The sequence below is a fragment of the Pseudoalteromonas sp. AS84 genome (assembly GCF_038900255.1).
Taxonomy (GTDB): Bacteria; Pseudomonadota; Gammaproteobacteria; order Enterobacterales; family Alteromonadaceae; genus Pseudoalteromonas.
In genome coordinates, this window is record NZ_JBBMQY010000014.1 from 1 (window position 1) to 113,984 (window position 113,984).

General features: G+C 39.6%; 104 protein-coding genes. 56 read left to right on the top strand and 48 right to left on the bottom strand.

Annotation, left to right across the window (positions count from 1 at the left end; genetic code table 11):
* Positions 1-391: 391 nt before the first annotated feature.
* The 4 genes from WNY79_RS14025 (at position 392) to WNY79_RS14040 (ending at position 3,122) form a co-directional block, all read left to right on the top strand.
* Positions 392-853, top strand: a complete 462-nt coding sequence (locus tag WNY79_RS14025; protein WP_342876150.1) for a transposase — start codon at positions 392-394, stop codon at positions 851-853.
* Positions 854-1,053: 200 nt separating this feature from the next.
* The gene (locus WNY79_RS14030) at positions 1,054-1,797 is read left to right on the top strand and encodes a ferredoxin--NADP reductase (protein WP_342876151.1); all 744 of its coding nucleotides are present in this window, start codon (positions 1,054-1,056) and stop codon (positions 1,795-1,797) included.
* Between the two features lie 251 nt (positions 1,798-2,048).
* Positions 2,049-2,792 carry a nuclear transport factor 2 family protein gene (locus WNY79_RS14035; protein ID WP_197185286.1) on the top strand — a complete coding sequence of 248 codons (744 nt, stop codon included), beginning with the start codon at positions 2,049-2,051 and terminating at the stop codon, positions 2,790-2,792.
* 9 nt (positions 2,793-2,801) lie between these two features.
* Entirely contained in the window at positions 2,802-3,122 is a 321-nt protein-coding gene (locus tag WNY79_RS14040) for a hypothetical protein (protein WP_076924937.1), read from the top strand.
* Positions 3,123-3,546: 424 nt separating this feature from the next.
* Here WNY79_RS14040 and hemH read toward each other — a convergent pair whose 3' ends face one another.
* A complete protein-coding gene (gene hemH / locus WNY79_RS14045) occupies positions 3,547-4,566 on the bottom strand; it encodes a ferrochelatase (protein ID WP_076924936.1) in 1,020 nt (339 codons plus the stop codon).
* Positions 4,567-4,640: 74 nt separating this feature from the next.
* Positions 4,641-5,969 (bottom strand): HD domain-containing phosphohydrolase, encoded by a 1,329-nt coding sequence (locus WNY79_RS14050; protein WP_197185284.1) that lies wholly within the window; start codon positions 5,967-5,969, stop codon positions 4,641-4,643.
* Positions 5,970-6,168: 199 nt separating this feature from the next.
* On the opposite strand from WNY79_RS14050, the gene WNY79_RS14055 reads away from it, so the two are divergent.
* The 3 genes from WNY79_RS14055 to WNY79_RS14065 all read left to right on the top strand — a co-directional run bounded on the left by WNY79_RS14055 (position 6,169) and on the right by WNY79_RS14065 (position 10,327).
* The gene (locus WNY79_RS14055) at positions 6,169-7,122 is read left to right on the top strand and encodes a HAMP domain-containing sensor histidine kinase (RefSeq protein WP_024599415.1); all 954 of its coding nucleotides are present in this window, start codon (positions 6,169-6,171) and stop codon (positions 7,120-7,122) included.
* A 253-nt stretch (positions 7,123-7,375) separates the two neighbouring features.
* Positions 7,376-9,916: a TonB-dependent receptor gene (locus tag WNY79_RS14060; RefSeq protein ID WP_342876152.1), complete on the top strand. Its 2,541-nt coding sequence runs from the start codon at positions 7,376-7,378 to the stop codon at positions 9,914-9,916.
* Positions 9,917-10,126: 210 nt separating this feature from the next.
* Positions 10,127-10,327 carry a ribosome alternative rescue factor ArfA gene (locus WNY79_RS14065; RefSeq protein WP_024591136.1) on the top strand — a complete coding sequence of 67 codons (201 nt, stop codon included), beginning with the start codon at positions 10,127-10,129 and terminating at the stop codon, positions 10,325-10,327.
* 228 nt (positions 10,328-10,555) lie between these two features.
* On the opposite strand, the gene WNY79_RS14070 is transcribed toward WNY79_RS14065, so the two are convergent.
* Positions 10,556-11,536, bottom strand: a complete 981-nt coding sequence (locus WNY79_RS14070; RefSeq protein WP_342876153.1) for a helix-turn-helix domain-containing protein — start codon at positions 11,534-11,536, stop codon at positions 10,556-10,558.
* A 219-nt stretch (positions 11,537-11,755) separates the two neighbouring features.
* Between WNY79_RS14070 and WNY79_RS14075 the strand changes: the two genes are divergently transcribed.
* From WNY79_RS14075 to eat, 3 genes are read left to right on the top strand one after another with little or no spacing between them, the layout of a single operon-like run.
* On the top strand, positions 11,756-13,162 hold the full coding sequence (locus WNY79_RS14075) for an ethanolamine ammonia-lyase subunit EutB (protein WP_342876154.1): 1,407 nt from the start codon (positions 11,756-11,758) through the stop codon (positions 13,160-13,162).
* Entirely contained in the window at positions 13,159-14,046 is an 888-nt protein-coding gene (gene eutC, locus WNY79_RS14080) for an ethanolamine ammonia-lyase subunit EutC (protein WP_170071552.1), read from the top strand. The genes WNY79_RS14075 and eutC overlap by 4 nt, the downstream gene beginning before the upstream one ends.
* A 59-nt stretch (positions 14,047-14,105) precedes the next feature.
* Complete coding sequence (gene eat, locus WNY79_RS14085) at positions 14,106-15,509, top strand: ethanolamine permease (RefSeq protein WP_170071551.1); 1,404 nt, start codon at positions 14,106-14,108, stop codon at positions 15,507-15,509.
* 129 nt (positions 15,510-15,638) lie between these two features.
* Here the strand turns inward: eat and arfB are convergent, their stop codons facing one another.
* On the bottom strand, positions 15,639-16,052 hold the full coding sequence (gene arfB, locus WNY79_RS14090) for an alternative ribosome rescue aminoacyl-tRNA hydrolase ArfB (protein WP_024599421.1): 414 nt from the start codon (positions 16,050-16,052) through the stop codon (positions 15,639-15,641).
* Positions 16,053-16,245: 193 nt separating this feature from the next.
* On the opposite strand from arfB, the gene WNY79_RS14095 reads away from it, so the two are divergent.
* Complete coding sequence (locus tag WNY79_RS14095; protein WP_024599422.1) at positions 16,246-16,818, top strand: hypothetical protein; 573 nt, start codon at positions 16,246-16,248, stop codon at positions 16,816-16,818.
* A gap of 277 nt (positions 16,819-17,095) precedes the next feature.
* Here WNY79_RS14095 and katG read toward each other — a convergent pair whose 3' ends face one another.
* Entirely contained in the window at positions 17,096-19,276 is a 2,181-nt protein-coding gene (gene katG / locus WNY79_RS14100) for a catalase/peroxidase HPI (protein ID WP_342876155.1), read from the bottom strand.
* A gap of 903 nt (positions 19,277-20,179) precedes the next feature.
* On the opposite strand from katG, the gene WNY79_RS14105 reads away from it, so the two are divergent.
* Positions 20,180-21,070, top strand: coding sequence for a tetratricopeptide repeat protein (locus WNY79_RS14105; protein ID WP_076924928.1), 891 nt, complete (start codon positions 20,180-20,182; stop codon positions 21,068-21,070).
* Positions 21,071-21,707: 637 nt separating this feature from the next.
* On the opposite strand, the gene deoD is transcribed toward WNY79_RS14105, so the two are convergent.
* Both deoD and WNY79_RS14115 read right to left on the bottom strand, forming a co-directional pair.
* The gene (gene deoD / locus WNY79_RS14110) at positions 21,708-22,409 is read right to left on the bottom strand and encodes a purine-nucleoside phosphorylase (RefSeq protein WP_024599424.1); all 702 of its coding nucleotides are present in this window, start codon (positions 22,407-22,409) and stop codon (positions 21,708-21,710) included.
* A complete protein-coding gene (locus WNY79_RS14115; RefSeq protein WP_342876156.1) occupies positions 22,409-23,641 on the bottom strand; it encodes a phosphopentomutase in 1,233 nt (410 codons plus the stop codon). The genes deoD and WNY79_RS14115 overlap by 1 nt, the downstream gene beginning before the upstream one ends.
* A gap of 192 nt (positions 23,642-23,833) precedes the next feature.
* Between WNY79_RS14115 and udk the strand changes: the two genes are divergently transcribed.
* The 3 genes from udk to WNY79_RS14130 all read left to right on the top strand — a co-directional run bounded on the left by udk (position 23,834) and on the right by WNY79_RS14130 (position 26,727).
* A complete protein-coding gene (gene udk, locus WNY79_RS14120) occupies positions 23,834-24,466 on the top strand; it encodes a uridine kinase (RefSeq protein WP_007583533.1) in 633 nt (210 codons plus the stop codon).
* A gap of 17 nt (positions 24,467-24,483) precedes the next feature.
* Positions 24,484-25,710 carry a NupC/NupG family nucleoside CNT transporter gene (locus WNY79_RS14125; RefSeq protein WP_024599426.1) on the top strand — a complete coding sequence of 409 codons (1,227 nt, stop codon included), beginning with the start codon at positions 24,484-24,486 and terminating at the stop codon, positions 25,708-25,710.
* A gap of 306 nt (positions 25,711-26,016) precedes the next feature.
* Positions 26,017-26,727, top strand: a complete 711-nt coding sequence (locus WNY79_RS14130; RefSeq protein WP_024599427.1) for a transporter substrate-binding domain-containing protein — start codon at positions 26,017-26,019, stop codon at positions 26,725-26,727.
* 978 nt (positions 26,728-27,705) lie between these two features.
* Here WNY79_RS14130 and WNY79_RS14135 read toward each other — a convergent pair.
* From WNY79_RS14135 to WNY79_RS14185, 11 genes are all read right to left on the bottom strand, one after another.
* On the bottom strand, positions 27,706-27,915 hold the full coding sequence (locus tag WNY79_RS14135) for a cold-shock protein (protein WP_002959120.1): 210 nt from the start codon (positions 27,913-27,915) through the stop codon (positions 27,706-27,708).
* A gap of 234 nt (positions 27,916-28,149) precedes the next feature.
* A complete protein-coding gene (locus WNY79_RS14140; RefSeq protein WP_342876157.1) occupies positions 28,150-28,866 on the bottom strand; it encodes a hypothetical protein in 717 nt (238 codons plus the stop codon).
* On the bottom strand, positions 28,863-29,603 hold the full coding sequence (locus WNY79_RS14145) for an iron transporter (RefSeq protein WP_138490155.1): 741 nt from the start codon (positions 29,601-29,603) through the stop codon (positions 28,863-28,865). The genes WNY79_RS14140 and WNY79_RS14145 overlap by 4 nt, the downstream gene beginning before the upstream one ends.
* Positions 29,590-29,943, bottom strand: a complete 354-nt coding sequence (locus WNY79_RS14150) for a cupredoxin domain-containing protein (RefSeq protein ID WP_138490154.1) — start codon at positions 29,941-29,943, stop codon at positions 29,590-29,592. The genes WNY79_RS14145 and WNY79_RS14150 overlap by 14 nt, the downstream gene beginning before the upstream one ends.
* Positions 29,936-31,249: an ATP-binding protein gene (locus WNY79_RS14155; RefSeq protein WP_342876158.1), complete on the bottom strand. Its 1,314-nt coding sequence runs from the start codon at positions 31,247-31,249 to the stop codon at positions 29,936-29,938. The genes WNY79_RS14150 and WNY79_RS14155 overlap by 8 nt, the downstream gene beginning before the upstream one ends.
* A gap of 26 nt (positions 31,250-31,275) precedes the next feature.
* Positions 31,276-31,935 carry a response regulator transcription factor gene (locus tag WNY79_RS14160; protein WP_342876159.1) on the bottom strand — a complete coding sequence of 220 codons (660 nt, stop codon included), beginning with the start codon at positions 31,933-31,935 and terminating at the stop codon, positions 31,276-31,278.
* A gap of 7 nt (positions 31,936-31,942) precedes the next feature.
* On the bottom strand, positions 31,943-32,590 hold the full coding sequence (locus tag WNY79_RS14165; RefSeq protein WP_342876160.1) for a hypothetical protein: 648 nt from the start codon (positions 32,588-32,590) through the stop codon (positions 31,943-31,945).
* A 21-nt stretch (positions 32,591-32,611) separates the two neighbouring features.
* On the bottom strand, positions 32,612-33,382 hold the full coding sequence (locus WNY79_RS14170) for an SDR family oxidoreductase (RefSeq protein ID WP_342876161.1): 771 nt from the start codon (positions 33,380-33,382) through the stop codon (positions 32,612-32,614).
* Positions 33,379-34,068, bottom strand: coding sequence for an iron-containing redox enzyme family protein (locus WNY79_RS14175; RefSeq protein WP_342876162.1), 690 nt, complete (start codon positions 34,066-34,068; stop codon positions 33,379-33,381). Before WNY79_RS14175 ends, WNY79_RS14170 begins: the two co-directional genes overlap by 4 nt.
* Positions 34,061-35,530: an AMP-binding protein gene (locus WNY79_RS14180; protein ID WP_342876163.1), complete on the bottom strand. Its 1,470-nt coding sequence runs from the start codon at positions 35,528-35,530 to the stop codon at positions 34,061-34,063. Before WNY79_RS14180 ends, WNY79_RS14175 begins: the two co-directional genes overlap by 8 nt.
* On the bottom strand, positions 35,527-36,180 hold the full coding sequence (locus WNY79_RS14185) for a thermostable hemolysin (RefSeq protein ID WP_024599437.1): 654 nt from the start codon (positions 36,178-36,180) through the stop codon (positions 35,527-35,529). The genes WNY79_RS14180 and WNY79_RS14185 overlap by 4 nt, the downstream gene beginning before the upstream one ends.
* A 265-nt stretch (positions 36,181-36,445) precedes the next feature.
* On the opposite strand from WNY79_RS14185, the gene WNY79_RS14190 reads away from it, so the two are divergent.
* From WNY79_RS14190 to WNY79_RS14210, 5 genes are all read left to right on the top strand, one after another.
* Positions 36,446-37,069 carry a fused MFS/spermidine synthase gene (locus WNY79_RS14190; protein ID WP_039488814.1) on the top strand — a complete coding sequence of 208 codons (624 nt, stop codon included), beginning with the start codon at positions 36,446-36,448 and terminating at the stop codon, positions 37,067-37,069.
* Positions 37,062-37,946 (top strand): fused MFS/spermidine synthase, encoded by an 885-nt coding sequence (locus tag WNY79_RS14195; protein WP_342876164.1) that lies wholly within the window; start codon positions 37,062-37,064, stop codon positions 37,944-37,946. Before WNY79_RS14190 ends, WNY79_RS14195 begins: the two co-directional genes overlap by 8 nt.
* 133 nt (positions 37,947-38,079) lie before the next feature.
* Entirely contained in the window at positions 38,080-38,547 is a 468-nt protein-coding gene (locus tag WNY79_RS14200) for a MarR family transcriptional regulator (protein ID WP_007583567.1), read from the top strand.
* A gap of 8 nt (positions 38,548-38,555) precedes the next feature.
* Positions 38,556-39,620 (top strand): HlyD family secretion protein, encoded by a 1,065-nt coding sequence (locus tag WNY79_RS14205; RefSeq protein ID WP_342876165.1) that lies wholly within the window; start codon positions 38,556-38,558, stop codon positions 39,618-39,620.
* Positions 39,621-39,630: 10 nt separating this feature from the next.
* Positions 39,631-40,680 carry a DUF2955 domain-containing protein gene (locus tag WNY79_RS14210; protein WP_342876166.1) on the top strand — a complete coding sequence of 350 codons (1,050 nt, stop codon included), beginning with the start codon at positions 39,631-39,633 and terminating at the stop codon, positions 40,678-40,680.
* Positions 40,681-40,817: 137 nt separating this feature from the next.
* On the opposite strand, the gene WNY79_RS14215 is transcribed toward WNY79_RS14210, so the two are convergent.
* Positions 40,818-41,975 (bottom strand): benzoate/H(+) symporter BenE family transporter, encoded by a 1,158-nt coding sequence (locus WNY79_RS14215; RefSeq protein WP_342876167.1) that lies wholly within the window; start codon positions 41,973-41,975, stop codon positions 40,818-40,820.
* A 379-nt stretch (positions 41,976-42,354) separates the two neighbouring features.
* On the opposite strand from WNY79_RS14215, the gene WNY79_RS14220 reads away from it, so the two are divergent.
* Both WNY79_RS14220 and WNY79_RS14225 read left to right on the top strand, forming a co-directional pair.
* Complete coding sequence (locus WNY79_RS14220) at positions 42,355-43,059, top strand: hypothetical protein (protein WP_342876168.1); 705 nt, start codon at positions 42,355-42,357, stop codon at positions 43,057-43,059.
* Between the two features lie 118 nt (positions 43,060-43,177).
* Positions 43,178-43,921: a zinc-dependent metalloprotease family protein gene (locus tag WNY79_RS14225; RefSeq protein ID WP_007583576.1), complete on the top strand. Its 744-nt coding sequence runs from the start codon at positions 43,178-43,180 to the stop codon at positions 43,919-43,921.
* 92 nt (positions 43,922-44,013) lie between these two features.
* On the opposite strand, the gene WNY79_RS14230 is transcribed toward WNY79_RS14225, so the two are convergent.
* Positions 44,014-45,234, bottom strand: a complete 1,221-nt coding sequence (locus tag WNY79_RS14230; protein WP_342876169.1) for an ectonucleotide pyrophosphatase/phosphodiesterase — start codon at positions 45,232-45,234, stop codon at positions 44,014-44,016.
* Between the two features lie 162 nt (positions 45,235-45,396).
* On the opposite strand from WNY79_RS14230, the gene dgt reads away from it, so the two are divergent.
* A complete protein-coding gene (gene dgt, locus WNY79_RS14235) occupies positions 45,397-46,863 on the top strand; it encodes a dGTPase (RefSeq protein WP_342876170.1) in 1,467 nt (488 codons plus the stop codon).
* Positions 46,864-46,946: 83 nt separating this feature from the next.
* Positions 46,947-48,629 carry a cell surface protein gene (locus WNY79_RS14240; protein WP_342876171.1) on the top strand — a complete coding sequence of 561 codons (1,683 nt, stop codon included), beginning with the start codon at positions 46,947-46,949 and terminating at the stop codon, positions 48,627-48,629.
* A gap of 317 nt (positions 48,630-48,946) precedes the next feature.
* Here the strand turns inward: WNY79_RS14240 and WNY79_RS14245 are convergent, their stop codons facing one another.
* The 3 genes from WNY79_RS14245 to WNY79_RS14255 all read right to left on the bottom strand — a co-directional run bounded on the left by WNY79_RS14245 (position 48,947) and on the right by WNY79_RS14255 (position 51,004).
* Positions 48,947-49,825, bottom strand: coding sequence for a bile acid:sodium symporter family protein (locus WNY79_RS14245; protein WP_076924909.1), 879 nt, complete (start codon positions 49,823-49,825; stop codon positions 48,947-48,949).
* A gap of 90 nt (positions 49,826-49,915) precedes the next feature.
* A complete protein-coding gene (locus WNY79_RS14250) occupies positions 49,916-50,497 on the bottom strand; it encodes a uracil-DNA glycosylase family protein (RefSeq protein ID WP_342876172.1) in 582 nt (193 codons plus the stop codon).
* A 150-nt stretch (positions 50,498-50,647) separates the two neighbouring features.
* On the bottom strand, positions 50,648-51,004 hold the full coding sequence (locus tag WNY79_RS14255) for a VOC family protein (RefSeq protein ID WP_024599448.1): 357 nt from the start codon (positions 51,002-51,004) through the stop codon (positions 50,648-50,650).
* A gap of 224 nt (positions 51,005-51,228) precedes the next feature.
* On the opposite strand from WNY79_RS14255, the gene WNY79_RS14260 reads away from it, so the two are divergent.
* From WNY79_RS14260 to WNY79_RS14270, 3 genes are read left to right on the top strand one after another with little or no spacing between them, the layout of a single operon-like run.
* Positions 51,229-51,570: a hypothetical protein gene (locus tag WNY79_RS14260; RefSeq protein WP_342876173.1), complete on the top strand. Its 342-nt coding sequence runs from the start codon at positions 51,229-51,231 to the stop codon at positions 51,568-51,570.
* Positions 51,567-53,168, top strand: coding sequence for a PepSY-associated TM helix domain-containing protein (locus tag WNY79_RS14265; protein ID WP_342876174.1), 1,602 nt, complete (start codon positions 51,567-51,569; stop codon positions 53,166-53,168). The genes WNY79_RS14260 and WNY79_RS14265 overlap by 4 nt, the downstream gene beginning before the upstream one ends.
* The gene (locus tag WNY79_RS14270; protein WP_342876175.1) at positions 53,165-53,500 is read left to right on the top strand and encodes a DUF3325 domain-containing protein; all 336 of its coding nucleotides are present in this window, start codon (positions 53,165-53,167) and stop codon (positions 53,498-53,500) included. The genes WNY79_RS14265 and WNY79_RS14270 overlap by 4 nt, the downstream gene beginning before the upstream one ends.
* 488 nt (positions 53,501-53,988) lie before the next feature.
* On the opposite strand, the gene WNY79_RS14275 is transcribed toward WNY79_RS14270, so the two are convergent.
* Positions 53,989-54,519 (bottom strand): lipocalin family protein, encoded by a 531-nt coding sequence (locus WNY79_RS14275; protein WP_024605217.1) that lies wholly within the window; start codon positions 54,517-54,519, stop codon positions 53,989-53,991.
* Positions 54,520-54,616: 97 nt separating this feature from the next.
* Here WNY79_RS14275 and WNY79_RS14280 point away from each other — a divergent pair, with 97 nt between their 5' ends.
* From WNY79_RS14280 to WNY79_RS14290, 3 genes are read left to right on the top strand one after another with little or no spacing between them, the layout of a single operon-like run.
* Positions 54,617-55,072, top strand: a complete 456-nt coding sequence (locus WNY79_RS14280) for a YaiI/YqxD family protein (RefSeq protein WP_007376692.1) — start codon at positions 54,617-54,619, stop codon at positions 55,070-55,072.
* A gap of 1 nt (position 55,073) precedes the next feature.
* Positions 55,074-55,637 (top strand): hypothetical protein, encoded by a 564-nt coding sequence (locus WNY79_RS14285; protein WP_342876176.1) that lies wholly within the window; start codon positions 55,074-55,076, stop codon positions 55,635-55,637.
* 19 nt (positions 55,638-55,656) lie between these two features.
* Complete coding sequence (locus WNY79_RS14290) at positions 55,657-56,049, top strand: ACT domain-containing protein (protein ID WP_002959178.1); 393 nt, start codon at positions 55,657-55,659, stop codon at positions 56,047-56,049.
* Between the two features lie 204 nt (positions 56,050-56,253).
* Here the strand turns inward: WNY79_RS14290 and WNY79_RS14295 are convergent, their stop codons facing one another.
* The 4 genes from WNY79_RS14295 to WNY79_RS14310 form a co-directional block, all read right to left on the bottom strand.
* Positions 56,254-56,910: a class I SAM-dependent methyltransferase gene (locus tag WNY79_RS14295; protein ID WP_076924901.1), complete on the bottom strand. Its 657-nt coding sequence runs from the start codon at positions 56,908-56,910 to the stop codon at positions 56,254-56,256.
* Positions 56,911-56,938: 28 nt separating this feature from the next.
* Positions 56,939-60,589, bottom strand: coding sequence for an AAA family ATPase (locus tag WNY79_RS14300; RefSeq protein ID WP_342876177.1), 3,651 nt, complete (start codon positions 60,587-60,589; stop codon positions 56,939-56,941).
* Complete coding sequence (locus WNY79_RS14305) at positions 60,586-61,833, bottom strand: exonuclease SbcCD subunit D C-terminal domain-containing protein (protein WP_342876178.1); 1,248 nt, start codon at positions 61,831-61,833, stop codon at positions 60,586-60,588. The genes WNY79_RS14300 and WNY79_RS14305 overlap by 4 nt, the downstream gene beginning before the upstream one ends.
* A gap of 78 nt (positions 61,834-61,911) precedes the next feature.
* The gene (locus WNY79_RS14310) at positions 61,912-62,148 is read right to left on the bottom strand and encodes a hypothetical protein (RefSeq protein ID WP_024600378.1); all 237 of its coding nucleotides are present in this window, start codon (positions 62,146-62,148) and stop codon (positions 61,912-61,914) included.
* A gap of 578 nt (positions 62,149-62,726) precedes the next feature.
* Here WNY79_RS14310 and WNY79_RS14315 point away from each other — a divergent pair.
* The 4 genes from WNY79_RS14315 to WNY79_RS14330 all read left to right on the top strand — a co-directional run bounded on the left by WNY79_RS14315 (position 62,727) and on the right by WNY79_RS14330 (position 67,463).
* Positions 62,727-65,174 carry a M1 family metallopeptidase gene (locus WNY79_RS14315; RefSeq protein WP_342876179.1) on the top strand — a complete coding sequence of 816 codons (2,448 nt, stop codon included), beginning with the start codon at positions 62,727-62,729 and terminating at the stop codon, positions 65,172-65,174.
* On the top strand, positions 65,174-65,668 hold the full coding sequence (locus tag WNY79_RS14320; protein ID WP_076924897.1) for a DUF6702 family protein: 495 nt from the start codon (positions 65,174-65,176) through the stop codon (positions 65,666-65,668). The genes WNY79_RS14315 and WNY79_RS14320 overlap by 1 nt, the downstream gene beginning before the upstream one ends.
* Positions 65,669-65,986: 318 nt before the next feature.
* Positions 65,987-66,604 carry an HAD family hydrolase gene (locus WNY79_RS14325; protein WP_024600376.1) on the top strand — a complete coding sequence of 206 codons (618 nt, stop codon included), beginning with the start codon at positions 65,987-65,989 and terminating at the stop codon, positions 66,602-66,604.
* A gap of 133 nt (positions 66,605-66,737) precedes the next feature.
* Positions 66,738-67,463: a YebC/PmpR family DNA-binding transcriptional regulator gene (locus WNY79_RS14330; protein ID WP_010552883.1), complete on the top strand. Its 726-nt coding sequence runs from the start codon at positions 66,738-66,740 to the stop codon at positions 67,461-67,463.
* A 208-nt stretch (positions 67,464-67,671) separates the two neighbouring features.
* Here WNY79_RS14330 and WNY79_RS14335 read toward each other — a convergent pair whose 3' ends face one another.
* A complete protein-coding gene (locus tag WNY79_RS14335; RefSeq protein ID WP_342876180.1) occupies positions 67,672-69,861 on the bottom strand; it encodes a malate synthase G in 2,190 nt (729 codons plus the stop codon).
* A 241-nt stretch (positions 69,862-70,102) separates the two neighbouring features.
* Between WNY79_RS14335 and WNY79_RS14340 the strand changes: the two genes are divergently transcribed.
* A complete protein-coding gene (locus WNY79_RS14340; protein WP_197185248.1) occupies positions 70,103-71,704 on the top strand; it encodes an isocitrate lyase in 1,602 nt (533 codons plus the stop codon).
* A gap of 550 nt (positions 71,705-72,254) precedes the next feature.
* Here WNY79_RS14340 and WNY79_RS14345 read toward each other — a convergent pair.
* The 3 genes from WNY79_RS14345 to WNY79_RS14355 all read right to left on the bottom strand — a co-directional run bounded on the left by WNY79_RS14345 (position 72,255) and on the right by WNY79_RS14355 (position 76,973).
* The gene (locus WNY79_RS14345; RefSeq protein WP_342876181.1) at positions 72,255-74,273 is read right to left on the bottom strand and encodes a S9 family peptidase; all 2,019 of its coding nucleotides are present in this window, start codon (positions 74,271-74,273) and stop codon (positions 72,255-72,257) included.
* A 152-nt stretch (positions 74,274-74,425) separates the two neighbouring features.
* Positions 74,426-75,160 carry a 5-oxoprolinase subunit PxpA gene (locus WNY79_RS14350; RefSeq protein ID WP_342876182.1) on the bottom strand — a complete coding sequence of 245 codons (735 nt, stop codon included), beginning with the start codon at positions 75,158-75,160 and terminating at the stop codon, positions 74,426-74,428.
* Between the two features lies 1 nt (position 75,161).
* Positions 75,162-76,973: a glycoside hydrolase family 3 N-terminal domain-containing protein gene (locus WNY79_RS14355; protein WP_342876183.1), complete on the bottom strand. Its 1,812-nt coding sequence runs from the start codon at positions 76,971-76,973 to the stop codon at positions 75,162-75,164.
* A gap of 312 nt (positions 76,974-77,285) precedes the next feature.
* On the opposite strand from WNY79_RS14355, the gene WNY79_RS14360 reads away from it, so the two are divergent.
* On the top strand, positions 77,286-78,809 hold the full coding sequence (locus WNY79_RS14360) for a sensor domain-containing diguanylate cyclase (protein WP_342876184.1): 1,524 nt from the start codon (positions 77,286-77,288) through the stop codon (positions 78,807-78,809).
* A gap of 41 nt (positions 78,810-78,850) precedes the next feature.
* Here the strand turns inward: WNY79_RS14360 and WNY79_RS14365 are convergent, their stop codons facing one another.
* Positions 78,851-79,726, bottom strand: a complete 876-nt coding sequence (locus tag WNY79_RS14365; RefSeq protein WP_342876185.1) for a LysR family transcriptional regulator — start codon at positions 79,724-79,726, stop codon at positions 78,851-78,853.
* A gap of 107 nt (positions 79,727-79,833) precedes the next feature.
* Between WNY79_RS14365 and WNY79_RS14370 the strand changes: the two genes are divergently transcribed.
* Positions 79,834-80,514 carry a hypothetical protein gene (locus WNY79_RS14370; RefSeq protein WP_342876186.1) on the top strand — a complete coding sequence of 227 codons (681 nt, stop codon included), beginning with the start codon at positions 79,834-79,836 and terminating at the stop codon, positions 80,512-80,514.
* 179 nt (positions 80,515-80,693) lie between these two features.
* On the opposite strand, the gene WNY79_RS14375 is transcribed toward WNY79_RS14370, so the two are convergent.
* On the bottom strand, positions 80,694-82,775 hold the full coding sequence (locus WNY79_RS14375; RefSeq protein ID WP_342876187.1) for a TonB-dependent hemoglobin/transferrin/lactoferrin family receptor: 2,082 nt from the start codon (positions 82,773-82,775) through the stop codon (positions 80,694-80,696).
* Positions 82,776-82,915: 140 nt separating this feature from the next.
* On the opposite strand from WNY79_RS14375, the gene WNY79_RS14380 reads away from it, so the two are divergent.
* From WNY79_RS14380 to WNY79_RS14395, 4 genes are read left to right on the top strand one after another with little or no spacing between them, the layout of a single operon-like run.
* Entirely contained in the window at positions 82,916-83,725 is an 810-nt protein-coding gene (locus tag WNY79_RS14380) for an ABC transporter substrate-binding protein (protein WP_076924887.1), read from the top strand.
* Positions 83,722-84,774 (top strand): iron ABC transporter permease, encoded by a 1,053-nt coding sequence (locus tag WNY79_RS14385; RefSeq protein ID WP_342876188.1) that lies wholly within the window; start codon positions 83,722-83,724, stop codon positions 84,772-84,774. Before WNY79_RS14380 ends, WNY79_RS14385 begins: the two co-directional genes overlap by 4 nt.
* Positions 84,771-85,559 carry a heme ABC transporter ATP-binding protein gene (locus WNY79_RS14390; RefSeq protein ID WP_342876189.1) on the top strand — a complete coding sequence of 263 codons (789 nt, stop codon included), beginning with the start codon at positions 84,771-84,773 and terminating at the stop codon, positions 85,557-85,559. The genes WNY79_RS14385 and WNY79_RS14390 overlap by 4 nt, the downstream gene beginning before the upstream one ends.
* Positions 85,556-86,275: a DUF2470 domain-containing protein gene (locus WNY79_RS14395; RefSeq protein WP_342876190.1), complete on the top strand. Its 720-nt coding sequence runs from the start codon at positions 85,556-85,558 to the stop codon at positions 86,273-86,275. Before WNY79_RS14390 ends, WNY79_RS14395 begins: the two co-directional genes overlap by 4 nt.
* A gap of 66 nt (positions 86,276-86,341) precedes the next feature.
* On the opposite strand, the gene WNY79_RS14400 is transcribed toward WNY79_RS14395, so the two are convergent.
* On the bottom strand, positions 86,342-87,274 hold the full coding sequence (locus WNY79_RS14400; RefSeq protein ID WP_342876191.1) for a ChaN family lipoprotein: 933 nt from the start codon (positions 87,272-87,274) through the stop codon (positions 86,342-86,344).
* A 281-nt stretch (positions 87,275-87,555) separates the two neighbouring features.
* Here WNY79_RS14400 and WNY79_RS14405 point away from each other — a divergent pair, with 281 nt between their 5' ends.
* Entirely contained in the window at positions 87,556-88,356 is an 801-nt protein-coding gene (locus tag WNY79_RS14405; protein WP_342876192.1) for a nucleotide-binding protein, read from the top strand.
* 56 nt (positions 88,357-88,412) lie between these two features.
* On the top strand, positions 88,413-88,793 hold the full coding sequence (locus tag WNY79_RS14410; protein WP_182752528.1) for a hypothetical protein: 381 nt from the start codon (positions 88,413-88,415) through the stop codon (positions 88,791-88,793).
* A gap of 753 nt (positions 88,794-89,546) precedes the next feature.
* Here WNY79_RS14410 and WNY79_RS14415 read toward each other — a convergent pair.
* Positions 89,547-90,392, bottom strand: a complete 846-nt coding sequence (locus tag WNY79_RS14415; RefSeq protein ID WP_342876193.1) for a transposase — start codon at positions 90,390-90,392, stop codon at positions 89,547-89,549.
* Between the two features lie 466 nt (positions 90,393-90,858).
* Between WNY79_RS14415 and WNY79_RS14420 the strand changes: the two genes are divergently transcribed.
* The 5 genes from WNY79_RS14420 to WNY79_RS14440 all read left to right on the top strand — a co-directional run bounded on the left by WNY79_RS14420 (position 90,859) and on the right by WNY79_RS14440 (position 95,637).
* Complete coding sequence (locus WNY79_RS14420; RefSeq protein ID WP_342876194.1) at positions 90,859-91,380, top strand: DUF2796 domain-containing protein; 522 nt, start codon at positions 90,859-90,861, stop codon at positions 91,378-91,380.
* Between the two features lie 61 nt (positions 91,381-91,441).
* Entirely contained in the window at positions 91,442-92,776 is a 1,335-nt protein-coding gene (locus tag WNY79_RS14425) for a dihydroorotase (RefSeq protein WP_342876195.1), read from the top strand.
* A 17-nt stretch (positions 92,777-92,793) separates the two neighbouring features.
* Complete coding sequence (gene folE2 / locus WNY79_RS14430) at positions 92,794-93,705, top strand: GTP cyclohydrolase FolE2 (protein WP_342876196.1); 912 nt, start codon at positions 92,794-92,796, stop codon at positions 93,703-93,705.
* A gap of 111 nt (positions 93,706-93,816) precedes the next feature.
* Positions 93,817-95,445, top strand: a complete 1,629-nt coding sequence (locus WNY79_RS14435; protein WP_342876197.1) for an HAD family acid phosphatase — start codon at positions 93,817-93,819, stop codon at positions 95,443-95,445.
* A 24-nt stretch (positions 95,446-95,469) separates the two neighbouring features.
* Positions 95,470-95,637, top strand: a complete 168-nt coding sequence (locus WNY79_RS14440; protein WP_342876198.1) for an SEC-C metal-binding domain-containing protein — start codon at positions 95,470-95,472, stop codon at positions 95,635-95,637.
* Between the two features lie 81 nt (positions 95,638-95,718).
* On the opposite strand, the gene WNY79_RS14445 is transcribed toward WNY79_RS14440, so the two are convergent.
* Positions 95,719-96,156, bottom strand: a complete 438-nt coding sequence (locus WNY79_RS14445) for a hypothetical protein (RefSeq protein WP_024600360.1) — start codon at positions 96,154-96,156, stop codon at positions 95,719-95,721.
* Position 96,157: 1 nt separating this feature from the next.
* The gene (locus WNY79_RS14450) at positions 96,158-96,736 is read right to left on the bottom strand and encodes a DUF3299 domain-containing protein (protein ID WP_024600359.1); all 579 of its coding nucleotides are present in this window, start codon (positions 96,734-96,736) and stop codon (positions 96,158-96,160) included.
* Positions 96,737-96,861: 125 nt separating this feature from the next.
* On the opposite strand from WNY79_RS14450, the gene WNY79_RS14455 reads away from it, so the two are divergent.
* Positions 96,862-97,527 carry an ATP-binding cassette domain-containing protein gene (locus WNY79_RS14455; protein ID WP_342876207.1) on the top strand — a complete coding sequence of 222 codons (666 nt, stop codon included), beginning with the start codon at positions 96,862-96,864 and terminating at the stop codon, positions 97,525-97,527.
* A complete protein-coding gene (locus tag WNY79_RS14460) occupies positions 97,521-98,759 on the top strand; it encodes an ABC transporter permease (RefSeq protein ID WP_342876199.1) in 1,239 nt (412 codons plus the stop codon). Before WNY79_RS14455 ends, WNY79_RS14460 begins: the two co-directional genes overlap by 7 nt.
* A gap of 96 nt (positions 98,760-98,855) precedes the next feature.
* Here the strand turns inward: WNY79_RS14460 and WNY79_RS14465 are convergent, their stop codons facing one another.
* Positions 98,856-99,356 carry a lactoylglutathione lyase family protein gene (locus WNY79_RS14465; protein WP_002959229.1) on the bottom strand — a complete coding sequence of 167 codons (501 nt, stop codon included), beginning with the start codon at positions 99,354-99,356 and terminating at the stop codon, positions 98,856-98,858.
* Positions 99,357-99,470: 114 nt separating this feature from the next.
* On the opposite strand from WNY79_RS14465, the gene WNY79_RS14470 reads away from it, so the two are divergent.
* Positions 99,471-100,346: a LysR family transcriptional regulator gene (locus tag WNY79_RS14470; RefSeq protein WP_342876200.1), complete on the top strand. Its 876-nt coding sequence runs from the start codon at positions 99,471-99,473 to the stop codon at positions 100,344-100,346.
* A gap of 60 nt (positions 100,347-100,406) precedes the next feature.
* Here WNY79_RS14470 and WNY79_RS14475 read toward each other — a convergent pair whose 3' ends face one another.
* A complete protein-coding gene (locus WNY79_RS14475; protein WP_342876201.1) occupies positions 100,407-101,084 on the bottom strand; it encodes a haloacid dehalogenase type II in 678 nt (225 codons plus the stop codon).
* 27 nt (positions 101,085-101,111) lie between these two features.
* On the bottom strand, positions 101,112-101,423 hold the full coding sequence (locus WNY79_RS14480; RefSeq protein WP_342876202.1) for an EthD family reductase: 312 nt from the start codon (positions 101,421-101,423) through the stop codon (positions 101,112-101,114).
* Between the two features lie 222 nt (positions 101,424-101,645).
* Between WNY79_RS14480 and WNY79_RS14485 the strand changes: the two genes are divergently transcribed.
* Positions 101,646-102,182 carry a redoxin domain-containing protein gene (locus WNY79_RS14485; protein WP_024600352.1) on the top strand — a complete coding sequence of 179 codons (537 nt, stop codon included), beginning with the start codon at positions 101,646-101,648 and terminating at the stop codon, positions 102,180-102,182.
* A gap of 178 nt (positions 102,183-102,360) precedes the next feature.
* On the opposite strand, the gene WNY79_RS14490 is transcribed toward WNY79_RS14485, so the two are convergent.
* On the bottom strand, positions 102,361-103,152 hold the full coding sequence (locus WNY79_RS14490) for a class III extradiol ring-cleavage dioxygenase (RefSeq protein ID WP_342876203.1): 792 nt from the start codon (positions 103,150-103,152) through the stop codon (positions 102,361-102,363).
* Between the two features lie 104 nt (positions 103,153-103,256).
* Here WNY79_RS14490 and WNY79_RS14495 point away from each other — a divergent pair, with 104 nt between their 5' ends.
* Complete coding sequence (locus WNY79_RS14495; RefSeq protein WP_342876204.1) at positions 103,257-104,162, top strand: LysR family transcriptional regulator; 906 nt, start codon at positions 103,257-103,259, stop codon at positions 104,160-104,162.
* 1 nt (position 104,163) lies between these two features.
* Positions 104,164-105,111, top strand: coding sequence for a LysR family transcriptional regulator (locus WNY79_RS14500; protein ID WP_024600349.1), 948 nt, complete (start codon positions 104,164-104,166; stop codon positions 105,109-105,111).
* Positions 105,112-105,178: 67 nt separating this feature from the next.
* Here WNY79_RS14500 and WNY79_RS14505 read toward each other — a convergent pair whose 3' ends face one another.
* Both WNY79_RS14505 and WNY79_RS14510 read right to left on the bottom strand, forming a co-directional pair.
* Positions 105,179-106,186: a zinc-binding alcohol dehydrogenase family protein gene (locus WNY79_RS14505; protein ID WP_342876205.1), complete on the bottom strand. Its 1,008-nt coding sequence runs from the start codon at positions 106,184-106,186 to the stop codon at positions 105,179-105,181.
* Positions 106,187-106,307: 121 nt separating this feature from the next.
* Positions 106,308-107,183 carry a LysR family transcriptional regulator gene (locus WNY79_RS14510; protein ID WP_294120869.1) on the bottom strand — a complete coding sequence of 292 codons (876 nt, stop codon included), beginning with the start codon at positions 107,181-107,183 and terminating at the stop codon, positions 106,308-106,310.
* A gap of 89 nt (positions 107,184-107,272) precedes the next feature.
* On the opposite strand from WNY79_RS14510, the gene WNY79_RS14515 reads away from it, so the two are divergent.
* Positions 107,273-107,701 carry a PACE efflux transporter gene (locus WNY79_RS14515; protein ID WP_024600346.1) on the top strand — a complete coding sequence of 143 codons (429 nt, stop codon included), beginning with the start codon at positions 107,273-107,275 and terminating at the stop codon, positions 107,699-107,701.
* 773 nt (positions 107,702-108,474) lie between these two features.
* Here the strand turns inward: WNY79_RS14515 and WNY79_RS14520 are convergent.
* Together WNY79_RS14520 and WNY79_RS14525 are read right to left on the bottom strand one after the other, a co-directional pair.
* Entirely contained in the window at positions 108,475-109,641 is a 1,167-nt protein-coding gene (locus WNY79_RS14520) for an aldo/keto reductase (protein WP_024600345.1), read from the bottom strand.
* Positions 109,642-109,991: 350 nt separating this feature from the next.
* The gene (locus tag WNY79_RS14525; RefSeq protein ID WP_342876206.1) at positions 109,992-111,230 is read right to left on the bottom strand and encodes an NADH:flavin oxidoreductase/NADH oxidase family protein; all 1,239 of its coding nucleotides are present in this window, start codon (positions 111,228-111,230) and stop codon (positions 109,992-109,994) included.
* A 100-nt stretch (positions 111,231-111,330) separates the two neighbouring features.
* Here WNY79_RS14525 and WNY79_RS14530 point away from each other — a divergent pair, with 100 nt between their 5' ends.
* On the top strand, positions 111,331-111,738 hold the full coding sequence (locus WNY79_RS14530) for a MerR family transcriptional regulator (RefSeq protein ID WP_024600343.1): 408 nt from the start codon (positions 111,331-111,333) through the stop codon (positions 111,736-111,738).
* Between the two features lie 39 nt (positions 111,739-111,777).
* On the opposite strand, the gene WNY79_RS14535 is transcribed toward WNY79_RS14530, so the two are convergent.
* Complete coding sequence (locus WNY79_RS14535; RefSeq protein WP_024600342.1) at positions 111,778-111,969, bottom strand: DUF3185 family protein; 192 nt, start codon at positions 111,967-111,969, stop codon at positions 111,778-111,780.
* 61 nt (positions 111,970-112,030) lie between these two features.
* On the bottom strand, positions 112,031-113,497 hold the full coding sequence (gene rmuC / locus WNY79_RS14540) for a DNA recombination protein RmuC (RefSeq protein WP_024600341.1): 1,467 nt from the start codon (positions 113,495-113,497) through the stop codon (positions 112,031-112,033).
* Positions 113,498-113,984: the final 487 nt, after the last annotated feature.

Consider the following 113,984-nt stretch of genomic DNA (forward strand, 5'->3'; position numbering starts at 1 on the left):
AAGCTACGCTTCTCGCGTGAGCAAGCTCTACGCCTACCACAAAACTTGACACTGTGGTTTGATTTAACTTGTAGACGCGCAGCTTGCTGGCGTTTAAAAGCAACGCTTTTACAATAGGTGATTGAGCAATTAGAAGCTACGCTTCTCGCGTGAGCAAGCTCTACGCCTACCACAAAACTTGACACTGTGGTTTGATTTAACTTGTAGACGTGCAGCTTGCTGGCGTTTAAAAGCAACGCTTTTACTATAGGTGGTTGAGTAATTAGAAGCTGCGCTTCTCGCGTGAGCAAGCTCTACGCCTACCCCGCCAAACTTAACGCCGTGGTTTTATTTAACTTGTCGTATAACACATTTTATCTATATTTATAAAAACCAATAAATTAAAATCTTTATGTATTCCTCTAAAAAGCTATTAACAGGACGTCACTCCTCAAAAAATAAATTTTACTCTGTGACAATATGTACAAAACAAAGAACTCCGTTATTTAAGAGCTTTGAAAATGCATGTATTGCCACAAGAGGTTTGGTTTATATGCAAAATAAGGTGAATACAATCTGCTATACCCTAATGCCAGATCATCTCCATTGGTTGTTTCAATTGAAAGATTTACCTCTTACTGACGTTGTAAGGCAATATAAAAGTATTACTACGCTGAACATTAATAAGTTTAACTGTTCTAATGGTCAAATTTGGCAGCAAAACTATTTTGAGCACCAGCTTAAAGCAGAGGATGATTTAATTAACCAAGCACGTTATATAATCGCTAACCCTTTACGCGCTGGGCTTGTGAATAAAGCTGAGGAATATCCATTTTGGGATTGTGTGTATCTTTGTGATCATGAGTCTAAGTAATGAGAAGCTTCACTTCTGACGTGAGCAAGCTCGACGTATACAGCATCGCAGAGCTAATTATTCACATTATTTTATTAGTAAATACTGCATACATCACTGCTTTAAATCTAGTCATATTCTCCTGTAAGTCTTTGTCACTTAATGCTAATGTTTATGGAGTGAGTTATTTAAAACTTTAATGGCTAAACCAAGAGGTAACTATGTCTAATTGGGTTGAAGCAACAGTAAAAAGCGTAACATGGTGGAGCGAAACGCTCTTTAGCTTAACCGTTAATGCTAATGTAGAACCGTTTAAAGCAGGGCAATTTACAAAGCTTTCTATAATGGATGGCGACAAACGCATTACTCGGGCTTACTCATATGTGAATGCCCCTGAAAACCCCGACCTCGAGTTTTACCTTATTAACGTTATTGATGGTTTATTATCGCCGTATTTAGCTAAATTACAGCCAGGCGAAACCGTACTTATAGAGCAACGCGCAACTGGCTTTTTTACCCTTGATGAAATACCACAAAGCGATCAGCTTTGGATGTTAGGTACTGGGACTGCCATAGGGCCTTTTTTATCAATATTACAACAGCCCGATGTGTGGAAAAAATATAAAAGCATAAACTTAGTACATGGCGTACGTTTTAATAACGATTTGAGCCATCAGGCACTTATTAACGAACTATTACGAGTGTACCCAGCACAACTTAACTATATTCCTGTTGTAAGTAGGGAAGAGCCATTACAAGGCTTAAGTGGGCGAATTACTAGCGCTATTGAGAGCAACCGCTTGTTTGAACATGTAAAATTAAACCCAGAGCCTAGTAACGCGCAATTTATGATTTGCGGAAACCCACAAATGGTAAAAGACACAACCGCGCTACTTATCGATAAAAACTTTACGCGTAACCGCCGCAAAGCACCCGGTAACATTACAGTAGAGCAGTACTGGTAAGCTACAGTGGTGGTATTAACTACCCGATAACGTTAAAATTTGCTATGTTGCACCCTTATACCAATTTCATCAAAAATATGATCATTCTATCGCATTAAATAACTCACTAACTGCGTTAAAAATTATTCATATAGAACAACTATATGTCATAATTTTCGCCTTGTTATAGTGCTATTTTCTTAACGCTATAATAGGTTACTTATTTAATGCAATTGGTATTACACGTATTTAGTGTTCATTTTAGGAAAGTTATGAAACCGTTATCTATTATTTTTGCCTCGTTAATTACTACCGTTGCGCTTATTACTTACGCCGCAGAACAAAGCGAGCCTGAGCAAAAAGAGCAGCAAGTTGAAGCTCAAGCAAACGTTGAAAAACCGAAAGTTGAAGATGAGCAATCAACAACTCAGGCTAAAGCTGACGACAAAGTAAATACGCTTGAATACAAAGCACCTGAGCTTAAAAAGCCAACAATTGATGCGACTAAACCAGACGATTCAAAAGTATTGGGTAACGAGCAGATTAAACCCACTGAAAAGCCTAAAAATAAAATAGAAAAAGCAGTGGCAGTAGCCGAAGCTGAAAAAGCAGTTACGCAAGCAAAAGAAGCGCTAACAGTTAAGCAGCAAACTAAAGCTAAGCAATCGCGCGAATCACTTGCGGTAGTAGAGCAGTTAGTTAAAGCCTATAACGCACGCAACATTGAAGAATTTCTTCGTGTATATGCCGAAGATGTTGAGTTTTATATTTTCCCTAATGAGCTATTATTTAAAGGTAAAGAAAAACTAATAGAACGTTATGGGCTAATGTTTAAAAAGTTAAAGTGTATTCACTCATCACCCATTAAGCGCATAGTGCACGGTGATATAGTGATTGATCACGAACTGTCAGAAACCTGTTCAACTGACGAAAACGTGATTGATAAACGCTCAGAACTTATTTCGAGCTACCAAATTAAAGATGGGAAAATAGTACGCGTACTGTTTTTTAGATAAAGGCTATTAATGCAAATAAATGACGACAAAAAAATCCGCTTAATGTATCGCATTGAGCCCGGTTGCCTCGGCCCTAAGGGGGCTGAGCATGTTGAAGATTTTTGTCGTTTTGCAAATAAGCATATTAAGTCACCATTTTATGGCCAATTTGTATTTTTACCTCGTTACGATAAAACCATAGACGAGAGACAATATAGCGTTAACAGCCGTAATTTATCACTTGCTCAGGCTCGGGCTTATTTAAAACACTTTGATATTAATATTGAAGAATTTGAAGAACAGCTCGACGAGCTTCTCACCAAAGCGATTGATTTATATTTTAAACGATAGCATTGAATTACTGTTGCTTAGGTATTGCCTCCCCTCAAAAGTACACTTTAATTATTATTAAAAGTATAAGTAATTTCTTTCACAAAGATAAGGTAATCAGTAATAACTGAGAAAAACCAGATCGGCCAATATGTATCACTTACTCTAAAAGCGCAGCGCCTCTTAACCTCTTTGTGGATAATTAGCCCTTTAAAAGCTTTTATTTGCACAATGAGAAGTAAAAGAGGAGTAAATGAGAAAAGCCGAAAACAAAAAACAGTATTTTTATGTTTTATCACTACTCTAAAAGCGCAGCGCCTCTTAACCTCTTTGTGAATTAATTAACTAAATATTTTAAAAGCCTTAAAAACAAAAAAACAAAAAAACGGTGTTAATTTTAACACCGCTTAATGCGAAATATATATTTAGCTTTAGTAAATTTGGGTTACAACATAGGTTTTATAACATCAAACACAGCTTCTATATGGTCGTCTCTGTCGTTTAGTGCTGCTATGTAACGGTATTTTTCGCCGCCTGCGTTTTCGAATATTTCACGGTTTTCGCCTTCCAGCTCTTCAAGTGTTTCTAGGCAGTCGGCGCTAAAAGCAGGACTGATAATAGCTACATCGGTAATACCTTCATCAGGTAAGGCTGCAAGAGTTGCGTCGGTGTAGGGCTTTAACCACTCGGCTTTACCAAATCGACTTTGAAAAGTACTAATTACTTTGTCTTTATCAAGGCCTAGTTTTTCTACAACTAAGCGTGTGGTTTGTAAACATAAGCAGTGGTACGGGTCGCCTCGCTCTAAAAACAATTTAGGCATACCGTGATACGAAAAAACAATTTTTTGTGGCATACCATTCGCTTCTAAATCCTCACTAATACTATTAGCAAGGGATTCAATGTAACGGGTATTTTTGTGATAGCCATTAACAAAATGCAGCTCTGGCACCCAGCGCCATTTACGCAGTACGCTCGATACGGCATCAAAGGTTGAGCCTGTAGTTGGGCTAGAATATTGCGGATACATTGGCAGTATAATAATACGCGTTAAGCCTTTATCTCGTAGCTCTTCAAGGCCTGCCTCTATTGAAGGATTGCCATAACGCATAGCCATTACCACTTCAGTATTTGTATACCCTTGCTCTTTTAATAAGGCATTTAGCTTTACGCTTTGTTGGCGAGTGATGTGAGTAAGCGGTGAACCATTTTCGGTCCATATACTTTCGTATAATTTAGCCGAACGCTTAGGGCGCACACGCAAAATAATGCCATGTAATATTATCATCCATACTAGGCGTGGTATTTCTACAATGCGTGGATCTGATAAAAACTCACGTAAATATGTACGAAGCGCAGCCGCTGTTGGTGCATCGGGGCTACCTAAGTTAGTAAGCAGTATTCCCGTTTTTTGGTTAAAACGCCCATCATGGGGATTGTCAGTAACCGCAGAAAATCGCGACACAGAGAGCTCCTTCAAGCAAATTCAATTATGTATTTTATGCACATTGTAACGAAAAAAACTGCCGTTTAGATCAATCATTTAGCAGTTTTAACCATTATTCTAAACGGGGTTGGCTTTTTAGATTCTAACTGTTGGAGTTTTTCTATCGATTTGCGGCTAAATACGTGGCCTTTTGGCAGCAACATTATACCTGCATGGCTGTGCAGAGCATGGCCGAGTGTCATTTGATCTTTTAGTTCATGGGCATTACAAATTAGCACTGATCCTGCTGAACTTTTTTGTTCGTGTAGTTTTGCATGGCTTGCTTCAAGCGCACGTACAATTTTGGGGTGATAAAACGAACCACTGTAAAGCTTTACACCTTCAAGTGCGTCATCGTGACGCTGCTTTTCATCGCTTGCATTGCTCTGCTCAAATGCATCCCAGTAATCGCGCGCTAACCCCAATACCATAGCTCCTATTGGTATGTCGTTTCCGGCAAGACCTTTGGGCATTCCATTACCGTTAAAACGTTCAAACTGATAATAAATAGCATCTGATAAATCGTGTAAATGTATTGCTGGCATTAGCATTAATTGTGCAGTACTTGGGTGAGTATAAAAGGTCTTACGTTGTTGCTCATTTAACCTGTTTAGCGGTTTTTTATAAAGCTCAGGGTCCATAGCAAGCAAACCTATTTGCGCTAGATAGCCAGCCATTGGGGCAAGATCAATGCTTTTTTGCGACAGGTTTAAATAAAGCGCTATTTGTGTGCAGGTATTTGCAATGTTTTGTGCTTTGTTGCCGTCTAGATAGGGGTTTGCGTTAATAAAATTATATAGTAACTCTACAGTTGATTTGTGCTCTTGTTTTTCACGCTCGTTGGCGTCTTCAAGCTTTTTTAAAACTTGTTTTATTTGTAAAGTACGTTTATCTACTCGCTGCTCTAACGTGTTGTTTAGCTCTAGCAGCTCTAGGTTTTGCGCCTTAACTTGTGCTTCTAACTTTTGGTTTTGTTTTTTTAGCGCAAATTTTTCAAGGCTATCTTTAATGCTTCGAAGTAATAAGTCGTTTTGCCAAGGCTTTTGAATATAGCCATTTATTTGACCTTGGTTAACAGCCGCTAGAGTTGTTTGTATATCGGCGTAACCGGTTAACAAAATACGTTGGGTGTCGGGTGCCAGCGCGCGCGCTTTTTCTAAAAACTCGGCACCGTTCATTACTGGCATACGCATGTCGCTAATAATTAAACCAAACTCATGATTTTTAAAAAGTGTTAATGCGTTTTGCGGGTTATCGCAAACAATAACCGACAGGCCATTTACTTCAAGTAAACGGGTTAATGTGCGTAGTACTATTTCATCATCATCAATGCAAAGTACATCAACCTGATTCATCGGTGTGTTTGGTGTTGCTTGAGTCATTGCGCCGCCTTTAAATTACTTCTGGCTAAATAATAGCTTAAAAAAATATTCTATGGTGAGTTTGTCCTGCCTTTATTTATAGCTGAATCTAAGTAATGTAGTTATTACCCATAAGTAGATAGTTGCTAACACTAAAGTTGCAAATTTGCGTGTAACCAACTAAACATTAAGTATAAAGTTATCTATATGGATGAAAGGAATGAATGGATCAGATGGTAATTTTGAACGTGCTTTTTTAAACGAACAAAAGCTGCGCTTGGCCGCAGAACAATTACTTAAAGATAAAAGCACCGTTTTAGTTGCCATAAATAATGAATTACAAAAAAAAGTAGCCGATTTAGAACATCAACAAATGCTGTTTGTGCAAACCGAAAAAATGGCGACCTTAGGAACGCTTTGTGCAGGCGTAGCGCACGAAATAAATACCCCGCTTGCCTATGCAATGAGTAATATAGAAAGCTTACAAAACTCTACCCCTTTGCTCATCACGCTGCTAAAACTTAACGAGCAATACTTAAATAACGAAATTAAAGAGAGCCGTTTTAAACACGAAATCGACATACTCAATTTACAGTATCCGTATGCGTGGCTTTATAACAATTTACAGGGACAAGTTAACGACAGCGTTGAAGGACTCAAACGAATAAAACAAATTGTGCATGACTTATTAAACTTTGCTCACCCCACCTCTTCGCAAGATAAACAACTCACCGATATAACGACTGGCGCTAATAACGCTTTAAGATTATTGAGTAACAAACTTAAGTTATGCGAAATAAAAACACGCTTTGAACCACTACCACTTATTTGGTGCAATTTATCATCTATTAATCAGATTTTTGTAAATTTATTAATGAACGCTTGGCAAGCATGCGAGCTTGATTTAGAAAAAGGCTGCATTATTGAGGTGAGTATTTTTGAACAAGGCACAAATATATGTATTGAGGTAAAAGATAATGGCTGTGGAATGAGTGAAGACACAATAGCACATATGTTTGACCCTTTTTACACGACAAAAGAAGTTGGAAAAGGTACCGGCATGGGTATGACACTTGTATACGCTATGGTGAACGATCATGGTGGAAAAATAGAAGTTAACAGCACATTAGGGACAGGTACGACCATCCGCTGCCTATTACCTCTAAAAGTATAAACAAACGAGTAAAACCATATTATAAATAAAAAGTTAACCAGCTAGCTTTTGAAGTTTAATGCTCTTTTAGCGTGTATTTTAATCTATTTGATGTGGTTTTTTCTCATCTTGAAATTTATTTGCATACTTAGACCAAAAATTTAGTTTTTTTCATTTCTTTTTGTTTGCATATGTTGCTAGGATGTTTGCAACAGGTTGTGAGTATCATAACCACACACATATTATAAGAACACAAAAAAACAGGGTCGTCACTATGCCAACATACCGTTTAAACACACTTGCTGTAGCCGTTGCTTTCGCGTTTAGCGCACCAAGCATTGTTAACGCAGAAGAAGCACCCGTGCAAGCTGCTAAAAACATTGAGCAAATTTCTGTATTAGGATCGCGTGTATCTAACCGTACCTCTACTGAGTCTTCTTCTCCTATTGATTTAATTGACGCTGATGATTTAACTAAAGGTGGTTTTACCGAATTAGGCCAAAGCCTGCAAGCTACAGCGCCTTCATTTAACTTTTCGCGTACACAAGTATCTGACGGTTCTGACTTATTTAGACCCGCAACACTTCGCGGCTTACAGCCAGATCAAACCCTTGTATTAGTAAATGGTAAACGTCGTCATAACCAATCAATTTTTGGCCTTAACGGTACAGTAGGCGCAGGCGCTGCGGGTACCGATATGAATGCTATTCCACTAACCGCACTTAAAGGCGTTGAAGTATTACGCGATGGCGCAGCGGCTCAGTATGGCTCTGACGCTATTGCAGGCGTAATTAACTTATCACTTAATAACTCAACAGGTATTACTACTGGCTTTGTGCAATATGGTAGCACTAGCGAAGGTGACGGCGATACAATTTCAGCAGGTTTAAATCGTGGTTTTGATATAGGCAGCGAAGGCGGCTTTATTAATTTATCACTTGAATACCGAGATGCTGATGGCACTAACCGCGCAGAGCGAGATACGGGTGGTTCGCTTGATGTTGAGCCTGGCACGCTAAGTGAAGATGTACGCTGGAGCCAAGGTAATTCAGAAAGTGAGTTTACGTCATTATTTTATAATATGGCCTTACCAATGGGCGACGGCGAGCTTTACTCGTTTGGTGGCTACTCAGAGCGTACGGCCCTAGGTAATGGTTTTTACCGTAACTTTAACGAAGCCTCTAAAAACGTAACACAAGTATACAGCGATGGTTTTTTACCGCGCATATATAACGAAGCACAAGATATTTCTGTAGCGGTTGGTTTTAAAGGCGATATTAACCCAGATTGGAATTACGATGTATCGGCTGTTTATGGCGAAAACCAATACGATTTTACATCACGTAATACAATTAACGCTTCTTACGCGGCTGAGTATTTATTTAATAACCCTAGTGCAAGTGATGCCGACATTGCTGCAAACTCAGGCCCTAGTGGCGGTTACTCAGGTGGTTTTAGGTTTGATCAAACAACCGTTAACCTTGATGTAAACGGTATTGTAGATATTGGCCGCAGTGAGCCTTTATATGTAACTGTGGGCGCCGAGTACCGTAAAGAAAACTACGAAATAGTTGCAGGCGATGAAGCATCATACGCGTGTGGGTTAGCAAATACAGATACCTCTTACCCATCAGTAAACGACCCGGATCAATTTGCTGAGTGTGGTTTTCAGGCTTATAACGGCCTGCGCCCAGAGGCAACTAACGACAGCGATCGTAACAGCTACGCAGTTTATGTAGATGTAGAAACTATGATCACAGACGCATGGAACGTAAGTGGTGCGCTACGTTATGAAGATTTCTCAGATGCTGGCGACGATTTAATTGGTAAATTAGCAACACGCTATGAATTTTCAGATGACTTTGCAGTACGTGGTGCGGTATCTACTGGTTTTAGAGCGCCATCGCTTCAACAAAGTGGTTATACAGCCTTTACAACTAACTTAGGCTCAGACGGTACATTAACGCAGTCGTTTACGGCAAACACAGGTACAGCTTTTCCAAGTGCGTTAGGTGTAGATAGCCTAGAGCTTGAAACATCAACAAACTACAGTGCTGGCTTTGTTTACGATGTAACAAGCGAGCTTTCGTTAACGGTTGATTTTTACCGCGTAGAAATTGAAGACCGTATTACACTTGGCAGCTTACTTAGCACTGACGATGTATCGTTTAGCAGTGAAGCAGTTGCAGCGCTACAAGCAACGGGTGCAGTACAAGCTAACTACTTTTCAAACTCGGTTGATTCTACTACGCAGGGCGTTGATATTATTGCATCGTACCGTACAGACGTTGAAGGCGGTAATTTTGGTGTAACCTTTGCGGGTAACCTAAACGATACTAAAATTGACGGCGTAAATGCAGAAGACGGTATTCCTGAAGCAGTTGCATTTGACGACCTACAACGTAGCTTTTTTACAGACGGACAACCAAGTGAGCGTGCAACGCTTACCTTTGATTACGAGCGCGATGCATACACATCAACTATTCGCTTTAACTACTTTGGCGAAACAGACGTAAAATACTTTGGTAACGACCATATTTCATTACCAGGTGAGCTTTCGCCTACCGGTTCGTTTAAACCAACAAGTACGGTTGAATCTGCTGTGTTAGTTGATTTAAATGTTAGTTACCAAATTAACGACATGTTTGCGCTTTCGGTGGGTGCCGATAACGTGTTTGACGAAACGCCAGACGAGCTAGGTGACGACGAAGTACTTAACTTTATCACCAATGGTGCATTTAAATACCCTGTACGCGCATTGCCATACGGCTTTGACGGCAGAACGTACTATGCAAAAGTAAGCTTTAGCTTTTAATTTTTAATTTTTAAAGCAAATTAAACCACATTAAGCGCGGTTATTAACTGCGCTTTTTTTATGCGTTTTTATTATTAAAATACGATCAAAAGAATGTTAAAGATACTTGCGCGGTTGAAAATTAAGCCTACAATCGCCATCTATTAAATAGGCTAATATAAAAGCCTCTTTATAATTTTTTTAAATAATCAATTAGTTGATAGGAAATATATGACTAAAAAATCTAAAGCAAAAACCGCAAGCAACAGCGCGGTAGACACAGGACGAGGCGTTATAAACCACAATGCACTAGCAGCGTTGGTAACCTCTAAATTATTTAAACCACAAGTGGTTAAAGCTAAAAAAGGCAAAGGTTCGTTTAAACGCAGCAACAAACATTCAGGACAAGAGTCCTATTTAATCGCGGCTTAAATAGCACCGATCAAATAGGGCTTTTGAATATAGTAAGCGAGGTTTTATACCTCGCTTTTACTTTTAAAGCATTAAAGCATTAAAGCATTAAAGCATTAAAGCCACGTTACATGAGCGCGAAATAAATTAGCACCTACGGGCTTGGTGTTTGCACGATTGTAGGTGAGGTTTTATACCTCGTTTTAAAACATTAAAGCTACGTTACATGAGGGCGATGTAAAATCGCACTTACAAGTTTGTAGAGCACGGTGGTTCAAACTGCTGTGCTGAATTTTTAACTGTTTGTGATGGGTTTTCACCAAAAAGTTGCGTGTAATCTTTAGCAAATTGTCCCGCGTGCCAAAATCCCCAATTGGCTGCTATTACTGAAATTGGTTTATCTTGGTTTAATTTTTTCAGTTCCCGCCTTACATTATTTAAACGTGTTAAACGTAAAAACCGCAAAGGGTTAATTCCTAAAATACTCTCAAAGCTATATTGAAGTGTGCGCCTACTTACAAAGGCAAGCTCGCACAGCTCGGTTATGGTTGTTATTTTTTGTGGATTTGTGGTCACATACTCTTTTACTTTATCTACCACGGCTTTTCGACGTGTATAACTTGGCGCAATATTTTGCTGTGGATTATCCGCTTGTAATAAGTGTAGTGCCAACATGTTTAGCATATCTTGTTGTGATTCGGTTTTAAGTCCAAAGCCCTTGCCTACAACCATACTATTAATTATTTGCCTTGCCGTTTGCAATGTTGAGTTGCTCACCGATAAGCGAGCTGATTGCGCAGATGACAGGTTTTTCAATGTTACACCTTGTAGCTGCGCCATATATTCAATTGAGTTCCAATCGATTACCAAACCATAAATATTAAATTGCTCAGGGGTTATCAGTTCAAAGTCATTATCACTTGTACGGCACATAAATTGATTACTTGCCACATTTAGGCCATTAATTCTACTTTGCTGCGACTGATAAGGGATGCCAAGCCAAACAGAATTGGGGGCTATGTTACATTGCTGACGAAGCGCTCGCTCGGTGTATTCTTTAAACACGTGAATATTGGCGTAATCCGTTTCTTCAATAAAACCATAAAAGCTGCCGTCGCTCATTTGATCGTATTTTTGCTGCCATTGAGTAAGGCTATGCGCTTGCTCGTCTATGTCATGTGTCTGCACCTTGCTCTTAAGTGGTGCGCCGTACCTATTTTGCTGCGCCATATAGGGGATGCTCTTTTTCGTTACACTTTTATTATGCTTAAGTTAACACCGCTTTGCGTATGCAACCAATTGAATTGGATTAATAAATAATCTTTTGCCAAAATTCGATAGTTACTTGGTACAAAATAAGCTGTCTTGTAACTATTCAAAATTGATTTATAGCTAAAATATAGCAAAACCTATACCAAGGTTTGTCATGTTAGTTATGTGGAGTAAATCATGGGGCAAGCGTACAGTTACACTTCAGGTACACATACTTATAAATTCAATAACTTAGCCCAGTTAATGGCTAAAGCAACGCCGCAGCGTTCGGGTGATCGCTTAGCGGGTGTAATTGCACAGTCGGCGCAAGAGCGCGCTGTAGCACAAATGGCATTGGCCGATGTACCTCTTAAAACATTTTTAAATGAGGTACTTATTCCCTATGAAGATGACGAAATTACACGTTTAATTATTGACGAGCATGATGCGAATGCTTTTATGGCTATTGCACATTTAACCGTAGGTGACTTTCGTAATTGGCTTTTAAGCGACTTTGCAACACCCGCTGTGCTTGCAAGTATAAGGCAGGGTATTACACCCGAAATGGCTGCAGCTGTTAGCAAAATAATGCGCAATCAAGATCTCATATTAATTGCTAAAAAGTGCCATGTTACGAGTGCTTTTAGAAATACCATTGGCCTTCCTGGGCATTTATCTACACGTTTACAACCAAACCACCCTACTGATGATATTAACGGTATTGCTGCATGCATGCTCGATGGTCTGCTATACGGTAATGGCGATGCAGTAATAGGTATCAACCCTGCAACCGATAATGTTGCTCAAGCCATTAAATTAATGACGCTAATGGATGATGTTATTCAAAAATATGAAATACCAACCCAAAGCTGTGTACTCACCCATGTTACTAACACGATTGAATGCATAGAAGCAGGTGCACCGGTTGATTTAGTGTTTCAGTCGATTGGCGGCACAGAGGCTACTAATTCAAGTTTTGGCTTTAATTTAAATACCTTAGCCGAAGCGCAAGATGCGGCCTTGAGTTTAAAGCGCGGTACTGTTGGCAATAACGTGATGTATTTTGAAACCGGGCAAGGCAGTTCGCTTTCAGCAAATGCGCATCATGGGCTTGATCAGCAAACGTGTGAAGCTCGCGCTTATGCCGTTGCTCGTAAGTTTAACCCGTTACTGGTAAATACCGTGGTGGGGTTTATTGGCCCTGAATATTTGTTTGATGGTAAGGAAATTACTCGAGCAGGACTTGAGGATCATTTTTGCGCTAAGTTACTAGGTATACCGATGGGATGCGACGTGTGTTACACCAATCATGCAGAGGCCGATCAAAACGATATGGATAACTTGCTAACGCTATTAGGCGTTGCAGGTTGCTCGTTTGTAATGGGAATACCTGGCTCTGACGACATTATGCTTAATTACCAAACTACGTCGTTTCATGATGCATTATATGTTCGTCGTGTTCTTGGCTCTAGACCCGCCCCTGAGTTTGAGGCATGGCTGAGCAAAATGAAAATTATGCAAAGCACTTCCGATATTACACTTTCAGATACTTTGCCTCCCGCTTTTGCCAAACCTCTGGGTGCAATTACTGGAGGTGGCTCATGAAATCAAGTTCAAAACAGAGCACTCCTTTAGATAACTCAGTAAACGAGCATAAAAATAACGGTAATGTAGTGCACAACCCTTGGAGTGATTTACGCCGCTTTACCGATGCGCGTATTGGTCTTGGCCGCGCCGGTATAAGTTTGCCAACCTCAGAAATGCTGGCTTTTCAGCTATCTCATGCACAAGCGCGCGATGCGGTGAGCTTTCCGCTAGATATTAACGAAATGACTGAGCAACTGGGTAGTATTAGTGCTCTAAAAGAGGTTGCTCCTCCCCTGCATTTACACAGCCAAGCTACTGACAGGGTTACTTACCTTCAGCGACCCGATTTAGGCCGCAAGCTTAATGACAATGGTAGGCAAATACTTCTCAGCTATATGAATAAACAAAAACACACTACGCAGGCTAAATACGATTTAGCGATTGTCGTGGTTGATGGACTCTCGTCGTTGGCGGTACAAAAAAATGCATACCCATTTATAACAGAGCTATTAACGCACCTCACAACAGACAAGCAATTTAAAATTGCTCCCATTACTTTGGTTGAGCAAGGGCGAGTAGCGATTGGCGACGATATAGGTGAGCTGCTAAATGCGCAGGTGGTTATGGTGTTAATAGGAGAGCGCCCAGGACTTAGTTCGCCAGATAGCCTTGGCTTGTATTTAACGTGGGAGCCCAAAACAGGACTTAACGATGCATGTCGTAATTGCATATCGAATATTCGCCCTGCAGGCCTGCCTTATGCTGAAGCGGCTAGGCGTGCACTGTACTTATTACGTGAAGCTAAAAAACTAAAACTAACTGGGGTTAATTTAAAAGACCGCACACAAGACGATGTCATTGAGCATCAGGTTCCAACCACTAACTTTTTAATTGCTGAGTAATTTTAATTAAAAACACGTGAAATAAAACAATAAAAACTAAACATCAACGGAGAAGGGTTATGTCTACTAATAATACAGAGTACCTTGCTAAAAGACAGTTAAAACGGGGTACTGCGGGATGGTTATTACTCGCAGGTTTGGGGGTGTCGTATGTAATATCGGGTGACTTTGCAGGCTGGAACTTTGGTATTGCCGAAGCCGGTTGGGGTGGCTTTGCCATTGCAGCAGTATTAATGGCAGTTATGTATTTAGCGCTGGTATTGTCGCTTGCTGAAATGTCAGCTGCAATACCTGCTGCAGGCGGTGGTTATAGTTTTGCGCGTCAAGCTATCGGGCCCGCGGGAGGCTATTTAACCGGACTTGCCGTATTAATTGAATATGCCTTAGCGCCCGCTGCTATTGTTATTTTTATAGGATCTGCAGTTGAAGCCCTTACCGGATTTAATGGCCCATGGGTATATGCATTATTTTACTTACTATTTGTGGGCATTCATTTAGCAGGCGTGGGAGAAGCACTTAAAGTAATGATGGTAATAAGTGGTTTAGCGGTATTAGCTATTATTGCGACCGCATTTGTATTAATCACAAATTTTGATGCATCACGCTTATTTGACGTCCCCGTAACCGATGCAGTGGGAGCCAGTGAGTTTTTACCTTTAGGTTGGTACGGAGTTTGGGCTGCATTACCGTTTGCCATGTGGTTGTTTTTAGCGGTTGAAGGTGTACCGCTTGCTGCAGAAGAAGCAAAAGATCCCGCTAAAGATGTGCCTAAAGGCATAATTGGTGCAATGATCTTTTTGTTATTTACTGCATTTTTAGTGGTAGTTTTAGTACCAGGTGCTGGCGGTGCGGCTGCAATGGGCGCAAGTGCAGTGCCTTTGGTTGATGCATTAAACGCATCGGGTAGTGAGGGCTTAGCAACCGTTGTAAATATATTAGGGCTTGCGGGGTTAGTCGCTTCATTCTTTTCTATAATTTATGGTTATAGTCGCTTAGTGTTTGCTTTATCTAGAGCTGGTTATTTACCGCGTTCGTTGTCTATTACTACTAATCGCAAAGTGCCAGCACGTGCGTTAATTGTACCGGCAGTATTTGGTTTTTTAGTATCACTCAGTGGCGAGGGTGACTTAATACTCGCAATGGCTGTAGTGGGAGCAACGGTATCGTATGCATTAATGGCGCTGAGTCATATTTTGCTACGCGTTAAACAACCTGATTTACCTCGCCCGTACAAAACTCCTGGTGGTGTAGTTACTTCAAGTATTGCTTTAGTGCTTTCGCTTATAGCATTAACGGGTGTGTATGCATTTGACCCTCGTGCATTTTTATACACTATGGTGCTGTTTATTGTGGGTGCAGCTTATTACTTTGGCTATAGTTCAAAACACTTAGTTGCTAAAAGCGCGGACGAAGAATTTGCAATGCTGGCGGATGCAGAATCTGATTTAGAAATGGCTAAGTAGACATTAATAGCTATTAAATATAAGTGAGGAGACCCCTCACTTATATTTTTATGCACGCTGTAGGATGTAAAAATAGCGCCTACATTTAGACATCAAGTCCCCTCTCTATTGTATTTATACCGTTTAAAACTAAAACTTAATGTTGCCGCGTAGCGCTTTGTTTTGCCCATGTTTAGTTTTTTTATCCATACGTTTGCGCTGTGAATTACGGCTAGGCTTGGTGGCACGACGCGCCTTATTGACAACGGTAGCACTGAGTATTAAATCTTTTAAACGTTTAAGGGCATCTTCTCGGTTTAGCTCTTGTGTACGGTGGCTTTGCGCTTTAATTATTAAAACGCCCTCTTTGGTGATTCTTGAATCATTTAAGGCAAGCAAGCGTTCTTTGTAGAAGTCAGGTAATTTAGAGCGGTTAATATCAAAGCGTAAATGAATTGCACTTGCCACTTTGTTAACATTTTGACCACCGGCACCTTGCGAACGAATAGCCGTGAGCTCTAGTTCCCATTCATCGATAGTGACAGTATTTGAAATTGTTAACATTGTGTTCAGCTCTATTTGTCAAAAATGCATTATATCATTTGTAACTATATTTGTGCTGAATCAGCTTAAGTTATAGGACTTTAAAGTATTTATACTACTTTATAGCCTAAATCCCCCTAATACTTTAGTTTTGTATTGGCAAGCGCTTACATTTAGTTTTAAATAGCGTTAATTAAACAACAGGAAATGCCCAATGAAAAAAATACTTTTATCACTTAGCTTATTAGCAATGAGTTTTTCAAGCCTTGCAGAAGACATTAGCGAAGGCCAATTACAAAGCTACATGAAAGCATTACCTGCTGTAACTAGCTGGGCAAGCAGCCAAGAGTCGTTAAAAGACTTAGATTTAGCAAGTATGTTAGGTGGTTCTGCAGAGCAAAGCGTTGGCGAACAAAGCTCTTTAGCTAATAGCGCACTAAGCATGATTAAAGAACAAGACCTGTACAAAAGCTTCGCGGGTGTTACAAACCGTTATGGTTTTACGCCAGAGCAGCTAGTAACGGTAGGTTCTGAAGTATCAATGGCTTATATCGAAAATCTTAAATCGGGCCTTTCTGCTGATAACCAAGAAACGGCAACTAAAGTAATGGGCGGCCTGCAAAGCCTTAAAAGTGCTAAAGATAGTGGCGCTAGCTCGTTAATGGGTTCGTTTGGTAAATCTTCAAGCGCAGCTGCGGAGTCTACGGATTCTTTAGTAAGCGAAAGCAACCTTGAACTTGTGAGCGAATATATGCCACAACTACAAAAGCTTTTTGCACTTCTATAAGTTTTATTGTTTTATACAAAAAGGTGGCTTTTGCCGCCTTTTTTAATGCCTAACTTTTATATGACTTAGATAGATTACGATATTTTGTGAGCAATACTGAGTGGTGCTGTGTGCAAAATTTAATGCAAAAATAGCTTTCTATCACCGCTTATTTAATCTGGGATATGGGTCGTAAGTTGTCAATTTTTATAAAAAGGCAGCTTTGTTTAACGGTATGGCAAATATTAAAAAACGGGGGAGTAAGTTATTACTCCCCCGTTTTTATTTAGCGTACAGATTATTTAAGATCGAACCTGTCTGCGTTCATTACTTTTACCCATGCATTTACAAAGTCATGTACAAAACGCTCTTTGTTATCGTCTTGTGCATAAAACTCAGCAAGTGCGCGCAATATAGAGTTTGATCCAAATACTAAATCAACGCGTGTTGCCGTCCATTTAGTCGTACCACTTTTACGGTCAACTATATTGTATAAGCCTTTTTGAACCGGCTCCCAACGATTTGACATATCAGTTAAGTTTACAAAGAAGTCGTTGGTTAATGAACCTACGCTATTTGTAAATACGCCATGTTCGCTGCCAGCATAGTTAGTACCTAGTACTCGCATACCACCAATAAGTACCGACATTTCTGGTGCACTTAATCCCATTAACTGGCTACGTTCTAGTAATAACTCTTCAGCTGATACTGTGTAATCTTTTTTCAACCAATTTCTAAAACCATCATGGATTGGTTCTAATACATCAAACGATTCTGCATCAGTCATTTCGTCTGTTGCATCTCCTCGACCTGATGCAAACGGCACGTTTACATCAACACCCGCTTGTTTTGCAGCTTGTTCTACGGCTGCTGTACCACCTAAAACAATTAAGTCGGCGATGCTAACTGGTTTATTCAAGCCTGCCTGCACTTTTTCAAGCGCACTAAGTACTGATACTAAACGTTCTGGCTCATTACCTTGCCAATCTTTTTGCGGTGCCAAACGAATGCGTGCACCATTTGCGCCGCCACGTTTATCAGAACCACGATAAGTACGTGCGCTATCCCAAGCTGTATTTATTAAATCAGCGGCACTAACACCACAATTTAATAATGTCGTTTTTAAATTGCTAATTTCGTCGTCTGTTAATGTGTAATCAACGGCTGGAATTGGATCTTGCCAAATTAAGTCTTCACTTGGTACGTCGGCGCCTAAGTAACATGATTTAGGGCCTAAGTCGCGGTGAGTTAGTTTAAACCATGCTCGCGCAAACACATCTGAAAAGTATTCAAAGTCGTTATTAAAACGTTCAATGATTTTGCGATATTCAGGGTCCACTTTCATGGCCATATCAGCATCAGTCATCATTGGCTTTAAGCGAATTGATGGATCTTCTACATCAACAGGTTTGTCTTCTTCTTTAATATTAATAGGCTCCCACTGATGAGCGCCTGCTGGGCTTTTAGTCAGTTCCCATTCGTAGTTTAGAAGTAAGTAACAGTAACCGTTATCCCATGTGGTTGGGTGTGTAGTCCACGCACCTTCAAGGCCTGAAGTAACAGTATCGCGGCCAATTCCGCGTGTTGTTGTATTATTCCAGCCAAGGCCTTGCTCGTGTATGTCTGCAGCTTCTGGTTCTGGGCCTAAGTTTTCAGCTTTACCGTTACCATGTGTTTTACCTACAGTATGGCCGCCCACAGTTAATGCAGCGGTCTCTTCGTCATCCATTGCCATGCGGGCAAAGGTTTCGCGAACTTGAGCCGCTGTTTTAAGCGGATCGGGTATACCGTTAACACCTTCTGGGTTTACATAAATTAAGCCCATTTGTACTGCTGCTAATGGGTTTTCCATCGTGTCTGGTTTATCTACACTTTCGTAACGGCCGTCACTTGGCGCTAACCATTCTTTTTCAGCTCCCCAGTAAACGTCTTTTTCAGGGTGCCAAATATCTTCTCGGCCGCCTGCAAAACCAAAGGTTTTTAAACCCATTGATTCGTATGCCATGTTGCCCGCTAAAATAATTAAGTCGGCCCATGAAAGCTTGTTACCGTATTTTTTCTTTATTGGCCACAGTAAACGGCGCGCTTTGTCGAGGTTACCGTTATCTGGCCATGAGTTAAGTGGTGCAAAACGTTGATTACCTGTGCCACCGCCCCCTCTACCATCGGCTAAACGGTAAGAACCCGCTGAATGCCATGCTAGACGAATCATTAAACCGCCGTAATGTCCCCAATCGGCTGGCCACCAATCTTGGCTATCGGTCATTAAGCTTTTTACATCTGTTTTTAGCGCGTCAAGATCGATTGATTTAAATGCTTCAGCATAATTAAAGTCGCTATTGTATGGGTTTGATTTGGTGTCGTGCTGATGAAGAATGTCTAAGTTTAGGGCATTTGGCCACCAATCAGTATTGGGATTAGACGTTTTAGTATTACTGCCGTGCATGACCGGACATTGGCCTGCTTTAGGGTTGCTCATTCTGGAATCCTTATAATGGAAAAGTAAAATACTTAATCAATCAGTATTGTTGCTTATGTATTTATAACTTTTTAAAAAGTAACGGTTATTTTTATTTAATCGGCTTACTTATTATTTAGTGTGCCTACCTAAACACTTACGTATCCTTAATATAGGCGCATAAATTATGCTACGCCAGCCTCAACATACTATTTAAAACGATTGCTCCAATTTATATTTTTGATTGGTCTTTTGCTAATGATGTATTTAACAATAGCTTTGTAATTACGTTTTAAATAATAGTAAAAATAAATCTGATGACGCTCGTGTAAAGTATTGCAGGGTAAAATACAAAATTAGTAAACTAACCTTAATCTTTTTACTAGACCTGTGATCGAATTGAAAAATTTCGGCGTAATGGTATATGAAGGGTTTGAAAGTGGCTTTGATTTATTTAAAGCCCACATTGGAATACCCCCCTTCACCATGAAATTGTAGTTATATAGTTATAATTATAAAGGTGCATTACTTAAGCCCAATGCACCTTTACTTTATAAACCGAATACTTAAAGTATTCTTATATTTTTAACTAATTGAATTGAATTAAGTATTTGTTCAGAAAGATTCAGTTAGTATGAAGTTGTTCTCCTGTGAATCCCTACGACATATTGTTGTTTTAAGCAGTTTTTGCCAGCTCATATTGAGCTGGCTTTTTTTTGCCTATTTTTCCTAAAACCACTTAAGTATTAGCAAAATGCTGTCGTATCGCTCTATTTTGCTATACTCAACAAGTTAAAAATTTTGCGCAATTATTGATCCTATCTAAATTGAATAAGTTTTAATCCTGAAAAGTCAACGCGCCCTAGTGCCATTAAGCCCTGCATGTTAAAGTTATTACAGTAATTAATTTAATTAGGCGTACCAATGCGTTATTACCTATCTGTACTTTTTGTTTGTTTAACTTTGTTTTCGGGCATAGTGAATTCTGCTGAAAAACAACCTGCCTCACCTACAGCACAACAAGAGCAACAAGCCCTTCAACAACTTAAAGAGCCTATGTATAAACCGCTAATGGAGCGCTACATACTCGACGAGCTAAAAGCGGTTAGGCAAGATCAACAAAAACTCCGTGAAGATGTAACTAAACAGGTAACCCATGCTCAGCTTGATACTGCTGACCGCGCATTAACGTACACTACCGATACTATTAATAATGTATTTTTTATAATCACCGCTACGGCTTCTATTTTGGTTTTAGTGGGCTGGAACTCACTACGCGATGTTAAAAACAAAGTAGAAGACATTGTAAATACACGTGTGAGTGTAATTACAGACGAGTATGAAGACCGATTAAAAATTCTTGAAGAAAAACTACGTGTACGATCTGAGGAAATACTCAGTAACCAAGAGCGCATATCGGTGACTAACGAAGTTCATTCGCTGTGGATGCGCGCCAACCTAGAAAGTGATTTTGCTAATAAGATTGAAATTTTTGACGAAATACTTAATCGCAAACCAGAAGATGTTGAAGCCATTGCTTATAAAGCCGATGCATTACTAGAAATTAATGAAACAGCACAAGCCATTGAGCTGTGTAATCAAGCTATTGATATAGACAGTGATTACGGTTATGCCTATTGGCAACGCGCATGTGCTTATGCACTAACACATAAGCATGCTGATGCCTTAGCCGACATTAAAATGGCACTTGAATACTCTCCAAACTTACGTAATGAGCTATTACATGAGAGCGCATTTGCAAGCCTACATGACAACGACAGCTTTAATACGATAGTAGCGGGTGAGATTGTTTAAGCACTCAGTATTTGGCCTGTATGATTAGGCGTAACACCATAAAAAAGGGCTTTGGCCTTTTTTTTGTTTTTAAAGGTTAAGTTTGTTGTGTAATTAAGTAATTAGAAGCTTCGCTTCTCGCGCGAGCAAGCTCTGCGCCTACGTGGAAAACTTAACACTGTAGTTAGAATTTACTTGTAGACGCGCTGCTTGCAGGCGTTTAAAAACATAGTTTTTAGGATGGGTGATTAAGCAATTAGAAGCTTCGCTTCTCGCGCGAGCAAGCTCTGCGCCTATCTGCCAAGTTTGACACTGTGGTTAGAATTCACTTGTAGACGCGCTACTTGCAGGCGTTTAAAAACGTAGTTTTTAGAATGGGTGATTAAGTAATTAGAAACTGCGCTTCTCGCGCGAGCAAGCTCTGCGCCTACCTGCAAAATTTGACACTATGGTTAAAATTCACTTGTAGACGCGCTGCTTGCAGGCGTTTAAAAACATAGTTTTTAGGATGGCTGGATTAAGTAATTAGAGGCTGCTGCTCATTTTCTTCAGGCATAAAAAAAGCCGCATAAATGCGGCTTTGGAGGTTTAGTCTCACTTCACTTTGGGCGTGTCTCCAAAACTTAGTGAATACGTTACCAAGGAACTGTTTTATTGATTAGATAGACTCTAATGCAATTTTAACCATTTCATTAAACGTACTTTGACGCTCATCAGCAGGTGTTGCTTCGCCAGTGATTACGTGGTCACTTACTGTAAATAATGCCATTGCGTTTGCGCCGTATTCAGCTGCAACGCCATATAAACCGGCTGTTTCCATATCTACTGCTAGCATGCCTAACTTGTCTAAGTCTTTATAGAACGAGTCATCTGCTTGATAGAATGTGTCGGTTGTGAATACGTTACCTACTTTTGCTTTAATGCCTAGCTCTTTAGCAGCGTTTACGCCGTTTAAAAGTAGGTCAAAGTTAGCAATAGCAGCAAAATCGTAGCCACGTACGCGTGCACGGTTTACGTTTGAATCTGTGCTTGCACCTTGTGCAAAAATTACGTCACGAATTTTGATATCTGTGCCAATACCGCCACACGTACCAATACGTATAATATTTTTAACGCCAAAGCTTACAATTAGCTCACGTGCATAAATAGACATTGATGGAATGCCCATGCCTGAACCCATGATACTTACTGGCTTACCTTTGTAAGTACCAGTGAAACCGTACATGTTACGAACGCCTGTAACTTGCACTGCATCATCTAAAAAGTTTTCAGCAATATATTGCGCACGTAGCGGATCGCCTGGCATTAATACTGTTTCGGCGAAATCACCAACGTTTGCACTGATATGCGGAGTACTCATTAATTGTTTTCCTTTTTATTTGGCGTTTTTAGCTCATTTAAAAAGCTGTCGCCGTAATCAAGCGCAGATAAGCTAAACCACTGTGCCAGTGTTTGGCCTATATCTGCAAAGCTGTTGCGTTCACCTAATGGTGTGTTACTCATACCTGGCTGGTATGCAATAACAGGTACGTATTCACGAGTGTGCTCAGAACCTGGAAAGGTTGGGTCACAGCCATGATCTGCAGTGATCATTAATACGTCATCTGCTTTTAACTGATTTAGTATAGTTGGTAAATAGTCATCAAATTCTTTTAATGCTTTTGCGTATCCTACTGGATTACGGCGATGACCAAATTTTTCATCAAAATCAACTAGGTTAGTAAAGATTAAGCTACGATCTGACGCGCTTTCCATTACTTCGCTGGTTTTTTCTAGCAAGTTCATAAGCCCAGGTGCTTTGTGCTTTTGGGTTATGCCCTGATGCGCGTAAATATCTGAAATTTTACCAATACTAATTACTTCGCCGCCGTCTTTTGCTAGTACATCTAGCAATGTTGGTGCTGGCGGAAGTACTGAATAGTCACGACGATTACCCGTTCGGGCAAAGTCTTGGCTATTTGAACCCAAAAATGGCCGCGCAATCACTCGTCCTATATTCATTTCATCAAGTAGCGCCCGTGCGATTTCGCAAACTTGATAAAGCTTCTCTAGGCCGAATGACTCTTCATGCGCGGCTATTTGAAACACGCTATCAGCTGAGGTGTAACAGATTGGTTTACCTGTTTTTACGTGCTCTTCACCTAGCTGTTCTAAAATGGTAGTTCCTGATGCATGGCAATTGCCTAAAATGCCAGGAATACCTGTACGAGCTATAAACTCGTCTATAAATTCTTGTGGGAAACTTGGCTGTGTTTTTGGGAAATATCCCCAATCAAATAACACTGGTACGCCTGCCATTTCCCAATGACCAGATGGCGTGTCTTTTCCGCTAGAGATTTCTTTAGCGTAACCCCATGCACCTTCTGGTGCTTGGCGGTTTGAAATTAAACACGGTTCGCCACCGGCAGCTTCACATGCGTCTACTAACCCTAATTTAGATAAATTAGGAAGCGACAGTGCACTGCCTGTTTCGTCGTAATATGCTTTTAGTAAGTGAGCGAATGTATTAGCCCCAAGATCGCCGAATTTATCTGCATCTGGTGCTGCACCGATTCCTAGGCTATCTGCCATTAAAATAATTGCTCTTGCCATTTTGACCTCACTTTGATTCTAGGTGGTTACTTTATCCGCTGATCGAATTTTCCGTACAGGACAAAAGTCCTGTTTCATAAAACCTAAACATTATAAATTTGCACTCTTGAGCGAAGCAAAAGAGATTAATCGTGTCTTTTTTGCTATTGTGATCTACCAACAATATATCTTTCTGTGTGGATGAGAACTTTAGTGACACGAACTACTATTATAGCTATTGCAGGCGCGTCTGCGTCGGGCAAATCTCTTTTTAGCCAAACTATATACAATGAATTGGTTAATGAGCTTGAACCAGGCGCTATCGCCATTATTGAAGAAGATGCTTATTACAAGGATCAGTCGCATTTGCCTATGGCTCATCGTACGCAAACAAATTACGACCATCCAGATGCATTTGAACATGCATTGATGCTTGAGCATTTAACACAACTTCGTTGTGGTAACTCAGTAGAAGTACCAACGTATGATTATGCACAGCATACGCGTAGCGCAACCACACGCCGAGTGCCTGCTGCTAAAATACTGATTGTTGAAGGTATTTTACTATTGAGTGACAAAGCGCTTAATAAAGAATTTGATATTAAGGTGTTTATAGATACACCTTTAGATATTTGTTTAATGCGTCGTATGCAACGTGATATGGAGCAACGAGGCAGAACATTACAATCTGTTGTTGAGCAGTATCAAGCAACTGTTAGACCGATGTTTTATCAATTTATTGAGCCTTCGAAGCATAACGCTGATTTAGTTGTGACTCGAGGCGGCATGAACCGCGTTGCGATTGATATAATAAAAAGTAAAATTAAATATTTACTACAAGAATAACAACGGGAAACATTTGTATGACAACATTTATGAGCTTAGTGGGCATGTGTGTGCTACTAAGCATTGCCTTTGCTGCGTCAACTAATCGCAAGGCAATTAATTTAAGAACCGTTGGTATAGCGTTTGCAATGCAAGTTGTTATTGGCGGTTTTGTTCTGTTTTTCGAAGCAGGAAAAAATGTGTTAACGAGTATGTCATCAGCCGTTTCGTCGGTTATTGGTTATGCTAATGATGGTATTGGGTTTTTATTTGGTCCACTTGCCTCACAAGACACATTAGGTTTTATTTTTGCAATTCAAGTTTTGCCCGTTATCGTGTTTTTCTCAGCACTTGTTGCTGTGTTATATCACCTTGGCATTATGGATTGGATAATTAGGATTTTAGGCGGCGGTTTACAAAAATTATTGAAAACCTCTCGCACAGAATCGCTTTCAGCAACGGCAAATATTTTTGTAGGCCAAACTGAAGCTCCGTTAATAGTTAAGCCATTTATAGCAACAATGACCAAGTCGGAATTGTTTGCAGTGATGGTAGGTGGTTTAGCCACTGTAGCAGGCTCTGTAATGGCCGGTTACGTAATTATTGGCGTAGATCTTAAGTATCTTATTGCGGCGAGCTTTATGGCTGCACCAGGTGGGTTTTTAATGGCCAAGATGATTGTGCCAGAAACTGAAACTCCTAAAGATAACTTAGCTGATTTAGACTTAGATGACGAAGATAAGCCTGTAAATGTGATTGATGCAGCAGCATCAGGTGCAGCAAACGGTATGCATTTAGCACTTAATGTAGGTGCAATGTTACTTGCTTTTGTAGCGCTAATTGCACTATTAAACGGTTTATTAGGCGGTATTGGCGGGTGGTTTGATTACCCGACATTAACGCTTCAAGAAATATTAGGTTATGTATTTGCTCCAGTCGCATGGTTACTAGGTGTGCCATGGGATGAAGCGATTATAGCCGGCAGCTTTATTGGTCAAAAGATAGTAGTAAACGAGTTTGTTGCTTACTTAGACTTTATAAATTATCGCGATACGTTAAGTGCGCACACACAAGCAATTGTTACTTTTGCTTTATGTGGCTTTGCTAACTTATCATCGATAGCCATTTTACTAGGTGGGTTAGGCGGTATGGCGCCTAGCAGGCGGAAGGATATCGCACGCTTAGGGCTCAGAGCAGTGTTAGCAGGATCTATGGCTAACCTTATGAGCGCAGCAATTGCTGGGTTTTTCCTCTCGCTAGCTTAGAAACTTATTGAGATGAACACCGGTGTTGCAAAACAAGAGGATAGCGCTTTAAGGGGTTAAAGCTCTATCTGACTTGAACGATACTTCACCAAGGGCCGCAAGGCCCTTTTATCGTTTTAGAGCATAGTTTTTTAGCTTCAATTACTTCAGACCTCAAGCCGTTTACCTATCTAGCCTCCTTTATAGTTGTACATAACTCAAATAAACCAATATCTTAGTAACAAGTTCACATAAATAATTTTTGTATTTTTCATATTTTCAGCCACACTTATATTACTTAAGCTAACCGAATGACGATTCGCTATTGTGAAATATATTCTTTATTCCCTTCTTTTTACTTGTTCCGTGTATATTCAAGCAAAGGAAACTCTGCTTGTTGTAACTGAGTTAGCGCCACCAAACCAAGTATTAATTAATGGCGAAGTTGCAGGTGAAGGTACTCAATTTATTAGGGATATATTTGCTGAGGCAGATCTCACACCTAACATTCAAATGTATCCTTGGGCACGTGCTTATAAAATTGCAGATGAGTTAAAAAATACCTTTATATACAGCCTTGCACGCACTGTAGAGCGAGAAAATAAATTTTATTGGATTGGACCAGTTGGACGATTTGAGCTGGGCTTTATCGGCCTATCAGAGCGAAATGATCTTATTATTAATAATACTGAACAAGCAAAAGTGTATAAAATTGCAATGCAACGCAATGACTTTTCAACACAAACCCTTACGAAACTTGGATTTGAAGCTGTTTTAACCTCTGACATTCAAAAATCATACTCTTTACTATTAGCTAAAAAAGTAGATTTAATTGTAGACGATCCATTATATATGCAGCAGATGAGCGACTATCTAAAGCTCAAACCAGCACACTTAAGGTTTATTTATAAAATAGATGAGCTAACAATTGATGCTTATTTAGCTGCGAATAAAAAAACAGATATGCGTTTAGTTGAAGCACTACAAGCTGCATTTTTAAAAGTAAAAAAAGATAAAGGGCTACCTTACGAAAGGTAAATTAATAATAGTGGGGTATTTATAAGCAGCAAAGTCACCTTTCGTTTTTAACTTTTTATACTCATTGTTAAATCGCTTTATAATAGGTTTAGGTACCGATTATTAAATGCTATGTAATTACCAGCAAACTCAGGATGGAGTGATTTTTGCACTTCACTACGTCAGTTGCTTTATATCCAAAGAGCTCTAGCTATACTTTATTGTAACTTTTGAACCTGAAATTAGATCTATCTTTCTTTTTGAAAAAAAATCCATAAATTGTTTTTTGTCTCCATAAATCGGTAAGTTTTCACCCGTTTTAAAGTCAATTTTATTTACTAATAACTCATATGTATCACCTCTTACAATTTTAAAAAAAACTGCTTTGCATATTTTGGATTATTTATACTAATACCAATAAATAGAGGTTCACGTTCGGTATTTTTAGCAATTGAAACAATGCCTAAATGAGGGGCTTTTTGAACTAATACCAATCTGCTTATGTATGAGGTCTATTTAACGTTAAGGAAATTACGCTAGAACTAGGCAAAAATTTTTGTATCTAGTTGTTCTAAATAAAAAATTTTTAACGACGTTATAGTGCAATTTAATTCGTTAAATTGATCAAAGATTTATGCAGGTTGGTATAAATTATAAGCACGCCTCCAAAGAAGCAATTCAATCTCGTAGGTTATATCAATAGCTGTACAAATATCTTTTACAATAGCGAGAGTAATACCAACAAGCTGATCTTTGTCGTTTTAAAATTATAAGGGAGAAATGTTCAGTATAAATTACAAGCTTAAACTCACTTGCATTAGCGCAATGGCTTAGAAGAATGACTTAGAAGAATAGAAAACAAATATTAGGTGGGGCTTAATAATAGCAATATCATTTAGCTAATTTACATTGATAATGGGCGTTGTTTGGTTTGAGTCAAATTTCAGACACAAAAAAAGCGCCTTAAGCGCTTTTTTTCATTTTACTTAAAAAGTAAAATTATACAGCTGTGATGTTATCAGCTTGTGGACCTTTTTGACCTTGTGAAAGAGTAAACTCTACACGTTGGCCTTCAGCTAAAGTTTTGAAACCTTCGCTTTTGATTGCTGAGAAATGTGCGAAAACGTCTGGGCCATTTTCTTGCTCGATGAAACCAAAACCTTTAGACTCGTTAAACCACTTAACTGTACCTGATACGATGTTAGACATTGTAATATCCTGAAATAAAAATAAAAATATGCTCATAAGAGCGGGTGTAGCAAAAAATGAGATGGTACTTTAAAAACTTCAGGACGGAACTACAAGTATTACTTATATCGAAATGGAGATTTATAGCTTACATGCTTTCTTTCTAGCTGCGGCCCACTATATAGAGTTTAAATAATATGTCAAGTACCTATCTATAATCAGAATGATAACAACCAAAACAGCTTTTATTTATTATTAAAATTCAAATTCTAATGCGAGCCTAAAACTATGGTTTTTTTCTGATTGGCTTATCTCAGTGATGAAACCTGCTTCCCACTTTAATTGCTTTTGCCCATCAAAGCGCTGTAAACCTATAAAACCAGGCCCTATACCAACAAAGTCTTCACCTACGTAAACCTCTATAGAAGGCTGAAAAGCAGAACGATAGCGATAGCGATATTGTGCTCTAAACTCGCTTTCCCATTCATTTTTAATGTCTTGCCCCCACTCATAAACCAAAAAAGCGTTTAGTGTAAGGCTCGTTTTTCCAAATTCTTTTTCGATCACAAAACCCGAAGTTGCTTCATACACATCTTCATTATGTTTTTTTTCAAGCTCAAATAATGCCCCCCAATCAGCCCATAATTTACCTTGCTCAATTAATTGCCAGCGTAGTTCAAGCTCATAAGCTTCTATACCAAAGTCGCCGTTATCGTCTCGCTCACCAACTAAATAGCCTTCCAGTGCCATTGTATCGTTAATAGCACCGCCACCACCCAAACGCTGCGCTAGTATGTTGCCACTATCTGTTTGGTGCGACACTAACCGCCATTCAAACTCTCGCTCAAAAGGTAAAACATAGGGGTGATATACCTTATCAACAACAATTCCATCGGCCTTTGCTTGGATTGAGAATACCAACAAACAAAAAACGGTAAAGCTAAGCGCTAAATATAGGTTGAGTGCTTTCATACACGTTCCTTAGAAATTGAAGCCGAAATAACATAACAAAGTGATAAAAATATCACGCTACTTGTACTATATATAAGTACACTCATTAAATCAGGAGTGGCCTCGTAACCAACAAGAGCACGCAGTACGCGCCCGAGCTCAGAGTTTTCGCTTAATACATCGCGTAAATCCCACACGGTTGCGGTGTTGGTAATTAAGTCTATTTGGCTTGCCAAATCCAGTGCAACTAATAACTTAGCCGCGCTGTTAAAAGCAAGCAAAGTAAAAAGCGGATACATACCAAAGCGGTGCTTAATTGCATTCATTAAAAAGTACAGCAATACACTAAAACTTAAACAAATTCCAACACCTAATAAAGTGCCAATAAATAAGCTTTGCCCTGCATCATTACTTTGCCAAAAGCTGGTGAGGTAAATAATATAGTGGCTTAAATACAATGTTATTGTGCTTATAACAGCAATATAAAAAGCCGCTGATTTTTGCTTTATTGCAAATACTAATACGGCTATAAATATAGTAATACATAGCCCTATTTGTGAGTACTCTAGCCCTTGGTGTTCAAACCACTGGCTCACCCATGATGCACTTTGCATGTACATAAACGACATGAGCGCGCCAATTAGTAAAGCAGATCCTATTTTTAAAGCGCTTTGTTTTTTAACCACTTGTAGTAGCACTAATAAAATAGCCACAGGTAGCAATTGATTAAGACTCATGACTAAACTAGTTATTAGCATGCTGCGCCTCCTCATCACCAACTATTACAACGCCCCTTGCTGTATTGGGCGAAAACTCACCAAAAAATTCGTAATACCCTTTACTAAGCGGCCCTATATAAATAATGCTTTTACGGTTTGGGTAGAGTACTTTTTCTCTGTTTAGATCAAAGCTATCAAACTCTTCAGGTGTGCTATCTTGGTTTTCTATCAATAGTTTTACTTTTTTATTCGCGGGAATGGTAATTTGCGAGGGATAAAACAAATGATCTTTTAAAATAATAAGATACTCTTTACTCGCCGCGTTAAACGACAAAAATAACAAACAACAAAGGCACCGATTAAATAAACGTTTAGTCACTTTTTACTCCCGTAAAAGTAACCTTAACGGTTAGCCCACCTAAATAACTATTCGCTAAATGAATACTTGCCCCATAAATAGCAATTATGTGTTGAACAATCGCCATACCTAAACCGGCACCTTGCTCGCCTGATGGATGCTGATCGCCACCTACGCGATAAAAACGATTGAATATTCGCTCTTTTTGCTCTTCAGTCATACCCGCACCAGAATCATCAATTTGCCAACTAAAGCCGTCATTACTTGATACTAATTTAATTATAATTTGACCATTATTGGGTGTGTATTTTATGGCATTGCTAAGTAAATTAGCGATGAGTGTGGTTAATGTAAACTCATCACCATTAATTACAAAATCGTCACCTTCAAGACTAATAGTTTGGTTTTTTTCATCTATTTTGTCGTATTGCTCCGATACGACTTGCTGAGTAATCGCTAGCAATGACTGTTCACTAAACTGCTTTTGCCATTGCTCAGGCTGAGTGCGCCCTAAAATTAGCATTTGCTCAACAATATTACTTAAGCGATTAATGCCCTGCGACATAGCTTGTAATTCTTGATGGTCTTGCAGATTACTTTGTTTATTAGCCAAATTATGTACATTAATTTTTAAACTACTAAGCGGGGTACGTAATTCGTGAGCTGCATCTGAGGCAAAAAAACGCTCTCGTAAGTAAGCGGTTTCTACTCGTTTAAATAAATCGTTTAAACGATTAATAACAGGTTTAATTTCTTCATCGGTTACCTGCCAGTTAATTGGCGTAAAGTCGTTTGCTTGGCGAGTAGCCAGCTGCTTAGATAATCGAGTAAGAGGGGCTAATGCGTATTTAACGAAAAAACTTATAAAAATAGCAAGCAGAGGGACAGCCCATAGCATAGGTAACATTGCAGATAAAATAACGGCTTCAGCTAATTCAAACCGCTTTGCCATAGGCTCAGCAACGATGACTTTACGGGTATTTTTTCTCATCACAAACACTCGCATACGCTGCCCTGCTACATTGGCAGTTTGAAAGCCCTCGCTAAAACTAATTTGGTTATTCTTTAAACTCGATGAGCCACTAAGTAAACTATTATTTTGCCAAATTTGATACAACAACTGAGCACTATTATTGCTTACCTGTACTGCATTTGTGCTTAGTGCTAATGGTTGCTCAATTAAAACGCCAGCCACTATTTTAAGTTCATTATCAAGCAAGTTTTCGCCGTGGAGCATGCTTTTTTGATAGCCTTTTACTAATGCTAAAAAACAAGTAAGCACCATCATTGAAAGTAAAATTAAGGTCAGACGTTTACGAATAGACATTTTCAACCTCGAAAGATAAACACACCCTAACGCTTACCAACCACGTAGCCAATGCCACGTAAGGTTTTAATAAAATCGCTAGGGAACTTTTTACGAAGATGATGAATATGCACCTCTATGGCATTAGAGCCGACTTCTTCACCCCATTGGTAAAGTTTGTTTTCTAGTTGTTGTTTTGATTGCACCCTTCCCTGATTTTCCATCAGCGCTTTTAAAAGCATGTATTCTTTTCGTGGTAGTGTAAGTGATTGCCCACTTAGTGCAACTGTATGAGCAGAGGTATCCATTACTACATCACCACAGCGCAATAAGCTTGATTGTGTTTGGTTAATGCGCCGGCTTGCTACACGTAATCGAGCAAATAACTCAGCAGGATCAAACGGCTTTGCAAGGTAATCGTCTGCTCCCATATCTAGCCCTTGGACTTTGTCATCAATACTGCCGCGAGCAGTTAAAATAACCACCGGAATAACTTTTTTTTGTGCTTTAATATGCTTTAAAACTTGCGAGCCGTCGCCATCAGGTAATCCTAAATCGAGAATAACAAGCTCAATCTCACCACTAGAAAGGCACCCTAAGGCGTGCTTAACTGTGCCACTATGCTCTACGCTGTAGCCCTCTTGACGCAAAGAGCGAATAAGCCCTTGCGCCACTAAATGATCGTCCTCAACGAGTAATAAATGCATTATGTGTTTATCTTTTTAGTTTTTTATCTACTTTTGCCAATAGCTGACTTATTGCTTGTTGGCGATACTCATCTGCTTTTGCACGAGTATCACGAATGCCCGCTGCTTGTGCTACAAGTAGTCGTGCTTTAGCTTGTTTATAATCGCCTTCGTCATACAAATATTCACCGTATAAGTAATTAGTATCAATGCCTTCGAGATTAAAAGCGAGGGCTTGTTTAAATAATTTTTCAGCTTTGTCGTCATCACCAAAACCAATTGGCCAACCAGGTACTTTGCTATAAAGCGTTGCAAGACTTGCGTAAGCTGAGCCATTTAATGCTGTACCATCAATTGAGAGTGCATTTTCAAGTGACGCTTTAGCTTCTTTTGCTAAACCAAGTGCGCCCAAGCCACCTTTTGCGCCTGCAAAGCTGGCTAACACAATGCCATTCCAAATGTGTGTTTGTGCCGAACCTGGATAGTTTTTAACAAATAACGCGCTTTGCTCACTTAGTTGCGTAAACGCATCTATTTGCGCATCGTCTTCAAGTTCATAGTTAGCAGTTGCCCACTTTTGTTGAATAGAGGTTAAGTCTTGTGTTTCATCTGCGTGTACTGCGGTTGTAAATACAGTTGTTAGTATTAGAGATAATGCTAGGGTAAATTTATACATAATCTTGTCCTCGTGTGTTTGTTAACTTAAAAAGCGTTTAATTTTAGGAAGTTGTTTTGCAATAGCGTTATCTACAACGCTTGGGAATGCGCCATTAATACGTGCAAATAATTTCTCAGGAAAACCAATAAAACGCCTTGTTTGATTCGAATTTATAAGTGCTAATAACTCTTGAGCAACTAATTCTGGCGAGTCCATTTTATTACCGAGTTCTTTATTCATTGCCCGCGCTTTACTGCTATTAATAGATGTATCTGTCGCTCTTGGTGCTAAATAGGTCACTTTAACGCCTGAGCCGTTAAGCTCACGCGAGAGCGCTTCTGTAAAGCCACGTAAACCAAATTTACTGGCGCAATAAAGCGTTTGAAACGGGTAGCCAATACTGCCAAACGATGATCCCACGTTAACAATAGTGCCTTTCGTATACGCTAATTGCCCTAAAAATAGCTGGCATAATTTAATAGGCACCGACAAATTAGTAGTAAGCATATTATCTATTTGCTCATTACTTGTGTGCTCAAGGCTTTGCATTGTATTTATACCGGCATTGTTAATAAGTAACCTAACGCCACCGAGTTGCTTGGCTTTTATTGCTAAGTTAATGCGTGTTGTATCGTCGGTTAAGTCGCCTGTAAATATTTCACTGTCTGGGCATTCACGGCTCAGTTTTTCAAGGTCTTGCGTATTACGTCCTACAAGCAGTAACTTCCACCCTTTTGCATATAGGGCTTTAGCAATCGCTTGCCCTATTCCGCCGGTTGCGCCAGTTAGCACACATAAAGCGCTACTCATGCCAATTTGCCTTGTGCGCTTGCTTTAAAAAACGGTTCGTCATCGAGCCCACGAAATATATCGCCGTATAAACGATAAAAGCACTTTGCACCATGGAGTATGGCTTGTTGATCCGCCTCATTTGTTATTTGATTCATTAGGTTTTCAAAAAACTTTACATGCTCTATATCAAGTGCGCCATGAGAGGTTAAATAACTAAATGCTTTTTTAGGTAAGCCCACAGCACTTGCAATATTTGAAGCCGCGCCATCAGCAAGCGATATAGAAGTGCCTTCAAGCACATGTACCATGCCAAAAAAGCTCAATGGGTTTTTACGTGCAATGGAGTCGTACGCATACGACACCATCATTTCGGTAGCAAATTGCGGCTGACTACACCTTACTGTTTCTTTGTCAAAACCACAGGCTGCAATATCATTAAGTACCCACTCTTGATGGCCAATCTCTTCTTCAATGTATTCTGCGACGGCTTCGCGCAACCATTCTTGTTCGTCGGTTAATCGTGCACCAACCGACATCATTAATGGCACAGTGTGCTTAACATGGTGATACGCTTGCGCTAAAAACGAAGCGTATTCTTCAAGTGATGCTTCACCTTTAAAAACACGCTGAATAATAGGCGCTGCAAGCAGGTAGTTTTGCTCTTGTTTAGTTTGCTCTTTGAGGGTGTTAAAAAAATCACTCATTAATTACTTCTCCAAGTCGGTAAAATTGCTCAAACACAGCATGGTACTGCTTACTTATGGCATCTCGTTTTAGGCGATTATTTGTAGTTAATAATCCTTGTTGCACACTTAATGGGGCAGTTAAACGATGCCACTTTTGAATTCGTGCATAGTCGGGTAGTTGCTTATTAATTGCGTTAATGTATTGAGCTAACACTGGGTTACTTAGCTTTGAATCGGCATAAATAATGGCGGTTAAAAAAGGTCGACCTTCACCAAACACAACCGCTTGTAAAATACCGCTTTGACTTAGTAATAGTGATTCAGGCCACTCGGCACTGATGTTGCGACCCATGCTAGTAATAATTAGGTTTTTTAGGCGGCCTTTAATAAATAAGGTATTTTGATGCTGCTCGACCAGATCACCGGTTGCATACCACTGGTTTTTGTCGTGTGGTTGATGGTTTAAGTAACCTAAAAACAAATCGCCTTTTATAAAAAGCTGGCCATTTTCAATTTTGGTTTGAATATGAGGTAACACAGAACCTGCACTTTGGAGGTTATCGTTTGTGGGCGTATTTAAACTAACTACAGATGCCGCCTCAGAAAGCCCATAACCTTGGTACACCGGTAAGTTTAAGCCACGCGCTTTAACTATTAGCATTTCGCTGACAAGCGCACCACCTACGGCAATAAACTGTAACGAACTAGTCGGTTGCCACCCATCTTCTGCAAAAGCAACTAAGCATGCTAATAGTTCAGGCACTAAAATAAGCGTATTTGGCTTAACTTTATCAATAGCAGCTATAAGCTGTGCGGGTTGTTTTAATACAGTTCCAACAAATCCTAATTCATCTAACGGCATTAAATGCACTGTACCGCCACTTTTTAAGGGGGCATACACACCGGCTATATTTTCAAGCAATACAGCAAGCGGCAATAAACATAAATGAACAGGCTTTTTAATATTAATCTTATCGCACAGAGACTGAGCTACCTGCATTTGGCTATTTGCAGATAAACACACGCCTTTTGGTTGCCCAGTCGATCCAGACGTAAACGTTACTTTTTGAGTTTCTGGAAAATAACTGACGGGTTTAGCTACAACGATTTCGTAAATATATAATGTGTAAAACTCAAATAAAGTAATTGATGTCGTCGGCTCCCCGAGTAAAGGGTTTAGTGTGTCGCTCATAAATAAATTAGCGCCGCATTGCGCTAGTACAGATTGAGTTTGTTGTTCACTAAAAAAGTGAGCAATTGGCACAGCCACTTTATTAGAAACCGCAGTAGCGGCATCAATAACAAGCCAAGCTGGCGTATTATCGAGCTTATAAGCGACACATTTGCCGTTAAAGCTTTGTAGAATTTTTACTACTTTTTGTATTTGCTGGTTAAACTCATCACTGTGAATTTCAAGTGTTTGCTCTTTATTATGCGCAATAATTAATGGCGATACTGAATGTGTATTATAGTAATTCATACATTCACCAATGCATTTACCAAAGAATTGATATTTGAGTGGTTTTGCTGCATCAAACTATAAAGCATTGGGGTATTTAGTACTTGTTGGTGAGCTTGCTCTAGGCTCACAATGCATACTGTTGGTTGGTTGGCGTAATAGCTGCCCCACTTTAACGGGTTCTCAACTACAAAACTGCTAGCAAGTGCAATTTCAGTACACGTAACACCAAGTAAGCGCAATAAAGCACGCACTTTACTGGTTGCACAAAACACTAAATGTTTTGCTCCCACACTTTGCAGAGCTTCGTTAACAATAATAAAATGTGCAAGTGTTGCCCTTCGATTTGTAGAGCAAAGATTACCAAGTTCAAAAATTTTATTACGAGAAATACTCTCATCTAAAAAATCTTCAACGGGTGATGCTAAATATTGCTCAATAAACAATGGCGAAGTTGCTTGCCTTAGCCCTAAGGTGCATTTTCCTTGCTCGGTAACGTATTGGCAAAGTAGTGGCATAAACGAAGTAAGCTTAGCGTTATACGCAACTAAAAAACCTTCTTTTACTGTATTTTCGAGATTTTTTCGATGCACATCATCAATACGAGCACTAATAAACTGACAGTTATTTTGTGTTAAACCTAATGATGTAGAACTGTGGGCTAATTGCATAAGCTCGCTCATTTAAACCTGTTTATATTTCAGGGTTTAAATTTAACGAGTGAAACTTAAAGAAAACTTAAGAAAAAATTAATTTAAATAAAAAAGCGTCTTAAGTGTTAAATCGCGAGGGCGTGTTAAATAGATCAACACGCCCTAACTAACAAATCGTTATAACAAAACTTCTTTTTAATTAAACTTAGGTCAACAGGCTCTAGCAGCTTTGTATGCATCACGTTAGTATAGTGTTCTACTTAAGTTACATAATGATAATTACATGAGCATAAAAACAAACGCGTTAATTTACTTTTTAGCCTTTTGCAGCGGCTTTTGCATAATGGGCATTGAGCTTTTAGGTGGGAGAATTCTTGCCCCCTTTTTTGGCAGTAGCGTGCATATTTGGGGCAGTATAATTACTGTGTTTATGCTTAGTTTATCTTTTGGTTATTTACTTGGCGGTAAACTCAGCACTAAAAATGCATCTCTTACCAAGTATGGTTTAATATTTTTAATTGCCAGCATTATGGTCGTCCCTATTACATTATTTTCGCAGCCTATAATGGAATTTATATTTACCCATATTGAAGATAGCCGCTACGGCTCACTCTTAGCGTCAACTGCTTTATTTTTTATACCTACCGTTATTTTAGGAATGATCTCGCCTTACTCTGTCCGCTTACTGGTAACAGATAGCGATAAAAGCGGTCAAGTGGCAGGTCGTTTATACTTTGTAAGTACGCTTGGCAGCGCTCTGGGTACTATCATTACCTCGTTTTACTTTGTGCTCGCGTTTGATGTAAATACAATTATTAGCGCCTTTGCTTTAACACTTGGGTCACTGGGTTTAGTCGCGATTGTTATTAATACCTTGGCTAACAATAAGGAGCTTGCTCATGCTTAAATATTTGCTACTGCCGTTAATTGTATTTTCAGGTTTTGCGTTTAGTAATGTTATTCATGAAGAACGCTCGCTTTATCGCAATATTATTGTTGAAGAAACGAGAGACTTACGTTGCCTTAAATTTAATACTAAAAGTAGCCAAACAAGCCAAAGTTGCATGTATAAAAGCAATCCCGACAAACTTGTTTTTAATTACACAAAATTGACTTTTGCTAGTTTATTAGTAGCCGACAACCCTAAAAATGTACTTATTATAGGGTTAGGTGGCGGTACGCTTTCTAACGTTATTCATGAGCTATACCCCACTGCAAAAATTCATAATGTTGAAATAGATCCTGCAGTAACTAAAGTTGCACGCGATTACTTTAACTTTATAGAAAACGACTTAGTGACATCAAGCGTGCAAGATGGCCGCATTTTTATAAAGCGCGCCGCAATTAAAAAACAAAAGTACGATTGGATTATTTTAGATGCATTTAACGGCGACTACATTCCGGAGCACTTACTTACTAAAGAGTTTTTTGAAGAAGTACAAAGCGTATTAGGCGATGGCGGTGTTATTGCCGCAAATACGTTTTCAAGTAGTAAACTTTATGAGCATGAGTCGGCAACTTACCACGCTGTATTTGGCGACTTTATAAATGTAAGCCGCGAAAATCGTAGTAACCGTATTATTTTAGCAGGACTTAAATCAACCCCAAGCGAGACGCAAATTAACACGCGTGTAAATGCTCTCGCCCCTAAATTAGTAAAATACGGTATAGACATAAAAGCGATTAGCCAATTTATGCACTTTACTAAAAACGGCCAAGATTGGCCTGCTGATACAAAAGTACTTACCGATCAATACTCCCCCGCTAATTTACTTAACTTTTAAAACCTCTCTAAACCTCTCCATTTTTACAGGTGAGGTTTAGCAAATATTTTGCCACTTCCCTCACTTACATACATTTACTTAGCAAGCTAAGTAATGATAAAATAGTTAGCTTGCTAACTATGTTGGGATGGCTATGCCTACACAAAAACCTTTTCACGAGACGCTCGATTTAACAGTTATCGGTAATATGGGCCGAGTTCATCGCTTATGCCGCGAAGCAGTAACCATTGCTGTTGAGCCTTTGGGGCTTACTCAGTCGCGCTGGACTGCACTAATGCATATAAATATGCGTGGTGAGGGACTAACACAACTTGAACTTGCTAATAGCTTAGGGATAGAAATGCCTTCACTGACTCGTACCCTTAAGCAATTAGAGGAGCAATCGTTAATCGTTCGCCGTGTAGACAAACATGATAAGCGCAGTAAAAGACTCTATTTTACTGAGCAAAGTGATGCCATTTTACATTCATTGCAAGAGACCATTTCCGATATAAAAAATCAGTTATACAGCGGTTTATCTGTTGAGCAGCTCGATGCGATTGCATTTGGTTTGATCAAAATAGAGCAAAACGCCCTTAAATGTATTCAAGTTAATAAGTAAGGCTAAAAATGACACCGGATCAAAAGTTTGCACGCTATGTAAGGTTCTCTCTCATAGGGTTTATCTTAGTATTTATTTACTATTTAGTGGCCGATATGGTTTTGCCTGTGACACCACAGGCACGTGTATACCACCCTGTTGTGCAAATATCACCGCAAATTAGTGGCCGAGTCACTAGTGTGCAAGTTAATAATAACCAATCAGTTAAAGCGGGCGATATATTATTTAGTATCGATGAAGGCCCATATAATTTAGCCAAAGAGCAAGCTCAACTCGCGCTTGATGATGCCAAATTACAAAATAAGCGTCTTGATACCAATGTTAAAGCCCTTGAGGCACAAATAAGTGCTGCAAATGCTAAACAGCATGAGCAAAAACTATTAAAAAGCAGAGGCGAAAAACTCTATACTCAAAAATCTATATCTGAGCAAGAACTTGAAAGCATTCGTGCTAATTTTGAAGCCAGTAAAGCAAATGTTGCAGCCCTAGAAGCGCAGTTAGCTGAAGCGGTTTTAGCTAGAGGTGACTCAGGTAATAAAAATTTAGCTATGCGCCACGCTGCTAATCAGTTAGCGCAGGCTGAACTAAATTTATCCTACACGCAAGTGCGCGCATTAAGTGACGGCGTAGTTGCTAACTTACAACTATTAGACGGCGCGTACGCAGTTGCAGGTAGCCCGTTATTAGCTATTGTCGCTAAAAAAGCCGATTTAGTTGCCGACTTTAGAGAAAAGTCACTCTCAAATATGAAGCAAGGCACTCAAGCGCGCGTCGTATTTGATAGCCGCCCAGGTGAAGTTTACGACGCAATACTTGAAACGTTTGAAGCTGGTGTTAGCAGTGGTCAACTTAGTGCAAATGGTTTACTAAGTACAACAGAAACCAGCAATCGTTGGGTACGCGATGCACAGCGTCAACGCATTCATTTAAAGCTCGTAAATCATCAAGACTTAATAGCAAACATGCCAAGCGGGTCACGTGCAACAGTACAATTATTACCCGAATCAACAATTGGGCAATGGTTTGGCTCTGTACAAATTAGGTTTATTAGCTGGTTACACTACATTTATTAATGGAGACTTTATGACTCAAATTGTTAGCCAAGGGCCACAATTAGACTCTAATGGCCTTCGCCAAGCACTACGCATTGCAGGTGGATGTACCCTTGGATTTACTATTAGTAAATTAATGAACTGGCCTAATGGTATATTTTTTACCGTTTATCCTATGTTGATATTGGGCATGGTACCTACATTAAGTCGTGGGCTAATAAATCAATTTATAGCATCTGCTGCGTTTAGTGCTTTTATCGTGTTGATTATGCAAGGGCTGTTTTCTCACCTGCCCGTTGTTATGACCTTATTGGTGTTTGGTGTTTTCTGCTTTTTATTTCATCAAATGAGCAGCGGCAGCGCCTTTTTATTTGGCGCTTTAGGCGTTGTTAGCCTGTCGATACAGCTACATTTTTCAAGCTACGTTGGCCAAGGCAGCAGCATCTACCCGCTCATTTTAAGTAATGGTCTAGCCATTTTTTTGACCGTTGTTATTGGAGTATTAATGCATGGCCTATTTCCTGATGTAACCGCACGGCCCGGGCGAGTAATGCCAGCTAAAGCAAAAGAAAGTATTCGCCATGAGGTATTGTTATGCGCAACCGTGGCTACGCTCTCTTTTGTGGTTTTTCAGGTTCTTGATTTACAAGACTCAATATCTGCGCAAGCAGCTTCTGTACTCATTTTATTTTCATTGTGCTGGAAAGCCGCGGGTATGGCTGGTTGGCAACGGGCAATAGGAACACTTATAGGATGCAATGCAGCGCTACTATCGCAACTATTTTTGTATAGTCACTCTGATTTTTTACTTTTTCCGATGGCTATTTTATGGATACTTTCGTTTATTTTTGCGCGTTTTCACATTTTAGGCGGAGGCATACCTGGTATTGGTTTTGGTGTGCTGACTACATTTGGTATTTTATTTGGGAACTCACTCGGGCCAGGACAAGACTTAATTTATAGTGCGCTGTATCGGTTTAGTTCAGTATCGGTGGCTATAATATTAAGTCTGTGCGCCGTATATGTTATGCATCATATACTTAATCGGTTTAGTGTAACTCGCCATCATACTTTTGATTAGGTAAATCTTGTTTTGTAAAGCTAAAGGCTGCAATTGCAGCCTTTTTTATAAGCTTAGTTAAACTATTTTAATGATATAAATAAACTATAATTTTGTTTTAAATACTCACCAACGGCTCTTTGTACACAATAAAGCTTTTAGTCTTTCCTGGTGATCATAAGCGTTAACACACCCGCTATAATCCCCCAAAAAGCAGACCCCACTGAGAGCAATGTTAAGTTAGATGCAGTTACTAAAAAAGTGACTATTGCGGCCTCAGTATATTCAGTACTACTAAGAGCTTGCTGCAAACTATTAGCAATGGTGCCAAATAGCGCAATGCCCGCCAAAGCTAAAATCAGCGCCTGGGGTAAACTTGCTACCAAGCCAACTAAAGTAGCCGCGCACAGCGCCATTAAAATATAAAATACGCCAGCCGCTATACTCGCCCAATAACGTTTATCATGGTTTTTATCCGCTTCATTACTCATACAAATAGCAGCAGTAATGGCGGCTAAATTAATAGAGTAGGCTCCAAATGGGGCCGTAAGCATATTTACAAAACCAGTTACATTAAGAGACGCAGATATAGGTGCTTTATATTTGTGCGCCTTTAAAACAGCAATGCCCGGTAAATTTTGCGAGGTCATGGTAACTATGTAAAGTGGTAAACCTATGCTAATGCATGCTTGTAAGTTAAAAACGGGTTCAATATAAGCAAATTCGCTCATTTTCCAGTGCAGTGCGCTGGTATCAATATGACCCATTTGCCAAGCGAGTAATACTCCTATAATAAGCACACTTAACATAGCAAAACGGGCAAAAAAGCGTTTACCAATAAAGTACATAACGACCATTAAGCCAATTACTAAAGGCATGTCATTCATAAAATTAAACACGTCGATACCAAAGGTAACAAGCACGCCGGCCAACATGGCGCATGCAAGCTCACTTGGAATACGGTTCATTATTTTTTCAAACCAGCCCGTCACCCCCGACAAAAAAACGAGCAATGCACTGAGCATAAACGCGCCAATAGCCTCGTTTAAGTTATACCCTTGGGCACTTGAAATAAGTAATGCAGCTCCCGTGGTAGACCACGCAATTAAAACAGGTACTTTGTAATAGTACGATAAGCCAATTGACGTTATACCCATCACTAAACCGAGCATTAAAATCCAACTAGCTACTAAATCGGGCGTGCCACCAAGGGTTATCACTACCTGATAAATCAATGCAATAGAACTCGAAAAACCAATAATTACAGCCACAAGCCCTGCTGTAATTCGGTTAAGTAACTGATCAGACACTTTCATAAATCCCTCGTAATGCCATTTATGCAGCACTCAACATACGTGCCCGATAATTACATTGCAATTAGCGATTAGTTTACAAAGAGTGAAAAAAATTCACTTTTTATTTTTCATTGTAATTAACGTCAAAAAGCCACTTTTAACCATTGTATTTAACTAAACAAACAAGTACCCACAAACGCGCCAAACCCCGCATAAACCCTGCAAAAAACCAATACCAAAAAGAGTGAAAAACATACCAAAAATAAATATCCTTATAGTTTATAAGGGATTATGGAATTCAGAATTAATTCTTTTCGGTTACATTTATTATCTTGATCTAATCCATTTAATAATATAAAAAGTAACAAATAGTTAACCAAAAACACTAAAAGAGAAACAAATGAAGAGATCTGTCGTCTTACTAATTGCTATACCATTATCGGCATTTGCAGTTTATGGGCTATTTTTTAATGCAGATGAAACAGGCGAACCTATCGCGCCTGTTGCTATAGATTTTGTTCCTATTGATTTACAAAAAACACGCAATACACATCCCCCTGCACCTATTGATATGAGTAAAGATCCAATTACCGTTAAATCCATTGTTGCCCCAGACAACAGTTTACCGTTTGAAGAATTTGATGCCGTAAACCGCCTATCCGACAAAGCTAAGCAAGTGCTCATAAACGCAAAAGTTTTACCTACCGACTTGCATAACGAAGCCTACATTGAGTTTGATTTAAATTCTTTGCAGGCGTTAGAAACTGGCGAAAACTTTGATTTAGCTATTCCGCAAACAGCCGAAACATTCACCGCAGAGGTGACTAATGTTGTTGAGTCTGAAAATGGCGACAAGAGCATATTTGGCAAAATAGTAGGTGTTGATGGCCGCATGCATAATACCGTTTTAACGGTAGGTAAAGATGCCGTATATGGCCAATTTACTGCGCCCTCTGGCAATTATGTATTCGAAAGTAAAGGTAAGTACGGATGGATTGCAGCAAAACGCGATTTATATAAAAGCCACATAGAGCATGAAGTAACCGCACCAAAACCCAAATCAGATAAAAGCATCGATATATTTGCACCAAAAATTGATGGCTAACCAAAAAATATAAAAAACTAAAGCCGTACTATAAGGCAGCTTTAGTGTGTCTGCTTTTTATGAGCTCAACCAAGTTAAAAACAAGTTCCAACCACAACAAGAGTAAGGAAATACAATAATGAAAAAAGTAATCACAACAACCGCATTGGCTGCGGCATTATGTGCAGCAAGTGTTGCACAAGCAGAAACCATCGATATCGGTATTTTATATACCGACCAATCAGCTGCTGCAACTAGCAATATTGACACTAAAATAAATCAACTAATTGCTTTTAGTAATCAGGTATATAGCCAAAATGGCGTTGATATAACACTACGCTTAGCTGGCAAACAAAACTTAGGTGACTACGCAGTAACGCCGTCTGAGGATTGGTTAGATTCGGTTACAAATAGCAGCTACGTAGATGGTTTACGCAGCGATTGGAAAGCCGACATGATTGCCGTATTAGGTACTGGCCAAAGTGCTGGCAATGGGCTTATTTCATGTGGTTTAGCATGGGTTGGTCAAGGTACTAATGGCAACCTATACAGCTCTATGAGCAGCCGTATGTACTCAATCACTGCAATTGACTGTGGTGCAACTACATTCGTACACGAACTTGGTCATAACCAAGGTTTAGCGCATTCACGCAAACAAGGTGACACGTCAGGCGGTGTATATGTAGATGGCATGGGTCATGGCGTACAAAATGAGTTTGCAAGTATTATGGCTTACCCGCACGTTTACGGTAGCGCAACTCAGTACGATTACTTCTCTAACCCTGGCTGGAGCGTAAACGGTATTGCATTTGGTATTACAAACCAAGCGCATGCAATTCGCACGGTTACTGCTACAAAAACAAGTATTGCTAACTTTAAATAAGCTGCCCAATAAAAAAGTGGGCTAAAATAGCCCACTTTAAAGTGTTAACATGTTCTTCCCTGCAGAGCGCTTACGCGCTCTTTTAGATTAAACTAATGCACAACCACTTTTTGCTTAATTGCTGGCATTAACGATTTTCCATTGCCATCTACTTTGTTTAACAATTTAAGTCCCATCACTTTTGCAAGTACTGGGTAAATATCAAGGTTATTTACTTCTTTAAGGCTTACACCTTGTTTAAATGCAGGGCCTACAGCAATAAATGATGCTGCCATATCTTCTGTATATGCATAACCGTGAGTCCCTAAATAGGTTGGTTTTTTACCATTGGTAAATACCGCTGGCGCTGTAGTTTGCACCACAATATCGCCGACGCGAGTGCCTTTATTATAATGGTACGCTGCTAATTGCTCGTCTGTTAATACTATATAACGACCGTTTGACGCATCTCGTAAACGTGCTTTATAACCTTCAATATCAGCGTTTTTAGCATCAGGCTGAGTATATATAAGTAAACGTGGGCCCGTATTTTTAACTAAAAAGTTTTCATCTTTAGGTAGTGTGGTTACATCAATGCTTTTATCTGGATCTATACTCGTCATACCGTGATCCGAGACAATAACTAAGTTTACCTCTTGCTCTAATTTACTTAAGCGAGTTTGTAATTGCCCCATTAATTCATCAAGCTGTTTAACTGCATCACGCGTTTGTGGTGCGTCTGGCCCAAATTCATGGCCCATGCTATCAACTAGCGAAAAGTAACTCGCAATAAAACGTGGGCGCTGTGCTTTTGGTAAACTTAACCACTGAATAATTTGATCAACACGGCTCTGGTAATCGCTGTATTTAGAATAGTGATAAAAGTAATCTGGTGTCATGCCGTTAAATAGTGCATCTGACTCAGGCCAAAAATATGTAGCCGATTTAAGTCCCTGCATTTTTGCTAAATTCCAAAGCGGAATACCCTTTACCCATGTGCTATCGCCCAATGCTTTGCCCATGCTGTAACAATCGTTTTTACGCGCTTTATCACAAAAGCTATTATCAACAATGCCATGGTTTACTGGCAGTAAGCCCGTAATAATAGAAATATGATTAGGAAACGTTTTAGTCGGATAAACAGGTATTAGTTTTTGTGCGCGAACACCGCGCTCAGCCATTGCTTTTAAATTTGGCGCGCCGTGTTTTTCAATATAATCCCAACGCAGGCCATCGATTGATACAAGCACCACAGTTTGCTCTTTTGCAGCAAACGCGCTGTTCATTCCTAATATTAGGCAAATTGATACTGCCTTTAAAATCCACTGTTTCATTATAAACACCTATAAATGCACAACAATTACTCAAAAAATTATTTTAAAGCAAGTTGTTACTTTATGATACAAACTGATAGATTAAACCCTGTATATTAAAGACAAATGACTATGTGCTAAAAACTATGCCAGTCATCAATTGTAAAAAGGACAAGTTTAAAGATGACCATAGATTTTAGTAAAAAAATAACGCCAGCACGAATGTACCGCACCACAGCAAACTTACAAATGGCGCTAGAAAGCGACCGAGGACGAATAATAAATAGTGCCGCTATTCGTCGTTTACAGCAAAAAACACAAGTGTTTCCGCTTGAGCGCAACGCTGCGGTACGGTCTCGTCTTACCCATTCGCTTGAAGTTCAACAAGTTGGTCGTTTTATAGTGCAACGTATTTTTGCTAATTTAAGTTACGAGCAACAAAAAGATCACGGCTTAACCGACCTAGAACGCCCCCTAGAAAGCTTAGTAGAAATGGCCTGCCTAATGCACGACATAGGCAACCCGCCATTTGGACATTTTGGCGAAGCGGCTATTAACCACTGGTTTAATAATAACCTAGCAAGTGTAACACCCGAGCGCTGTAAAGAGCCAAACACCGGTATAGGTGTTGTTTTTAAACACCTTGCACTTGATATTTGTAACTTTGAAGGCAACGCTCAAGGCATACGTATAATTCATTCTTTGCAAACGCTTAATTTAACTTATAGCCAAAGCGCCGGTATTTTAAAATACACTCGCCCTGCTGGGCTTGATGTAAAAGACATTCCGCAAAATAAAAACTACTTAATGAAAAAAGTAGGTTACTACTACAGCGAAAAAAACTTTGTTGAGGCACTACAAAAAGAGCTTACTATTGAGCCTTACTGCCGCCATCCCGCAAGTTATATAATGGAAGCCGCTGACGATATTTCTTATTGCCTAGCCGACATAGAAGACGCCGTAGCGAAAGACATAATAAGCACCGAGCTACTGTGCGAAAAACTTAAAAGTAGTTACAAAAAAGTATTAATAAATCTGTTAATCGACGACGCTCAACATCAAAATTTTGTAGACAAAGCCGTAGACTACGCACTAGAGCGTGCACAAGCACAACCGTATAATTTTAATAGTGAATTTTTTATATACCTGCGAGTTGCATTGCTACATCCGCTAGTAAACCACGCCGCAAAACGCTTTATTGAAAACATAGAACCTATTTATCATGGCGACTTTAACCAAGCGCTTTTAGAAGATAGAAGCCACTTGCATGCAGTAACTAAAACACTAAAGCAAGTAGCGCTTGAACATGTATTTTCAAACAAAGAAGTCGAAAAACTAGAGCTGCGAGGGTATCGTATAATTAACGGCTTACTTGACTGTTACAAACCATTACTATTATTAAATAGCGATAACTTTAAACGCGCACTTAATGGCGATTCACGTTTATTAATAGAGTCGCGACTTGTTAAAAAGCTCTCTAAAAAGCACTTAAATAGTTACCAACACGCAATTGATGCGATGCAAGAAGAGCCTGATCATTTTGCGGCATACGAGTTTTATTATCGCTGTAGATTAATCCAAGATTATATAAGCGGTATGACCGACCAATTTGCTTACGATGAATATCGCAGTTTGATGGTCATTGATTAGTTGTACTTAAGTTAACTTGCTCTAGATAATTTTCAATTTTGCGCTTAAAATCAAACTATTAATATTTAAGCGCGCATAACTTTATGATATCAAAACTAATTAGATTTACCCTTTGCTTTGCCTTATTTTATAGTGCGCAAAGTGCTGCATACAACGAAGCTATGTGCATTTTAATTAAACAAGAAATGCAGCAAAATAGTAATAACAAAGCGAGTCAAAAATATCGTAAAGCAGCGCGTGATTACAAAAACAACTGTAATAAGCCAAAAGAAATTCAAGCACAACCCAAGCCACAAATAATAAAGCCTGAGCCAGCTATTATTACTCAGCCACAACCTAAAATTGTTGAATCTGCCCCTGTAATTAAACCTACTGAAGAAGCTGTTAAAGAGAGCATCAACGAGCAAACGCTTAATTTAACTGATGATCAAAAACAACAGATTAACGATCAGCTAAATACCAATAGTAACGAAATAGTAATTGATGCAGAGCCAACAAAAACAGCACCCGAGCAAGTAGTTACAGAGCAAAAAAACGAAGCAGCAATAGAACAAATAAAACCGGCGACACCAGAGCAAAGCGTTATAGCTGCGCCTATAAAGGCTACGCCTGAAAAGCCTAAGTCTGTAAAACTAGCTCCAGTGTTAACTAAACCAACGCCAGTAATTGTGCCGCAACCTGTAGCGCAGAGCCCAAGCTCGTTACTTTTACCCACTTTAATACTTGTTATAGTAATACTTATTGGCGCTATGGTAGTCGTGCGCCTGCGCCGTGCAAAACAAAGTAAAACGATGGCAGAACCGAGTATAGCGGCTCCACCTGAAGTTAAATCAGAAAAAATTGCTACGCTAGCGGAACCTGAAACTAAAACAACAAAGCCTGTACAGACAAAAGAGCCAGAGATTGAGCCTGTCGTCATCAACGAAGTAACTCAAAATAATAAATCGGTTGAGAGCAGCGTAGCGACAAATGAAGAGCCTGTAGAGCCTACTAACACAGTACAAAATGCTGATGTAAAAAATACAACAACGCCGATTTCAGATGGGCAGAACAACGTAGTTACTCCATCGCAAGTAAGCGAAACTGAGCTGGCACAAATGGAGCAAGCAGATACTTTAGAGCAAACAAGTACGGCTACGTTTAACGAAGTAAAACAAAAATCTGAGCCTAATACCGCCGAGTTTGAAGCCGCCGCTAAAACAACCTTAGAACGCATTAAAAATGCCAGCAGCTTTAATGAGCCAGAGGTACGCGACTTTGACCCAGATGCAAAGCCAATAAAAAAACAACGTAAGCAATATACAGCGCAAGTAACGGAACCTGCGCCAATAGAAGCCGAACATAACACTATAGAGCCGGTTATTAATACTCCTGAGCCAGTAACAGCGAGTGAGCCGGTTATAGATTTACACGCGCCAGAGCAAATATCTGACGCTCAATCGACTATGTATACAACTGAGCAAGACTTTAAAGAACCAGAAGTGCGTACATTTAACCCAGATGCACCATTACCTGGTGAAAAGCCTATGCCTAAAAAAGAAGACGTAATACCTGAGCAAGCCCAAACAACATCACAAGTTGATGAGCCAGTAAGTGAGCCTAAAAAAGCAGACAGTAACAATCCATTTGCTAACTTATCGTTAGACTCAAGCTGGGATCCTGACTCAACTGAAAAGCCAAAAATAGAAGAGAAAAAACGCGCCCCTAAATCGCAAGCATTAATAGATGCAGAAGAACGCGCTAAAAATATGCAAACCAAAGAGTAAATTTACTGTAGCGCCTTACAAAGTGAGGCGCTGTTTTAGTAACCAAATAATTAACTGCTTTTTCACCCCATATTACTTACACTTTTGTTCTATCCTCAAATGCGCTTTAGTGATTAGAAGCTTTGCTCCTCGCGCGAGCAAGCTCAGCGCATAGCGTAAAATTTCAGCTTGAGAGTCTTTAGTAAGCCTACAACTTGTTGACGCGACGGGTGCAGAGCATATATTTAACTGGTGGTATTTTTAGGCTGGAGTTTACGGCTACGTTATCCGTAGCCTTGAATTAAAGTAACTTGGTCAACATGCCCTAATTAAAAGTCCTAGTTAACAGCCCTAGCGGTACGTTTATTTTTAAGCTTTAACCCGCCAATTAATAGCAGTGGCCCTATAAACATAGCAAGGCCATACACGCCGCCGGTAACTGCATATTCGGGTTTATTCAAAAAGCTAATAGCAATTAATATGGCAAGCGATGCATTTTGAATCCCGACCTCAATAGAAAGCGTCAGCGAATCAGTTAAATTTAATTTTGAACACTTAGCAATTAGCCAACCAACAACCATTGAACCAATATTAAGCGCTATGCACGCCCAAAATACATCGTTAAATGAGCTAACTAATAAATCGCGCTCTTTTATTACTAATGCGGCAATCATCATAAGCATAAAAAACAACGAGAAGCGTCTAAAAAACGGCTCTGTCTTAATGGCAAAATCACTTTTAAAGTGACGTAACCAAATGCCTATAGCAACTGGCACTAAGGTAATAAAAAATAATCCAAGCGATGTTGTTAAAATAGAAAAGCTAGCATCGTCTGCTGGGGCAAACTGACTCATAGCAAAGCCAATAATAAACGGTGTGGTCACTATACTAATTGCGGTAGAGGCAGCAGTTAAACTTACCGAAAGCGCTAAATTAGCTTTAGCAAGCTGGCTTACTACATTTGACATAGTACCGCCTGGGCAGGCAGCTAATATCATTAAACCAATAGCTATAGGCGTTGGTAGGTTAAGTAAATAACACAGCCCTAATGCTAATAAAGGCATTGCTACAAGTTGGCCCATTAAACCCATAACAATGGCAAGCGGGCTTTTAAATAGACGAGTAAAATCGGTTGTTGTGAGCCCAAGACCCATACCAAACATAATAAGTGCAAGAGCGAGCGGAAGTATTACTTCGGTTAATATAGATGCATTCAAGTTAGACAGCCTCGTTTATTATTGTTATTAATTGCAGTATTAGTTTTTAACTGTAACGCCCCTTTACAATAAACCCTAATGCTAGAAGCGTTACTTATTTAAAATAGTAGCAATGCGTTTATCCAGTTCTGGAAGTACATCTTGTTCAAACCATGGGTTCTTTTTAAGCCATATATTATTGCGCGGGCTGGGGTGAGGAAGCACTAAATAGTTTGGCCAATACTCACGCCACGATTTTACTAACTCCGTAAGCGGCATTTTTTTAGTCTCTGGTAAATGATACGCCTGCGCGTATTTACCTAATACTATTGTCAGCTCAATATTTGGTAGTGCAGCCAATAATTGCTCGCGCCATGCTGGGGCGCATTCTTTTCTAGGTGGTAAATCACCCGACTTACCCCTACCCGGATAGCAAAAGCCCATAGGTAAAATGGCTATATTATTAGCATCGTAAAATTCATCACGTGTTAGTCCAAGCCATTCTCGCAGGCGATTCCCACTTGCATCGTTAAACGGCACGCCTGTTTCGTGAACTTTTACCCCAGGTGCTTGGCCTGCAATTAAAATACGTGCATTTGGGTTAAATTGTATTACAGGTCGAGCCCCTAAAGGTAAATGAGGTTCACAGATCACGCATTTACTAACATGGTCTATTAATTGGCGATTACTCATGTTTATTTGGCCTTAAATGCTTAATATTTATCCTAAATGGCCATTTAGGGTAAATGAGTTGGTAAAAAATCGGTTTATTTTATCTGAAACGGCGATTAGTTAGTAAAATCGTGATCTTTAAACTCATTCACGCTACAGGCCTTATAAAACCTATTGTTTTTCTGCCCATACGGCAAATTCATTGCCGCTAGGCTCTGCAAAATGAAACCGGCAACCACCCGGAAATTCAAAAATAGGTTTTAATATTGTGCCACCATGGAGTTGTACTTTTTTATACGTGGCGTGAATGTCGTTACTATAAAAAACCAATAGCGCAGCACCGTTTTGAGTAAGCGATTTAAGCGGTGCATTAAAAAAACCTCCATCAAGCCCTTGGCCACTAAATGCCGTGTATTCTGGGCCGTAGTCAGTAAACTGCCAATTAAATACACAACTAAAAAAAGCTTTAGTTGCAGGTAAATCGCATGCAGGAAACTCAACGTAATTTAGTTTTTCGTGATCGCTCATCGTTATTTCACTCTTTATTTTTAGTCAGTTTATTAACCTTAAGCTTTACATACAGCCTGTGCAATATCATTAAACAATAACAGATCAGTATTTTACTAAGTAAGTAAGCATAACTTACTTAAAAGTTAAATATCACAAATGAGAATAGCTATCTTTTGTATTTGTAACATATATAATAGCGCCTTTGTTTTATCCTCCGCTTTAAATAAAGGGATTAATTAACTATGCAAGCACCTTTGCACAGTGCGCCATACGATAAGGTTAACGTAATTGCGCTTATAGTAAAAAGCGTAAGCTGTTATCGAGCTTTGGTATTTTTACGTTTTTTTATTGCCATAATTGGTGGCTATGCCTTTACCTCTGCAAGTACTGCGTTATTAAGTTTTGTATTGCCAATAGCTAAGCAAGACGCTGTATTGTTTAGTGTTTCAATTAGCATTTTAATTTATGCCGTAGTATTTATTTATGCCTTTAGCGTTAAATCATTAAAAACAGTGTGGATCAGTATTTTACTAAGTATGGGTGTGTTCATTGCGTTGCTTGGGTTACTGAAGGGTTGGGTATGAAAGACAGTTTTTTCAGATCGATGACTTGGTTACACACTTGGGTAGGGTTACTCGTTTGCTGGTTATTATATTTAATATTTTTTGCAGGAACTCTTAGCTTTTTTAGAGACGAAATAACGTTGTGGAATCAACCAGCCATTCATAATGTGCAGGCCCAAACACAGCGTATAGAAGCGCAAAAACAACAAATAATTACCGGATTTGATTACTTAGCTAATCATGGAGCTAACTCATCAAGCTGGCGTATTACATTACCCGAGCCACGCATTCCTTATTTAATTTATGGTTATGCAAAGCCAAAAGAGCCAGGCCAGCGCCGCAGCCAGTTTAAAAACACACAGTTAAACCCTAATACCATGAAAGAGCTTGAGCCCTTTGTAGATACTAAAGGCGGTAACTTTTTTTATCGGTTGCATTATGATTTACATTATATGGATGCAATAACAGCACGCTGGATTGTATGCTTTGCTAGCTTTTTTATGCTGATTGCTATTATATCGGGCGTGGTTATTCATAAGCGTATTTTTAAAGATATGTTTAGCTTTAGGCGTAACAAAGGTAGCCGTACATGGTTAGATGCCCATAATTTAAGCTCAGTGCTTGCCCTGCCTTTTCATTTAATGATTACTTACACAGGCATGATTACGCTCATATTTATGTTGTTTCCCTACCCTGCAAAAGTAACTTACGATAACGGCATGCGTGGCTTTTTTAACGATGTAACCCCTCGCAACACCATGACCGATAAAGCCCAAGGCGAATCACCAATAGTGCCGATTCAAAGGGTTTTAGATCAGGTTTATACTAAGTGGCCTCATGCAGATATTACTCGCGTACAAGTTAACCAACCAAATATGGCAGCTTCAACAATTACCGTATTGGTAAGCGCAGGTAAAACACTACGTGACCAAGCACCACGCTTAATATTTAGTGGTGCTACAGGGCAAATGGTCGCTAAAACTGATGACGAGCTAACTAGTAGCAAAGCGCTTTACGAGTCGCTTAATTCAATGCATACGGGGCGTTTAGCTACGTGGTTGTTACGCTGGTTATATGTCTTAGGCGGTATTGCAGGCTGTGTAATGATTGGCTCTGGCTGTATTATGTGGGCTAAACGAATTCGCGAGCGAACTAAAAACAACGTTAAACCTTCGTTTGGTTTAAAACTAGTTGAAGGGTTAAACCTAGCCACTATTATGGGGCTTCCACTGGCAACGTGTGCATTTTTTATCGCTAACAGACTACTTAGCCCAACGGTCGCAGAGCGCGCCGATAAAGAAATACTCGCGTTCTTTTTAACATGGCTGGCCGTGGCTGTTATTGCCCTTTTAAAACGAGATAGGCTGCAATGGCGAGTTATGGCAGCTATAAATGCTGCTGCATGTTTTAGCGTACCGGTTATTAATGCACTTACAACTAACGGCAATATAGTTAGCTATTTGATGCACAAACAGTGGGCATTATTTACTTTTGATGCACTATTTTTACTGTTTAGTATATTGTTTTTTATACAAACCGAAAAATTACGTACTGCTAAAAACAACTCAAAAATAATCACCCCTAGCCAATCTAATAATCTTAAAAGACAAAAATCATGATTGATTTACTAGGTTTTAGCCTATGTTTGCTCAGTTTTAACTGTTTTGCGCTAGCTAAGTTTAATCACTTTAAGGACGTATTTAACAAACGTCCTACAGAATCCCAACGTAAAAAGCTGTTGCTAGCTGCTTGGATCAGTATTTTACTAAGCTTAGTACTTTGTATAGTTACTCAAGGTGGATATGGAGCATTACTATTTTGCGGCTTTATGAGCCTAAGTATCTTAATTATAATGGTTTTTTATAATTTTTTAGTAGGCTACGTAAAATGGTTTAGTGTTTTAAATGGCGTATTAGTTGTACTAAGTGGGCTATTTTTAGCGTTAAACTAGCCTTAGTTAGTAAAAACGTGATCCGTTACTTTCTCATAGATTAGGGCGTGTTGATCTTTGGTGGGTGAATTTGCAGCAGACTGTTTGGTATTTAGGCAAGGCAGAGCCTATGTAGTGTGGTTATTCCCCATAAATAGGCGATAACGCAGCATAAATACCAAACATGCGCTGCCCTTTGGGTTCTTTCTAGGGACGATTAACTCTTTGTTGCTCGGTTTTTACTTAGCCCACTAGGTTACAAACCTCGCGCCGCGATTTAATCGCCCCTAGATTGAACAGATTTCAATCCACAAAGATCAACACGCCCTAGGCAAAAAAAATGGCAAGCTATATAGCTTGCCAACAATAGGGGATATTCAGTGTTTCCAATACTTGCTGTCTCACGGCAAGTGCACACAATATAGCCATAATATATGTAAGTTACTTTACAGTTAAATTACTATTTTATTACTACTTTAAAAACGTATATAACTAACTGTAAACCCCCTTTACATAGTCTCTTGGTTTACCCAAATTATTTCATCGGTAGCAAAGCCCAACTCTTTAGCTTTAGTTAAAAAGTGTTCTTTAAGCTCTTTGCTAACCGTTGGTGTACGCGACAAAAACCACAAGTAATCTTTGTTGTAACTGGTTATAAATGCATATTGGTAATCGGGTTGGTCAAGTTCAAAAATCACGTAAGCACCATAAAATGGACCAAAAAATGAGACTTTAAAATGCCCTGTGTCGGTGCCCTCAACGAACTTGGCTAATCCTTCGGCGTCATCCCATTTTTTATCATCCGTTAAATACCCTTTGTTAAGGACCTTTACCGTGCCATCGTCGTTAATTGAATACGTAGCGGTAACTTGCTCCATACCTTCTTCGAATGAGTGATTAAGACGCGCTATTTCAAACCATTTGCCTTTATATTTTTGTATATCAAAGTTTTTAACGGGTGTTATTCCCTCAGGAGGGCTGGTGCAAGCACTAAGAAAAAACAACCCTGTAATAAGTAAACCGTATTTAATAGCCTTCATGTAAGCTCCTTTTCGATTATGTAATTTATGCTATTTCATAAGAATAAAATTTGCTATAGGATCATATTAATTCTAAAGCAATAAAAATGACCATAGCATGAAAATTTGGGTAGATGCAGACGCGTGTCCTGTTGTTATAAAAGAAATACTTTTTAGAGCTGCAGAGCGTATGAAAATCGAGACTATTTTAGTGGCCAATCACGCAATGCGTATTCCGCCCTCAAAATATATAAGCCGCGTTCAAGTATCGTCAGGGTTTGATGTAGCCGACGACGAAATAGTAAAACGTATTGAAAAAGGCGATTTAGTTATTACGGGCGATATTCCGCTAGCAAGTGAAGTAATTGATAACGGCGGGCAAGCGCTCAATCCGCGTGGCGAGCTTTATACCACCGAGAATATCCGTTCAATACTTAACGTGCGCGACTTTATGGATACCATGCGCTCAAGTGGCGTAGAAATGAGTGGTGGGCCGCCTCCACTTAGTCAAACTGATCGCCAAAACTTTGCAAATAACCTCGACCGTATTTTAGCGCAAAACAAGGCTAACTAACTTGAACACACAATTAGTTGGCTTAGGTGATACGCAATTTAGCGTGGCGGTATACGTAGCAAAAGCGCCGCCAATGCCTTTTTTTGAAACACTTGAATGCCTTGAGCCTGTTATAAATGAGCAAATAAATACCATAAACCAGCACTGTGGTAATGGTTGGCGCAAAGTGTTTAACGTATACGCCAAAGTGCTATTTTCCCTACCAAGTGAGCATTACTCATTTGCTAAACAAGCCCCTACTTGGCAGCATTATCGTGATGAGTTTTTACTACAAAAAAGTAGTAAAACCGCCCTGATATTTAGCGTACCTAACACTACTATTACTTGCGCAGATAAAGCTACTAGCAATAAAAACCAGTTACACATAATTCCAGGGCGTACGCACGCTAAAAACTTATTACAACAAGGTCAGTTACATGCACAGTTTGATTGGCTTGACGACGAGTTTGCAATAGACGCTACCAACAACATTATTGTGTGCCCATATTTTGATTACAGGCAACTAAGTAATATAAAAATAGCGAGATTAAGCGAGCTAGTCGCGCAACTAAAAGTCACTAAATAACACATTATAGGGAACGACCATGGCCGGAATTTTAGAGTTAAACGAATTATTAAAATCAATGCAGCCAGCGCTTAAGCAAGGCGAGTATATTTTTTGTTGCTTAGCAGGAAAATTGGCCGATTATGTTCATTTAGAGCCACTTGCCACTTATGTTGAAGAAGAAGGGCTAACCCTTATTTTAAAAGCTGAAACCGCCGATAAAGCAGGTATTACTTACGAGGGTAAATATAATTTAATTACCCTTAACGTACATTCAAGCTTAGAGGCCGTTGGATTAACGGCTGCGGTATCTGCAAAGCTGACTGAGCATGGCATTAGCGCTAATGTGGTAGCTGCGTTTTATCACGACCATATTTTTGTACAAACAGATAAAGCACAAGCCGCGATGAAAGCGCTTGGAGAGATTGGTTAGCTTTGCTGGCACAGATAAAAGCTGAGTAATATTAACATAAGAGCGTCGGGTGGCGCTTCGCTTAACCGACCTACGCATAAAATAAAAGCGTGGTGTATAGAGGTTTATATAAAAACACCGAGTTTGCTCACTCGGTGTTTTTATTGGTGCTAAATAGCGGGTGCTTGTTTAGCGTGTTTGGTGCTGTACAAATTTAATACAAAATCAAACTACATACCCACTAAAACCTAGCGCTTTAAAATACAGCTTCGGAATGCCAAATTTGCACTCATTTAGCAGTTCGCTAAAGCGCATTCTATCAAGCGGGTAAAACTCATTTTCCAAGTCGTGCCCTGTTTGTGTTTTACCTGTTTCGGTTAAACCCAATTGCGCGCACGTTGTAAGCTGGGCTTCGCGCTCAAATGAAGTTTCAGGGCGCATTAAATCTGCAATATAAAGGTTGGCGTCTTTTTTAAGGTTTCCTTTAATCGCTTTTAATAACTCTTTTTTATCGCCGTTATCTTGTACAAAATGCATGACTAATAAACATAAAACAGCATCGGCTTTAACCGATAGTTTATCAACTGGGCCATTATGAATATTTACACGGCTTGTTATACCTTGCTCGTCAAATTGCTGCTTTGCGATAGCAAGCATATCGGCTGATGTATCTTGCGCAGTAAATTGCCACGTAGGGTTTAGTGCCGCTAATGCGAGTACTTCTTTGCCGGTGCCTGCCCCTACTACTAAAACATGCGCATTGTCGCTTAGCGTTGCTTGTAGCTGCGCGTTTGTGAGCTGATGTAATAATTCATAACCAGGAACTAAACGGGTTATACGGCTATCGTATTGTGTTGCTTGCTCGCCTGTAAACGTTGGCATTGTATCTCCTTGTTTTCAGTAATGTTGCTTATAAAACTTCAACTGTGGAATATCCACCTGGCTTTTTGGCTACATGCACTTGAGTGGCTACACGCTCGCTCATTTGTGTTACGTGCGATATAACGCCTACTTTTCTGCCTTGTGCTTGCAAAGAATCCAAAGCGTCCATTGCAATGCTTAAGGTTTCGCTGTCTAACGTACCAAACCCTTCGTCAATAAACAAAGAATTGATTTGTACTTTGTTTGACGAAAGCGATGCTAAACCAAGTGCAAGCGCTAGCGATACTAAAAATGACTCCCCGCCTGAGAGTGTATTAACAGAGCGTTGCTCGTCGGCCATGTCGCGATCGATAATCGCAATGTCGAGCGTTTGCGCTATGGCGGTTAATTCGTAGCGTTTGTTGAGTGTTTTTAAATGGCTGTTGGCATAGTGCAGTAATATTTTTAACGTTTGTGTTTGCGCTAAGTTACGCATGGTTTTACCCGTTGCATCACCCAATACTTTATTAAGCAAGTGCCATTGTTCAACCTGCGTTTTAAGCGTAGTTAACTCAGCTTGTTTGCCTTCAAGCGCTTTAGCGTTTTGGTTGTGTTGCTCAATGGCGGTATTGGTTGCCAGTAATGAATTTTGCAGCAGCGTTTGTTGCTCGTTTAAGCTGCTTAATTGTGTACTTAAAATCTCTGCACTTTGCGTTGGTTTATCGCTACTGTTGTGTTTTTCAAGAGTAAGTTGCTGCTGTTTTAATGCGGCATTTGCATCTGTCAGCGCTTGAGTTAACTGCTCGTGCTCGTTTAAATGCGCTTTAATAGTCTCGCTACTAAGTGTTAGTAAAATTTTGACCTGTTCATGCGTTGCATTACTGTATTGCGCTTTAAAGTCAGTAAACCACTGGTTATAGCGTGCCTCAAGCGTTGCTAGTTCTTGGCTGTTTTCAAGTAAGCGTTGCTCAACATTTTTAAGCGTTATAGCGTGCTCATCTCGTTGTTTTATCGCGTCGTCATAGGCTTTTAGACTCGCTTGAACCTGCGATTGCATTTGCTCTTGTGCACTTGTGAGTTTTGCTTGGTAGTCGTCTGCACTTATTTGCTCGTTATTAAATAAAGCTAAGCGCTCACTTTGCGTAGCGTTTAATAGCTCTTTAGCTTTTACAAGCTCTTCATTAAGTGCTTTTAACGATTGCTCGTTGTTACTTATAAGCGGTGTGAGCTGCTTTATTTGCTCATTAGCTGAGTCTTGACGTTTTTGGCTTTGCTCAAGTTGCGTTTGAGTTTGCTGATACAGCGTAACCTGCTCGTGCAGCTGCGTAAGTTCAAGTGTATTGGCCTGTAGTTGCTGCCAAAAATCACTGTTTTCAAATTGGCTATTGAGCGTTGTACCGAGCTCGTTAATTTGCGCACTTAGCTCGCTATGCTTACTCGTTAACTGGTTTTGCTGATGTGTAAGCTCAAGGTGTTTGTTACTAAGTTGCTGCTGTACTTGCTGCTCGGCTTTAAGTGCTGCTTGTAGCTCATTTACTTTAGTTTGCAGTGTACGTTGACGTTTTTGTTGCTCAAAGTATTGCGCTTTTTGCTCCGTTAACTGCTTATAAGTTACTCCAAGCTGATCAGGCGTTAAGTCGTTAAGCTCAGTGCGTGCACCTTGCATGGTATTTTTAATGTCGAGCTGTTTAGCTTTTGCCGCTTGTATTATTTGCTCAAATTGTCCGTGTTCAGCAGTTAATACGGCATGTTGAGTTTGGTGCTTATGCAGCTCGCTTTGTGCATGATCAAATTGGTTTTTAGCTATATTAAAAGCATTTTCAAAATCAGTAATTAAGTTATTTAATTGCTGATTTTGATTTACCGCATACGGGTGCTCAGTAGCGCCGCACACTAAACAAGGCTCATTAGGGCGAAGTTCAGTGCGTAAATGCTCTACATTTTCGCTGGCTCTTAAGCGCGCTTGATTAAGTGCATACTCGCTGCTTTTAAGCGATTGCTCGCTGGTTATTAAATGCTGTTTAAGTAAAGCATGAACTTGCTGGCTTTCATTTAACTGCTGATTAAGTACTTGTTGGCGTTGAGTGCTTTGTTTTAGTTCTGCGTTAAATTGCCCGTAACGCTCGCGCTGCTCTTTTAAGTAATCAATACTTTTTAACTGCGCGTCGCAGTGCTCTGCATTAAATTCGTTAAGCTGAGTATTTAATGCCTGCAAAGTTGATTGCTCACCACTAAGTGCCACCTCGCTCTGCCGCACTTTATTATTTTGCGTATTTAAAAGATCGCTCTGATTTGCAAACTCGCTATTAAGTGCTTGGCTTTGCGCAGCGTTTGCAGTTAATTGCTGCTGTGCATTTAAGTAGGTATTAAAGCTTTGCTGATAGTAGCTCCAGTCTTTTGCTAAAACATGCAGCTGTGCATGCTCATTAAGCCATTGCTGGCTTTTAGTTAAGTCGGTATTAGCAAATTCAAGCTCGCTATTGCTTTGTTTAAACTGTTGTTTGAGCTCATCAAGCTTCGATTGCTCTTTGGTTATTTGTGACTCAGTGCCTTTTACAGCTTGAGTTTGTAAAGCAATGCCGTTGTCGAGCTCTCTTGCTTTAGCTATAACGGGCACTGCATTCTGTTTTTGCTCATTGGCGTTATTAAGCAGCTCGGTATGCTTAGTAAGTGAGGTATTACGCTCGTTAATTACCGCTAAATGATCAACGCTTTTAAGCGATGTTATTTGCTGATCCAACTCCGTATTTTGATCGGTTAACAAATTAAAACGGCTGCGGTTATCTTTAATTTCAAGCGCTTGTTTAGCTTGTTTTGCCTGCTCGCTTTGCTCAACGATACTTTCAAGCGCTGAGCTTGCTTGTTGCTGGGTTTGCTGTGCTTGCAGTAAGTTTTGCTCAAGCACTGTAGCTTGCTGATACCAGTTAAGTGCTTTTTCGGTTTTGGTTAGCTGTTTTTTAGTGTGTTCGGTTTGCGCTTTTAAATCGGTTAACTTGGTTTGTTGTAGTTCAAGTTCTTCCGGTGTTAACAAGGTATAGCTTTCAAGGCCTGCTTTAAGCGCTTCAAGCTTTGCTACTTGCTCTTTATGGCGCTCAAAAATACGCACGCCAATACGGCTAAATTTATCGGTGCCTGTTAAGCACTCTAAAAGCTGCGCTCGCTCATCGCCAGTGGCTTTTAAAAATGCAGCAAACTCATGTTGCGCTAAAAGTACGGCTCGGGAGAACTGCTCAAAGTTAAGCCCTATTTTACTCTCGACTTCTTTTATTGTGTGGCTTTTGTCAGCTATTAAAGTTTCGTCTGGCAGAGTAACTAATGTGTGCTCTGCTACTTTAAGTTTGCCTGTTACTTTTTTATGAGTGCGTGAAACTGTATAGCGCGCGCGATAAAGCTGTTTATCTTGCCCTAAAAAATCGACCTCGGCGTAGCCTTCCCATGTGCCTCTGCGTAGTAAGTTTCGCGCATCATTTAGCTTAATGCTGTCGCCGTTAAACTCAATTAAGTTACCTTTATCGCCGCGTAGCCTCGCTGTTTTTGTGTAAAGGGCTAAACAAATAGCATCTAAAAAGGTACTTTTACCAGCGCCAGTATCGCCTGTGATGGCAAACAATCCTGCATCTTTTAATGGGGCTTTAGTAAAGTCTATTTCAGCGTCAACTATTGAAGCCAAATTATGAATACGAACTGCGGTTATTTTCATAGTTGTTCTTGCTCCGTAAGCTCGTTTATCACATCACTTAAAAGTGCTTTTAGCTCATCGGGTACACTTTGCCCTGCCATGTCTTTATCGTTTGCGAATGCTTGTTCTAATAAGTTAAGCGGGTTGAGCATTTCAACTTCGCTTAAATCTTCAAATACAATGTTATCGTCATTTTGAGTCGATTGTTCACGTACACGTTCAATACCACAAAATTTAATATGCTTGCCATCAAGTGCTTGTTCTATTTGTTCTCTGAAGGTGGTATCGGTATCACTTGATTTAAGCTTTACACGTAAATAAGGCGCTATTGTATTTTGTGATGTATCGAGCGCTTTAATTTGCTCGCATAGTTCGCTTAATGGTACACATTCCCCTTTTGGTAAAATAATTACATCGGCAGAGCGCGGAATGTAAAGGGGGTTTACAGTTGTACTAATATGTTGTTTTTCATCAATAATAAACTCAACAACATTTACTTGGTGCGTGTAGTTACGTTCTGAAAACGACATAGGGATAGGTGTGCCGCTGTATCGAATAACATCACTTTTAGCGACTTGTTGCGCTTTGTGTAAATGCCCAAGGGCGACGTAGTTGGCTTGTTTACCAAATACATTGGCTGAAATAGACTCTTCACCACCTATCACTAAGTTACGCTCAGAATCACTTGAAATGTCCCCGCCTTTTGCGTGTAAATGCCCCATAACTATTAATGGTGAGTTTTGCTCGTTTATATTAGTAGCTTGCTTTAGTGCAATTTCGTAAGCTTTTGAAACACCTTGAGCATAACTAGGGCCACTTTCGGTTTGGCTAAGTAAACTTACATCGCTTGCGCGTATAAATGGCATAGCGACGATTACAGCGCGTTTGCCATTGGTATTTATGGTAATAACAGTTTCGTCGGGTGTTGCGACATCAAAGCGCCCTACTACGTGAGTATCAAACTGTGCAAGTAATGGCTGAGCTGCCAAAATACGATTTGCAGAGTCGTGGTTACCCGCAATAATCACTACGTGTAATAGTGGGCATGCTTTTTTGGCGTCTTTAATAAATTGGTAAAGCTGATTTTCGGCGCTAGCGCTTGGCGTCGCTGTATGATAAATGTCGCCAGCAACTAAAAGTAAGTCTATTTGTTGATCAACAAGAGTGGCTAATAACCATGTAAAAAAAGCTTGATGTTCAACACGCCGATCGTGTTCGTAAAATTGTTGGCCAAGGTGCCAATCTGAGGTGTGGAGGACTTTCATGTCGCGCTCTTAATAAAACCGTAAGAGCGCCAATATACCCAAGGCTGTTAAAGATGCAAGCCTAAGGTATGCATTACGTTAGGTTAAACTGTACCAAGCTGAAAAAACAACCGGTAATGCTAAAAGTGCCATTAACAATGGAATTTTTAACGTTTTAGTTTGTTTTGCGTGTAGCGCCTTTAATGCATTTGTTTCGTTGCACGCTGCTACTTTATCGATATAAAAATAACCCGAATCGAGATACTGTTTACAGTTATTCTCACTTGCTGGAACAGCAATTAGTTCTTGTTGTTTTTTAAGGATGTAAAAATCCATAAGCCCACCGCATTTCTTGCTAGTAATCGATATTAATTTGAGGATAAATGTGACGAATTTATTTGCCTCAAATAAAAAGGTTGGCGATTTTAAATATAAACAGGACTAAAGATCAACCTAAAATTGCACTATTTGTCACTTATCGTACAAATAGCGAATATTAATGAAGTTCGGCAATATTTGAGCCAATTATTTACTCGTTTTCACTGTGTTTTTGTTCAGTAGAAAGGGCTTTTAGGCCATTTTACTTGTTATGAATTAGTAATACTTATAGATAAGATTAATGGTTTACCTGGTAATACCAAAGCAATACTTTTTCAGCAATATATATAAAATGAATGATACTTTTTAAGTTCTGGGACTTTGTATTTATCCGAACAAAACCATTATTAAAACTCAATTTTGTAAACCCCCTTTACAGTTTTATCCATTCGTATTTTGTTACAAAATATTTATATTTTTTAATCTAAAAAACTAAGTGAACATCACCCTAAAAATACGGTATTTGGTCGCTAATTTATTGAAGCTTGCTGGTATATTTGTCAAAGTACGCTCACAAAATTATATTAGGACTAACAATGAAAAAAATAGGTCTTACGCTAAGTGCTTTTGTATTGCCGTTGGCAATATCGAGTGCAGCTATTGCGTCTTCAGTTGAGCAAACAAAAGGTTCTTACGTTGACAAGTTTCGTCAATTAGAAGAAGCACTTCCTACACCCAATGTTTATCGTAGTGCCGCTGGCGAACCAGGTGAAAAATACTGGCAGCAACGTGTAAATTACGATATCGATGTGAAGCTAGATGAAAAAAAGCACCGCATTACCGGTAGCCAAAGCATTGAATATAAAAATAACTCACCGCATACGCTTAAATATTTATGGTTACAGTTAGATCAAAATATTTTTAAAAGTAACTCTATTGCCGAAACAACTAAAACGTTTAAAAGCACTTTAGAAAGCTTACCAGCTCAAAAGCCCGCTAAATTAAGTTTAGGCGAATTACGTCGCCAGCAATTTATGAGCGACAACGAACTGGGTTATACAATTAGTGGCGTAAAAGATGACGATGGTAAAGAACTACGCGTAACTGTAGTTGATACCTTAATGCGCATTGATTTAAACGAGCCATTAAAACCAGGTAAAGAAGTAGAATTTAGCATGAACTTTGCCTTCAACATTGTTGAAGAAGATGCTGTGGGTGCACGTTCAGGTTACGAGCACTTTGAAGAAGACGGCAACGACATATTCTTAATTGCTCAGTGGTTTCCTCGTTTAGCGGCTTATACTGATTATGAAGCATGGACAAACAAACCATTTTTAGGTTCTGGTGAATTTACGCTTGAGTTTGGTGATTACGATGTAGAGATTACTGTTCCGGCAGATCACATTGTATCAGCAACAGGTAAACTTGATAACGCGAGCAAAGTACTTACAAGTACGCAGCGCAAACGTTTAAAGCAAGCCGAAACATCTAAGCGTCCTGTGTTTATTGTTAACGCAGAAGAAGCGCTAGAAAACGAAAAAGAAGGCACCGACAAAACTAAAACGTGGCACTTTAAAGCGCAAAACGTACGTGACTTTGCTTGGGCGTCGTCTCGTAAGTTTATGTGGGATGCAAAAGGTTATCAGCAAGGTGGTGACGTTCAGCCTTTAGTTATGGCAATGTCGTTCTTTCCTAAAGAAGGTGGCGACCTATGGGAGAAGTACTCAACTGAAGCTGTAGTACACACAATGGAAGTGTACTCTAAGTATTCTTTTGACTACCCATACCCAACTGCGCAATCGGTAAATGGCCCTGTTGGCGGTATGGAATACCCAATGATTACCTTTAACGGCCCGCGTACTAAGTTACAAGATGATGGTACACGTACTTATTCTCAAGCTGAAAAGCGCTTTTTACTTGGCGTAGTTATTCATGAAGTGGGTCATATTTACTTTCCAATGATTGTTAACTCAGATGAGCGCCAATGGACGTGGATGGATGAAGGCTTAAACAGCTTTTTAGATGGCGTTGCTGGTCGTGAATGGGATCCTACGATTCCTTGGGGTGTTGAGCCTCGCGATATAGTGAGCTACATGAAGTCACAAAACCAAGTGCCAATTATGACTCAGTCAGACAGCGTACTACGTTTAGGGCCTAATGCTTATACTAAGCCTGCAGCGGCACTTAATATTTTACGTGAAGTTATTTTAGGTCGTGACTTATTCGACTTTGCTTTTAAAGAGTATGCTCAGCGCTGGAAATACAAGCGCCCTACTCCAGCTGATTTTTTCCGTACAATGGAAGAAGCCTCTGGTGTTGATTTAGATTGGTTTTGGCGTGGCTGGTTTTACACAACCGATCATGTAGATATCTCTGTAGATAAAGTATATCAACTACGTTTAGATACTAAAAACCCTGATATTGATTACAGCCGTTTACGTGATATTGAAGCAGACAAACCTACTTCATTATTTGTTGAGCGTAACCGTGCTGAAGGTAAAAAAACATGGGTTGAGCAAAATACTGATGTTACCGACTTTTATGACGAAAACGACCGCTTTACTGTTACCAATAAAGAACGTAACTCGTACAACAAGTTTTTAAAAGGCTTAGAGCCGTGGGAGCGTAAAACGCTTGAGCGTGCTTTAGAAGAAGATAAAAACTATTACGTTATGGAATTTTCAAACCTTGGTGGTTTGGTAATGCCTATTTTATTAGAGCTAACTTATGAAGATGGCACTAAAGAAGAGCGCTATATTCCTGCTGAAATTTGGCGTCGTAACTATAAAAACGTACAAAAGCTGATTGTTACCGATAAAAACAAACCGCTTGTATCAGTTACTGTCGATCCAGGCTGGGAAACAGCTGACGTTGATGTTGAAAACAATAACTACCCTCGTCGTATTATTCCTTCACGTATTGAAGTGTTTAAAAAGGAAAAGAGTAAAGCTAAAGTAAGTCGCGATATCATGCAAGATATTAAAACTGAGCTTAAAACTGATGAGAAAAAAGACGAAAAGGATGACGGTGAGGAGCAGCAATAATGCGCTTTTTGCTTATTATTGTTTGCCTTTTAGTTGCTGCGCCAAGTATGGCGCATCAACTAAAGTCGTCAGTTACAACCGTGCTTTTTAATAAACGAACGCATAATGTTGAATTAATGCATCGCTTTTATTTACATGATACCGAACACGCCGTAGGAACATTGTTTAAAGGCAAAATTGATATTATTAGTAATAAAGCCGACCAACAACGTTTTGCTAAGTATGTTGAATCGCATGTTGCTCTACAAACGTTAAGTGGTGAACCTTTACCACTTAGCTTTGTGGGAGCACAAGTTGATGGTAAGTTTTTTTGGGTTTACCAAGAAGCACCAATTCCTGAAGACATTGAAGGAATTAAAATGAGCAATGGCGCGCTTCGTGATTTATGGCCATCTCAGGTAAATATGGTAAACGTTGAGGGCAAAGGTAAGATCAAAACTTTAAACTTTGCTCAAGATGATACTTGGCTCGAAGCCCGCTTTGAGCAAAATTAATATTTAAAACTTCCCAACCGACGCGCACTGCAGTTAATGTGCGCGTTTTCTTCATACGTTTAAACTGCGTTCATGTTTGATCTGTTATTTGTAAATTTACGTAAAATTTGTTAGTTCAATTTGTATATTTACCTTTTTTTGCGCATGATATATCAAGCACTTAAATTACTGTGTTATCAATAGATTGATAATGGTGCGTATTAATATTTAAATATAGTTAGTTTCATTTATCCCTTTGTATTTAACGGCCTAGGGCATAAGCAGTAGAGAATTTTATGTTTAAATTTCATTTAGTAATAACTAAATTCAGGGAATGATATGACTACTCAGGTTGAGGCTATTTTTGGAGTGATTTTTGATTTAGATGGAACATTAGTTTCATCAGAGTTAGATTTTGCATTAATAAAGGCCCAAATAGGTTGCCCTTGCGAGCAAGACTTACTCGATTACATTGCTCAGTTGCCCTCACCGTATATGCGTGAAGAGGCAATGAATATAGTTCACCAACACGAATTAATAGACGCACAGCACGCCAGTATTTTACCCGGTGTGAGTGAAGCTATTCATGCTTTAAAGTCTAAAAATATTCCGATGGCAATTGTTACTCGTAATTTTGATAAAGCAGCGGCAATTAAATTACAAAATAATCCACTCCCTATCAGCACGGTTTTAACGCGAAGCGATGCACCAGCAAAACCAGATCCTAGCGCTTTAAATGCCATTGCTACACTTTGGAACATTAACGCCAGAAATTTACTTTATGTAGGCGATTACCTTTACGATATTCAAGCAGCGCACAATGCAAATATGCGCGCGTGTTTATATGCTCCAGAGTCAACGCCAGCCTATGCCGATCAGGCAGATTACGTTTTACATGATTTTATAGAATTAGTGACTTTAGTAGACAGTTACTCTAAAAAAATAGAATTATGTTAAATAGCATGCTATTTAATTTATTTAAGAATAACTGCTACGTTATTTAAATTACAAAATAACGTTTGTTCCTAGCCCAATACGTTTTGAATTGGTAAAATACCGCAAAACGTAACGTATTCATTAGGGGCACAAAATGGGCAGAGCATTTGTAGTTCGTCAAAGTTCTATGATCAAAACAGCCAATGCAAAAACAAAAGTAAACTCAAAATATGGTAAAGAGATTTACGTTGCAGCAAAAAGTGGCGATCCCGATCCCGAAGTAAATCAAACACTTCGCCGTCTAATCGAAAAAGCTAAAAAAGACCAAGTACCCGCACACGTTATCGATAAAGCAATTGAAAAAGCAGCCGGTGGCGCAGGGGAAGACTATTCAGTTGCCCGTTACGAAGGCTATGGCCCTGGTAACTGCATGGTTATTGTTGACTGTTTAACTGACAATCCGAACCGCACTATTAAAGATGTACGCTTACCGTTTACTAAAACAGACTCAAAAATTGGTACTCCTGGCTGTGTAGCGCATATGTTTGATCATTATGCGGTACTTGGCTTTGCAGGTGATGACGACGAAGTTGTATTAGAAGCATTAATGATGGCTGATGTTGATGTTAGCGATGTTGAAGCCGAGGACGGTAAAATATCGGTATTTGCACCACCAACAGAATACTTTAAAGCTAAAACAGCCCTTGAAGACGCATTTGAAGGCATTAACTTTGAAGTAGACGAAATTACGTTTATTCCTCAAGTTAATATTGAAATTGAAGACGAAGAAGTTATTGCTAACTTTGATAAGTTTATAAATATGCTTGAAGATTGTGACGATGTACAAAATATTTATCACAATGCCATTGTAAAAAATTAAACGAAAACGGTTAATAGCTTTAAAAAGCGTGTTTTGTGTATGCAAAACACGCTTTTTTGCGTTTAAATAAATGTTAGATATTCATGTGTATTATGCTTATTTGAATATATATTTTAAAATGCCTTAAAAGTGCTGTTATTCTAATTTTAGGCGATAAAAAACCAGCTTAAAGCTGGTTTAGTACTTAATTTGAACGTTAGTTAAGCGGTTAAAGCGTATTCGTTTTTTGTGCTTTATATTTTATACGGTAGCTATGTAATAGTGGTTCAGTGTAACCACTCGGTTGGGTTACGCCCTCTAAAATCAATGCAAGTGCAGCTTGATAGGCAATGCTGTTAACCAATGTTTCTTCATTTGTTGCCATGGGTGTATACGCAGTGTCGTGCTCGTTTTGACCATCAACTACTTTAGCCATTTTTGCCATTGTTGATTTTATTTGCGCCTGTGAACACACGCCATTTAGTAACCAATTAGCCATATGCTGGCTTGAAATACGCAGTGTGGCTCTGTCTTCCATTAGCCCAATATGGTTAATGTCGGGTACTTTTGAACAGCCTACGCCTTGATCAATCCAACGTACAACGTAACCTAAAATGCCTTGTGCGTTGTTTTCAAGTTCGCTTTGAATATCTTCTTTTGAAAGCGTTTTAGGGTCTGCCATTAGCGGCGGTGTAAGCAGGTCATTAAGGCTAGCAATAGTACGTTTAGCAATACTTTGCTGCTCAGTAAATACGTTTATTTCGTGATAATGCATTGCATGCAGGGTAGCGGCTGTAGGGGAGGGCACCCATGCTGTATTAGCGCCTGATTTAGGATGAGCTTGTTTTTGCTCCATCATTAATGCCATTTTATCTGGCATTGGCCACATGCCTTTACCTATTTGTGCTTTATGACTTAAGCCACAAGCAAGGCCAATATCGACGTTGCGATCCTCATAAGCTTGTATCCATGGTTGCTGCTTAATTTTTGCTTTTGGAAGCACAATACCCGCTTGCATAGAGGTATGGATTTCATCGCCTGTGCGGTCTAAAAATCCAGTATTTATGAATACAACACGCTCTTTAGCTGCATAAATACAGGCTTTTAGGTTTACAGATGTACGGCGTTCTTCATCCATAACACCCATTTTAAGCGTGTTTTTAGGTAAGCTTAACGCTTCCTCTACTAAACTAAACAAAGTATTAGTAAACGCCACCTCTTCAGGGCCATGCATCTTTGGTTTTACTATATTAATACTTTGCGCGCTGGTATTTTTAAAACCTGTTTTTTTATTTAGGTCATGCAGAGCAGCTGTGGCTGTAAACATTGTATCCATAATGCCTTCAAATACCGGTTGCTTGTACACATCGGTAATAGCAGGATTCGTCATTAAATGACCTACGTTTCTAACAAACATCATGCTGCGGCCTTTTAAAGTAACTGTGCCACCATCAAGTGCGGTGTATGTTTTATCACTTTGCAGAGTACGCTCTACTGTTTTATCGCCTTTTTTAAACGATTCAACTAAGTTACCTTGCATCAACCCAAGCCAATTTTTATAAACTTGTACTTTATCTTCTGCATCTACTGCAGCCACTGAATCTTCACAATCCATAATAGTGGTAAGAGCGGCCTCAAGCACTACATCTTTTAAGCCAGCTTTATCAGCTTGGCCAATCATGTGGTGGTGATCGATATGTAGCTCTATGTGTAAATCATTATTTTTTAATAACACTACAGTTGGATTTTGTGCTTCACCTTGATAGCCAATAAGCTGAGATGGGTTAGCTAATGTGGTTTGAGAGCTATCACGCAACGTAATTAAAAGTGCGCCATCTACTACTGAATAATTAGTGCTTTCTATATGCGAGCCGTTAGTCAGCGGCAATGCTTTATCTAAAAACTGACGAGCGTAGGCCATTACCTTAAATCCACGAACAGGATTGTAGGTATTGCCTTTTTCGGCTCCATCGTCTTCGCTTAACACATCAGTACCGTATAAAGCGTCGTATAACGAACCCCAACGCGCGTTAGCGGCATTAAGTGCAAAGCGTGCGTTACTTACAGGCACAACTAGCTGAGGGCCTGCTGTAAGGGCTACTTCGGGTTCTACATTTAGGGTTTCAATTTCAAAGTGGGCAGGCTCTTTAACCAAGTACCCTATATCTTGTAAAAAGGCATGGTACTTAACGCTATCCCACGTTTTATTAGCAAGATGGTAGTCATCTATTTGCTGTTGAAGCAATTCTCGCTTTTCAAGCAGTGCCTTATTTGTAGGGGTAAGTGTTTGAACAATATGTGCAAAGCTTTGCCAAAATTGATGCTCACTTAAGTGAGTGCCTGGTAGTAATTGATTTTTAACAAAATCAGCGAGTTGTGTATCTACGCTGAGTCCTGAATGTGTGAGAGTGTGGGACATATTTGCCTTCCTTAAACGGTCGCGATGTTGTTGTGTGCTTGTGCGTTAAGGCAACAATAACTCAAAAAAGCAATGTTGAGTGCTTTTTAGCCATTCACAAAATATATAGCCACAATAACAACTATAAATTAACTAAATCTAGAAAAGGAGCCTAATGTTGAATCAAGCGAAACGGAGCACACACTCCTAGCCACTCTCACAACATTAAAATAATTTACACACTCGTTCGAAGGATTTTATTATGACAACATATCAACGCGAAACAGACACACTCTCTACTCTTTGCCAATCACAAGGCAGCGCGTGGGGTGCTATTAACCCTGAATACGCAAGCCGTATGCGTTTACAAAACCGTTTTCGTACAGGGATTGAAATTGCGCAATACACAGCAGACGTAATGCGTGAAGATATGGCTGCATATGACGCCGACACAAGCCAGTACACACAATCTTTAGGGTGTTGGCATGGTTTTACTGCGCAACAAATGATGATGGCTATTAAGCGCCATCAAAAAACAACTAAACGCAGCTATGTATACTTAAGTGGCTGGATGGTTGCAGCACTTCGCTCTGCATTTGGTCCGCTACCAGATCAAAGCATGCACGAAAAAACATCGGTACCTGCGCTAATTGAAGAAATTTATACGTTTTTAAAGCAAGCTGATGCACGTGAACTAGACCACTTGTTTAACGACTTAGATGCAGCAAAAGCGAATGGCGGTGACGTTCAAGCTGTTATTGATAAAATAGACAACTTTGAAACCCATGTTGTGCCAATTATTGCTGATATTGACGCAGGTTTTGGTAACGAAGAAGCAACTTACTTACTAGCTAAAAAAATGATTGAAGCCGGTGCGTGTGCCATTCAAATAGAAAACCAAGTATCTGATGCTAAACAATGTGGCCACCAAGCCGGTAAAGTGACCGTTCCACACGAAGACTTTTTAGCAAAAATTAACGCTGTACGTTACGCCTTTTTAGAACTCGGTATCGATAACGGTATTATTGTGGCACGTACAGATTCATTAGGTGCCAGCCTTACTCAAAAAGTACCTGTGTCGCAAAAACCAGGTGACTTAGCAAGCCAATACAATGCATTTTTAGAAACTACACCAATTAATGGTGTTGATGACTTAAATGAAGGCGACACGGCGATGAAAATTAATGGCCAGTTATGTAAACCAACTCGCCTAGATAACGGTTTATTCCAATTCCGTGAAGGCACTGAAAAAGACCGTGTAGTACTAGATTGTATTACGAGCTTGCAGTCGGGCGCAGATTTACTGTGGATTGAAACAGAAAAACCTCATGTTAAGCAAATTGCAGAACTGGTAAATCGTGTGAAAGAACACGTGCCAAATGCAAAATTGGTATACAACAACTCGCCTTCATTTAACTGGACGCTTAAGTTTCGTGAGCAAGTGTATCAAGAGTGGGAAGAAGCAGGTCGTGACCTTAGTGCTTACCCAAGTATTGGTGATAATAAAGGCCTTATGGCACCAGAAATGGATGCAACAGAACTTGCGCAAGCAGCCGATTTACTAGTGCAAAACTTCCAGCGCGATGGCGCACGTGAAGCCGGTATTTTCCATCACTTAATTACTCTGCCTACTTACCATACAGCTGCGCTGAGCACTGATATTTTATCAGAAGGTTACTTTGGCGATATGGGTATGCTGGCTTATGTACGTGATGTACAACGCCAAGAAATTCGTCGTGAGCAAGCATCTGTTAAGCATCAAGACCTAGCAGGGTCTAACATGGGCGATACGCACAAAGAATACTTCTCTGGTGATAACGCGCTAAAAGCCGGTGGTGAAGATAACACCATGAACCAGTTTTAATTCCTAACTAGATAGTGTTACTCAAGGGCCAATAGGCCCTTTTTTATTGCTTTAATTAAAGTTAGAACATTGAAGCATAATTACAGATCAGACTTTAACTAACCAAATAATTTTGGATCACTATTTAACTACCTGAGTGAATCTACAGATCAGAGTTTAACTAACGTTTCATAAAACAACCTTTTTTAGGTGATTTTGCTGTAATTAGCGTTTACGGCAACTAAAAAAAGCGGATAAGTGACTGATTTTTGCTTTAATAGGCAAACGCAGATAATTTATAAACCGATTTTTTACTAACTTCTCGTTGCTATAAAACAAAATTTTACTAACTGAGAGGTTATAAACAGTGACTCAAACCGATTTTTTACCAACTCAAGTTACAAAAAATGCTATAAACCGAAATTTTACTAACTGAAGTTTTAGCTAAGTCCGATATTTAACTGTCATAGAAGTGTAAAGGGGGTTTACAGTTTGAATACTACGGCGGTAAATACAAAAGCCACTTAACTAGAGTGGCTTTTATTTGAGCTATAAATTTATTACCCAGAGTTTATTTAGAGTGTTTATCAAACCACCATTGAATATAAGCTACTTTAGTCATTAAGTTTGATGGGCGAGCTGTAATGCCATGCGATGCATTAGGAATTCGCACCATTGCGGTATCAACACCTTGTAACTTTAATGCCTGATAAAACTGCTCAGTTTCTGAAATTGGTGTACGGTAGTCAGATTCCCCAGTGAGCAACATAGTAGGAGTTTTGACGTTTCCAACATAGCTAATAGGCGAGCGTTTCATATAATGTTCAATATGATCCCACGGTTTACCCGGAAACCAGTAATCAGCAAAAAACGGATAAAAATCTGCAGTTAGTACAAAGCTGATCCAATTAATAACCGGTTTAGCAACTACAGCGGCAGCAAAGCGATCGGTGTGACCTACAATCCATGCTGTTAGTACGCCGCCGCCAGAGCCACCGGTTACGAACAATTTAGACTCATCAATAAACCCCTTCGCTATTAGTGCATCAACGCCCGTCATTAAGTCGTCAAAGTCGTTACTTGGGTAATTATGATGAATGGTTTGAGCAAACTCTTTACCGTATGAATCACTTCCGCGTGGATTCATGTATAGAACGATATTTCCCTTTGCTGCAAACAGTTGAATTTCGGCGCTAAAATGCGGCCCATAATTAGCGACAGGGCCGCCGTGTATTTCTAGTATTAGCGGATACTTTTTGCTGCTGTCAAATCCTGGCGGATAGGCAATCCATCCTTGAACAGGGAGTTCATCGTAGCTTGATTTAATCCAAACTTCTTCCACTTTAGCCAAAGCTTTATCACCTAGAGCATCAGCATTAAGGGTAGTTAAACGCTGCGCTTTACCGCGTTTAATTGTTGCTATATCAGCAGGGCGCTGAGTATCGGCAAGGGTAAAGGCTACTTCGCCATCTTCGCTTACATCAAAGTCGCCACCAGAATAAGGGCGACCAAATGCAACGCTGCCAATTTGGGTTGTTATTATTTTACGTTTACCACTGCGTGGTTGATACGCAAGGGCGGTTTGCCCTTTATCTGCGTAGCTAAAGTACACGCCTTTGGAGTTTGCACTCCATTTTATTTGACCTACACTACGGTCAAAATCTGGCGTTAAACTTGTTGTGTTACCTGTTTTAAAATCACGAATATAAAGCTGAGTATTTTCGTAGTTAGTGCGTTTATCATCGTAACCTGTGTACGCTAAGTAACGACCATCGGGAGAGATTTTAGGCTGCTCGTCAGGACCATTTCTATCGGTAATTTCTGTTATATTTTGCGAAGCTAAATCGAGTTTATAAATTTCACTGTTTGTGGGTTTTAGTTGGTTGTTTGTGTGCCTGTTTGCAGAAAAATAAAGCGACTTACCATCGTTGCTAAAACTTACATCGCCCGCGTTATCAAACTCATCATGAGTGAGTTGTTTGGCATTACCACCGTTAGCATCTATGGAAAATAATTGGCTAAAGCCCTTTTGTGTGTAACCGCCACCATCTGAACGGTAGTAAACATCATCAATAAATTTAGCAGGCTCTGCCCACGTTGCACCTTTTGGTTTACCAGGTAAGCTCACTGGTGCTGAATTAGCGCTTGGAACAAACATGCTAAATATTAATTGGTTGGAATCAGGGCTCCATGTAATCGCACGAGGACTACTTGTTAAGTTACTTATTTTTGCCATAGCACCTGTTTTAAGCCATTTAATATATATTTGGCTGCTGCCATCGCGGGTTGATATAAACGCAAGGCTTTGGCCATCAGGAGAGAGTACTGGCGAATAATCCATGTGCACGCCAGAGGTTAATGGCTGCATTTGTTTGGTTTTGTAATCAACAGACCAAATATTCCCCACTTTACGATCTGTTTTTATATCCATGCGGTTACGCACAAAATAAACAGTTTTACCGTCTTCGGTTATATCTATTTGATTGGCATATTCTAAATTAAATACATCTTGCAGTTGTAGTGTATTTGTTTCAGCGTAGGCTAAATTGCTACAGCCTAAAACGAGGCTAAGTGTTAAAAGCTTTTTCATTTTAATCCCTGTTGTTACTTTTTTAATTTTCTAAGTAGTTATATGTTAGGGATTATTAAATTAACAGTAGGATGCGATGAAGCTCTTATTTAACTCTATGAGTTAAAGCTGTAAAGGGGGTTTACAGCTTCTATTTGAGGTTGTGTAAAAGTTTAGTTAGCTGAGTTACACAGGGCTTTTATATCTTTTATAAGCGCTATGCCATCAGTGTTGTCGCCATGTACGCATAAGCTATGGGCGTTGAGCGTTAGTTTTTTTCCAGTTCGTGTTGTCACGCTGCTATCGGATAAAAGCTGAGTTACTTGCTCTAGTAATGCAGCTTTGTTGTGAACACTGCCCTCAAGTGTTCGGGACACTAAATGCCCATCGTCGGTGTACTGCCTGTCGGCAAATGCTTCGAGTATTAACTCAACTCCTGAGCTTTTAGCTATTTGAATGTGCTTATTGGCATTTTTAGTCGCTAAGACCATTAGTTTCAAATCTATTGGGTAGCTGGCAATTGCATTTATAACGGTTTGTAATATTTGCTCATCAGCCATCATGTCGTTATAAAGTGCGCCATGCGGTTTAACATAGCTAAGTGTTAAACCTTGTACTTTTGCCATGCCCTCAATAGCGGCTATTTGATAATGCAGGCAATTTGTAAGCTCTTTTTCACTAAGTACCATTGAGCGCCTACCAAAGCCTTGCTTATCTGGGTAGCTTGGGTGAGCACCAATTTGTACGTTATGTTGCTTGGCAAGTACAAGAGTGTTTGTCATTACGTCGGCATCACCTGCATGGAACCCACACGCAATATTAGCCATATCAATATGTGGCATAACGTCATCGTCTAGCCCCATTTTCCACGCGCCAAAGCTTTCGCCTAAATCACAATTGAGTTTCATCTTAGTGCGCCTTTTGCGGTTTTATTGTGACAGGTAATACGCCGTTAGCCGGTGCTTCTCCTAGTAACACTTTTGCAAGTGCGGTAAAAGCGGGACCAGACACAATATCGTTTTTATCTACATCAATATTATATGCGTAAGATGCAAGTACAGCATTTACATAATTGCCAAATTTAGCAATGTCGTAAGGGGCTCTTAGGCTTATAAAAACAGTGCTTTTATTTTTCTCCTTTGCCATATTTAATAATAACTCAAGTGCCTTTGGTTGCTCTGCATTATTAAGTGCAAAATTAGGATCGTCTTTTAAATCATCCATACCGCCAATTTCTACCGCACTTTGATTAGGTGTTGCATTGCCCGCTATAACTACATCAGCAGCGTGTATTTGCGCTTTTGCGAGTGCAGGGTCGAACCCTTGTAAGCTACTACAGCTATAGGTGAATTTTTGCTGGCTGATAGCTTCAATCGCTTGCTGCATTGCCATACATTTACGCGTATCGGGCATAATAATATGAACATTACTTCCTGCTTTTAAATTAAGTGGCAAAGTACTGTTATTATTTTTAACCTGCGTTATTGCCTCTACAGCAAGCTGCGCTTCTATTTCGCGATGTGCTGCACTGCCGATTGTTTGCTTTGCATTTATGAGCGCGGTAATAGGGTCAAAATTAGTGCTTAATCTAAATTTATTTTTAAGCGTAATTATACGCATCGCAGATTGTGCTATTTCTTGCTCATCAAGTTGGTTTGATTTAACCGCTGCAACAAGCTCTTTAATAAGGTTATCGAGCTTGTTTAAATCATCCGGTGTTCTAATTTCAACGGGCATTAGGGCAATGTCAGCCCCAGCCGCAAACGTATTTATTATCGCTTGAGTTGGTGTAAAAAAGTTACTAATACCAGCCATATCAAGCGCATCGGTTACTACAACTCCTTGGTAATTAAGCTCACCACGTAAAATATCAGTAATGATTGCGCGCGACATTGTTGCCGGTTTTATCATCGTTTTGCCATTAACACTTATAAACGTTGTGCTATCGAGCGCTGGGTATTGAATATGCGCCGTCATTATCATGCCTGGGTTTTGCTTGGCGATAATGTGTTTAAACGGTGCTAGGTCTTGCTCGTAAATAACTTCTTTTGCATGGTTTACTTTAGGCAAACCTGTATGGCTATCTACATTTGTATCGCCATGCCCAGGAAAGTGCTTTAACGAGGTAATAACGCCGTTGTTTTCAAACCCTGCAACTTGAGCTGCGCCTAATTTACTAACGAGTACGGGGTTTTCACCAAATGAGCGTACGTTAATAACAGGGTTATCGGGATTCATATTTACATCAACGGTAGGCGCATAATTTACATTGATACCCAGCGAGTTTAGCTCTTTAGCTATTACTGTTGCTGTTTTTTTCGCAAAGCTTGTACCGTGTTTTTTGTACGTTGCACCAATCGACATATTACCGGTAAATGATGTAGCAACGTCGCGTGGTAAACGCGCCACACGTCCACCTTCTTGATCTATTGATATAAATAGGGGCAGCTTACTACTGGACTTACTCGCCGCTGTTTGCAATTGGCTATTAAGCGTAATGGTTTGCTCTATTGATTGAGTGTTTTCTGAAAATAAAATAACCCCACCAATATTATACTTTGTCACTATATTTGCTAACTCACTTGGCAAACTAGTCATTGGCGTTCGGCATTGTTTACTCGCACCTTGCTCACAGTAGTAGCGAAAGTCGAGTATTAACTTTTGACCAAGCTGTTGTTCAAGAGAAAGTGTTGATTTAGCGAAAGAAGATTGTAATGGCATTAAACACCCAGATAAAAAAACGATAGACGATACAGCATACTTATTTAGCAAAACGCTCTCCAAAGCAAAGGTTTAGTCGTACTTATGTTATGCAAATATTTGTTTAGCTTAACTACTTTTGTAAACAACCGCAAAAGCGATTGTTATAAAGGCTACAACATAAAAGCATTTATTTAAGTCAGCTGACTTAACTAATAAACACTTAAATGGGTATAATACTTAACTTCGTATAATACGCGCTGAATATTGTGCTTTGGGATGCAAGCTTTGCTATATAAATTATTACCTGCTTTAAATTTAAGATTTCTTATATTGCTACTCGCACTCTCTGCAGCACTGAGCACATTGGTAGGGAGTTTTTATTCTACTTACCAGGTTCAAAAAGAGCAGTTAACATCATACACGCTAAAAAGTAATTTAGCCTATGCTCAAAAACTAGCCTCTGCTACTGATAACTTTTTAAAGTCTGCGCTTCAGCAGCTTGAATACTCAGCTAAAATTATTGAACAATCTCCAAATAATTCTCAACTACTAAACGATGAAGCTATTCGTTTAAATCAGCAAACTGATAGTTTTAACTCTGTTGTGATAAATGTACACGGCGTTATTGCAGCTACATCACCTCGTTTAGAAAGTATAATAGGTCAACAAATACAATCCCCTGGTGCAATAGAAGCCCTAAAAGAAAAACGTCCATTAATTAGTGAGCCTTATTTGTCAGCAGCTGATAATTTAATTGTTTTTATATCGCACCCTTTGTTTGATTTTGAAGGTAAGTATTTAGGCTATATTGGTGGCTCTCTTTATTTAAAAGAAAAAAACATTTTAAATGAGCTTCTAGAGCAGCATTATTACAAAGGTGGCTCATATCTTTATGTTGTTAGCTCAAATAAGCGCATTTTATATCACCCAGAACCTGCCAGAATCGGCAACGTTATTGCTAACAACTCTGTGATTGACGCTGTTGTAAGTGGCGAAATGGGCACTTCAACAGTTATTAATAGCTTAAGCAAGCCAATGCTCGCAGGCTATGCACCTATTACTTTATCTAATTGGGGAATAGTGGCACAGAGACCTTTAAAATCAACACTCTCCTCCCTTGATACATTAACCATTGAAGTGGTTAAGCAAACAATACCGATGGCATTAGTCACGTTTATTTTTATTGGCTTATTTGCACATTTTATAGCGAGGCCACTAAAACGCTTAGCCGATAACGCAAATACACTCGATGATCCTTCAAGCTTAGAAAAACTTAAAAATGTGAAGTCGTGGTATTTTGAAAGTCAGAAACTGAAGTTAGCTATGTTAAGAGAAGTTGCATTATTACAAGCCCAAATAGGTGTGCTGCGCCATGACTCACAAACAGACCCTTTAACAGATACGCATAACAGAAGAAGCTTAAACGGCCTACTTAACCAACTAACACTAAAGCAAACCCCATTCGCTATATTAGAAATTGATATCGATTTTTTTAAACGCGTTAACGATACTTTTGGACATGACAAAGGTGACGAAACTTTAGTTTCGCTAACAAATATAATTAAAAAACTATCAAGAAGAGACGATATAGTATCGAGAATCGGCGGTGAAGAGTTTGTCCTTGTACTACCTAATGAAAATAGCCAAAGCGCCTTTAAAATTGCTGAGCGCTTACGTAAAACAGTAGAGTCGACGGAGATGGACACTATAGGTAACATCACTATTTCTATAGGCATTGCGACCTGGCCTGTGCATAGTACTGATATTGCCCAAGTATATAAATGTGCCGATAAAGCGCTTTACCATGCTAAAGAGCATGGTCGTAACCAATGTGTAGTGGCTGATATTAGCTAAGCGCAGCTTAACTTTACATTGAACTCAAAGTGATAAATACTTTACAGAGAGTGCATCAGTTTATTAAGCCAGCCATCTGCTGTTGATGGTTTGTAAATCATTACTATGCCTTCGCTGTAGTGACTGTTAACCCCCTTTACAGTTATTTTTGTAAGTGCTAAATCATCAATCACAAAGTCTGGTAAATACGCAAGTGCTAAACCACTTTGTACTACCTCAATGAGAGCACTGTAGTCGCTACACCTGAAGACAATATTACGTTCAGCCATTTCATCTTGCCAACCATCAGAACCAATACCTTGCTCTAAACCGCACAAGGGTGAAAACAGCGGACAAGCAAAAGCTGATTGCGCAAACTCGCTTTTACTTAGAGCTAATAACTTTTTTTGTACTAAATTATGAGTGCGTGCCGCTGCTACACTAAACCCTGTATTAAATACGTCAACTGCCACTAAGTTAGTATGCTGGCTGTTGTATAATGCCTCGCGAGTAACCAGCGCAATATGCGCAGCTCCCGACGCCACTTGGCTTATGGCTTCGCCCTCAAACACATTATTTATTCGTACCGAGCAGGGCAGGTGGCTAAGTGGTATAAGCAGCCTCTTTAAACCACTTTTAAGTAAAATAGCAGGGCCTGCAATTACTGCATTAAATTTATGATTATCGCTTTTAAAGCGGCTAGTGAGCTGTTGGTAGTTATGAACTAAATCGCTACTGTGCTTAACAAACTCTTTGCCTTTATCATTAAGTACTAAGGTTTTACCCACACGATTGAATAGTTTAGTGGCTAAGCTTGCCTCAACTTTTTTTAGGGTTTTAGAAAGCGCACCAGCGGTAACATTAAAATGCTTAGCGGTTGTGTGCAGGTTTTGCGAACCCGCCACGTGAATTACTTTTTCAATGTCATCTAAATGCATTGTACCAAACCGTATTGATTAAGAGGAAACAACTAACAACTTATTATCGATTATTTATACATAAAAATCAGCTTATAGTAGCGCTATATTAATTTTAGAGCATAAACATGAAACACCTACTGCTATTTTTTATTTTGTTTTCAACAACAGTTTTAGCAAACACTCCCCTACACAATTCACAAAATACGCATAAGAGCCACAGCTATGTAGGGTTTCATGGCATGGCGCTTATATTAGCAAACGATAAAGTGCTTGCCAGTCACATGCCTTTATACACTACTCCCCACGACTACCAAATAGTGTATGAAGTAACTACAAGTGATACCCACTTAAAAATAATCAAAGATGCTTTAAGAAAAGCAGCAAACGAGCAAAGCCAGATCACTATTTTACCAAGTAAGTTTAACCTAAACTTATTAATAAATAAGAAGACACCCATTTTAAATACCACTGTGTTTAATGGTCATTTTGAACGCGGAGGTACGGCCCTGTTTTCGACAAAGCTGACTTTTAAAAACCCGTTATATGTAAAAAAACTCGCTATTACACAACCCGTAAAAGCAGAGTTTGATTTAATAAAGGTATCAGCAGGACAGGGGGTGGTAATTCATAAAATACAAAGTAAACCAAGCTATGACTCGTTAAGCTTAGTGTCGCTTATTAAGGGGAAGTATAACGGGGAATTAGAGTGCGACAGCGCAATAAATACAACGCTTGCAAGTAAGCTAAGTGCGTGCTTTAAAAACGCCCCCAGCTATTTAGAAACAAAAGATTTTGCGATTAATTAATTTATAAATAACGGCGATTTTAGCTTTAAAAGTGCTGTTTATATAAAGTGTTAATGGGCATTAAGTATGTAGAGGTGTACCTGAATATACTCACCATTAAGTAATTTGACTTGAGTAAATATGTGGCAGGCAAACGCTGCATACCCATGCAGCGTTTACTGCCATTTGTTTAGCCCTAATTAAAACTGATAGCTTACCCTTGCTGAAAAGTTACGCCCAGGTTGGGTGTATTGGCTAAAATCAACACTTTGCGATTGACCTGCAATCAACTCAAAAGGTACATATTCTTTATCGAGCAAGTTAAGTACACCTACATTTAGCTGCCACGCTTGCCATTCGTAGTTTGCGTATAAATCAACAACCCCGTAACCATGCCCTTGCGTAGTTTTATCATCGTTTGCATCAAGTACTACATCCGATTGCGATTTAGCTAAACGCAACGCAGCGGTCCAGTTAATATTACCCAGCTCTGTACTTAACAATATTGAGCCATTTAACGGGCTAATGCTGGTAAGTGGCTGATCGGTTTCTTTGTTTTCACCATCAACATAGGCTACGTTTGCCTCAAGTAGTATATTTTCAGCAACATACATGGCAATTCCTGCTTCTACACCGCTTATTTGTGTTTCGCTAATATTTTGATATTGATACAAAGCTTTGTTTACATTAGGAATGTACGTTGGCTCAACACCCACTACGGCGGTTTCAATAAAATCATCGAATGCTGCATAAAAAGCACTTAAGTTTACGCTAATATCGCTGCTGGCGTACCTAAGCCCAAGCTCAAATGAGTCACTGCTTTCTGGGTCTAAATCGGCGTTTGGTAATATTTGATAAAACGGCTCAACGCCGTGGCTTTGATAGGCTTGGTCGTGCGGTGGTATTTTAAAGCCTCGTACGTATTGCCCGTACCACGATAAGTTATCATCCACTTGGTATATAACACCTAGCTTAGGCGAGAAAGCAGATTCGGTAATATCATCAAGCTGCGCATCAGCGTAAAGCTCATCACTTTTAGCTTCTAGGGTGTAGTAATCATATCGCACGCCTGCAATAACCGACCAGGCACTGTTTTTAAACGAAATACTGTCTTGTACATAAGCGCCAATTAAAGAGGTGTCAGCCCCCGGGAATGCTTTTTGTTTTTGGTCTGTAAAATCAACCGTGCCATCAGCTAAAACACGTGTTTTTAAACGTGGGCGAGTGGTGTCGTATAAGTCGATATCAACTCCGTATACCACTTCGTGATCGGTGGTTTCTCCTTTAAGGCCTTTATTAAATACTGCTTTTAAACCTAAAATATTTTGCTCAAAACGATAGTCGTTATAATCGGTGTAGGTGCTTGCGCCACTAATTGCATCGCTTTGTTGCTCGTAACTACTGTAAGACACTTGCCCGTACCATTTATCAAACGCAGCTGTAGCTACTTCTGAATGATAATCCAGCGCCAGTGACCAACTAGTGTCGTCTTCCTCGGTTTCTTGAACGGCAGGAGTAATTACTTGCTCAGTCGTTTGATTAAAATAATCAAGGGTGTATTTAAGTGTGCGTTTTTCATCAAGCTGTTGCTCAAATTTAACTAATAAAGCGTCCGACTTTGCATCATAACCGGGTAAGTTTTCGTCGTAATTCTGAACTTCTTCGCTGTCGCGATGGCTATAAACTGCGCTTACTGCAAAGTCGCCTAAGTCTTTTGCACCGGTAATATCAGCAGCAATTTGGTTACTTTGACCTTGATACGCCAGTGCCATTTTTACATAGCTGCTGTTATCTTTTAAATAATCGCTTGGATCTTTAGTGGTTATAACCACAATGCCACCGAGTGCGTCAGAGCCATATAAAGACGATGCAGCACCTTTGGCTACTTCTACTTGTTTTACGCCTGCTACATCAAAGTAATTGCGGCCAACTAAATATCCCCCTCCGCCTGCATAACCATCGTTGGTGCGTCGGCCATCTTTTATAAATACAACACGGTTACCACCAACACCACGTACAGTAAGTGTTTGCGCGCCTGCGCCACTGCCTGTGGTTGCAATGCTTGAATCGTATTTAAACATGGTTTGTAAATCTACAGCTAGCTGGCGCTCTATATCTTGCTCGGTAATAACCGTTACTGAGCCTGTTACATCTTTAAGCTTTTGTTCAAAGCGCGAGCCACTCACAACAATATGATCGTCAATTATGTTTTCGGCAAATGCAGTGCCCGATCCGAGTAATAAGGTTGCTATAGCAGTAAATTTAAATGTAGAGGGATTCACTTTAACTCCAAATGATAATAGTTATTATTTATGGCGAGGATGTTACAACTAAGTCAAATTAAGATCAATTAATTATGATAATCATTTTCATTTAGATTTAACCAGTTATAATAGCCGAAAAATAAAAGCCGGAGTTTGTAATGAAATACCTATTTATATTGTTTGCTTTAGTCGCTCAACCTGCACTTGCACAGGAGCGCGTTATTAGTGCTGGCGGCACCCTTACAGAAATAATTTATGCGCTGGGCAAACAAAGTACCCTTGTAGCGGTTGATCAATCTAGTATGTACCCACAGCAAGCTACGCAATTACCACAGGTGGGTTATTACCGTGAATTAGCGGCAGAAGGCGTGCTTTCTATGCGCCCAACCACCTTATTAGCGCTTGAAGGCGCAGGGCGAAGCCAAGCACTTAAACAAATTGAGGCAACTGGGGTTAAACTAATTCATTATAAAAAGCCCACCTCAGTAAATGAGCTACTTGAGCTAATTAAACGCCTTGGTACCGACTTAAACGCCAAGCAAAAAGCGCAATCACTTATTACGCACATTACAGACTCATTACCTGAAAAAGCAAAAGCGCAGACACACAGCGCGCTATTTTTACTCTCAGCTAATGAGCGCGGGCTTGTTGCTGCAGGGCAAGAAACCGTCCCTAATTTATTATTTAGCTATGCGGGCATTACTAATATAGGCGCTACACATTCAGGCTTTAAAGTAATTAATACCGAAGTACTTGCTGTAAATCAGCCTGACTTTTTAGTTGCGCCAAAGCATGTTGTACAAAGCATTGGCGGCAAGCAGGCTTTTTGTAAGCAACCGAACCTACGCTTATTAAAAGCAGCGCAAAGCTGTAACTTACTTGTAATGGATAGCCTGCTTTCGCTTGGCATGTCGCCACGTATTGCCACAGCAATTAATGAGCTTAACGAGTATAAAACCCGCTTATGAACACCCTAACATTGAGCCGCTTTGTGCCTATAACACTTAGCCAAACTCATAAATGGATGCTATTAGCCTCTGTTTGTATTTTTGCTTTGGCGCTACTAAGCATTGGGTACGGCCCTGCAGGATGGGATTGGCGTTTAGCTATTGCCTGGCTTGCGCCCGAGTACTTTAATCAGTTTGATGCGCTGCAAATTAATGTAGTAATGCAAATACGTTTGCCGCGTTTTGTGCTTGCTGTATTAGTAGGGTTGGTACTTTCCCAAACAGGGGCGGCAACCCAAGCGTTGTGCCGTAACCCGCTGGCAGATCCATCTATTATTGGCATTAGTGCAGGTGCGGCAATGGTTGCAGTGGCGTTTATAGCACTTAGCGCGCAGTTTAATTTTAACGCTCAGTTGTATTTACCTTATGCGTCGTTTTTAGGGGCGCTTGGTGTTACCTCGCTGGTATATTTTATTGCCAAGCAGCAAGGGCAAATTAATATCACCACACTTATATTGGTGGGGGTTGCTATTAACGCGTTAGCATTCGCTGTTATTGGGCTACTGAGTTTTTTTGCCGACGATAGCGCGCTACGATTAATAAATTATTGGACCATGGGCTCATTAGGCGGAGCAAGCTGGAGCACGATTATTCAAGCTGCACCGTTACTGTTTATCAGCCTAATTGGCCTGTGGCGGTTAAAAAATCCCATGAACTTACTCCTTATTGGCGAGTCACAAGCTCAGTACCTAGGAGTAGACACCAATAAGCTTAAATTGTATGTCATTATACTCGTTGCATTAGGGGTAGGTGCGGTTGTAGCGCTTACCGGTTTAATAGGGTTTGTTGGCTTGGTAGTCCCGCATATTGCCCGCTTAATGGTGGGGCCGCATTTACGTAATATGCTGCCGCTTTGTATGCTAATTGGCGTAGTGGTATTGCTACTTTCTGACTGGCTAGCACGCATTGTGATCATGCCATCAGAGCTACCCATTGGCATTATTACTGCGTTATTGGGTGCGCCATTGTTTATTTATTTAATAGTGAAAAATAAGCGAGGTTGGTCATGATCACGTTTAACAACCTAAGCGTTGGCTTTGATAATCACAGCGTTTTAAACGCTATTAATGGCAGCGCTAAACAAGGGCAACTTGTCGCACTACTTGGTGAAAATGGCGCAGGTAAATCTACCTTGCTGCATACCTTAGCAGGTATGCACGCCTTTACAGGCAGTGTACTTTTTAATGCTAAGCCGCTGGCCTCTCACGCTAAAAAACGCCTTGCAACACAGCGCGCAGTCATGATGCAAGCTAACCACGTAGGGTTTGATTTTAATGTATCTGAGCTTATTGCAATGGGTCGCTATCCGTATGTAGAGTCATTAAAAATGCAAAGCGAAAAAGTACATAAATATGCCGCTATTATGGATTTAAACCAGTATTTAACTCGCCGCGTAAGTGCGCTTTCGGGCGGAGAGCAACAGCGTGTTCATATGGCGCGTACTTTAGCGCAACTCGATGCCTTTACACAATCGGCCGAGCCAAAACTAATGCTGCTCGACGAGCCTACATCAGCACTTGATATGCGCCACCAACATGCTTTGCTCAGCTGCGTTAAAACCTTTGTAGAGCAGGGTAACAGCGCCATTATTGCAATACACGATCTAAATTTAGCCAGCCTTTATGCAACCGATGCTATTTTACTGCACAACAAAAAAGTGTTGCAAAGTGGGCCTATAAACACCGTATTAACTGAACAAAACTTACAACAAATGTACGCCATGAAACTGCACGTAAACCCTCATCCTTATAACGATGCACCCATGGTTTTTTCTCAACGTCAGGAGTTTTTATGAGAGAGCAAGCATTAAACGATGCACGCACCTTGGTTTACAAAACCAATGCAGGTGTCATGTCGACCATTTCTAATAATTTTCGCGGCTACCCGTTCGGCTCAGTAACCCCCTATATGTGCGACGAACAAGGCCGTGTTTACTTTTTTATTAGCGATATAGCCCAGCACACTAAAAACTTAAAGCACGACTCACGTATGAGCCTTACCGTATTTGACGCCACCGACAGTGGCGATCAAAACGAGCACGGCCGCGTAACGCTTGTAGGTGATGGCTCTATTGTACCAAGTGAGCAAGCACACACTTTACTTAATAACTATATTGCCCTATACCCCGAAGCCGCTAGCTACCGCAACGCGCACGACTTTCAGTTATGGCAATTAGACGTAGTACGAGTACGTTACATTGGCGGGTTTGGCAAAATATTTTGGCTTGAACAAAACGAATGGCAGGATGAGGCAAAAAACTGGGATGAAAACCAGCAGCAAAGCATGATAAGTCACATGAACGATGACCATCAAGATGCTATGTCGCTCATATTAATGCAGCACTACAGCGTAGCTGATAACACCCCAATAATGAGCGGCTTATTACCCACTGGTTTTTATATACAAAGCCAAAAGCGTAATTACTTTATTAACTTTAATACCCAGTGCAACAGCCCGTTAGAGGTTCGTAAAGCGCTGGTTGCGCTAACCAATCAAGCCCGAAATAACTAAACTAAATACATGACGACATAGTTAACCTGAGCTCTGGTTAAGAAATTCACTAACTATGTCGTCATTTTATAAGCAAACTGTTTGCTCGCCGCGTTTGGCTAACGCTTTAAAAGCCGCTTGTTGATGCTGTGTTTGTACATAACGGGGTGGCAAAGGGTTAACTTGCAACTGATACCCTGTTTGGTTAGCTTGCACACTTGTAACCGGCGATATCCACACAACCCTAAGCTCTGGCGCTAAACGCTTAATAACTCGCGCTATACCTTCGCCATTTTTCACATGAAAATCGCCCGCTATATGCATTACCTGCGCATCTTTATGATTATTTAAATAGTTAACGATAGACTCCCCCATTGTTTCATCCCAGGTAACTTGCGCAGCATAATAATTTTCGTTTTGACTTGGCGTGCCATGGTGCATTGAGGTCATAAAACGTTGTTTATAATCACTGGGGGATGTATCAATAGCGGCTGCAATATAGCTCTGCTGTGTTTCATCAAGTTTACTTAGGTAACTTATGCCTTGCCTGCCAATACAGGTGACTATATTTTTAGGGGCATTTGCAGCTATTACATCGCTATTGTTCGTTTTTGCCAGCTCTACCAGCGCACGGTAATCACTTTTGTAGTTAGGCCACGCTTGGGTGTTATCAATTAAGTATTGCTCACCAATTTCACTCTTAACGTACTGGTTTAAAGTATGCTGATCCGCGCGGCTAAATTGCTCAAGCGACAGGGCTGAGCGTTTACTACTTTTGCTTAATTGCTCAAATAACTCAGCCTGAAATAAATGCACACCCGGATGTGTATGCAATTCACCCACTAAAACCACATCGGCATTTAATAGCTTGGGCTCTAATAATACAGAGCTAACAGGCTTTGCTTGTGCATTATAAAGTGCTGAGTAGTAAAGCGATGAGCTTTTATCAGGCACCGTGGCTGTTGTGCTACAACCACTCAACCCCGTAACTAACGCCAGAGTTAACATAGACTTATTCATACACACCTTCAACACTCTTTAATGCAAATAATTATCAATATCATATACTTATAATACCTATTAAGCCAGCCAAACTGCTGCTTACTTACATAATCAAGGAAATGAGCGAAACGCGCATTGATATGCCTTAACTTTGCTTGTAAATATTAAATAGCTTTTGATAGCAATATCTTAGGTAATTTGTTAAAACTGTGTAAAGTAGAAAATGAGCGTGACAACCGCAGGAATATACGCAAAATTGTTGTGCTTTTACGTTCTAGATTGAATTATAGGAGATCTAATTGAGTATTGAATTTTTAGAAACGGATTTCGATAAGGTTAGCTACCTTTTGAATTTGCTCACTGCAAGAGCAACTGGACTTGCATCTGACTCAGGTGAATTTGAAGCATTACGCTCTGAATTGCTGAGTAATTCTAATCTTGCACCAATGCTTCCTCAGTGGTTACGACAGCACCGTAATTTAGATTCATTTTGGGGGTTTATTCAGCCAAAATTTAGTAGTTACGCCGAAAGACGTACGTATTTATCTGGTGAGTTCACACCAATATTAGATCAATTGGAGTTCGGGCAACCAACTCAGGGAATAATGCCAACTACTACAAATACACCAGTGCCTCCAGCTAAAGAAGTTCCTCGTAACAAACGGAAAGTGTTTATTGTTCATGGACATAACAACGAAGTAAAACAAGAAGTAAGTCGCTTTGTCGAGCAACTTGGTTTAGAAGCTATTATCCTGCATGAGCAAGCTAACGCAGGAATGACAATTATTGAAAAAATTGAACATTATTCAAATGATGCTGATTTTGCTCTTGTTTTATATACTCCATGTGATTTAGGGAGAGCTATAACAGAGCCAAACCCTCCAAAAAATAGAGCACGACAAAATGTAGTGTTTGAACATGGTTACCTTATTGCGAAGCTTGGTCGAGAAAATGTCTGCCCTTTAGTTAAAGGGGCTCTTGAAACTCCAAATGATATAAGTGGTGTTTTGTATGTCACTATTGATGATCCTGGTGCATGGAAAAACCAAGTAGCAAAAGAGTTAGTTCAATGTGGCTACACTTTAAAATCATTTTTCTAATAAGTATCAAAGACTAACGCTTACACAGGCGCTAGGTACTGGAGAAGGTTTAATAGATGGAACCAAATTATTCAGAATATTCTGTTACCGAATTGCAAGAAGCTATTACATCTATTGATAGGGCTTTGTACCCTGAACGCTTTGAGCTATTAAAAGCCGAACTATTAAATAGAGACGAAGAAGACCATGAAGCTTCTCAATTAGTAAGTCTTTCATCAAAGGACTTACTTATTAAGCTCAGCAATGCATTTTTTGTAATTCCGTTGATGATCTATGTAGGAGTAGATGCACTTAATAGCGGTGAAATACTCCTTAAAGGAGCAGCTATATCAAAAAATGAAAACTTTATATTATTTACATTAAGCGTAATGTTTTGTTTTTTAATCTCAGCGGTACTGACATGTAGCCTGTTTGTGGATAAGAGCAAAAGTTCCTGACAAATACATTATGTCGTTCATAAATTCACTAGGGCAAAGTTCTATTAGTAGTGCTTTCTTAAGGTTGATAGTATTTTTTACCCAGGGAAAAACATGTTGCACAAGCTAAAGCGAATGGGGTCACCCATTAGAAAGTTCCGGTCAAGCAGACAGCTGTGTTTTCTTGATCTTTTTATTCAAAAACCAAGTGTTCTTATTATTTAAACTCAATTTAAATATGACTACGCACCTAGTAATGACGTCAATTGGTGTGAATATGCACCAGTCACCCATATGAATTTAGGCAGTTTAATTAAGCATTATTGATGATTAATTAAGGCCCTTGGCTTGCGCCTCAGTCATCGTTTAGTACCAATGTCAGTCCAGTTTCTGACTGCGTTTACACACTGCGCTGTAACAAGTCTGTGGTTTATGCTTACACATAACCAACCCTTTGTGGCTCAAACATTGGGCATATCCAGTATTTAAATATGAGCGGTTAACATGCAGGCCTAATCAAATCTAATGGTTTTACGAACCCCATTGCTAGCTCAACACGTTAACCTAATTTATTTAATAGGCGCTAAGCAAACGCCTTGTGTTCATCGAATGGTACATTGTCTTTAAGCACGTGATAACACGCTCTTGCGAGCTTATGTGCAACCGTTTTAATCGCAACTACTTTGTTTGTTTTAGCCAGTTTTCGTTGATAATATTTTTTAACTGTTGGGTTATAACGAATTGCAAAATTAGCGGCCTCAGTAAAGGCCCACGCTAAATAACGATTACCATTCTTCTGATTAGTCGCGCCTTTTTCTTTCCATTGCTGTACCTTGCCCCTTTAACACAGCGACAATACGATGAGAAATTTCCTGGGCTATCAAAACGTTTAATCGTGCCGGTTTCTAACATAATAGTCAGTGCTAACGTATTCCCAATTCCATCAATACTTGTTAGGTTTATAAACTCAGGGGAGAGTGATGTTTGTTTTAAAATAGCTCCCTCTATCGCATTAATTTGCTGTTGAGCACAGCGTATTAATGAGAGGTTGGAAATGACCGACAATGCTGTATTCATTGAGCTAAAGTCTGCGTGTACCTGCTCAGTATCAACGCCTTTTCTGATAGCAGCCATTTGCTTTATTTTGTTGCTACCGAGCTTATAACCAAGATGACGCATGTAACAACTTTGCACCGATAATAAGTTTTTAGTGGACTGTTGAACAATGTCCATTCGTTTGCGCATTAAGTCGCGAACAGCCCTGAGTTCACGTGGATAAATATAGCCTTCAGGCAGTATATCTAGACGTAGTATTTCAGCTAACCAACGTGCATCACTATGGTCATCAGCATGTTTTAAGCCTGAATATTGTTGGATTGCAGCAGGGTTCCCTAAGTGGAGTTTAAATTCTGCATCCATTAATGCATCAACTAACCAATACCAATTAAATGTTGATTCGACAACAAGCCCTGTTAACTTGTCTTTATAAGGGGTTAGAAAAGATAAAATGACATACATGTCATTATTTAAACGTTTACAGCTAAGCGTTTCACCTTGCTCATTAATGATAGCAATAACACAGTTATTTGAATGCAAGTCAATTCCACCATATAGTTTCATACCAAGCTCCTCGAGATACAGTTTATGTTTTGGTCAACACAACTGTATCGAAAAACTCGAGGAGCTTTCTATATGATTATCAAATCTTGACTTCAGACATTAGAAACCTTCAATGTCCGCTTATGACACTCTCCAGCCACTCGACACTTAAAATGTTGATAATAATTGGAAAGGTATTTTACTGTGTCGGATGGCGCTTCGCTTATCGACCTACACTGGCACATATTCGGCTGTCAGATTTAATTGAATCCTATTAATCAATTTCGACAACTAAACTTATCCCCGTAATTACGACCCTTTAACAACCACGTTTAACAAAGCTTTTTAAACATTAGAGCGCGTTGATTCTGTAACCCCTTTTAATAACTAGTTAAACGCCCTTAATTATTATCTTTTTAGGACATGACCAGTATGTTATATTATAACAATTGATGTATTTAGCTCTATTTTTAATAAGGGTTAGCTTATGAAAACGTTTAAAAAAGGGCTGAGCGTTGCCCTGCTATTAGGGCTGGGCTTTAGTGCTCATGCGCAAAAGCATGTGCATGGAGAAGGTGAGTTACTTATTGCTCAAGAGGGTAGCTTGCTGCAAATGCAGTTTATTATTCCGGCTGCCGATGCACTGGGGTTTGAACACCAAGCTGCTAACTCATCTGATAAAAATGCCATTAACGTACTTGCTCAGCAATTAAAAAACAGTAGCCACGCTATTGATATTAAAGGGCAGTGTATTTTACAAAGTACCGAAAACTCACTTGCTCACAGCCACATAGAACACGATGAGCACGATGAGCACGATGAGCACGATCATCATAATGTTGAAGCCACCTACAATTTTAACTGCAAAACACCGGTTATGGGCTTTTCGGTCACGTTGTTTAACTTAATGCCTTCGCTGAATGCGCTTAACGTGCAATGGATTAGTAATACGGGGCAGGGCTCAACAGAAGTAACGCGCAGTAATCCTGTAATAAGCTGGCAAAGCTAATATTTAGCCGCCAACTCGCACCCATTAAACATAAATTGCTGACTAAATAAGAGCCGTAAGCATGAAAAGCCAACTAATAAAAAATGCCAAAATGATTAACGAAGGTAAAACGCAACTTGCTGATGTACGCATTACCAACCAATTTATTGAACGCATAGCCCCCAACATAACCGCGAGCGAAAACGACGATGTAATTGACGCGCAAGGTGCGTACTTACTGCCGGGCATGATAGATGGCCAAGTGCATTTTAGAGAGCCAGGCCTTACCCATAAAGGCTCTATATTAACTGAATCACGTGCAGCAGTGGCCGGCGGTATTACAAGTTATATGGAAATGCCTAATGTTAACCCTTCAACCACAAACAAAGCTGCGCTTGAAGAAAAATACGCCATAGCCGAGCAGCATTCTTATACCAATTACTCTTTTTACCTTGGCGCAACCGAGCACAATTTAGATGACATTAAAGCGCTCGATCCTAAAAAAGTGTGTGGCGTAAAAGTGTTTATGGGCGCATCTACCGGTAATTTATTAGTAGAAAACCCAGAAGCTCTTGAGGGAATATTTCGTGAATGCCCTGTACTTATAGTTACCCACTGCGAAGATGGTAAAACCATTAGCAAAAACAATCAGCGCTATGAGCAACAAGGCATTGTGCCTAGTATTACCGACCATCCAAAAATTCGTGATGCGCAGGCTTGCTATGCCTCATCGTCGTATGCGGTGTCGCTTGCTAAAAAGTACAATGCGCAATTGCATGTATTACACATAACCACCGAAAAAGAGCTGAGTTTATTTACAAAAGGCGATATAGCCAATAAAAGCATTACCGCAGAGGCTTGTGTACACCATTTATATTTTAGCGAGCAAGATTACAAAGCCTTAGGCAACTTAATAAAATGTAACCCTGCCATAAAAGCTAAAACCGATCGCGATGCGCTTATAAACGCGGTTAAAAATAACCAAATAGATATTATTGCCACCGATCACGCCCCGCATACATGGCAAGAAAAGCAAACCAATTATGTTAACGCGCCAGCAGGCTTGCCCTTAGTAGAGCACGCACTTTTAAGCTTACTAGAACACGTTAAGCACAACCGCTTAAGCATAGAGCAGGTGGTAGAAAAAACCGCACATAACCCCGCGCTGCGCTTTAAAGTAGATAAACGCGGCTTTATAAAAGAGGGTTACTACGCCGACCTAGTGCTGGTAAGTACACAACAAACCACAAAAGTTAGCCACGACTCTTGCCGCTCCCTTTGCGGCTGGACGCCTTTTGATGGTGTTGAATTTTCGTCAAAAATAGTAAGCACCTGGGTTAATGGCGAGCGCCTTTACGATGGCAAAACGGTCACTAAACCAAGTAAACCTGCTATGCCTCTTGTTTTTAATCGTTAATCGGAATATTTAAATTTATGAATGCTAAAAGCCATTTGCCCGATATTACTTCGCAGCCTAACTCTCTTAATGCACGCCCATTGCAATGGGTCGGTATGGAGGAGGTTTCGCTGCCGTTACATATTTTAAATAACAAAGGTGAACAACTACATACTCACGCCAAAGCAGGCATATTTGTTAGCCTTGATAAAGCAAATGCAAAAGGCATACATATGTCGCGTTTGTATTTATTGCTTAATGAACAACTGGCTAATAAGCCACTAAATGGCCAAGTTTTAACAACACTACTTGAAAACATACTTAGCTCTCAGCAAGGCTTAAGCTTAAGTGCAAAAATAGATTTAGCCTTTGAACTTATAATAAATAAGCCGGCGCTTTTATCAAATCAATTTGGGTTTCAGGCGTATCCGGTGGCTATTAGCAAAACTATTACTGATGGAGTCATTAATACAGCACTTAGCCTAACAATTCCTTATTCGAGCACTTGCCCGTGCTCGGCTGCGCTTTCAAGGCAAGCGTTAAGTGATGCCGTAGCAGAGCAATTTACAGAGCAGCAGCTTGATAAAAACGCCCTATTAGAGTGGCTCACATCGCAGCAAGGCAGTGTAGCTACACCGCATAGCCAACGCTCGTATGCGTATATAAATATGAGTATAAAAGGTAAACAACTCCCCGATTTACCCTCTCTCATTACACAAATGGAAGACGCTATAGGGACGCCAGTACAAACCGCGGTAAAACGAGAAGACGAGCAAGCCTTTGCCAAATTAAACGCCGAAAACCTACTTTTTTGTGAAGATGCAGCGCGCAGGCTAAAGCACGCCCTTGAACAAAAAACGAATATTTACGACTACAACTTTAAAGTTGAACACCAAGAAAGCCTACACGCACACAACGCCGTGGTGTACGACCAAAAATTCCCACAATAGGACGTTAATTAACAGCGAACATTTAACAAATAAGGCACTGTATACTTGACGAAGAGTCTTCATGAGTCGCAAGTAATAGCAGCAACAAAAATAATCCAAAGGACATAAAAAATGAATGCGTTTAGTTTATTAACTATTACCTGTGTAGCAACGCTAAGTATTGGCTGTACATCAACTATTCCTACAAAAGTAGTGGAGAGTTCACCAAATAGTGAGGTTGTTACTTCCTTGCAAAGTGTATCGCAGCCATTAAAGGTGGCAACATGGAACGTAGAGCACCTTGCTTATCCAATCGATACAGGCTGTAGAACACGAACACCAAGCGAAATAGCAGCAATGAAAGCGTATGCAAAAAACTTAGGCGCCGATATTATTGCGCTACAAGAAGTGGGATCTAAAGCGGCCTTACAGCAAATATTTTCTGAAGACGACTGGCAACTTATTATGTCTACCCGAGCAGACAGCAAAGCCTATACGTGCAGACAAACGGGGGCTTTATCAACCCAACAAAAAGTAGCTTTTGCAGTAAAAAAAGCAATGCCTGTACTCAATACTGCTGCCATAGATCAATTAGCCTTAAAAAGAGCAGGGCTACGCTACGGCTTACAAATAACGGTTAATACTCCAAACGGCCCAACCGATATACTTAACGTACACATGAAAAGCGGCTGCTTTGTAGATGACTACCTTAAAAGCGACTCACCTGCGTGTAAAACCTATGCACAACAAGCACCAGTGCTTAATAGCTGGGTTGAAAAACACGAAACTGCAGGCACGCCTTACGTAATATTAGGTGATTTTAACCACCGTATATCAGCGCCTTACAATCGACTAACCCGTACTTTATTAAGTAATGAACGCTCAACTCGTATTACGACCAGCCAGTTATTAGGGTGCCAAGCACGCTACCCTGCGCCTATCGATCATATAATTGTGGGTAAAATGGATGCTAAAAGTATCGCAAAATCAGCCCAAGTCCATAATTATAAAAATATGGATGATAAAGCCATGCTAAGCGACCATTGTGCGGTATCGGTTTCTATTACAGATAACACAAATGCGCTATCAGCATCGGTTTTATGGCAAACAACCAGTAAAGAGTATCAAGCATTAACAACTTACATGTACCAACAAGCTCAAACAGCAGTTGCGCAACTACCACGATCTGTAACTAACTGGGTTGCAGTAATGGATGTAGATGAAACCGTGCTTGATAACTCTGCCTATCAAAAACAAACCGAACTGAGCGGTGAAGGTTATACCCCAAATACGTGGCAAGCCTGGGTAAAAAGCGAAAACGCAACGCTAGTACCTGGTGCTAAATCGTTTATAGAAGCGCTTTACAAGCAAGGCGGCAAAGTAGCACTGGTTACTAACCGCGATAAAGCAAACGATGTACACACATGGAATAACCTTAAAGCAGTTGGCTTACCTATAACAGTTGAAAACACCTGTTTAATGGGCCGCTCAGAGGCCGATAAAACCGCTGTAGATGGCAAACACTTTATTAACGATAAAGATCTTCGCCGCCAACAAATAACGCAAGGCAGCGCCGATTGTTTTGCACCAAAAGGTATGCAAAATAACTGGAAACAACCGCAGGTTATTAAGTTTCAGGTGGGGGATAACATAGAAGACTTTAGCGGCGTAACACAAGAAAGCACCAATATAAAAACGCTGCAACCCAAGCTTGGTAAATCATTATTTTTACTACCAAACCCTATGTATGGTTCGTGGTAAATACTATTAAAAAGGAAGAGTAATATGACCGATAAATCACCAGCCCCAACAGGCTCAGGCTGCACTAACACAAGCTGTTGCCCGCCACCGCAAAGCCCAATAACCCGTGGCACGCCTAAACTAGGTCGAAACGATCCGTGTGTATGCGGCAACGGGCGTAAATATAAAAAGTGTTGTGGTAAAAACGAATAAAGTGCACTTATCATTTTTAATTTAGAACTAAAAAGTAGGGCTACGCAATGTTAGCCCTATAAATTTCTAAGCTCAGCGTATTTAACTCGCTGTCACTTCTATTTTTTGCTCTAGCGTGAAAGGTTTTGTATTTAAAAAGCCGCTTATTTGAACCAGAATTTCTGATTTACCGGATTTATTAGCAACGTATTTTAAGCTGTGTATTCCGCGTGTACGCTCTAATAATATTGAAGGCTCGCCGGTAAGTTTAATACCTTGTGGCGCTACAAATTTAACACTTACCGCGCTGTAACGTTTTGGCACCAAGTAGCTAAAATTAGCTGTGCTTGTATCACCAACATTTACTTGCACTTGTTTAGCGTGCTTTACAGAAAAACGCTCAAATATAGGAGTCTGAAAGTTTTGACGAGCAAACGGATGAAACTGATTTAAGCCAACCCCAGAGTGAAACTCGCACGCATTAACGCCAACAGATGCACTTGCTAATATTAATGAGCAGAGCAGATATTTTTTATTCATATTATTCCTCGTACGGTAAAACTCGGTCTAACTTGAGCTCGTAAGCCGATCTACCTAATTCGTTTTCTACGGTATTTATTGTTATTTTTCCTTCAAACCAAAATGCGTCGTATAGGCTTTCAAGCTCAACGCCTTGTTCAAATTTAACGTAAATTATTTGGTTTGGCGGTGGTGGCGGCATATGCAAACACGCCCCAAAATAAGGCACTACAAAAAACTCACTAATGCGCTTACCTTCTTCTGATTCAAGCGGCACTATAAAGCCAGGCACACGAATATGCTTATTGTTATAGCTTTCAATCACTCGTGCGGAGCTTAATGCTTGCTGATAGCGTTTGCCTTGCTCGTTTTCGAACGGCTTGGCGTCTAGGCTATCTAGTGTGTCTTGCTCTGAGCCATCTTCAATTTCGGTTAAATACTCCGGTGGATTAAGTAATGCGTCTAAATCATCTTTAGGCATTAACTGAATCCACTCTATTTCTTCGTAGCTTTTACTTTGAGCCGCTGACTCACAAGTAAATACTAAACTGGTCAAGGCAATAACACACCAAGCAACCATGTTAGTTACATTTTTTGACATATTTTCATCTCAATTAGCTTATTGCCCAACTAAAAACGTTATAACATATCAACACTTATCAAACCATAGGAGTCTTATCTTTGCCTAATACAATTTCTTCGGCCTCTACTCCCTTAGCTATACATATTAACCAACTTAGCTATAAGTACCACAAAGCCGACAAAACCTCGTTTTATATTCCTAACTGGCAAGTAAAACAGGGGGAGCAGGTATTTTTACACGGCGAATCTGGCTCAGGTAAAACTACATTACTTAATTTATTAGCAGGCGTGCTCACATCGCAAAGTGGCGATATAAACTTGCTTGAGCAAGCATTTTCAACGCTTTCATCAAAAAAGCGCGATAAATTTAGAGCACAGAACATTGGTGTGGTGTTTCAGCAATTTAATTTAATACCGTACTTAAGTGTGTTAAAAAACATTCAACTAGCTAGCTACTTTGCAAAAACAGGCAATACGAAAATAGAGCAAGAGGCGAACGCTCTGCTTTTAGCGCTCAAATTACCTACGACTATTTTGCAAAAAGCAGCAAATACATTAAGTGTTGGCCAGCAGCAGCGTGTGGCTATTGCCCGCGCTTTAATAAATAAACCTAAACTGTTATTAGTTGACGAACCCACCTCGGCATTAGACGCCGCATCGCGCGATGCATTTATGGCCTTACTAATTGATTTATGTAAGCAGCACAGCATAACGCTTGTATTTGTAAGTCACGATATGCACTTACAACAATTTTTTAAGCTAAGTGTTGATGTAACTTCGCTTTTAAAAGAGGAGTGTAACAAATGCTAGTATCGTTAGCGTGGAGCAGCTTAGCCAGTAGGCGTAAATCGGTCATACTTACGTTTTTATCATTACTTATAAGTATAAGCGTGCTGTTAAGTGTTGAGCATATTCGCCAGCAAGCCAAAGAGAGCTTTAACAGAACCATTTCAGATGTAGATATGATAGTAGGCGCACCTAGTGGGCAGTTAAATCTGCTGCTTTACTCGATATTTAGAATGGGTAGCCCCACCAGTAATATTAATTATAAAAGCTATGAAACCCTAAAGAGCAGCTCATTAGTAAAATGGGCAATTCCTATTTCGCTTGGCGACTCGCACCGTGGTTTTAGAGTAATGGGCACTAGTAATAGCTACTTTGAACACTTTAAATACGGCACTAAGCAACCACTTACTTTTAGTAGCGGCCAGCCATTTAACACGTTATTTGAAGCTGTAATAGGGGCCGATGTAGCCAAAAAACTTAATTATAAAATTGGCCAAAGCGTAGTGATTGCTCATGGTATTGGTAACACGAGCTTTACCCATCACGACAACACTCCCTTTATTATAAAAGGCATACTTAGCCCCACAGGTACGCCTGTTGATAAAACCATACATGTAAGCTTAAACGCCATTGAAGCCATACATTTATCACCGGTAAAACAAGCTAAATTACTTAACAATGTAGACTCGGTAAACACCACACCCGAGAGCATTACCGCAGTAATGCTAGGTTTAAAGTCTAAGTTTTCAACCTTTAAATTACAGCGCGATATAAACAACTATAAAGCCGATAGATTAATGGCCGTGTTACCCGGTGTTGCTATGAGTGAACTTTGGCAAATGATGGCAACAGTTGAAAACCTATTACGCGTTATTGGTATTTTGGTATTGGTATCGTCGTTATTTGGTTTATCAACCATGTTACTTGCCTCTATGGCGCAGCGTAAAAACGAAATTGCCGTGCTACGTGTATTGGGCGCAGGGCCAAGCGTTATTTTTAGCTTAGTACTGGTAGAAGCGTTAATTTTAGTCATACTGGCAAGCGCTGCCGCAACGGCTTTGCTAAGTTTAACTATATGGCTTTTAGGAAATTGGCTAGGCGCGACGTACGGCTTATTTTTAAATGCAAACATGTTTAATGTAGAAACACTAAAAGTGATAGCCGTTATTACTGTTGCCGCAACTATTACCTCAGCCATCCCCGCGTATGAGGCTTATAAAAATGCTCTGCATAGCTCGCTTGGCGCTAAAAGTTAGCATTTTTAAAAATTTAACCATGTAAAAAACTAAAGGGCCGCAGTAATAAGTACTGCGGCCTTTGTTTTTAGCTAAACTTTTTTAAACTAGCTAAGTTTAATAAGCGCCTGCGCTGTAAATAAGCTCGTAGCTGTGGCTGTAAATCTCAAGGATGTTACCAAACGGGTCTTCCATGTAGATCATGCGGTACGGCTTTTCACCCGGGTAGTAATAACGAGGGGCTTCCATACGTTTTTTACCGCCAGCTTCTACAATACGCTCAGCTAAGCCTTCTACATCGGGGTCTTGAACACAAAAATGAAAAATGCCTGTTTTCCAGTATTCAAAATTGTCTTTTGGGTTTTCTTGGTTTTTAAATTCGAAAATTTCGACACCAATACGATCCCCTGTAGATAGATGCGCAATTTTAAATTTTTCCCACTTTTCGCCAAATACTTCTGTGCACATTTCGCCAATTGGGCTTTTGTCTTCAGTAATTAAAGTCGGTTCCATTATTGTGTACCAACCCATAACCTTAGTGTAAAACTCGACTGCTTTTTCAACGTCGGGAACCGAAATACCAATGTGCGAAAAACTACGTGGATATGTATGACTCATAATGCTTCCTCTTTAACGTGTGACTTATCTTGTGACTAGTTGATGGAGTTAGTTTACGAATTGACCAATATTAAGTAAAATTATCATTAATCATCATTTTGAGTACGTTTTGTAATGATAAACCCTACATGGTTAAACACGTTTTGCACTTTGGTTGAGGTAAATCATTTTACCCTAACAGCTGAGCGCCTTTATATGACTCAATCTGGTGTAAGTCAGCACATTAAAAAGCTAGAGCAACAAGTTAACTGCGCTTTACTTGAGCGCCATGGTAAGCAGTTTTCGCTTACCCCTCAGGGCCAAAACTTATATCAGCAGGGCAGCCTACTTCTTAAAGATTGGCAATTTTTAGAACAACAATTAAAAGATGATTCGCCGTACAGCGGAGCGGTAAAGATTCAATCTCCGGGCAGCTGTGGTCTAAAGTTTTATAATCAATTATTAGCACTGCAATCTGAGCATAAAGAACTGATTATTGATTACCGCTTTGCGCCCAATGTAAGTGTTGAACAAGCTGTAGCAAATCACAGTGCCGACATCGGGTTTTTAACTCAAGCTCCAACATTTAGCGAACTAACCAGCCATAAAATAAGCCAAGAACCACTACTACTTGTAACGCCTGCAGGTATAAACATGCCTAATTGGCAAACCCTGTGTGAACTAGGGTTTATTGCTCACCCCGATGCAAGCCATCATGCGCAGCTACTACTAAGCGAAAACTACAGTGAGTTTGAGCATATTGACCAAATAAGACGTACGGGATTTTCTAACCAAATTAGTTTAATACTAGAACCTGTAAGCTTAGGGCTAGGTTTTACGGTATTACCTGCTCATGCTGTTGGCGCATTCAATAAGCCACAACTTATAAACACACATCATTTAGAATATCCGGTTAGTGAATCTATTTATGTGTGCCATCACCGAAATAGGCCGTTGGCAAAACGTATGAATACAGTAATTGAGCTAATAAAGGCGGGAGTAAATAGTTAAAACGTAAACCCCCTTTACACTCATGGCACTTAATACCTGAGCAAAAGAGGGAATAGAAAATTAGTTAACGCTTTCTAATTTTGCTTTTAAATCGAGTAAGTCGGTTGCAATAGTATTTGGCTGTATTTCCCAAGGATCGAAAATAGACTCTTCAGATCGTTGTATCCACGCTGCACGCATACCATGCGATATGGCACCGGTTACATCAAACGGGTTACTTGATACAAGCCATGTGTTTGCGCCCGTTGAATTTGTTTCGCGTAAAAAGTGGCTATAAACCCCAGGGTTTGGTTTAAAAGTTTTAACGTCGTCGGCACTTACTACTCCTTCAAAAAGCTCACTAATGCCGGCGGTTTCTAATAAAGTATGAACCGCGTCGGCAGCGCCGTTTGAAAATGCAAACAAACGGTAGTCTTTTGCTTTTAATTGCTCAAGGCCTGCTTTTACATCGTCAAACGCAGGAAGTTTTTTATAAAGATCTAGCAGTTGCCCTTTTTGATCTTCACTTAGCTCGGTTTTGTGCGCTAAGCAGGCGTAATCAAGTGCATGCTTTGTACATAGCGAAAAAGGAATATAATTTTGCATTAAGCCGCGTCTAAACGAATACTCTAATTGCTTTTCGCGCCATGTATTTGAAAATGCCTGGGCGTTGTCGCCAATCATGTCGTCGAGTGGTGAAAGCACACCATGGGTGTTAATTAGCGTGCCGTATACGTCAAATGCTAGTGTAGTTGCCATATTTGCCTCTTAATTTTAAATATAAATTTATAGCTTAATTTCGCTAATTTGGATTTGTGGCTGCGTGTTTGTAAAGTTAACTAAGTCGGCCAAAATTTTATCGGTATGTGGTGCAAATGAATTTTGAAATGATTCTACCGATTCAAACACAAGATGACCCATCGCTATATATGCTGGCGCTTCGTTTGGCGCACCGCCAGCAAGCCCAGCATCTGCAGAGCTACTAATTAATGCATCCCCTAATAGCTCTGCTATTAAAGGAATATGCACATTACAATAGTAATCAAAATCAAATTGGGCATCATCTGCATTTGGATAAAGAACTGAAACTTTAATCATAATAAAATCCTAACTTTTAGAGAGTGCAAACAAAACACTTAAATTTACCAATTTTTGCATTGGTGTAAGTCATAAATATGCTTTAGTCAAACATCATAAATCGGTGTAGCTGAACTCACTATAAACAAAACTGAACGATTGCTCAATTAATTATTGAACACTCGCTCAAATTCATTTATATTTGCCGCTGAAATCTTATCCTATTATTAATTAAGGCTATTTATGAGCACGCAAAAATTACATCCTGGCGATACATTTCCTCAAGTAAAAGTGACGCTTATTGATGACAGCGAAATTAATTTAGGAAAGTCGGAAAATGGATTACCGTGGCAAGCTATTTTTGTTTATCGTGGTAAACACTGCCCTATTTGTACATCTTTTTTGAATGAGCTAGAAGAAGTTAAATCGGCACTGGCCGATGCAGGCATAGGTGTAATTGCGGTGTCGGGCGACTCTAAAGCGCAACTAGAAGAACACATGGCAAGCTTAAATATTTCGTATCCTATTGCATATGGCTTAACCGAAGAGTCGATGCAGGATCTGGGTTTATATATTTCTAAGCCGCGTTTTGCAAAAGAAACCGATCATAACTTTAGCGAACCGGGCCTATTTGTAGTAAACGAGCACGGTAAATTGCATGTGATTGATATTGCAAATAACCCTGTTAGTCGCCCAAATTTAAAAACGTTGGTAGGTGGACTTACATGGATCCGCGATCCTAAAAATGATTACCCAATTCGCGGTACTTTAAACTATTAACTTTTAATTTAAACACCCTAAGTTTAAGTTTAAGTTTAAGTTTAAGTTTAAGCCTAGAACACCTGGACTTGGGGCATTTATACAACCCTTGGCTCTATTATAATAAGTTAAAAAACTCGCGTTCAGCTTTGAGCAAAACCAATCTCACAACTAACAATCCTCCTATATATACAAACCTTTAAGTAAATTTATAAGCATCAAGCGTTAAAACACCCATTTCGATATCACTAAATATTTTTTCAACTTCATTTGTACCTGCTCCCATAGCCGCAAAAAGTGGTAAAAAGTGCTCTTGGGTAGAATGATTAAATAATACGTGAGGCGCTTGGTTTAAATAATCTAACAACGCGAATGTATTGTGCGCTAAAAGCGTTTGTTCAACCCATTGAGTAAACTCACTAACCATTTGAACGCGGTTAGGCGTAGGTGGTTTTTTAAATATTTCGGGTAGATTATGGCTAATGCCACCTGAGCCAATAATTAATATGTTTTGATCGCGAAGCGGTGCAAGTAACTGCCCGAATTCGTACATGGCTTTTGCGCCTAAACGTGTATTAATAGACACCTGAACAATAGGTATATTAGCCGCTGGATACATTAACCGTAGTGGTATCCACACGCCATGATCCCACCCTTGCTTTACATCAAGCACAGCTTTAATACCTTTAGTGCTAAAAAGCTGTGCAATGGTATTGGCAAGTGCGGGCTCACCTGGTGCAGGGTACTGAATTTGATACATGTACGCAGGAAAATTATAAAAATCATGAATAGTCTGCGGTGCATTACCGGCAGTGATCACTATGTCGTGTGTTGTTTTATCGTTAGCAATATCAAAGTGCGCCGAAAAAATAACAATAGCGCTTGGTGTTTTAAGAGTTTGACCAAGCGATGTTAAAAAATCAGAGGTAACCGATTGCTGTACAGCCATCATTGGCGAGCCGTGAGATATAAATAAAGCGGGCTGAGTCATGCTATTACCTAATTAGTTGATTTTGATATAGCGACTTTATTGCTTTTTAATTTGGTGATAAATGTGCTATTTATTTATAAATTACAAACAAGATATTGTTAAAAATGGATAAGCTAACCACTATGAAGGCCTTTTTAGCCGTTGTGCAAGAAGGATCGTTTTCAAAAGCTGCCGACAAACTCGATATTTCGCCGCAATTAGTCAGCAAGTATATTTCTGCATTGGAAGACAATTTACACACGCGTTTATTGCACCGTACAACGCGAAAAGTAAGTGTTACAGAGGCCGGAAACCAATATTATCAGCGTTGCCAACAGGTCGTTATTGATATTGAAGATATGGAAAACTCACTCAATAACTTAAGCGAAAATGTATCGGGTATGCTTAGTATTAGTGCGCCAATGTCGTTTGGGGTTAAGCATTTGGCAGGTTTATTAGTTGATTTTCAAAACCAGCATCCAAATTTAAAAATAGATTTACGATTAACCGATCAATTTGTAGATATAGTTGAACAAGGTATTGATATAGCACTGCGTATTGGTACGTTAAAAAGCTCAACATTAATAGCGAAGAAAGTAGCACCTATTCGCTTAGCAATATTTGCATCACCTGCCTATTTAAAGCAAAACGGCACGCCAACCACATTAGAAGCGCTGCAAGAGCATAACTATTTACGTTATGCACACGCCGAGCCCACAAAAAGACTCAAAGGCTATGACGAGCTAAAAAATGAATTAAAACTTGAAAGTAACTTAGTAGCTAATAATGGTGACTTGTTACTAAACACAGCCATTGCAGGAGGCGGTATTACCATGCAGCCTACGTTTATAGCAGGGGAGGCACTGGCTCAAGGTAGGGTGGTACGCATTTTAAAAGACTATGAACCCGAGCCAATGGGGCTTTACATGGTGTATGCAAACAGGCAATTTTTACCCAGTAAAGTGCGTGCTTTTGTTGACTTTACCAGTGACTATTATGGCGATGTTCCTTATTGGGATTTAGGAGAGTGATATGTCGATAACTAATCAATTAACGTTATTTGTAGATGTAGTGCAACAAGGCTCATTTGCCAAAGCCGCAGCACTGCATGATATGGATAATTCGTCGCTGTCTAAACAAATTAAAAAGCTCGAAACCAGTTTAGGTGTGCAATTGCTGAATCGCTCAACGCGCTCGTTTTCGCTTACCTCAGCAGGAGAGGAAATTTTAGCGCAAGCGCATATTCTTATTGATACACTTTCTGATATCCATAGCATAGCCGACTCATATCAGGCAAAGCCGAAAGGGATTTTGCGTATTACCTCAGGTATGTTTTTTGGTCAGCAGTATATTCAGCCCGCTATTAATATATTTATGCAAAAGTATCCTGAGGTAAAAATAACCCTGATGCTTGACGATAAGCGTAACGATATTATTAGCGACCATTACGATTTAGCCTTTAGAATAGGCAAACTAAACGACTCTAATTTAATGGCTAAAAAAATTGCTAATATGCACTTTGCGCTTGTTGCATCACATGATTTTATAAAAAAACATGGAATGCCTACCACACCAGACGATTTATTAGCTTTACCCGCTATTATCTATGGCAATGGCGATGTAAGTCTCGACCAGGTAAAAATAAGTACTGAGCCTCATGGTGATGAGCAAAAAATATATAAAATGAAAGGAAATTACAAAGTGAGTGACGTACGCGCTATGGTCGATGCAGTAAAAGCAGGGCTTGGGTATGTAATGCTCGATTTATTTAATTTAGAAGAACCTATTGATAAAATGGGCCTTGTGCCGCTTTTAACTAATTATAAACTATCAACTATGGGCACAGGTATTTACGCGCTTTACCCTCATCGTAAACAAACCCCATTGGTAAGTGAGTTTATTAAAACCGTGCAAGAGTATATTGGTACACCGCCATTTTGGGTTGAACATATGCCTAATTACAAAGAGTTATACAAATAACAGATATAAAAAAGCCCCGTTAGGGGCTTTGCTTTGTGTACTCAAAATGTACTTATAGAGTGGTTATTTAAAAACCCTCTAAAACAACCTTACCTTTAGCCGTTTGCGTTTCAAGATGCTGATGCGCTTTACGTAAATTAACGGCGTTAATAGTGCCTAAATGCTCACCAAACGTTGTTTTTATAAGGCCTTCGTCAATCATCGTCGCTACGTTATTTAAAATAACGTGTTGCTCTTGCATATCGTCCGTTTTAAATAATGAACGAGTAAACATAAGTTCCCAGTGTACCGACACACATTTGGTTTTGAATGGCACAATATCAAGCGTTTCAGGGTCGTCAATCAGTGCAAACTTACCTTGTGGCTTAATAACTTTAACTATTTCAGGCAAGTGTTGAGCAGTGTTATTTAAGCTAACAACATAATCTACTTCACCTAAGTTTTTAGCTGCAAACTCTTCGCTTAATAAATTACGGTGATTAATAATAGTATCGGCGCCTAAATCCTCTAACCACGATGTGGTTTCGGCGCGAGACGCTGTAGCAATAATTTTAAGCTTAGTGCGCTGCTTTAACAATTGCACCATAATTGAGCCTACACCGCCGGCAGCCCCGATCACTAAAATACTTTTAGAACCATCTTTTTCCGCTACGTTTAATCTATCAAACAACAACTCCCATGCGGTAAGGCTAGTAAGAGGAAGCGCTGCGGCTTCAAAGTTAGATAACGTCGTTGGCATTTTACCTACAATACGCTCATCAACTAATTGAAACTGTGCATTACTGCCTGAACGCGTTACATCGCCGGCATACCAAACTTTGTCGCCAGGTTTAAATAAAGACACATTTTCGCCAACAGATTTAACAATGCCTGTAGCATCAAAACCAAGTACTCTGTATTCGCCTTCTGGCGCAGGCATTGATTCACGAATTTTAAAATCAGCCGGATTAACAGATACTGCTTTTACTTCCACTAAAATATCGTAGCCGTGTGCTGTAGGTATTTCAAGCTCGATGTCTTGAAGTGATAGCTCGTTTGAAATAGGTAAGTTTTGTTGATATCCAATTGCTTTCATGTGTTTTGCCTCTAGTCGTTTAATACGCTGTGTTGATGACGCTATTTTGGCTTTATCAGCGCAGTTAAAAAAGAGGTAAAAAACCCAATCATTATGGAAGTAATATTCCACAATAGAAATTTTATAACAGCCCTCGTAATACACTTCGAAGCGCTTTAAACACTTTTTGATTACTATGCCGCTGATGCTGTAATACATCAACATTAGCCAACCAACCCATTTCTTCAAACTCAAGAGGAAGTTTAACCAGCTCACCACTTTGTACTGCATCTAGAGCTACATGGTTTGGTAATAAGCACCACCCGTTACCTTGTATTGCTAGCTCGAGTAATACAAAGTAATTATCGGCATACCAAATCTCTGGGCTAATTTTTAGCTGAAAGCTGCTTGTTTGTGTATTGCGCGAACGAAGAAGAAGTTGTCGATGTAGCCGAAGGCCATCCATATTTTCACATCTGATCCCCGCTAAAGGGTGCGATTTAGCAACATATAAATCAAATTTTACCGATCCAATACATTCATAGTCTAAGTAACTCGGTATATTTAATTCACTAAAAATAATACCCGTTATAGGCTTTTCGCTATTTAGCATGTCAATTATGTCATGGCTCGATGCACTTAAAAACTCAAGCGATACATAAGGATACTTAGTTTGCAGCTTGCTAATAATACTTGCGATAGTTTTAAATGGGATCCCTTCGTCAAGTGCGATAGTGATTTCGGTTGGTGTTTTTTCGTTTAGTGCTAATGCAGAGCTTGTTAATCGCTGGTGTTGATTAAGCACAGCCTTAGCCTGAGGTAGTAACTGTTTACCGGCATCCGTTAATTGTGGATAACGCCCTGTACGCTCAAATAATGTTGCATTACAGTCTATTTCTAAATTAATAATATGCTGACTTACTACCGACTGCGCTTTACTTAAACTACGCGCTGCGGCCGAAAACGATCCAGCCTCAACGGTAGCTACAAATGCCTGAAGTTGTTCAATACTAAACATATCGATTTTACCGATACTAGCTAACTAACATGTATCTTAATAATGAATGAAATAACCGTCTCGTCATTCACTAAAGAACTTATTTATATATGAACACATTAGAACGTATTTTTCAGGCCCTAATATTTGAGATGATTGCATTATTTATTATTGTTCCTGCATCTGTTTATTTTGGTGGGTTTGCAACAGGAAAAATGGCAATAGTAGGCATTGGTTTATCAATTTTTGCCATGTTATGGAACTACATTTACAACATAGTGTTTGATAAAATAGCAGGGCATAACCGAAAAGATCGCAGCTTACTAACCCGTGTTACCCATGCATGTGGCTTTGAGCTGGGTATGGTTGTAATAACGCTGCCAATGCTCGCTTGGTATTTAAATATTACATGGCTGGCTGCCGCAGCATTAGAAGCAGGCTTTTTAGTATTTATACTCATTTACACGTATATCTTTAATGTACTGTACGATAAGCATCAACCATACAAAAAGTGGGTTAATAAATCGCAATGTGCTTGATATTTTAAAGTTTATAAAAGCAAAGTTGTAGAGTATTGCAATCATTTTAGCAAAAGCACAATGGTATAAAAATAATGGTAAATGTGCTTTTTAATTAAATCAGTTAGCAATGCTCAATTGACTAAGTAGTGCTAACTTACTATTTACAGCCTAACTGTAATGGGGGTTTACAGTAACTTTTTGCTTTATATATGTAGCTCTTTTAATTAGTTCCATACGCTCTCGCCAGCAGGATAAAGCGCTGCCTAATACCAAACCGCATAATATCTAATAGGCACGCAATGATGCTTTTAGTCAACCACAATTAAACAATCCTCTTTTAACATATTCACTGCGGTGTTCGTTTTGTTTATAAGGTTACGAGCTGTTATATAAAACATTTTACCGCTTGAGGTAGTGTAATCGGTAGGTTCTTCTATCTATTAGATCTGCGCCTTGTGTCTACTATTTATCGGGAGATACAAGACATAGAGCTTGCTCACGCTAGATGCGCAGCTTCTCATTTATTCGAATGCAGGAGTTAATGAATGTGTGGTTTAAGAATTTTGTAAAAAGCGTTGCTTTTAAACGCCTGCAAGCAGCGCGTCTACAGTAAATTTTAACCGCAACGTTAAGTTTTGGCGGTAAATACCATCGTGACTTAGCGCAAGAGTGTGTTAATTGGACTTATCCACATGCCCAGCAATCAATACACTTTTAGCAAGCGTTGCTTAAAAAAATTAACAATACATTAGCTATAACTAGGTGTGCCAAGTAAATGGCACACCTATTTTTTATGCAGGTATGGGCGCGTTTTCTGCAATAAGCTGTTTAGATTTCAACTCACTCCAAAATTCGCTTGGTATGGTAACTTTCATTGAGGCTACATTAGCTTTAATTTGCTCTGCCGTGCGTGCGCCAGGAATAATTGAGGATACCGTTGACGGCGCCTCTGCAAATTGTAGCGCAGCCGTTTTTATATCAATCCCATGTTTTGATGCAACTTCGCTAATTGCGTTAAACTTTTGCTGCATAGGCCCAGGAATTTTAGGTGAGTAATTAAAGCGATTACGCCCAGCTAAAAAACCACCATTAAGCGGAGCACCAATAACCGCAGAAACACCTCGTTTATCAAGCATAGGAAAGGTTTTATCAAGTGCTTGCTTATGATCTAAAATTGAATATTGCAGCGCTAGTAAGCAAATATCGGGGTCTGACATATCAAGCGCTTTATAAATAGCATGAGGTGTATTTACTCCAAAACCCCAGCCTTTAATTATTCCTTCATCACGCATTTTAGTTAACTCAGGAATAGCTCCTTTGGCTGCCTGATCAAAATACTTAAGCCAATCATCTCCCATATCGCTATTTTGTGGAGATAAATCGTGAATATAAACAATATCAAGTGAGGCTACACCAATACGCTGTAGCGTATCTTCTATAGAGCGACGTGTACCCGATGCTGAATAATCATATTTATAATGAAAAGGTGAGTGATCAGCCCAGTGCCAGCTATTTTCTAAAGGCTCTGCGGAAGGAGTAAGCAAGCGGCCAACTTTTGAGGATAAAACATAATCTTCACGCTTTTTGTTTCGAAGTAAATCACCGAAGCGCCTTTCGCTTAAGCTCAAGCCGTAAAAAGGTGATGTATCAAAATGACGAATACCAGAATCCCATGCGGCGTTTAGCATTGTTAAAATTTCTGTATCGCTTGATATAGTGTTAAAGCCATTACCAGCGGCAAGGCCACCTAAGCCCATTCTTGCTTCTGGGCGATAATGCTTAGCGTTAGTAAGATCGTTTGTGGGTAGAGCAGCGCTTTTATCTATTGATCCTTTAGTTTGCATAACACTGCCGTTAGACATTTTTACCTTTAGTTGTTCAGCCAAGGCTGAAGCACTAAAAATAGAGCCTAAACTTAAAGCAGCGCCTGCTTTAATAAAATTCCTGCGAGATACCATGTAACTATTCTCCTTGAGTAAGGTTAAATATCTACGCTATAACCTAGTATAAATACCAACCAAATTCAAGCGAACGAAAAGCAATAAACATCAATATTATCAATAAGATGGTTAAATTAACGAGCGCTGAACACGTACTTTAATTAACATTTAGGAATGATTATTTTCTTTACTCGTACAGTACTTTAAAGTGCACAAAATAGTGCACTTTAATAGCTTGATAAAAAAGTAAATTTCCAAATTGGTGCACGCCTTAATACTCATTTATACAACATAAAAATGGTTACATTTATTCATGTGTACAAATTAGTAAACAAAACCTAATAAATAAAAAATATGAATACTAAAGCTTAGTTAATCTCACTAGCAAAGCGTTTTCGGTAACGCTTAGTTAATTTAACCGAACGTAGTTGGTCGCTAATTAAAGTAAATATTGGTGAAGCATTTGTTTTTACAGGCTTACCTTCGCCTATACGTCGTATTTGCCTTTTTACCAGTGCCATAGTGGCAAGCCCTGCGAGGGATTTATCTTGCCAAGTAACACTGGGTAATACGGCTAGTTGCAGTGGCTCGTTTTGCCATTTGTTTACTAAATTTGGTTGGTATGCAAGCGCAGTGGCAATACCCACGAGGGCCACTCCACTTTCAATCACGTTGTTGGCTATAGATAAGCGACTAATGCCGCCAGTGGTCATTATTGGGATTGATGAGCGTTGGCTAATCGCTTTTGCAAACTCTAAAAAGTATGCTTCGCGGGCAAGCGTGCGTTCGTCACCTGTTTTGCCTTGCATTGCCGGTGCTTCGTAACTGCCACCCGATAACTCCACAAAATCAACATTGAGTTCATTCAATAAATCCACTACAACTTGCGCGTCATTGGGTTCAAACCCACCTCGCTGAAAATCAGCAGAGTTTAACTTTACCGAAACCGAAAAGGTAGGGGAACAAGTTGCTTTAATACTGCGAGTTATTTCGAGAAGTAAGCGGGCTCTATTTTGTAGGTTGCCACCCCATTTATCGTCGCGTTTATTAGTAAGTGGCGATAAAAACTGAGCAAGTAAATAGCCATGCGCTGCATGTATTTGTACGCCATTAAAACCGGCTTTTTCAGCTTGTAGTGCTGTTTGTGTAAAGCGGGTAATAACGTCGTCAATGTCGGTTTGCGTCATTGCCTTAGGTACGCCAAATAAGTGCGAGTGCTTACCCATATTAAGTGCAACACTTGACGCTGATAGAACTTTTCCGCCCATTTTTTTAAATACTTGCCTACCAGGGTGATTAATTTGCATCACTACTTTGCAATTATTTTGCTTTGATAAACGAGCAAGCTCTGCAAAGGCTGTAATATCGGTGCTTTGCTCAAGCACAAGGCCACCAGGGCCTGTCATCGCTAAATGATCAACCATTACATTGCCAGTAATAATTAGCCCTGTACCGCCTTTAGCCCATGCGCTATAAACGTTTTTAAGTGCTTGGGAGGGCGTTTGGTCCTCTTGTGCTAGGTTTTCTTCCATAGCGGCTTTGGCAATACGATTTTTTAATACTAAACCACTTGGCAAGGTAAAGGAGGTAAACACAGGGTTGCGCATAATTATTGGCTAATTAAATTGACATTAAAACAACTATAACCTTAAAGTTAGCTTGAAGGTCAACCTACTAAGTTCATGTAAAGTGGAGTTATTATTAGTTATGAAAATAGGCGAACTTGCAAAACTTACCAACATACCTGCCAGCACTATTCGTTTTTACGAAAGCAAAGGGTTATTAGCACCAACCACTCGCAGTGCTAATGGTTATAGGCTGTACACCCAACAAAACTTAGAAAAACTGCAATTAATTAAATTTTCACAAAGCTTGGGGTTTTCACTCAACGAAATACCTTTATTACGTAACGAAAACGGCGAGCTAAACCACACAGTAATAATCGAACGTTTAGAAAAAAAACAAAAAGAAGCTGACATTTTGATTGAGCAAATGCAGAAAAAATCACAGCGTATTGGCAGTTTAACTGCGTTACTAAACTCTTATTGGGATAAAGGCGAATGCCTGCCAGAAAGTAAATTAAATGAATTACTAAAAATGATGGATTACGAATAAACTAATACAGCTTATTTAGTAAGCTGTATTTTATTTATGTTACTTAAGCTTTTTAATACCAATTAATACACAAACAGCACCGCCAATAAAACCCGCCCATGCTTCTATTGGTGTATCACCACTAAATGCACGGCTTAACTGCGAAGCTGCCGCATCATATACGTCATATCCCCACATAATTAAAGCGATACCTATAACGATTAAAACAATACCTATAATCTTATTATTCATAAACACCTCTGATTTCTAACGTACATTATTTAGCATACTTAAATGAAAACACTTAACAAATTTAATCAAGCTCTAGCTGCGCGCGTTCAACACTTTCATTAGGTAACTCTTTTTGTACCGATACACCAAGCTCTTTAAATTCAGATGCTTGTTTAATTAAATTACCTTTACCACGGTATAACTGCGAGAATGCTTTATCGTAGCTTTCTTTGGCTTTATCAAGCTGCTTACCAACACCTTCCATACTCAATAAAAAGCCATTGAGCTTGTTATAAAAGCGCTCAGCCCGATTTGCCAACTCTTTTGAGTATTTGGTTTGCTCTTCAAAACGCCAAAGCTGTTTCACAATATTTAAACTAGTAAGCAGGGTAGTGGGTGTAGCTACCAGTATATTTTTTTCGATTGCTTGTTGGTAAATATCACTTTGGTATTTAAGTGCTTCTACAAAAGCTGATTCTATTGGTACAAACATAACCACAACTTCTGGCGAGTTAATACCTGGTAAACGGTCGTACGATTTACTCGCAAGCTCATTAATACGCGCTGTAACAGCGTTCACATGCTCTTTAATTGCTTGATTAGCATCTAGCTCATTTTCGGCGTTAACGTAACGGGTATAAGCATTTAGCGATGTTTTAGCATCAATAACTAAGTGGCGACCTTGTGGTAAGTAAACAACTACATCAGGGCGCAAACGACCATCTTCAGTGTTAAACGACACTTCACGCTTATAATCAACACCGGCACGTAAGCCAGCGCTATCTAACACGTTTTCGAGCATGAGTTCGCCCCAATTACCTTGGGTCTTCTTTTGCCCTTGTAGCGCGTTGCTGAGCTTGTCGGCTTGATCTGTTATAGCTTGGCTTTTAGCCTGTAAATGCAGTAATTCGGTTTTGAGCGCAGTACGTTGTTTTATATCTTCAACGTGTATTGACTCCATTTTTTCTCTAAAGCCTTTTAGCTCGCCCTGAACTGGTTTTAATAATTGTTCAATGCTTTCTTGATTTAAGGTTTTAAAGCTTTGTGATTTTTCTTCTAAAATCTTATTGGCTAGGTTTTCAAATTCTTTTTTGAGCATATTTTTACTTTGCTCAATTTGCGCGAGTTGCTCGGTAAAGTTTTGTTGTTTTTGCTCAAGGGTGGTGCGCATATTATTATATTCAACATCGCGTTGATTATATTGCTCACGAAGCGCTGCAAGCTCGCCTTCGGCTTTGCGCCAAAAATGATTGTATTGAACGCTTTGTTTTTCTTGTTCGCTAAAACGCGTTTTAAAATGCTGGGCTTCGTCGCGCTGTTCTTGGTGAGTATGCTCTAGCAGTTCGTGATCTTCTTGCAAGGCGCTATATTGCAGCTCTTTATTATCAAATTGATTTTGTAATAGGGAAAGCTGTTGCTGCTGTTCGCTTATTTGTAGATGTAACTTTTTGCGAAGCTGTGTTGATACAACGCCGTAAAATAGGGCGCCTAACGCAACACCTGCACCGGCGCTTAGCCAATCAATATTAGTGAGTACTTGAGTGAGCATAAAATAAACTTATAAAATTTAGAGACATGCCATCATAACCAATAACAGGCAATAGAAGTAGGGGAGCAAAGAAATTACAGACATAAAAAAACCAGCTCAAAATAAGCTGGTCAAATATTACTAAATTAAGTAATCAAAGGGAAAATCAACATGTGCCTGAGCAAGCTGCAACTTAAATACATAATCACCAAAATAACTAATATTACTGGGTGAGGCTATATAACAACAGGCATTAGAGTAGACCGGAAAACAAAATAATTAATTCAAAATAATTTACAAAAGATTATTTATTTTTATTCAGATTGATTTAAACAAATCAAATTATGGGCATAAAAAAAGCCAGTTCAAAATGAACTGGCTTAATCATTACTAAAATTAGTAATCAAATAAGGGGAAATCAACATAAAACCTGTATTAACTGCAATTAATCAACAAGCATAATAGTAGACGCCACTTTTTGGATTAAGTTCATAAAAAGATCAAAACT

Excerpts from the sequence above, each read along its gene's own strand:
- WNY79_RS14025 (WP_342876150.1), top strand. The coding sequence starts at position 392 with ATGTATTCCTCTAAAAAGCTATTAACAGGACGTCACTCCTCAAAAAAT.
- WNY79_RS14030 (WP_342876151.1), top strand. The coding sequence starts at position 1,054 with ATGTCTAATTGGGTTGAAGCAACAGTAAAAAGCGTAACATGGTGGAGC.
- WNY79_RS14035 (WP_197185286.1), top strand. The coding sequence starts at position 2,049 with ATGAAACCGTTATCTATTATTTTTGCCTCGTTAATTACTACCGTTGCG.
- WNY79_RS14040 (WP_076924937.1), top strand. The coding sequence starts at position 2,802 with ATGCAAATAAATGACGACAAAAAAATCCGCTTAATGTATCGCATTGAG.
- WNY79_RS14050 (WP_197185284.1), bottom strand. The coding sequence starts at position 5,969 with ATGACTCAAGCAACACCAAACACACCGATGAATCAGGTTGATGTACTT.
- WNY79_RS14055 (WP_024599415.1), top strand. The coding sequence starts at position 6,169 with ATGAATGGATCAGATGGTAATTTTGAACGTGCTTTTTTAAACGAACAA.
- WNY79_RS14060 (WP_342876152.1), top strand. The coding sequence starts at position 7,376 with ATGCCAACATACCGTTTAAACACACTTGCTGTAGCCGTTGCTTTCGCG.
- WNY79_RS14065 (WP_024591136.1), top strand. The coding sequence starts at position 10,127 with ATGACTAAAAAATCTAAAGCAAAAACCGCAAGCAACAGCGCGGTAGAC.
- WNY79_RS14070 (WP_342876153.1), bottom strand. The coding sequence starts at position 11,536 with ATGGCGCAGCAAAATAGGTACGGCGCACCACTTAAGAGCAAGGTGCAG.
- WNY79_RS14075 (WP_342876154.1), top strand. The coding sequence starts at position 11,756 with ATGGGGCAAGCGTACAGTTACACTTCAGGTACACATACTTATAAATTC.
- eutC (WP_170071552.1), top strand. The coding sequence starts at position 13,159 with ATGAAATCAAGTTCAAAACAGAGCACTCCTTTAGATAACTCAGTAAAC.
- eat (WP_170071551.1), top strand. The coding sequence starts at position 14,106 with ATGTCTACTAATAATACAGAGTACCTTGCTAAAAGACAGTTAAAACGG.
- arfB (WP_024599421.1), bottom strand. The coding sequence starts at position 16,052 with ATGTTAACAATTTCAAATACTGTCACTATCGATGAATGGGAACTAGAG.
- WNY79_RS14095 (WP_024599422.1), top strand. The coding sequence starts at position 16,246 with ATGAAAAAAATACTTTTATCACTTAGCTTATTAGCAATGAGTTTTTCA.
- katG (WP_342876155.1), bottom strand. The coding sequence starts at position 19,276 with ATGAGCAACCCTAAAGCAGGCCAATGTCCGGTCATGCACGGCAGTAAT.
- WNY79_RS14105 (WP_076924928.1), top strand. The coding sequence starts at position 20,180 with ATGCGTTATTACCTATCTGTACTTTTTGTTTGTTTAACTTTGTTTTCG.
- deoD (WP_024599424.1), bottom strand. The coding sequence starts at position 22,409 with ATGAGTACTCCGCATATCAGTGCAAACGTTGGTGATTTCGCCGAAACA.
- WNY79_RS14115 (WP_342876156.1), bottom strand. The coding sequence starts at position 23,641 with ATGGCAAGAGCAATTATTTTAATGGCAGATAGCCTAGGAATCGGTGCA.
- WNY79_RS14125 (WP_024599426.1), top strand. The coding sequence starts at position 24,484 with ATGACAACATTTATGAGCTTAGTGGGCATGTGTGTGCTACTAAGCATT.
- WNY79_RS14135 (WP_002959120.1), bottom strand. The coding sequence starts at position 27,915 with ATGTCTAACATCGTATCAGGTACAGTTAAGTGGTTTAACGAGTCTAAA.
- WNY79_RS14140 (WP_342876157.1), bottom strand. The coding sequence starts at position 28,866 with ATGAAAGCACTCAACCTATATTTAGCGCTTAGCTTTACCGTTTTTTGT.
- WNY79_RS14145 (WP_138490155.1), bottom strand. The coding sequence starts at position 29,603 with ATGCTAATAACTAGTTTAGTCATGAGTCTTAATCAATTGCTACCTGTG.
- WNY79_RS14155 (WP_342876158.1), bottom strand. The coding sequence starts at position 31,249 with ATGTCTATTCGTAAACGTCTGACCTTAATTTTACTTTCAATGATGGTG.
- WNY79_RS14160 (WP_342876159.1), bottom strand. The coding sequence starts at position 31,935 with ATGCATTTATTACTCGTTGAGGACGATCATTTAGTGGCGCAAGGGCTT.
- WNY79_RS14165 (WP_342876160.1), bottom strand. The coding sequence starts at position 32,590 with ATGTATAAATTTACCCTAGCATTATCTCTAATACTAACAACTGTATTT.
- WNY79_RS14170 (WP_342876161.1), bottom strand. The coding sequence starts at position 33,382 with ATGAGTAGCGCTTTATGTGTGCTAACTGGCGCAACCGGCGGAATAGGG.
- WNY79_RS14175 (WP_342876162.1), bottom strand. The coding sequence starts at position 34,068 with ATGAGTGATTTTTTTAACACCCTCAAAGAGCAAACTAAACAAGAGCAA.
- WNY79_RS14180 (WP_342876163.1), bottom strand. The coding sequence starts at position 35,530 with ATGAATTACTATAATACACATTCAGTATCGCCATTAATTATTGCGCAT.
- WNY79_RS14185 (WP_024599437.1), bottom strand. The coding sequence starts at position 36,180 with ATGCAATTAGCCCACAGTTCTACATCATTAGGTTTAACACAAAATAAC.
- WNY79_RS14190 (WP_039488814.1), top strand. The coding sequence starts at position 36,446 with ATGAGCATAAAAACAAACGCGTTAATTTACTTTTTAGCCTTTTGCAGC.
- WNY79_RS14195 (WP_342876164.1), top strand. The coding sequence starts at position 37,062 with ATGCTTAAATATTTGCTACTGCCGTTAATTGTATTTTCAGGTTTTGCG.
- WNY79_RS14200 (WP_007583567.1), top strand. The coding sequence starts at position 38,080 with ATGCCTACACAAAAACCTTTTCACGAGACGCTCGATTTAACAGTTATC.
- WNY79_RS14205 (WP_342876165.1), top strand. The coding sequence starts at position 38,556 with ATGACACCGGATCAAAAGTTTGCACGCTATGTAAGGTTCTCTCTCATA.
- WNY79_RS14210 (WP_342876166.1), top strand. The coding sequence starts at position 39,631 with ATGACTCAAATTGTTAGCCAAGGGCCACAATTAGACTCTAATGGCCTT.
- WNY79_RS14215 (WP_342876167.1), bottom strand. The coding sequence starts at position 41,975 with ATGAAAGTGTCTGATCAGTTACTTAACCGAATTACAGCAGGGCTTGTG.
- WNY79_RS14220 (WP_342876168.1), top strand. The coding sequence starts at position 42,355 with ATGAAGAGATCTGTCGTCTTACTAATTGCTATACCATTATCGGCATTT.
- WNY79_RS14225 (WP_007583576.1), top strand. The coding sequence starts at position 43,178 with ATGAAAAAAGTAATCACAACAACCGCATTGGCTGCGGCATTATGTGCA.
- WNY79_RS14230 (WP_342876169.1), bottom strand. The coding sequence starts at position 45,234 with ATGAAACAGTGGATTTTAAAGGCAGTATCAATTTGCCTAATATTAGGA.
- dgt (WP_342876170.1), top strand. The coding sequence starts at position 45,397 with ATGACCATAGATTTTAGTAAAAAAATAACGCCAGCACGAATGTACCGC.
- WNY79_RS14240 (WP_342876171.1), top strand. The coding sequence starts at position 46,947 with ATGATATCAAAACTAATTAGATTTACCCTTTGCTTTGCCTTATTTTAT.
- WNY79_RS14250 (WP_342876172.1), bottom strand. The coding sequence starts at position 50,497 with ATGAGTAATCGCCAATTAATAGACCATGTTAGTAAATGCGTGATCTGT.
- WNY79_RS14255 (WP_024599448.1), bottom strand. The coding sequence starts at position 51,004 with ATGAGCGATCACGAAAAACTAAATTACGTTGAGTTTCCTGCATGCGAT.
- WNY79_RS14260 (WP_342876173.1), top strand. The coding sequence starts at position 51,229 with ATGCAAGCACCTTTGCACAGTGCGCCATACGATAAGGTTAACGTAATT.
- WNY79_RS14265 (WP_342876174.1), top strand. The coding sequence starts at position 51,567 with ATGAAAGACAGTTTTTTCAGATCGATGACTTGGTTACACACTTGGGTA.
- WNY79_RS14270 (WP_342876175.1), top strand. The coding sequence starts at position 53,165 with ATGATTGATTTACTAGGTTTTAGCCTATGTTTGCTCAGTTTTAACTGT.
- WNY79_RS14275 (WP_024605217.1), bottom strand. The coding sequence starts at position 54,519 with ATGAAGGCTATTAAATACGGTTTACTTATTACAGGGTTGTTTTTTCTT.
- WNY79_RS14280 (WP_007376692.1), top strand. The coding sequence starts at position 54,617 with ATGAAAATTTGGGTAGATGCAGACGCGTGTCCTGTTGTTATAAAAGAA.
- WNY79_RS14290 (WP_002959178.1), top strand. The coding sequence starts at position 55,657 with ATGGCCGGAATTTTAGAGTTAAACGAATTATTAAAATCAATGCAGCCA.
- WNY79_RS14295 (WP_076924901.1), bottom strand. The coding sequence starts at position 56,910 with ATGCCAACGTTTACAGGCGAGCAAGCAACACAATACGATAGCCGTATA.
- WNY79_RS14300 (WP_342876177.1), bottom strand. The coding sequence starts at position 60,589 with ATGAAAATAACCGCAGTTCGTATTCATAATTTGGCTTCAATAGTTGAC.
- WNY79_RS14305 (WP_342876178.1), bottom strand. The coding sequence starts at position 61,833 with ATGAAAGTCCTCCACACCTCAGATTGGCACCTTGGCCAACAATTTTAC.
- WNY79_RS14310 (WP_024600378.1), bottom strand. The coding sequence starts at position 62,148 with ATGGATTTTTACATCCTTAAAAAACAACAAGAACTAATTGCTGTTCCA.
- WNY79_RS14315 (WP_342876179.1), top strand. The coding sequence starts at position 62,727 with ATGAAAAAAATAGGTCTTACGCTAAGTGCTTTTGTATTGCCGTTGGCA.
- WNY79_RS14320 (WP_076924897.1), top strand. The coding sequence starts at position 65,174 with ATGCGCTTTTTGCTTATTATTGTTTGCCTTTTAGTTGCTGCGCCAAGT.
- WNY79_RS14325 (WP_024600376.1), top strand. The coding sequence starts at position 65,987 with ATGACTACTCAGGTTGAGGCTATTTTTGGAGTGATTTTTGATTTAGAT.
- WNY79_RS14330 (WP_010552883.1), top strand. The coding sequence starts at position 66,738 with ATGGGCAGAGCATTTGTAGTTCGTCAAAGTTCTATGATCAAAACAGCC.
- WNY79_RS14335 (WP_342876180.1), bottom strand. The coding sequence starts at position 69,861 with ATGTCCCACACTCTCACACATTCAGGACTCAGCGTAGATACACAACTC.
- WNY79_RS14340 (WP_197185248.1), top strand. The coding sequence starts at position 70,103 with ATGACAACATATCAACGCGAAACAGACACACTCTCTACTCTTTGCCAA.
- WNY79_RS14345 (WP_342876181.1), bottom strand. The coding sequence starts at position 74,273 with ATGAAAAAGCTTTTAACACTTAGCCTCGTTTTAGGCTGTAGCAATTTA.
- WNY79_RS14350 (WP_342876182.1), bottom strand. The coding sequence starts at position 75,160 with ATGAAACTCAATTGTGATTTAGGCGAAAGCTTTGGCGCGTGGAAAATG.
- WNY79_RS14355 (WP_342876183.1), bottom strand. The coding sequence starts at position 76,973 with ATGCCATTACAATCTTCTTTCGCTAAATCAACACTTTCTCTTGAACAA.
- WNY79_RS14365 (WP_342876185.1), bottom strand. The coding sequence starts at position 79,726 with ATGCATTTAGATGACATTGAAAAAGTAATTCACGTGGCGGGTTCGCAA.
- WNY79_RS14370 (WP_342876186.1), top strand. The coding sequence starts at position 79,834 with ATGAAACACCTACTGCTATTTTTTATTTTGTTTTCAACAACAGTTTTA.
- WNY79_RS14380 (WP_076924887.1), top strand. The coding sequence starts at position 82,916 with ATGAAATACCTATTTATATTGTTTGCTTTAGTCGCTCAACCTGCACTT.
- WNY79_RS14385 (WP_342876188.1), top strand. The coding sequence starts at position 83,722 with ATGAACACCCTAACATTGAGCCGCTTTGTGCCTATAACACTTAGCCAA.
- WNY79_RS14390 (WP_342876189.1), top strand. The coding sequence starts at position 84,771 with ATGATCACGTTTAACAACCTAAGCGTTGGCTTTGATAATCACAGCGTT.
- WNY79_RS14395 (WP_342876190.1), top strand. The coding sequence starts at position 85,556 with ATGAGAGAGCAAGCATTAAACGATGCACGCACCTTGGTTTACAAAACC.
- WNY79_RS14400 (WP_342876191.1), bottom strand. The coding sequence starts at position 87,274 with ATGAATAAGTCTATGTTAACTCTGGCGTTAGTTACGGGGTTGAGTGGT.
- WNY79_RS14410 (WP_182752528.1), top strand. The coding sequence starts at position 88,413 with ATGGAACCAAATTATTCAGAATATTCTGTTACCGAATTGCAAGAAGCT.
- WNY79_RS14415 (WP_342876193.1), bottom strand. The coding sequence starts at position 90,392 with ATGAAACTATATGGTGGAATTGACTTGCATTCAAATAACTGTGTTATT.
- WNY79_RS14420 (WP_342876194.1), top strand. The coding sequence starts at position 90,859 with ATGAAAACGTTTAAAAAAGGGCTGAGCGTTGCCCTGCTATTAGGGCTG.
- WNY79_RS14425 (WP_342876195.1), top strand. The coding sequence starts at position 91,442 with ATGAAAAGCCAACTAATAAAAAATGCCAAAATGATTAACGAAGGTAAA.
- folE2 (WP_342876196.1), top strand. The coding sequence starts at position 92,794 with ATGAATGCTAAAAGCCATTTGCCCGATATTACTTCGCAGCCTAACTCT.
- WNY79_RS14435 (WP_342876197.1), top strand. The coding sequence starts at position 93,817 with ATGAATGCGTTTAGTTTATTAACTATTACCTGTGTAGCAACGCTAAGT.
- WNY79_RS14440 (WP_342876198.1), top strand. The coding sequence starts at position 95,470 with ATGACCGATAAATCACCAGCCCCAACAGGCTCAGGCTGCACTAACACA.
- WNY79_RS14445 (WP_024600360.1), bottom strand. The coding sequence starts at position 96,156 with ATGAATAAAAAATATCTGCTCTGCTCATTAATATTAGCAAGTGCATCT.
- WNY79_RS14450 (WP_024600359.1), bottom strand. The coding sequence starts at position 96,736 with ATGTCAAAAAATGTAACTAACATGGTTGCTTGGTGTGTTATTGCCTTG.
- WNY79_RS14460 (WP_342876199.1), top strand. The coding sequence starts at position 97,521 with ATGCTAGTATCGTTAGCGTGGAGCAGCTTAGCCAGTAGGCGTAAATCG.
- WNY79_RS14465 (WP_002959229.1), bottom strand. The coding sequence starts at position 99,356 with ATGAGTCATACATATCCACGTAGTTTTTCGCACATTGGTATTTCGGTT.
- WNY79_RS14470 (WP_342876200.1), top strand. The coding sequence starts at position 99,471 with ATGATAAACCCTACATGGTTAAACACGTTTTGCACTTTGGTTGAGGTA.
- WNY79_RS14475 (WP_342876201.1), bottom strand. The coding sequence starts at position 101,084 with ATGGCAACTACACTAGCATTTGACGTATACGGCACGCTAATTAACACC.
- WNY79_RS14480 (WP_342876202.1), bottom strand. The coding sequence starts at position 101,423 with ATGATTAAAGTTTCAGTTCTTTATCCAAATGCAGATGATGCCCAATTT.
- WNY79_RS14485 (WP_024600352.1), top strand. The coding sequence starts at position 101,646 with ATGAGCACGCAAAAATTACATCCTGGCGATACATTTCCTCAAGTAAAA.
- WNY79_RS14490 (WP_342876203.1), bottom strand. The coding sequence starts at position 103,152 with ATGACTCAGCCCGCTTTATTTATATCTCACGGCTCGCCAATGATGGCT.
- WNY79_RS14495 (WP_342876204.1), top strand. The coding sequence starts at position 103,257 with ATGGATAAGCTAACCACTATGAAGGCCTTTTTAGCCGTTGTGCAAGAA.
- WNY79_RS14500 (WP_024600349.1), top strand. The coding sequence starts at position 104,164 with ATGTCGATAACTAATCAATTAACGTTATTTGTAGATGTAGTGCAACAA.
- WNY79_RS14505 (WP_342876205.1), bottom strand. The coding sequence starts at position 106,186 with ATGAAAGCAATTGGATATCAACAAAACTTACCTATTTCAAACGAGCTA.
- WNY79_RS14510 (WP_294120869.1), bottom strand. The coding sequence starts at position 107,183 with ATGTTTAGTATTGAACAACTTCAGGCATTTGTAGCTACCGTTGAGGCT.
- WNY79_RS14515 (WP_024600346.1), top strand. The coding sequence starts at position 107,273 with ATGAACACATTAGAACGTATTTTTCAGGCCCTAATATTTGAGATGATT.
- WNY79_RS14520 (WP_024600345.1), bottom strand. The coding sequence starts at position 109,641 with ATGGTATCTCGCAGGAATTTTATTAAAGCAGGCGCTGCTTTAAGTTTA.
- WNY79_RS14525 (WP_342876206.1), bottom strand. The coding sequence starts at position 111,230 with ATGCGCAACCCTGTGTTTACCTCCTTTACCTTGCCAAGTGGTTTAGTA.
- WNY79_RS14530 (WP_024600343.1), top strand. The coding sequence starts at position 111,331 with ATGAAAATAGGCGAACTTGCAAAACTTACCAACATACCTGCCAGCACT.
- WNY79_RS14535 (WP_024600342.1), bottom strand. The coding sequence starts at position 111,969 with ATGAATAATAAGATTATAGGTATTGTTTTAATCGTTATAGGTATCGCT.
- rmuC (WP_024600341.1), bottom strand. The coding sequence starts at position 113,497 with ATGCTCACTCAAGTACTCACTAATATTGATTGGCTAAGCGCCGGTGCA.